Annotated in this window: 68 protein-coding genes and 1 pseudogene (1 of these 69 cut by a window edge); 39 read left to right on the plus strand and 30 right to left on the minus strand. The window is 68.4% G+C overall.

Annotated elements, in window-relative coordinates; translation table 11 throughout:
• The 4 genes from AB0E94_RS15315 to AB0E94_RS15330 form a co-directional block, all read right to left on the minus strand.
• Nucleotides 1-925: the beginning of a hypothetical protein gene (locus tag AB0E94_RS15315; protein WP_360326521.1), read on the minus strand. Its footprint begins 1046 nt before the window's first position; only the first 925 of its 1971 coding nucleotides appear in the window; it begins with the start codon at nt 923-925; its stop codon lies beyond the left edge, outside the window.
• The gene (locus tag AB0E94_RS15320; RefSeq protein WP_360326523.1) at nt 922-1953 is read right to left on the minus strand and encodes a 5'-methylthioadenosine/S-adenosylhomocysteine nucleosidase; all 1032 of its coding nucleotides are present in this window, start codon (nt 1951-1953) and stop codon (nt 922-924) included. The genes AB0E94_RS15315 and AB0E94_RS15320 overlap by 4 nt, the downstream gene beginning before the upstream one ends.
• A 243-nt stretch (nt 1954-2196) precedes the next feature.
• The gene (locus AB0E94_RS15325; protein WP_360326525.1) at nt 2197-2892 is read right to left on the minus strand and encodes a response regulator transcription factor; all 696 of its coding nucleotides are present in this window, start codon (nt 2890-2892) and stop codon (nt 2197-2199) included.
• Between the two features lie 117 nt (nt 2893-3009).
• Complete coding sequence (locus tag AB0E94_RS15330; RefSeq protein WP_360326526.1) at nt 3010-4203, minus strand: sensor histidine kinase; 1194 nt, start codon at nt 4201-4203, stop codon at nt 3010-3012.
• A 111-nt stretch (nt 4204-4314) separates the two neighbouring features.
• On the opposite strand from AB0E94_RS15330, the gene AB0E94_RS15335 reads away from it, so the two are divergent.
• The 6 genes from AB0E94_RS15335 to AB0E94_RS15360 all read left to right on the plus strand — a co-directional run bounded on the left by AB0E94_RS15335 (nt 4315) and on the right by AB0E94_RS15360 (nt 10168).
• A complete protein-coding gene (locus tag AB0E94_RS15335; protein WP_360326528.1) occupies nt 4315-5217 on the plus strand; it encodes an ATP-binding cassette domain-containing protein in 903 nt (300 codons plus the stop codon).
• A complete protein-coding gene (locus AB0E94_RS15340; RefSeq protein ID WP_360326530.1) occupies nt 5217-5996 on the plus strand; it encodes an ABC transporter permease in 780 nt (259 codons plus the stop codon). The genes AB0E94_RS15335 and AB0E94_RS15340 overlap by 1 nt, the downstream gene beginning before the upstream one ends.
• An 84-nt stretch (nt 5997-6080) precedes the next feature.
• Nucleotides 6081-6797: a hypothetical protein gene (locus tag AB0E94_RS15345; RefSeq protein ID WP_360326532.1), complete on the plus strand. Its 717-nt coding sequence runs from the start codon at nt 6081-6083 to the stop codon at nt 6795-6797.
• 298 nt (nt 6798-7095) lie between these two features.
• Nucleotides 7096-8304, plus strand: coding sequence for a hypothetical protein (locus AB0E94_RS15350; protein WP_360326534.1), 1209 nt, complete (start codon nt 7096-7098; stop codon nt 8302-8304).
• A gap of 12 nt (nt 8305-8316) precedes the next feature.
• On the plus strand, nt 8317-9960 hold the full coding sequence (locus AB0E94_RS15355; RefSeq protein ID WP_360326535.1) for a carbohydrate-binding protein: 1644 nt from the start codon (nt 8317-8319) through the stop codon (nt 9958-9960).
• An 88-nt stretch (nt 9961-10048) separates the two neighbouring features.
• Nucleotides 10049-10168, plus strand: a complete 120-nt coding sequence (locus tag AB0E94_RS15360; RefSeq protein ID WP_360326537.1) for a nitroreductase family protein — start codon at nt 10049-10051, stop codon at nt 10166-10168.
• A gap of 7 nt (nt 10169-10175) precedes the next feature.
• Here the strand turns inward: AB0E94_RS15360 and AB0E94_RS15365 are convergent, their stop codons facing one another.
• From AB0E94_RS15365 to AB0E94_RS15380, 4 genes are read right to left on the minus strand one after another with little or no spacing between them, the layout of a single operon-like run.
• Nucleotides 10176-11747 (minus strand): glycoside hydrolase family 43 protein, encoded by a 1572-nt coding sequence (locus AB0E94_RS15365; protein ID WP_360326539.1) that lies wholly within the window; start codon nt 11745-11747, stop codon nt 10176-10178.
• Complete coding sequence (locus AB0E94_RS15370) at nt 11744-12562, minus strand: carbohydrate ABC transporter permease (protein ID WP_360326541.1); 819 nt, start codon at nt 12560-12562, stop codon at nt 11744-11746. Before AB0E94_RS15370 ends, AB0E94_RS15365 begins: the two co-directional genes overlap by 4 nt.
• A complete protein-coding gene (locus AB0E94_RS15375) occupies nt 12562-13434 on the minus strand; it encodes a sugar ABC transporter permease (protein WP_360326543.1) in 873 nt (290 codons plus the stop codon). Before AB0E94_RS15375 ends, AB0E94_RS15370 begins: the two co-directional genes overlap by 1 nt.
• Nucleotides 13431-14720 (minus strand): extracellular solute-binding protein, encoded by a 1290-nt coding sequence (locus tag AB0E94_RS15380; protein WP_360326544.1) that lies wholly within the window; start codon nt 14718-14720, stop codon nt 13431-13433. The genes AB0E94_RS15375 and AB0E94_RS15380 overlap by 4 nt, the downstream gene beginning before the upstream one ends.
• Before the next feature lie 109 nt (nt 14721-14829).
• On the opposite strand from AB0E94_RS15380, the gene AB0E94_RS15385 reads away from it, so the two are divergent.
• The 10 genes from AB0E94_RS15385 (at nt 14830) to AB0E94_RS15430 (ending at nt 28748) form a co-directional block, all read left to right on the plus strand.
• Nucleotides 14830-15846 (plus strand): LacI family DNA-binding transcriptional regulator, encoded by a 1017-nt coding sequence (locus tag AB0E94_RS15385; protein WP_360326546.1) that lies wholly within the window; start codon nt 14830-14832, stop codon nt 15844-15846.
• 215 nt (nt 15847-16061) lie between these two features.
• Complete coding sequence (locus tag AB0E94_RS15390) at nt 16062-18257, plus strand: nitrate- and nitrite sensing domain-containing protein (protein ID WP_360326548.1); 2196 nt, start codon at nt 16062-16064, stop codon at nt 18255-18257.
• A complete protein-coding gene (locus AB0E94_RS15395) occupies nt 18254-18652 on the plus strand; it encodes a roadblock/LC7 domain-containing protein (protein WP_360326550.1) in 399 nt (132 codons plus the stop codon). Before AB0E94_RS15390 ends, AB0E94_RS15395 begins: the two co-directional genes overlap by 4 nt.
• The gene (locus AB0E94_RS15400) at nt 18649-19005 is read left to right on the plus strand and encodes a DUF742 domain-containing protein (RefSeq protein ID WP_360326552.1); all 357 of its coding nucleotides are present in this window, start codon (nt 18649-18651) and stop codon (nt 19003-19005) included. Before AB0E94_RS15395 ends, AB0E94_RS15400 begins: the two co-directional genes overlap by 4 nt.
• A gap of 80 nt (nt 19006-19085) precedes the next feature.
• Nucleotides 19086-21467, plus strand: a complete 2382-nt coding sequence (locus AB0E94_RS15405; protein WP_360326554.1) for a discoidin domain-containing protein — start codon at nt 19086-19088, stop codon at nt 21465-21467.
• Nucleotides 21468-21582: 115 nt separating this feature from the next.
• Entirely contained in the window at nt 21583-24375 is a 2793-nt protein-coding gene (locus tag AB0E94_RS15410; protein WP_360326556.1) for a BTAD domain-containing putative transcriptional regulator, read from the plus strand.
• Between the two features lie 8 nt (nt 24376-24383).
• The gene (locus AB0E94_RS15415; RefSeq protein WP_360326558.1) at nt 24384-24980 is read left to right on the plus strand and encodes a TetR/AcrR family transcriptional regulator; all 597 of its coding nucleotides are present in this window, start codon (nt 24384-24386) and stop codon (nt 24978-24980) included.
• A gap of 70 nt (nt 24981-25050) precedes the next feature.
• Nucleotides 25051-26256, plus strand: a complete 1206-nt coding sequence (locus AB0E94_RS15420) for an MFS transporter (RefSeq protein WP_360326560.1) — start codon at nt 25051-25053, stop codon at nt 26254-26256.
• Nucleotides 26257-26279: 23 nt separating this feature from the next.
• On the plus strand, nt 26280-28004 hold the full coding sequence (locus AB0E94_RS15425; protein WP_360326562.1) for a hypothetical protein: 1725 nt from the start codon (nt 26280-26282) through the stop codon (nt 28002-28004).
• 51 nt (nt 28005-28055) lie between these two features.
• Complete coding sequence (locus tag AB0E94_RS15430; protein ID WP_360326564.1) at nt 28056-28748, plus strand: NUDIX domain-containing protein; 693 nt, start codon at nt 28056-28058, stop codon at nt 28746-28748.
• A gap of 54 nt (nt 28749-28802) precedes the next feature.
• Here the strand turns inward: AB0E94_RS15430 and AB0E94_RS15435 are convergent, their stop codons facing one another.
• Nucleotides 28803-28952 (minus strand): hypothetical protein, encoded by a 150-nt coding sequence (locus tag AB0E94_RS15435; RefSeq protein WP_360326566.1) that lies wholly within the window; start codon nt 28950-28952, stop codon nt 28803-28805.
• 324 nt (nt 28953-29276) lie between these two features.
• Here AB0E94_RS15435 and AB0E94_RS15440 point away from each other — a divergent pair, with 324 nt between their 5' ends.
• The 4 genes from AB0E94_RS15440 to AB0E94_RS15455 all read left to right on the plus strand — a co-directional run bounded on the left by AB0E94_RS15440 (nt 29277) and on the right by AB0E94_RS15455 (nt 35088).
• Nucleotides 29277-30242: a hypothetical protein gene (locus AB0E94_RS15440; RefSeq protein WP_360326568.1), complete on the plus strand. Its 966-nt coding sequence runs from the start codon at nt 29277-29279 to the stop codon at nt 30240-30242.
• Between the two features lie 88 nt (nt 30243-30330).
• A complete protein-coding gene (locus tag AB0E94_RS15445) occupies nt 30331-30567 on the plus strand; it encodes a hypothetical protein (RefSeq protein ID WP_360326570.1) in 237 nt (78 codons plus the stop codon).
• A gap of 213 nt (nt 30568-30780) precedes the next feature.
• Complete coding sequence (locus AB0E94_RS15450) at nt 30781-33798, plus strand: BTAD domain-containing putative transcriptional regulator (RefSeq protein WP_360326572.1); 3018 nt, start codon at nt 30781-30783, stop codon at nt 33796-33798.
• Between the two features lie 63 nt (nt 33799-33861).
• Nucleotides 33862-35088 carry a hypothetical protein gene (locus AB0E94_RS15455; RefSeq protein WP_360326574.1) on the plus strand — a complete coding sequence of 409 codons (1227 nt, stop codon included), beginning with the start codon at nt 33862-33864 and terminating at the stop codon, nt 35086-35088.
• A gap of 8 nt (nt 35089-35096) precedes the next feature.
• Here AB0E94_RS15455 and AB0E94_RS15460 read toward each other — a convergent pair whose 3' ends face one another.
• The 14 genes and pseudogenes from AB0E94_RS15460 to AB0E94_RS15525 form a co-directional block, all read right to left on the minus strand.
• Nucleotides 35097-38258: a DUF87 domain-containing protein gene (locus tag AB0E94_RS15460; RefSeq protein ID WP_360326576.1), complete on the minus strand. Its 3162-nt coding sequence runs from the start codon at nt 38256-38258 to the stop codon at nt 35097-35099.
• Nucleotides 38255-38896: a hypothetical protein gene (locus tag AB0E94_RS15465; protein WP_360326577.1), complete on the minus strand. Its 642-nt coding sequence runs from the start codon at nt 38894-38896 to the stop codon at nt 38255-38257. Before AB0E94_RS15465 ends, AB0E94_RS15460 begins: the two co-directional genes overlap by 4 nt.
• A gap of 15 nt (nt 38897-38911) precedes the next feature.
• Complete coding sequence (locus AB0E94_RS15470; protein ID WP_360326579.1) at nt 38912-40759, minus strand: hypothetical protein; 1848 nt, start codon at nt 40757-40759, stop codon at nt 38912-38914.
• 150 nt (nt 40760-40909) lie between these two features.
• Complete coding sequence (locus AB0E94_RS15475) at nt 40910-43096, minus strand: ATP-binding cassette domain-containing protein (RefSeq protein ID WP_360326580.1); 2187 nt, start codon at nt 43094-43096, stop codon at nt 40910-40912.
• Entirely contained in the window at nt 43093-44160 is a 1068-nt protein-coding gene (locus tag AB0E94_RS15480) for a hypothetical protein (protein WP_360326581.1), read from the minus strand. The genes AB0E94_RS15475 and AB0E94_RS15480 overlap by 4 nt, the downstream gene beginning before the upstream one ends.
• On the minus strand, nt 44157-45452 hold the full coding sequence (locus AB0E94_RS15485; protein ID WP_360326583.1) for a protein phosphatase 2C domain-containing protein: 1296 nt from the start codon (nt 45450-45452) through the stop codon (nt 44157-44159). Before AB0E94_RS15485 ends, AB0E94_RS15480 begins: the two co-directional genes overlap by 4 nt.
• Nucleotides 45449-46159: a VWA domain-containing protein gene (locus AB0E94_RS15490; RefSeq protein WP_360326584.1), complete on the minus strand. Its 711-nt coding sequence runs from the start codon at nt 46157-46159 to the stop codon at nt 45449-45451. Before AB0E94_RS15490 ends, AB0E94_RS15485 begins: the two co-directional genes overlap by 4 nt.
• Before the next feature lie 149 nt (nt 46160-46308).
• Complete coding sequence (locus AB0E94_RS15495; RefSeq protein WP_360326586.1) at nt 46309-47070, minus strand: hypothetical protein; 762 nt, start codon at nt 47068-47070, stop codon at nt 46309-46311.
• Between the two features lie 581 nt (nt 47071-47651).
• Nucleotides 47652-48047: a hypothetical protein gene (locus AB0E94_RS15500; RefSeq protein ID WP_360326588.1), complete on the minus strand. Its 396-nt coding sequence runs from the start codon at nt 48045-48047 to the stop codon at nt 47652-47654.
• A 5-nt stretch (nt 48048-48052) separates the two neighbouring features.
• Nucleotides 48053-49204, minus strand: coding sequence for an amidase domain-containing protein (locus tag AB0E94_RS15505; protein ID WP_360326590.1), 1152 nt, complete (start codon nt 49202-49204; stop codon nt 48053-48055).
• A gap of 246 nt (nt 49205-49450) precedes the next feature.
• Nucleotides 49451-49732: pseudogene (locus tag AB0E94_RS15510) on the minus strand (hypothetical protein); the annotation flags it as partial.
• Nucleotides 49733-50290: 558 nt separating this feature from the next.
• Entirely contained in the window at nt 50291-52279 is a 1989-nt protein-coding gene (locus AB0E94_RS15515; RefSeq protein WP_360326592.1) for an AAA family ATPase, read from the minus strand.
• The gene (locus AB0E94_RS15520; RefSeq protein WP_360326593.1) at nt 52276-52863 is read right to left on the minus strand and encodes a hypothetical protein; all 588 of its coding nucleotides are present in this window, start codon (nt 52861-52863) and stop codon (nt 52276-52278) included. The genes AB0E94_RS15515 and AB0E94_RS15520 overlap by 4 nt, the downstream gene beginning before the upstream one ends.
• 17 nt (nt 52864-52880) lie before the next feature.
• Nucleotides 52881-54128, minus strand: a complete 1248-nt coding sequence (locus tag AB0E94_RS15525) for a DUF4297 domain-containing protein (protein WP_360326595.1) — start codon at nt 54126-54128, stop codon at nt 52881-52883.
• A 1315-nt stretch (nt 54129-55443) separates the two neighbouring features.
• On the opposite strand from AB0E94_RS15525, the gene AB0E94_RS15530 reads away from it, so the two are divergent.
• The 6 genes from AB0E94_RS15530 (at nt 55444) to AB0E94_RS15555 (ending at nt 66462) form a co-directional block, all read left to right on the plus strand.
• Nucleotides 55444-56634, plus strand: a complete 1191-nt coding sequence (locus AB0E94_RS15530; protein ID WP_360326596.1) for a hypothetical protein — start codon at nt 55444-55446, stop codon at nt 56632-56634.
• Between the two features lie 41 nt (nt 56635-56675).
• The gene (locus AB0E94_RS15535) at nt 56676-59957 is read left to right on the plus strand and encodes a hypothetical protein (protein WP_360326597.1); all 3282 of its coding nucleotides are present in this window, start codon (nt 56676-56678) and stop codon (nt 59955-59957) included.
• The gene (locus tag AB0E94_RS15540) at nt 59888-62605 is read left to right on the plus strand and encodes a DUF3962 domain-containing protein (protein ID WP_360326598.1); all 2718 of its coding nucleotides are present in this window, start codon (nt 59888-59890) and stop codon (nt 62603-62605) included. The genes AB0E94_RS15535 and AB0E94_RS15540 overlap by 70 nt, the downstream gene beginning before the upstream one ends.
• A gap of 425 nt (nt 62606-63030) precedes the next feature.
• Entirely contained in the window at nt 63031-63951 is a 921-nt protein-coding gene (locus AB0E94_RS15545) for a DUF4365 domain-containing protein (protein ID WP_360326600.1), read from the plus strand.
• 386 nt (nt 63952-64337) lie between these two features.
• Nucleotides 64338-65237 (plus strand): DUF6615 family protein, encoded by a 900-nt coding sequence (locus AB0E94_RS15550; RefSeq protein ID WP_360326601.1) that lies wholly within the window; start codon nt 64338-64340, stop codon nt 65235-65237.
• 280 nt (nt 65238-65517) lie between these two features.
• A complete protein-coding gene (locus AB0E94_RS15555) occupies nt 65518-66462 on the plus strand; it encodes a hypothetical protein (RefSeq protein ID WP_360326603.1) in 945 nt (314 codons plus the stop codon).
• Between the two features lie 545 nt (nt 66463-67007).
• Here the strand turns inward: AB0E94_RS15555 and AB0E94_RS15560 are convergent.
• The 4 genes from AB0E94_RS15560 to AB0E94_RS15575 form a co-directional block, all read right to left on the minus strand.
• Nucleotides 67008-69191, minus strand: coding sequence for a hypothetical protein (locus AB0E94_RS15560; RefSeq protein ID WP_360326605.1), 2184 nt, complete (start codon nt 69189-69191; stop codon nt 67008-67010).
• Between the two features lie 26 nt (nt 69192-69217).
• Nucleotides 69218-70006, minus strand: coding sequence for a hypothetical protein (locus tag AB0E94_RS15565; RefSeq protein ID WP_360326606.1), 789 nt, complete (start codon nt 70004-70006; stop codon nt 69218-69220).
• 21 nt (nt 70007-70027) lie between these two features.
• Nucleotides 70028-70867, minus strand: coding sequence for a vWA domain-containing protein (locus AB0E94_RS15570; RefSeq protein WP_360326608.1), 840 nt, complete (start codon nt 70865-70867; stop codon nt 70028-70030).
• A 125-nt stretch (nt 70868-70992) separates the two neighbouring features.
• The gene (locus tag AB0E94_RS15575; protein ID WP_360326609.1) at nt 70993-71808 is read right to left on the minus strand and encodes a restriction endonuclease; all 816 of its coding nucleotides are present in this window, start codon (nt 71806-71808) and stop codon (nt 70993-70995) included.
• 146 nt (nt 71809-71954) lie between these two features.
• Here AB0E94_RS15575 and AB0E94_RS15580 point away from each other — a divergent pair, with 146 nt between their 5' ends.
• The 4 genes from AB0E94_RS15580 (at nt 71955) to AB0E94_RS15595 (ending at nt 75395) form a co-directional block, all read left to right on the plus strand.
• Nucleotides 71955-72911, plus strand: coding sequence for a UvrD-helicase domain-containing protein (locus AB0E94_RS15580; RefSeq protein WP_360326611.1), 957 nt, complete (start codon nt 71955-71957; stop codon nt 72909-72911).
• Between the two features lie 5 nt (nt 72912-72916).
• The gene (locus tag AB0E94_RS15585) at nt 72917-73261 is read left to right on the plus strand and encodes a 3'-5' exonuclease (RefSeq protein WP_360326612.1); all 345 of its coding nucleotides are present in this window, start codon (nt 72917-72919) and stop codon (nt 73259-73261) included.
• 147 nt (nt 73262-73408) lie between these two features.
• Nucleotides 73409-74230, plus strand: coding sequence for a hypothetical protein (locus AB0E94_RS15590; protein WP_360326614.1), 822 nt, complete (start codon nt 73409-73411; stop codon nt 74228-74230).
• A complete protein-coding gene (locus tag AB0E94_RS15595; protein ID WP_360326616.1) occupies nt 74214-75395 on the plus strand; it encodes an XRE family transcriptional regulator in 1182 nt (393 codons plus the stop codon). The genes AB0E94_RS15590 and AB0E94_RS15595 overlap by 17 nt, the downstream gene beginning before the upstream one ends.
• A gap of 97 nt (nt 75396-75492) precedes the next feature.
• Here AB0E94_RS15595 and AB0E94_RS15600 read toward each other — a convergent pair whose 3' ends face one another.
• A complete protein-coding gene (locus AB0E94_RS15600) occupies nt 75493-76863 on the minus strand; it encodes a site-specific integrase (RefSeq protein WP_360326617.1) in 1371 nt (456 codons plus the stop codon).
• 521 nt (nt 76864-77384) lie between these two features.
• On the opposite strand from AB0E94_RS15600, the gene AB0E94_RS15605 reads away from it, so the two are divergent.
• The 9 genes from AB0E94_RS15605 (at nt 77385) to AB0E94_RS15645 (ending at nt 87026) form a co-directional block, all read left to right on the plus strand.
• A complete protein-coding gene (locus AB0E94_RS15605; RefSeq protein WP_360326619.1) occupies nt 77385-78737 on the plus strand; it encodes a helix-turn-helix transcriptional regulator in 1353 nt (450 codons plus the stop codon).
• Nucleotides 78734-79363, plus strand: coding sequence for an HAD-IA family hydrolase (locus AB0E94_RS15610; RefSeq protein WP_360326621.1), 630 nt, complete (start codon nt 78734-78736; stop codon nt 79361-79363). Before AB0E94_RS15605 ends, AB0E94_RS15610 begins: the two co-directional genes overlap by 4 nt.
• A 173-nt stretch (nt 79364-79536) precedes the next feature.
• Nucleotides 79537-80286 carry a hypothetical protein gene (locus tag AB0E94_RS15615; protein ID WP_360326622.1) on the plus strand — a complete coding sequence of 250 codons (750 nt, stop codon included), beginning with the start codon at nt 79537-79539 and terminating at the stop codon, nt 80284-80286.
• A 95-nt stretch (nt 80287-80381) separates the two neighbouring features.
• On the plus strand, nt 80382-81296 hold the full coding sequence (locus AB0E94_RS15620) for an aminoglycoside phosphotransferase (RefSeq protein ID WP_360326624.1): 915 nt from the start codon (nt 80382-80384) through the stop codon (nt 81294-81296).
• A gap of 71 nt (nt 81297-81367) precedes the next feature.
• The gene (locus AB0E94_RS15625; protein ID WP_360326626.1) at nt 81368-81961 is read left to right on the plus strand and encodes a class I SAM-dependent methyltransferase; all 594 of its coding nucleotides are present in this window, start codon (nt 81368-81370) and stop codon (nt 81959-81961) included.
• Nucleotides 81962-81983: 22 nt separating this feature from the next.
• Nucleotides 81984-82529, plus strand: a complete 546-nt coding sequence (locus AB0E94_RS15630) for an HAD domain-containing protein (RefSeq protein ID WP_360326628.1) — start codon at nt 81984-81986, stop codon at nt 82527-82529.
• Between the two features lie 637 nt (nt 82530-83166).
• Nucleotides 83167-85011, plus strand: coding sequence for a DUF6119 family protein (locus AB0E94_RS15635; RefSeq protein WP_360326629.1), 1845 nt, complete (start codon nt 83167-83169; stop codon nt 85009-85011).
• Between the two features lie 416 nt (nt 85012-85427).
• Nucleotides 85428-86513 carry a tyrosine-type recombinase/integrase gene (locus AB0E94_RS15640; RefSeq protein ID WP_360326631.1) on the plus strand — a complete coding sequence of 362 codons (1086 nt, stop codon included), beginning with the start codon at nt 85428-85430 and terminating at the stop codon, nt 86511-86513.
• A gap of 360 nt (nt 86514-86873) precedes the next feature.
• Nucleotides 86874-87026: a hypothetical protein gene (locus AB0E94_RS15645; protein WP_360326633.1), complete on the plus strand. Its 153-nt coding sequence runs from the start codon at nt 86874-86876 to the stop codon at nt 87024-87026.
• A gap of 117 nt (nt 87027-87143) precedes the next feature.
• Here AB0E94_RS15645 and AB0E94_RS15650 read toward each other — a convergent pair whose 3' ends face one another.
• Nucleotides 87144-88025 carry a hypothetical protein gene (locus AB0E94_RS15650; RefSeq protein WP_360326635.1) on the minus strand — a complete coding sequence of 294 codons (882 nt, stop codon included), beginning with the start codon at nt 88023-88025 and terminating at the stop codon, nt 87144-87146.
• Nucleotides 88026-88486: 461 nt separating this feature from the next.
• On the minus strand, nt 88487-89441 hold a 955-nt coding region (locus AB0E94_RS15655; RefSeq protein ID WP_360326637.1), incomplete at its 5' end, for a hypothetical protein.

The following is an 89441-nucleotide window of genomic DNA, read 5'->3' on the forward strand; positions in this document are numbered from 1 at the left end:
GGTACAGCTGATTCACCCGATCGGCGAAGCCACCCGGGCGCAGGGCGTTCCGGCTGGAACGGATCGTCCGGCGTTCCTGCTCGGCAGCCCGCAACCGGTCGCTGCGATAGCGCCATTCGACCCCGAGGGCCGCGGTTACCCCGGCCGCGACTGCCGCGACCGCCAGGGCGAGCAGAGCGGGGTCGTCGGATCGCCGCACCACCAGTGACGACAGGGTGCCCAGCGCCCCGATCGCGGACAGCACCGCGGCGGCGAGGAGCAGCCGTCCGAATGCTGTGACATCGGGCCCGGGCACCCGGCAGATCCTCGGCGGTCTCGGGTCGGGCTCGAAGAACTTCCAGGCCCGCGTCTCCCGGTTGCCGGCTTTCTGGCCGAGCCTCGCCTGCTCGACGTCCTGGTCCCACAGTTCGTCCTTGAGGGACCCCTGGATCAGCCGTTCCAGGTGCCGCCTGATCCCGGCGTTGATCTCCCGGGGGAGTCTGTCGAGATCCGCCTCGAGGCCGGTCGGCCCGGCTGGCTGACCGGCCCGCGCCCGGCCGGCCGACACCAGGCGGTCGATGACGGCGATCCCGGCCGACCATCTGTCCCGCGGCAACTCCATGATGCGTTTGAGCTCGGTCGACACCTGTTCCCGGTCCTCGGCTGACAGTTCCTCGTAGGTGCGCCCGCTGAAGAAGGCGAGAAGCCAGTAGAAGCAGACGTCGCCCGCGTCGGGATCTGCCGCGATCACCTCGTTGAGCAGCCGCCGGGCCGTCGTCGCCTGCCCGCATCCGAGGAACCGGCGGGCCGATTCGAACTTCTCCTCGGCCGACGCGTCCGGTGGCGGGAGGAGCAGGTAGTTGTGCACGCCGCCGTGAATGGTGCCGGCCACCGCGCCGTGGCTGCCGCCCTCGGTGTGGACCTTCGCGCCGGGCTCCTGGCTCACGGCCACCCCCGTTCGCCACGGTGGTGCGAGTTGCGCACTCCACCATGGATGATCCCGGCCACGGCGCCATGGCTGCCGCCGCTCACCTGGACGCGGATCGTGGATTCGTCCGCATCAGCCGCCGCTGTCTCCGCAGGCCGGTCACCCGCCAGCCTCGCCGCACCGGCCGTCGCTGCCTCCGCGGGCCGGTCACCCGCCAGCTCCGCCGCACCGGCCGCCGCTGTCTCCGCAGGCCGGTCACCCGCCAGCTCCGCCGCACCGGCCGCCGCTGTCTCCGCAGGCCGGTCACTGGCCAGATCCGCTGCCAGGGCGGTCGCGAAGACTGCGGCGTTCCGGGCCGCACGAGACTGCCAGTCAGCTCCGTCGGTCTGCGCTTTCGTGCCATCCGCGAGGTCACTGACACCGCGGATCACCGCACCTGCAATGCGGTTGAGCTGGCCGGCTTTCGCGACCCCGGCCGCCTCCATCTCGATGGCGACCGCGTCCTCGTAGTGCTTCCTGATCCAGCTCAGCGGGTCCGATGCCGGCGCGTCATGAAGGATCTCGCCCGAGGCGACCGGCCCGAAGTGCACTCGCGGCGCGTCCGGCGACACCCGTTCGGATCGGCGGCTCAACTGGTGGGCAGCCTGTTCGATGCCGTGGTCGATGTCCCAGACCCGGGGCCGGGAGACGAGACCACCGGCCCGGGCCGCGGCGCCGTGGTAGGCGTAGACGTGCGTGGCCACGACGACGTCGCCCAGGTTCACCTTCGGCTTCAGCCGGCCGGCCACTCCGACGAGGAGAACTGCCGCGGGCTTGAAGAAGTTGACGGCCCGCTCGGTGATCACCGCCGAGGAGTGGTTGCCCATGCCGGTGAGGACGAGGATCGCGTCACCGGCCCCTCCGGGCAGTGCGCCGATCTCGAACCTCGTGCCCGACACCGACGGGCTCCGCCTGATGTCGCTGAGCTGATCGCGAACGGCCTCGTACTCCAGATCGAGAGCGGTGAGGAAGAGGACCGGCGACGACTTCCATCGAAGTTCGTTCATGCGCCGACGGTAACTTGATGTCAGATGCACAGTAAGTGCGCGCGGGCCCGATCGGGACACCGCGGGCATTCCGACACTTCAGCCAAGTTTACGTCAATCAGACATTAAGAGTGAGGTCACGAGCGCACTGCTCGCCGGTCCATGTGGCGACGCCGGCTACCCCGCGCAGACGTTTGCCCGCCGCGATCTTGTAGATTTCCGCGAGACAGGGGTGTGCCCGAATTCAACAAGATCGTGGGTAGGTCACCTCAGGTCTCGACGGCCGCGGACGGTGACCAGCCCCGACTCGTAGGCGGCGATCACCAGCTGGGCGCGGTCGCGGGCGGCCAGCTTGTGCAGCAGGCGCCCGATGTGCGTCTTCACAGTGCCGACGCCCAGGTACAGATGCTCGGCGATCTCGGTGTTGGATAGGCCAGCGGCGATCAGGGACAGCACCTCGCGTTCCCGGTCGGTGATCGTTTCGAGGCCGGACGGCACACCAGAGGAGGACCTTCCGGTGAAAGCGTCGATCAACCGGCGGGTGGCCCGTGGCGCGAGCAGCGCCTCGCCCGCGGCCACCAGCCGGACGCCGCTGAGCAGCTCGGCGGCGGTGGCGTCCTTCACCAGGAAGCCGCTGGCGCCGGCCTGAAGCGCGGCATACACATACTCGTCGAGGTCGAAGGTGGTCAGGATGAGCACCCGCACGGCGGCGGTGTCCGGGTCGGCGCAGATCTGCCGGGTCGCCTCGATGCCGTCCATCTCGGGCATCCGCACGTCCATCAGGATCACGTCGGGTTGCAGGCGCCGGGCCTCGCGAACGGCCTCGGCGCCGGTGCCGGCCTCACCGACCGTGGTGAGTCCCGGCGAGGCGTCGAGCAGCGCCCGGAAACTCTCCCGCATCAGCGGATGATCGTCGGCGAGCAGCACTCTGATGTCCGGCGCGGGCTGGGCGTCGGTCACGCGTCCTCCTCAGCTGATAGGTCGGGAATGACCGCGATCACGCGTCCTCCTCGGTCGGTGTAGGGAATGACGGCGGTCACGGGCCCTCCTCGGCTGATACCTCGGAAATGACCGCGATCATGCGTCCTCCTCGGTCGGTGTGTAGGGGATGACGGCGGTCACCCGGAACCCGCCTTCCGGATCGGCGCCGGTGGCGAGCCGGCCGCCGTACATCGAAACACGTTCGCGCATACCGATCAGCCCCTGGCCGGTGCGCCGCCGGCGGGACGGCGCCTGCCCCTGCCCGTCATCGGTCACCTCGATGTGGACCTCACCTCTGTGAGACCGCACCGCGACCCGGCAGCGGCTCGCGCCGGAGTGTTTGACCACATTGGTCAGAGACTCCTGAACGATGCGGTAGACGGTGAGCCCGACCGCCGTCGGCAGACCCCCGGCAAGATCAAGGTCAAGATCGATCTGGAGCGCGGCGGACCGCATCCGCTCCACGAGCTCAGGAAGGTCGGCGGCACCTGGCGCGGGAGTGAGGCCGGCTGGCTCGCCGTCGTCGCGCAGCACGTCGAGCAGCCGCCGGATCTCGGTGAGCGCCGATCGGCTGGTCTTCTCGATCGTCTGCAACGCGGCCCTCGTCTCGGCGGGTCTCTCCTCGGCCAGGTGGTTGGCGACGGTCGCCTTCACCGTGATCAGGCTCAGGCTGTGCCCGACGATGTCGTGCAGCTCGCGGGCGATCCGGAGCCTCTCGTCGGCGACCGCGTCCCGAGCCATCCGCAAGGCCTCCTCGGTCTGCAGCGTGCGCCGCCACAGGACGAGCCGGCCGGCGGCCCACGCGAGGGCGATGACGACGACGGCGATGCCGGTCTCCACCTGCCACCACAGTGGCGCCTCGCTCTGTGGGGCGGAAGCGGGTGTGACCCCGGTGCGCAGGTAGAGCCATGGAATCGTCACGGCGGGCGCGGCGAGCCCGGCCGCCAGCAGGAGCAGCGCCGGGGACCAGGCGGTCACCGCAGCCGCGCTGTAGGCCGCAACCGCGACCGGCATCCAGACCAGGAAGATGACGCCGAAGCCGACGACACCGGTGGCGGTGGCGATCGCGGCGACGGTGGTCACGACCGCGAACACCGGCGCCGGCCAGCGACGCCGCAGCACGAGAGGCAGCCCGGCCGCAGCGCCGGCCAGCCACACCAGCGCGACTGGCCCGCCATACGCCGGGCCCGGCGGGTCGAGGGCCGCGGCGATGATCTGATAGGTCAGCACCACGACGGCAGCCGCGTCGACAAGCCTGCCGCGAACCTCGGAGTGCTGGATCCGTTTCACGCGCCCAAGCTATCCAGGTGCGGCCCGGCAGCGCGTCTGACCCAGGTCATACCCGAGGTTCCGACCTCGGTCAGACTCGCGCACCCTTCCCCGGCCGACACCATGGGACGCATGATCGAGCTACGGGAGCTGACCAAGCGATATGGACCGACGACGGCTGTCGACGGGTTGTCCTTCGAGGTCCGCCCGGGTGCGGTGACCGGATTCCTCGGGCCCAACGGCGCGGGCAAGTCCACCACGATGCGGATGATGCTCGGCCTGCACCGGCCCACCTCCGGCGAGGCCCTGATCAACGGGCGGCGCTACGACCGGATCCGGCGGCCGCTGCACGAGGTCGGCGCGGTCCTCGACGCGGACGCCGCCCACCCGGGCCGCAGCGCCTTCACCCACCTGGCCTGCCTGGCCCGCAGCAACGGCATCGGCCGCGACCGGGTGTGCGCCGTGCTCCAGCAGGTCGGCCTCGAGAGCGTGGCCCGCAAGCGGGTCGGCGGGTTCTCGCTCGGCATGCGCCAGCGGCTCGGCATCGCCGGCGCCCTGCTCGGCGATCCGGCGGTGGTCCTGCTCGACGAGCCGGTCAACGGTCTCGACGCGGCCGGGATCAGGTGGATCCGGTCGACGCTGCGGTCGCTGGCCGCGGAGGGCCGCACGGTGCTGCTGTCCAGCCACCTGATGAGCGAGATGGCGCTCACCGTCGACCGGGTCCTGATCATCGGCAGGGGCCGGCTGATCGAGGACACGTCGGTGACCGAGATGCGGGCCCGGTTCGAGCGAGACGTCCTGGTCCGCACGCCGCGCCCGGCCGAGCTCACCGGAGTCCTGGCCCGGCTCGGCGCCACGGTCAGCGCGACGACTGACGGCGATCTGGTCGCGGTGGGTGTGGACGCTCCGGCGATCGGTGACGCCGCCGCGGCCGCCGCGATCCCGATCCACGCGCTGACCCCGCGCAGCGCCACCCTCGAAGACGTCTACCTCCAGATGACCAGCTCAGCCACCGAGTACAAGGAGCAGAACTGATGGATCGCACCTGGCCCGACGCGGTGGCCGCCGAGTGGATGAAGGTGCGCAGCCTCCGGTCGACGTGGGCGTTCCTGGCCGGCGGGACTGCCGCCACCGGGCTGGGCGCGCTGATCCTGTTCATGCTGGTGAGCGCGTATGACGCGGCCACCCCGGCTGATCGGGCCAACTTCGAGACCGCCGATCCGACCGTGGTGACCATGCCGTTCGTGATGTTCTTCGTCGGCGCGATCGGCGCCATGCTGGTCACCAGTGAGTTCGCCACCCGTTCGATCGGCCCGGCGATGCTCGCGGTGCCGCAGCGCCGCCTGCTGCTGGGCGCCAAGGCGACGGTCGCGGGGCTCGTCGGGCTGGGCTGCGGCGCGCTGTTCGCCCTGCTCGCGTTCGCCGACGCGCGGCTGCTGCTCGGTGACCGGCCGAAACCGATCAACCCATGGCCACAGTGGATCGATGCGATTCCGACGGTGCTCAGCGCGACCCTGATCGTCACGGTCACCTGCCTGGTGGCGATGGGGGTGGGTGCTGTCGTCCGGTCCACTGCCGCGGCCCTGACCGTCATCGGCGCGCTCGTCCTGGTGGCGCCGATCTTCGCCCACTTCCTGCCGACGGTGTGGCAGTTGCGGCTCGCCTCGGTCCTGCTGCCCAACCTGACCCCGCAACTGGCCGGCGGCAACCATCCGTACCTGCTCTCGCAGGGCGGCGCCGCTGCGGTGACGGCCGGCTATGTGCTGCTGGCACTGACGGCGGGCGCGATCAGCTTCGCCCGCCGCGACGCCTGATCGTCCGGGGCATCCGGGCCGGGGCGTGTCCCGGTAGGGTGACCCGGCTCCGGGCACCGGGGCCGTTTTCACGGGGAGGACGTCATGGCCAAACGGCGAGCGGGTCGACAATCGTGGTTCATCCTGGTGGCGGGGCTGGTGATGCTGGTCTCCGGCGGCCTGTGGCTGCTCAGCGACTCGGTCGACTGCGGCGGCAGCGAGATGAGCGCGGGTGACGAGTGCGTCACCTACTCCGACGGCGACAGCACGACTCTGGACCTGGCGGGTCAGCGCCGCGCCAACCAGTTCAAGGGTGGCGCCCTGGCCGGCCTGGGCCTGCTGCTGACGGTCACCGGCGGGTTTCTGGTCCGCAGCGACCGCGGCACCGACCCGGCGGCTCCGCTCGACGACCGGATCGCACTTGGCCGCCGGGACGGGTGGAGCTTCACCGAGGTCGACACCGAACTGCTGGAGACATGGCGCCATCAGGTCCATTTCAGCTCCAGCCCGGCAGCCTGGTCGGTGCTCGGGGGCACGCTTGACGGCGTGCGGTTCGTCATCTTCGACTACCGCTTGGGCGGCAACCCCCGTACCGCGTGGATGGTCTTTCCGAGTAGGCCGTCGCCGGAGTTCCGGAAATGGGCGCTGGCCCAGGGAATCATCGGCCGCGGGGCGCTCAACACGGTCGAGAAGGACGAGCGCGCTCTAATCGGCACCGGCCGGCTGTTCCGGTCCCGCAAGCCCGATCGCGTCCTGGACCCGATCATCCGCCTGGCCGCCTTGATCCGCCGCTACGAACAGGAGACCACCTCCCACCCTTGATCCACGGCCCGGCCGGTCACAGCGAGAGCCCGAGACCCGCGGGCCAGCCGGTTACAGCGACCGCCCGGGGAACACGCGACCCGGCCGGTAACGGCTACCGCCCGGAGACCCGCGACCCGGCCGGTAACGGCTACCGCCCGGAGACCCACGGGCCGGGCGGTAGCGGCGACAGCCCGGGATCTGCGGGCCGGGCGGGCATGGCGAGAGCCCCAGGGACCGGGGTTGGGCGGTGCTGGTAAATGAACGGGATGTTTCGAAAACACTTCGAAGTTCATCTACCCGTTCGTACGGTACCGGCATGTCTCGCAACTCACTCGCCGGTCTCGCCGCCGCCGGCGTCCTGGTAGCGGCCCTCGTCGGTGGGCAATCGCCGGCCGGGGCCGCGACGTTCGCCCCCACGGACGGCCGGCTGTTGTTCATCGGGCAGTCCACGAGAACCGCGTGGGACGACTACACGTCCTTCGCCGCCGCGCCCAGTGGCGGCTCCGTCTACTACGAGGTGAAGTCCGGTACCTGGGTCAACTCCGGACACCGTGACTACGCCACCTTCCTCGCCCAGCAGGGCAAGGCGATCCAGATCGGCGTCTCCTGGAAGGACAACCCGCCCGGCTGGACCGGCGGCGACGAACAGGCCAAAGCGGCCCGCTCCCGGCAGGTCACCGCGGAGCTCGCGGCCGGACAGCACACCGACCGGTTCAACCAGCTGACCGACTTCGTCAACGCGTACCCGCGGGCGAGGTTCTTCCTGCGTCTCGACTACGAGGTGTCCGGCTTCTACCACTGCACGACGGCGTCCTGCGACTCGTACAAGCAGGCGTTCGCCAGGCTCAAGGCGCTGATCGACAGCCGTAAGCGGCAGGACAACGTCACCTACGTGTTCCACCCGGTACGCGGCGAGTACGAGCAGATGTACCCGGGCGACGCGGTCACCGACTGGATCGGCGTCTCGGTCTTCGCCCACGAGTTGTGCCTGCCGATCCACGACAACGGCTACCTGTACAACGGCACTCCGCCGCAGAACTACGACGTCGCCGCGCTGCAGTGCCGTAACGCGTACATCGGCACCGACAGCTGGGGCAACCCGGCCGCCGTGTGGAAGAACTGGGATTACGACGGCAACGTCCTGAAGATGATGAAGTTCGCCAAGGACCACGGCAAGCCGATGATCGTGTCGGAGTCCGGGCTGATGAACTTCACCGCCGACACCGACACCCGCGGTCTGGAACCAGCACGCGGCGACCTGTGGGTGAAACGGCTCTTCGGCCTGACGAACTACTCCGGGCCCATCCCCAACACGTCCGGCAGCCACGACCTCAGCCAGGTGATCAAGGCCGTCACCTACATAAACCTCGATTTCCGGTACGGCTGGGACGGCATCCCGGACGGCAGCTTCGACTTCCCCGTCAACTCGACCTGGTTCGCCGACGGCCGGTTGTCGCAGTACCAGGCCGCCCGCTCGTCGTTCTGCGCCGGCCTGACGGCTCAACGGTTCGTCACAACCTGTTAGGAGAAATGCAGAGTGTTCCGCAGAGTTCTGGCCGCCGCGGCCGCCGTACCCATGCTGGCTTGGGGTTTTGCACCGGCCGCGGAAGCGGCGATTCCGCCGGGGAGGATCACTTTCTTCGCCGGGCAGACCACCCCCGACCTGACCGCCTTCAAGCAGCAGGTCCTCGACCGTGACGCGGCGTTCCCGCGTCCGGGCGGCGTCACCCTCTACACCAACATCTCGCCGAACGCCTGTAACGGCCTGACCGTCACCTGCAACCTCAACGGCAACGTGTTCAATTTCAGCCAGACGCTGGCCGAGTATCCGGGCGCGGCCGTCGCGGTCGGTCTCTACCTGGCCGACAACCCGGGCTGCGCCAACCAGCCGCTGCGGGCGATCATCGGCCGCAACGACGCCGACATCGCCGGTCAGCTCGGTCAGCAGTACCGGCAGAACCTGGACAACCTGATCAGCTGGTTGAAGAACACCGGGCGGCAGGTGTATCTGCGGGTCGGCTACGAGTTCGACGGGCCGTGGAACTGCTACAACACCGACTTCTTCAAGGCGGCGTTCCGGGTGGTGAAGCAGCGCATCACCACCCTGGGCGCCACGAACGTGAAGACGGTGTGGCAGACGGCCAGCTACGTCAAGGACGGACCGGCCGAATACCGGTTCGACTTCAGTAACCCCAGCCATCTGGCCGACTGGTATCCGGGTGACGACGTGGTCGACTACGTCGGGATGAGCACCTTCTACTGGGATGCCACCTACCGGCGGCACCAGTGGGCCTGCGACACCCCGACCAGCACGCCGACCGTGCTCTACGACCGGGTGCTGAACTTCGCGCGGGCCCATGCGAAGCCGGCCGTGATCTCCGAGTCGGCACCGCAGGCGTACCGGACCGCCCAGCTCGACGCGTCCTGCGTGAACCGCAACAACCGGGTCTCCCTCGGCGGCGACTGGACTGCGGTCAGCAGCTGGTACGACCAGTTCTTCGCCTACGTCAACCGCAACACCGACGTGCTGCGCGGTGTCTCCTACATCAACAGCGACTGGGAGGCGATCGCCCAGTTCAGCTGTCCGCCGGGGGCCTCGGCGGGCGCGCCGGACTGCACCGACGGCTATTGGGGCAACAGCCGGGTCCAGGACAACGCGAACATCCTGGGCGCGTTCAAGCGGGAGCTGCAGAATTCGGTCTTCGTGAACGGCACGCTCTCCGGCCGCGGCGCGAACTGGGGCGGAGGCACGACACCCACCACGCCACCGACGACACCGCCGTCGGGTAACCGGGACGCCTTCGCCACGATCGAGGCGGAGTCGCGGGACGGCCACAGCGGCACGACTGTCACGTCCGGGCGGCTCAGCTCGCTCAACAACGGTGACTGGGCCCGCTACGACGGTGTCGCGTTCGGCGGGCGCACCCCCGGCCAGGTGGTGTTCCGTTACTCCTCGAACCGGCCCACCAACCAGGCGTTCACCCTCGAGTTTCACGCCGGCTCCGCCTCCGGTCCGGTGATCGCGGCGCCTGGCCTGCTCGGCACCGGCTCGGTGACCAGCTTCCGGGAGATCGCCTTCAACGTGAGCAATCTGCCGGCCGGCGTCACCTCGATCACCGTCGTGCCCCGGGCCAACGACGCCGCCGACGTCCTCGACCTCGACTGGTTCCGCTTCGCCTGATCCGCACGGCCCATCGGCCGGATGCCTCCGCGGGGCATCCGGCCGATCCCGTTCTGTCACCCTGATCCGGGGGAAGGGGCCGAGGAGCATGGATGTGTACGAGGCAGTCGACAGCCGCCGGGCGGTTCTCGACCGTGTGCTGGCCGCGGCGACCCGGGCGCCGTCGAGCGGCAACCTCCAGCCGTGGCATCTCTATGTACGGAGGTGACCGGCTGTCACGGATGGGGTTTGCAGGTGGCGGCCGTGAAGGTGGCGGTGAGCCCGCCGCCGGTGTGGTCCTGCGCCCACAGTCCGAAGAACGCCCCGGTGAACCCCCAGACGCGTGGCACTCCGGCGTCGTCCTCCCGGGCGTGCTCGTCGGAGAGGATGCTCGCGTCGAACGGCCCCCACTCGACGTCGCCGTAGGAGGCGCGCAGCACCCCGCCGTCGAGTTCGAGGCGCAGCCGGGCCACCCCGTCCACCGGGACCGCCGGTCCGTGCACGCCGAGCCGCCCCCGCTCGCAGGACAGCACGTCCACTGCCGGCCCGTGCTCCTCGTCCCAGCCGATCCGCAGCAGGTACCAGTTCCGGCTGTTGTAGTAGGCGGTGATCCCGGCCATCTGCTGGTAGGTCGACGGCGCGAACGCGACGGTGGCCTCGAAGGTCACCCCGGTGTGCTGGATCCGCCGCGCGACCAGGCTCTCCCCGGACTGTGCGCCTGGTGACCGGCCGCCGCGCACGCGCAGGCTGCCGCCGCCTGCGGTCAGCCAGTCCGCGGTGGCCGGCCGGCGCAGCGTGCTCCAGTGCGGCCCGAGTGAGGTGGTGGCGAAGTCGTCGGTCTCCGGTTCGCCGGGCCACGGGTGGGCGGGCAGGTCCGGTCCGTCGACGACCTCGTGCGGCACCCCACCGTCGATGCGCGGCCATCCGTCGCCGGTCCAGGTGACCCGCTGGATGGCGGTCTCCCGCCCGAGGATGCAGCGGCCGCGCGGGCTGAGCGGCCGCCCGGTCAGGTGGGCGAGGAACCATTCGCCGGCCGGAGTCTCGACGAGGCTGCCGTGCCCGGCTTTCTGCAGCGTCAGGTCGGGCCGGTGCGCCGAGGTGAGCAGCGGGGTGCCGGGGTCGGTCACGTAGGGTCCGAGCAGGTCCCGCGACCGGGCGACGGTGACCTGGTGGAACCATTCGGTGCCGCCTTCGGCGGTGATCAGGTAGTACCAGCCGTCCCGGCGGTACAGGTGCGGGCCCTCGGTCATTCCGGCGGCGGTTCCCGCGTACAGGTCGATGGGCTCGCCGACGAGACGGCGCGCGGCCCGGTCGTACTCCTGGATGATGATGCCGCCGGCCCAGGGCCGGCCCGGCCGCCAGTCGGTCCGGTTGGAGAGCAGCCAGCTGCGCCCGTCGTCGTCGTGGAACAGCGACGGGTCGAAACCGCGGGCGTGCAGTGGCGCCGGATCCGACCACGGCCCGTCGATCGATGTCGCGGTGACGACGTGGTTCGGGGTGTCCCAGAACCCGCCGGCGTAGGCCTTCACATCGGTGTAGACCAGGTAGAACGTGCCGTCGGCCCAGGATAGGCCGGGCGCCCAGACCCCGCCTGAGTCCGGGTTGCCGGTCATGTCGAGCTGCCCGGTCAGCGCCCCGCCGACCGGCCGCCAGTGGGCCAGGTCCTTCGAGTGGTGCAGGCGCACACCCGGGTACCACTCGAAGGTCGACGTGGCGAGGTAGTAGTCGTCGCCGACACGCAGGATCGACGGGTCCGGATGGAACCCGGGCAGCACGGGATTGTGGATGGTGGCCACGTCGTTCCTCACTTGCTGAAGCCGGCGGCGAGCCCGCTGAGCAGGTGCCGGCGGCCGAACAGATACAGGGCGAGCACCGGCAGCGCGGACAGCACGACCGCGGCCATCAGTCCGGGCACGTTGGTGCCGTACTGGCTCTGGAAGTTCCACAGGCCCAGGGTCAGGACCCGCTGGTCGTCGCTCTGGGTGAGCACGAGCGGGAAAAGGAAACCGTTCCACGCGCTGAGCCCGACGAAGATGCCGACGCTGACCAGGCCGGGCCGGGCCAGCGGCAGCACCAGCTGACCGAAGATCCGGCGGGCGGTGCCGCCGTCCACCGTCATCGCCTCGTACAGTTCGCCCGGGATGTCGCGCAGGGTGCTGGTCAGGACCACGATGGCGATCGGCAGCGCGAAGGCGGCGGTCGGCAGGACGACGGCGGCGAGGCTGTCGTACATCTCCAGGCGGGTGATGATCAGGTAGATCGGCACGATCACGGCCTGGGCCGGAACGGCCAGGCCGAGCAGGAAGACGTTGAAGGTCGCCCGGAGCGTCCGGCTGGGGTTGCGGACGATGGCGTACGCCGCCGGCAGCGCGACCATCAGCACGAGCAGCACTGTTCCGGCGGTGACGAGCAGGCTGTTGAGCAGATAGGTGGGGAAGCCGAGGTCCCACAGCGAGAGGAAGTTGTCGAAGGTGGGGTCCCGGGGCAGGTCGAGCGGGCCCTGTTCGAGGTAGGCGTCCTGGCTGCGGAAGCCGGTGACGACCACGAAGTAGATGGGCACGGCAACGATGACCAGCCAGATCGCGGACGCGACTCCGGCCGGCACGTTCCAGCGGTGTCGCATCAGGCTCCTTCCCGGTCGCTGGCCATCCGGTGGTAACCGGTGGAGCGGACGACGACGATCGACAGGGTGGCTCCGGCGACGACCAACAGGACCGCGAGCGCGCTGGCGTAGCCCATGTCGAATCCGACGAAGCCCTTGGCGTACATGTGCAGTGGCAGGACGCGGGTGGCGGTGCCCGGGCCGCCGTTGGTCATCAGCAGGATCGTCTCGAAGTAGGTGAACGAGCCGACCAGCATCAGCACCGACGAGGCGATGATCGTGTTGCGCAGTTGCGGCAGGGTGATGGCGAAGAACTGCCGCACCCCCGTCGCGCCGTCGATCGAGGCCGCCTCGTACAGCGACGCTGGGATCTGCCGGGTCGCCGACTGGTAGAGCAGGGTGTGGAACGGTATGAACTGCCAGGCGATGACGAATGCGATGACGTACAGTGCGCGGTCCGGGTCGCCGAGGAGGTTGCCGTCGCCGAACTTCGACGCCAGGCCGAAGTTGGGGTCGAGCAGGGAGACGAAGGTCAGCGAGATCGCCGCGGTGGACAGCAGCAGCGGCAGGAAGAACAGCGTGGACAGGACTGCGCGGTTGCGTTGCGGCCCGGCGGCCCAGACGCCGATGAGCAGCGCCAGCGGTGTCTGGAACAGCCAGGAGATGACGGTCAGGGTCAGGGTGATGGTGAATCCGTTGCCCAGTTCCGGGTCGTCCGCCATGGCTGCCCAGTTGTCGGCGCCGAGCCACACCGGGTCGCCGAGGCCGTTCCACGATGTGAAGCTGAGGTACACGACGCCGATGACCGGCAGGATCGCGAAGGCGACGAAGAAGACCACCGCGGGAGCGGCCCAGACGGGTCCGGGCCGCTCCCTTCGCGCTACGGCGATCACTTGACCGATGCCATGTCGGCCGCGAAGTCGGCCGGGCTGATCTTGTCGAGGAACAGTTTCTGCAGGTTGGTGAGCAGCCGCTCGCTGATCGACGGGCTGAGCGCCTGGTCCCAGGACTGGGTGAAGCTGGGCGCCTGGGCGACCAGGTCGTAGGTGAAGGTGGTGAACTCGGAGTTCGGCCGGGCTTTCAGGGTCTCCTCGATGCCTTTGACCGCGGGCACCTGTCCGGCGTCGATCAGCCCGTTGATGTACGCGTCCGAGGTCAGCGTCTTGGCCAGGAAGTCGGTCGCCACGTCCTTGTTTTTGGAGGCGGCGTTCACCGAGTAGTAGTTGCTCGGGTTGCCGACCACCGACTTCGGGTCACCGGCGCCGCCCTCGTAGGCGGGGAAGGCGACGTAGCCGAGCTTGCCGTCGGTGATGAACTTCGGGTTGGCGTCCTTCTGCACCGAGTAGTCCCAGGTGCCCATCAGGTGCATGGCCGCCTTGCCGGTGGCGAACAGCTTCGAGGCGCCCTGGTTGTCGTAGTTGACCGAGGCGAAGTTGGTGCCGAACGCGCCCCGGCCCACCAGGTTCTGGATCTCCTCGAGGCTCTTGACGACGGCCGGGTCCTGCCACGCGCCCGGGGCGCCGTCCACGATGGCCTGGAACTTCGCGGCGCCGCCGATCCGGTCGAGGAGGTACTCCAGCCACATCAGCTCGGTCCAGCCCTGCGAGCCGGCGAGCGCGATCGGGGTGACGCCCCTGGCCTTGAACGTGTCGATCAAGGACAGCAGTTCGGTGTACGTGGTGGGCGGCTGGACACCGGCGGCGGCGAACACGTCCTTGTTGACGAACAGGACGACCGGGAGCACTCCGATCATCGGCAGGCCGTACTGCTTTCCGCCGATCCGGCCGACGTCCATGACGCTGGGCAGGAACTTCGCGCCGAGGTCGGGGTTCTTCGCGATCAGGTCGTCGAGTGGCTCGGCCTGTCCGGCCGTGACGAACTGGGCGAGGTTGCCGCCGCCCCAGTTGAAGAAGACGTCCGGGGCCTGTGGAGAGCCCATGGCGACCTGGAGCTTCTGCTTGTAGGCGTCGTTGACGTACGTGGTGAGCTCGACGTTCGCACCGGTGGCGGCGTTGAAGGACTGGATGCCGGCGGTGGCGATCGGGTTGACCGCGGCGTCCTCCAGCGCCCAGACCTGGACCTTGCCGGCGTCTCCGGACGCGGTGCCAGGGCCTGAGTTGCCGCACGCGGCGGTCAGAGCCACGGCGGTGACCGCGACGAGCAGGTTTCTGCGCTTCATCTACGAAAACTTTCGGTGAGTTTCGGGAGGGAGAGGAGGGGGTGTAACGTGCCGATCACATGGCACCGGAAGCGCTGGAGCAATACTTTTCGAAACACGGGTGAAACCGATGTCAGGTGGCAAACCGACCCTCACCGCGATCGCCCGTGAGGCCAATGTGGCGGTCTCGACGGTGTCCAAAGTCCTCAACGGGCACACCGACGTGTCGCCCTCGACGCGGCGCACGATCGAGCGGCTGCTGGCCGAGCGCGGCTATCAGCGGCCGCGTGGCGCCCGGCGCACCGGCCGGCGGACCGACCTGATCGACCTGGTCATCAACGAGCTGGACAGTGTCTGGGGCCTGTCGATCCTCACCGGGGTCGAGGAGGTGGCCGAGGAGGCCGGGCTGAGCCTGGTCGTCTCCTCGGTCCACAATCGCCAGTCGCTGACCCGGCGCTGGCTGGAGTCGCTGCTCGCCCGCGGGTCGGAGGGGGCGATCCTGGTGCTCTCCGAGCTCACCGACCAGCAGCGGGCCGATCTCAAACGGCGCAATCTGCCGTTCGTCGTGGTCGACGGGGTCAGCCAGCCGCCGCCGGAGATCCCGTCGATCGGGGCGACGAACTTCGCCGGGGGCTATGCGGCGACCGAGCATCTGATCCAGCTCGGCCATCGCCGGATCGCCGTGATCGGCGGCCCGGAGCAGTTGCAGTGCACCCGGGCCCGGGTCGCCGGTCACCGGGCCGCGCTGGAGACCGCCGGGCTGGCCGCCGACCGGCAGCTGATCCGGCACAGCAGCTTCCAGCACGACGGCGGCCTGCGTTCGGCCGAGGCTCTGCTCGCGCTGGCCGACCCACCGACGGCAATCTTCGCCTGTAGCGACTCGCAGGCGACAGGCGTCTACGAGGCGCTGCGCCGCCGCGGCCTGAGCGTGCCCCGGGAGGTCAGCGTGGTCGGGTTCGACGATCTCAACTTCGCGCAGTGGACCGCCCCGCCGCTGACCACGGTCCGCCAGCCGCTGCACCAGATGGGTGTGGCCGCGGCCCGTACCCTGCTGCGGCTGGTCAACGGCGAGCGTCTGGAGTCCACCCGGATCGAGCTGGCCACCGAGTTGGTGACCCGGGAGAGCACCGCGCCGCCGTCGCGCTGAGCCCGCTCCGGATGCGCCCTGCTTGCAGCGCCGGTAAATTCATACATTCAGCTATTGACCATGACCGTGGCCAACACAGAAGCTGATGCGGCGGACGCGGAGAGTGATCCTCTCCCGACCCCGTGATGTCACTCCCTCTCCCTGGACATCTGCAGTGGCACCCATCGGCTCGTTTGTGTGAACGAGCACAGAAGGTTGAAGAGGAGCTGAATCACGTGTCCGCGACGCACGGGACCGGTGCGGTCCGTCACCGCACCGGCGGCACGATCCGTGGCCGCATCGCCCGGACCCTGGCCCTGCCGGTCGCCGTCATCCTCGCCCTGCTCGGCGTGATCGGAGCCGGCGAGATCGGCGACTACCAGGCCGCCGCACAGACCGACCGCGCCGTCACCCTAGACCTCGCGGTGCTCGACCTGGCCGACGGCCTCCAGACCGAACGCGGCCTCGCCCTCGGCCTGCTCGGCGGCCACCGGGACTTCCGGGCCCAGCTCGCCCCGGCCCGCCAGTCGGTCGACACCCGGCGCGCCGCGGTCGAGGCGCTGACCACCGGCGGCGGCGACGTCGAGGACCGGGTCGCCGCGGTGGTGGCCGAACTCGGCGGCCTCACCGACGTGCGCGCCGCAACCGACGCCGGCACCGCCGCCCCGGCCACCACCGCCGCCTTCTACACCGCGGTGATCGGCCGCCTGATCAACATCGAGTTCGAACTCGACACCGTCGACGACAGCGAACTGCGCCGCAACTACGCCACGCTCAGCATGTTCAGCCTGGCCAAGGAGTCCGCCGCGCAGGAACGGGTGCTGCTGCACAGCGTCTTCACGGCCGGCCGTTTCGGGCCCGGCCAGTTCGTCCAGTTCGTCTCGGCGAAGTCGGCCCGGGACTCGGCGATCCTGGCCTTCAACCAGTACGGGAACCCGGCCGCCGTACAGGCGCAGAACCTGGTGCTGAGCACCCCGGCCGGCAAACAGGTCGTCGCGATGGAGAACGCCGCGCTGGCCGCGGCCGACGGCCGGCGCCTGAAGCTCAGCCCCGACGTCTACTGGGAGGCGTCCGGCACGGTGCTCGACATCCTGCTCCAGGCCGGCCAGAACATGGGCGGCATCGCGCAGGACAACGCCGCCCGGATCAAGAAGGAGGCCACCCTGCGGCTCGCGGTGCTGGCCGCGATCATGGCGGTGTGTGTGGCGGGCGCGATCCTGCTGGCTCTCGCGGCGGCCCGCCGGCTGGCCCGGCCGCTCGCCGCCCTGGCTCTGGAGGCCGGCCGGATCGGCGCCGAGTCGCTGCCCGAGGCGGTGAACCGGGCCGCCGCGAGCGGCCGCGACATCCGCCCCGCGCCGGTGCGGGTGACGCCGGGCGCCAGCGTCGAGGTACGCCAGGTCGCCGAGGCGTTCGAGCAGTTGCAGGACACCGCGTACTCGCTGGCCACCGCCCAGGCCCGGGTGCGCCTGGCCACCGCCGAGTCGCTGGCCAACCTGGGGCACCGCAACCAGAACCTGCTGCGCCGCCTGATCGGGTTCATCACCGAGCTGGAGGCCGAGGAGGCCAGTCCCACCGGCCTGGCCAACCTGTTCGAGCTCGACCACCTGGCCACCCGCATGCGCCGCAACGCCGAGAGCCTGCTCGTGCTGGTCGACGCGGCCGACCCGCGGCAGTGGACGGAGCCGATGCCGATCGCCGACATCATCCGGGCCGCGGTCAGCGAGGTCGAGGAGTACCGCCGGGTCACCTTGCGCCGCGTCGACGACGTGCTGGTCAACGGCTCGGTGGTGGGCACTGTCGTACACATGCTGGCCGAGCTGATCGAGAACGGGCTGGTCTTCTCACCGCCGGACGTCGACGTCGAGGTGCACGGCCGGATGGTCGAGGGCGGGTACCTGATCGCGGTCATCGACTCCGGCATCGGCATGAGCCCGGACGAGATGCGCACCGCCAACCAGCGGCTGCGCGGCGAGGGCGACTTCATCACCGCGCCGGCCCGCTATCTCGGCCACTTCGTGGTCGGCCGGCTCGCCGCCGAGACCGGCGTCCAGGTGCAGCTCGCCCCGTCGCCGGTCACCGGCGTCACCGCCCGGCTCGCGCTGCCGGCCGGGCTCATCACCGAACCCGCGGTCCCGGCGCCGCCGCCGCTGCCCGCTCCCCCGCCGCCCGCTGCGTCGCCGGCGCCGCAGCGGGCGCTGCGCCCGGACACGATCGAGTTCGTGGTGCTGCCGGAACGCGCCGCGAGCACCCCCAACGGCCTGCTCCGGCGCCCGCCGAAGAAACGGGCCGAGACTCCGGCCGGGCAGGCGGCGCAGAGCCGGCCCCGGCCGGCGGTCATCACCGATTCCCCCGAGGCGGTACGCGACCGGCTCTCCGCCTTCCGCGAGGGCGTACTGCTCGCCGGCGCCGGCGACACGCGGGGAGAGTCATGAGCATCAACTGGCTGCTCGCCAATTTCGTGCAGCACACCGACGGCGTCCGCGAGGCGGTCGCGGTGTCCTCGGACGGCCTGCTGATCGCCACCTCCGGCGATCTGGACCGGACCGAGGCCGACCAGCTGGCCGCCATCGTGTCCGGCCTGGCCGCCGTGGCGGGCACCGCCTCCCAGCGGTACGACTTCCACGGCCTGAAGATCATCATGATCGAGATGACCCGCGGCTACCTGGTCGTGTCGCAGATCCCCGGCGGGAGCATCCTCGGTGTGGTGGCCGGCAGCGAATCCGCCCTGCGAACCATCGGCTACGAGATCTCGGTGCTCGCCGACAGGTTCGGCACCCTGCTGACACCGGCTCTGATCGCCGAGTCCCGGCAGCAACTGCACCCATGACCGCGGGCCACCGCCAGCCGCGTTACGAGGGTGGCCCGCTGGTCCGACCGTTCATGCTCACCGGCGGCCGGACCCGGATCGTCCACGACACCGTACGCGTCGAGTCCCCGCTGGTGGCGGTCCCGGCGGCGCTCCACGCCCCGCTACGTTTCGAGTCCCGCCGGATCGTCGAGCTGTGCCAGCATCCGCGGTCCCTGGCCGATCTGTCGGCGGCGCTCAGGGCTCCGCTGGGCGTGCTCCGGGTCATCGTCGACGATCTGCTGACCGACGGCCACCTGCAGGTCGCCGAGCAGCCCGACGTCCTCTCGATCGAGTTGATCGAGCGCATCCGCGACCGCGTGCGGGCCCTCTGACCTGCATGTCATGCCGGTGTCAAAGACATCCGCCTATCTTCCCGGCGTCGCATTGGCATTGGTGGAGACGGGGGTGTCCCATGCCGGGATCGATGATGTTGCGCGCGGCCGTGGCCGGCGCGCTGGCGGGAGCGGCGCTGGGCGCGCCGGCGGCTTCGGCGGCGGATCCGCCGACGTCGGTGGTCGACGACCGGGCGTATCCGGGGGCGGAGCAGATCTTCGCCGAACGCGGGGTGCGGGTGATCAAGGGCGACGGCAACATCCGGTACGCGCCGGACTGCGCCGCCGATCCCGATCTGCTGCGGGTGGAGCAGCTGGTCGGGTCGGAGCTGAGAACGACATGTTTCGACGTACGGGGGCCGCGCGGCTTCCTGACCCTGGAGCTGCCCAACGCGTTCCTGGTGCGCGGCGCTGACCGGCCGGTGACGGCGAGGTCCACCTTCGAGGGTGAGACGGAGACGGTGACGGTGCCGCCGTACGCGTACGAGCCGATCGGCAACGGCAACGCCACGCACACCCTGGTCGAGTTGCGGGTCGCCGGCACGCTCGCGGCGGGTGAGCCGTCGGCGTTCCCGTTCGTGGCCCGGGTGGAGCCGGCCGACGGGAGCGCGTGCAGCGGGGTGCTGGTGGCGGCGCAGTGGATCGCCACCACGAAGTCGTGCCTCGACCCGGACGGTGATCTCGCCTCGGGCGCGCCGCCGCAGGCCGCCACGGTGACCCTGGGCCGGGCGGATCTGACCCGTTCCGGCGGGCACACCACCACGATCGCCGAGGTGGTGCCGCGTACCGATCGGGATCTGGTGCTGGCCCGGCTGGCCGCGCCGGCCGAGGGCATCACGCCGATCGGGCTCGCCTCGGCCGCGCCGGCCGCCGGCGATCAGGTGGTGGCCGCCGGCTACGGGCGCGGGGCGGCCGACTGGACGGCCGACGTGCTGCGCCGCGGTGACTTCACCGCCGGGGCGACGAACGGCGCCACGTTCACGCTGACCCGGTCGGCCGGAACCGCGACGAGCACCTGCAAGGGCGATGCCGGTGGTCCCGCGTTCCGGTCCGCCGCCGGGTCGTATCAGCTGCTGGGTCTGCATTCGCGGTCCACGCACGCCGGCTGTTTCGGCAACGGCGACGGCGAGGACCAGGCGATCGAGGTACGCACGGACGACCTCGGCCCGTGGATCAGCTCGGTGCTGACCCCACCGGCCCGGCAGAACCCGCTGAAGAACCTGCTCGCCGGCGCCACTCCGATCGCGTCGAGCAGCACCGAGAACTGGGGCTGGGCGCTGCGCCAGGTCAACGACGGCACCCGGGACGGCATCGGCTGGAGCACCCTGGACCCGCCGAACGCGCAGCGGGCCGAGTGGCTGCAGTTCGACCTGCCGCAGCCGCAGATGATGAACCGGCTCGACCTGTTCCCGCGCTCGGACGGCAACTACGCGGGCCAGAACTTCCCGTCGGCCATCACCGTCGAGACCTACCGCGACGGCGCCTGGTCGACGGCGTTGCAGCGGTCCGGCATCGCGAATCCCGGCAACCGGGCGGTGCGGTACGCCTTCGACGCGCCCCGCACGGTGGAGAAGCTGCGGATCAGCCTGGGCGTGGGCCGGCTGTTCCAGTTCGCCGAGGTGGAGGCGTACCTGTCGGACAACCTGCTGGCCGACGCCACGGTGACCGCGTCCAGCACCATCGAGAACTGGGGCTGGACGCTGCGGGCGGTCAACGACGTGCGCCGTGAGGGCATCGGCTGGAGCTCCGACCCGGTGGCCGGCCGCAACGAGTGGCTGCAGTTCGACCTGCCGCGGGCCCGGATGATGAACCGGATCGACCTGTACCCGCGTTCGGACGGCTCGAACGCCGGCAACAGTTTCCCGGCTTCGTTCTCGGTGGAGGCGTACCGCGACGGCCAGTGGCGGACCGTGCTGACCCAGAGCAACCGGCCGCACCCGGGCGCCGCGCCGCAGCGGTTCCAGTTCCCGCCGCAGCTGGTGGAGCGGCTGCGGGTGTCCACCGGTTCCGGCCTGCACGTGCAGTTCGCCGAGGTGGAGGCGTACCTGTCGAACAACCTGCTGGCCGACGCGGTGACCACGGCGGCGAGCAGCACGGAGAACTGGGGCTGGTCGCTGCGGTACGTCAACGACGGGGTCTCCGGCGCGGACGGGTGGAGCTCGCTCGACCCGCCGGCCGCCGACCGGGTCGAGTGGGTGGAGTTCGCGTTCCCGGGGCCGCGCACGCTGAACCGGGTCGACCTCTACCCGCGCACGTCCGGCAGCACGTTCCCGGCCGACTTCACCATCGACGTGTTCCGCAACGGCACGTGGCACACGGTGGTCAGCCGGACCGGCTTCCCGGCGCCGGGGGTGACGCCGCAGCGGTTCCTGTTCCCGGCGCAGGACGCGGAGCGGGTCCGCGTCAAGGCCGGCGCGGGACGGCTGCTGCAGTTCGCCGAGGTCACGGCCGACCTGATCTGACCGGTTCTGATGCCGGCTGTGGGCACGTCGAGGGAGCACGCCGAACGGGGGCCCTCGACGTGCCTGCGGCTGATCTGGTTTCGCGGCGGGGGTCGCGCTTAGACTTCCGTACATTATGGACTTCTTGGTCCTCGGCCCGCTTGTGGCGCGCGCCCAGGGGACGATCGTCGACCTCGGCCGGCGCCGGCGGGAACGCTGCCTGCTCGGCCTGCTGCTGTTGCAGCCGGGCCGGGTGATCGCCGTCGACCGGCTCGTCGACCTGCTCTGGGCGGGTGATCCACCGGAACGGGCCCGGGCCACGCTGAACAGCCACGTCTCCCGGCTGCGGGGAGCGCTCGGCGCGGCCGGCGACGCGCCGCTGCACCGGCACGGCGACGGGTACCGGCTGGCCGTCGAACCCGGCCGGGTGGACGCGCACCGGTTCACCGCCCTCGTGACGCGGGCGGCGGCGATCAGCGATCCGGCGGACCGGGCCGCCGTGCTGCGTGACGCGCTGGCCCTGTGGCGTGGCGACCTGCTGGCCGACGTGGCCGACGCAGCACTGCGGGACCGGGTCGGGGCGGGGCTGGCCGAGCGGCGGCTGGGCGCCACCGAGGCGATGCTGGACGCGGAACTGGCATGCGGACGGCACCTGGCCGCCGTGCCCGCGCTGACCGAGCTGGCCGACGCGTACCCGTACCGGGAAGGTCTGCATTCGTCGTTGATGCTCGCGCTGTATCGCAGCGGCCGGGCCGCTGACGCGCTGGCGGTCTACCGCCGGGCGCGGACCCGGCTGGCCGGGGATCTGGGCACCGAGCCGGGCGCTGAGCTGCGCCGCCGGCACGAGGCGGTGCTGCGCGGCGATCCGGCGCTGGACCTGCCCGCGCCCGCGATCACCGCCGGGGCGGTGCCGGCCCAGCTGCCGGTCGCTCCCGGTTATCTGGTCGGCCGCGACGGCGCGCTGGCCGAGCTGGACACGGTGCTCGATGCGCCGACCCCGCTGGTCGTGGTGGAGGGCCCGGCCGGCGCCGGCAAGACCGCGCTCGCGCTGCGATGGGCGGCCACCGTCCGGGACCGGCTGCCGGACGGGCAGATCTACCTCAATCTGCGTGGCTTCGCCACCGACCCGCCGCTGGCGCCGGCCGACGCGCTGGGGCAGCTGCTGCGCACGCTCGGTGTGCCTGCTGCCGAGACGCCGTCCGACGCCGACGAGGCCGCGGCCCGGTTCCGCACCGCGGTCAGCGGCCGGCGGATGCTGCTCCTGCTCGACAACGCCTCGGGCGTCGACCAGGTACGGCCACTGCTGCCGGCCGACCCGCGCTGCGTGGTCGTGGTGACCAGCCGCAGCCGGCTCGGCGGGCTGGTCGCGCTGGAGGGCGCACACCGGATCGGGCTCGGGCCGCTGGCGCCGGAGGACGCGGTCGCGCTGCTGCGCCGCCTCCTCGGCGCCGGCCGGCCCGCGGAGGCGGTCGCCGCCCTGGCCGAGGTGTGCGGGAACCTGCCGCTGGCGCTGCGGATCGCCGGCGCCAACCTGGCCGGCGAACCGGACCAGGCGATGGCCGCCTACCTGCGGGAGGCCGCCCGCACACTGTCCGCGCTCAGCGTCGAGGGCGACCCGCAGGCCGCGGTCCGGCTGGCGTTCGACCTGTCGTACCTGAAACTGCCGGCCCTCGCGGCCCGGCTCTTCCGGCTGCTGAGCCTGGTGCCCGGGCAGGCCGCCCCGATCGGCGCCGCGGCTGCCCTCGCCGGAACCGCCGACGGCATCGGGACGCTGCTGACCACGCTGGCCGACGCCAGCCTCGTGGAAGCGCCGGCGCCGGGCCGGTTCACGATGCACGACCTGATCGCCCGGCACGCGCGGGAGCGCCTGGCCGTCGACGAGCCGGCCGTGGACCGGGCGGCGGCGGTGACCCGGCTGCTGGACTGGCACCTGGCGGCGTTCCACAGCGCGCACGCGATCCTCGCGCCGTACCGGACGACGGTGGCGGTGCCCGAGCCGCCGGCGCCCGCGATCCCGGCGTTCTCCGGTGGCCAGGCGCAGGCGCTGGCCTTTCTGGAGCAGGCTCGTGACATGCTGCCCGATCTGGTGCGGTTCGCCGTCGACGAGGGGCATCCGGAGGCCGGCTGGCGGATGGCGTATCTGCTCGGGCCGTTCTTCCAGATGCACGGGGACGGCCCGGACAGCCTGCACATCTACCGCACCGGCCTGGCCGCGGCACAGGCCACGGCCGGGCCGACCGTGCAGGCGGCACTGCACAACAGCGCCGGGATCGCGTACGCCATCGCCCGTCGCCTGCCGGAAGCCGGCGAACACCTGGAACGGGCGGTCGAGGCGTTCCGGGCGGCCGGGCTGATCGACGCGGTGGCCGGCGCCCTGTCCAACATCGGCCGGTTGCGCGCCGAGCAGCGGCAGCTCACCGCCGCCCGGGCCGCCTACGAGGAGGCCGCCCGGTTGCGGGAGAGCACCGGTGACACCCGGCGGCTGGGCACCGTCCTGAACAACCTGGGCACCCTGCTGGCCGAACTCGGCGAGGACGAGGCCGCGCTGGTCCAGTTGCAGCGTGCGCTGCGGTTGCACCGGGAGCACGGTGATCGGGGCGGGGCCGGGCACACCCAGGACAGCATCGGCACCCTGCACCTGCGCGCCGGCGCCGCCGACGCTGCGCTGGCCAGTTTCCAGGCCGCGCTGGACGATCTACGGGCTGTCGGATACCGCGAGGCGGAGGGCGCGGCCCTGGCCAACATCGGTCACGCCCATCTTGCGCGTGGTGACACCGAGGCCGCGCTCGACCACCTGAGCCAGGCCGCGGAGTGCTTCCGCGCCACCCGCGACACCCATCGGGAGACGTTGATCCGCGAGGAGATCGCCGCGCTGTCGCTGGCCGGGCGTGCTTCAATCAGTGCTCGACTGCGCCTCACGGAGGGTTAGGGCGGCTGGTGAAGCGTACGGCTCAGGAGGCCGCGGAGACGCGTGCCGCGGTCCTTTCGGCAGGCCTCAAGGTCTTCGCCGAGCGGGGGTACGACCGGGCCACGCTCGCCGAGATCGGAACCCGGGCCGGGGTCACCCGCGGAGCCGTCTACCACCATTTCTCGGACAAGGCACAGCTGTACACGACGGCGATCGCCGAGCGCTGGGCCACGGTGGGCGCCCGGGTGTGGTCCGGTCTGGCCGGTCCCGGTCCGGCCCGGGAGCGGCTGCGGGCCTGCCTGGTGGAGTATTTCCGGGCCATGGAGGAGGACGGCGACTTCCGGGAGCTGCTGGACGTCACGATCCTGCGTTCGGACGTCTCGATCGAGCCCGGCGCGGGGCTGGCGGACAAGCAGCAGGGGATCCGGGAGTGGGTCGCACAGATCTCGGCGCTGCTCGCGGATGAGGATCTGCGGTCCGGGACGAGCGCGGACGACGCGGCGGTCCTGGTGGTCTCCACTCTGGCCGGTGTGATGGTCACCTGGCGGATGGGCGACGACCTGTTCTCCCCGGCGGGGAAGGCCGCCGTCTTCACGGACGCCATCCTGGCCGCCCTGTTCGACTGACCCCCGGCTGGATCGTCCCTCGAGCCTCGCTTCACTTTTTACATACACGCGCGCATGTATGATTGACGGCATGACGAGACAGGAAGGTTCCACCCGGCCGCACGCCGCGACCGCCGTCGTCGCCATCGCTCTCGCGCTGGACATGTTCCTGTACGGCGCGATCATCCCGGTCCTTCCGGAGCTGCCCGCGGTCGACGGCTCCGCGATGCCGTCCGGCGTGCTGTTCGCGGTCTATGCGGCCGCCCAGCTCAGCACCGTGCCGTTCGTCGGCCGGCTGGTCGACCGGATCGGCCCGCGCCGCCCGCTCCAGGCCGGCATCCTCGGCGTCGCGGCCGCCACCCTGTTCTTCGGCCTGGCCACCACGGTTCCCGGCACGGCCGGCCTGGTCCTGCTGATCCTCGGCCGGGCGGCTCAGGGGGTGGCCGCCGCGATCTCCTGGACCGCCGGGCTCGCCCTGGTCGCCGCGGTCCACCCGGCCGAGCGCCGGGGACAGGCGATGGGCCTGACTCTCTCCGCCGTCGGTGCGGGCATCCTGCTCGGCCCGGCGGTGAGCGGCTGGCTGGCCGGGTGGCTCGGCCCGGCCGCCCCGTTCCATCTGATCGCCGTGTTCGCGCTGGGCGACGCGATCGCCCGGTTCCTGCTGGTCAAGGCGGACGACCGGCCGCCGGTCGAGGTGCCGTTGCGCACGGTCGCCAAGGGTCCCCGGGCCGGCCTGCTGATCACCCTGACCACGATCGGGGCGGCCGCCATCGCGTACCTGGAACCGGTCCTGCCGCTGCATCTCGACGACCTGGGCGTCGGCTCGGGCGGTATCGGGCTGGCGTTCGCCGGCGCCGCGCTGGCCGGTGTGCTGGGCAGTCCGCTCGGCGGTGGACTCGCCGACCGGATCGGGCCGGACCGGGTGGCAGCGATCGGCGCGGCCGTCGTCGCCGCCGGGTTCGTGCTGGCCGGCCGCGACGCCACCGCACCGGCCGTGGCCGGTCTGATCCTGGCCGGTTTCGGCGCGCAACTGCTGCTGGCGCCGACGCTCGTGCTCGTCGGCCGGCTCGCCGAGCATCAGCAGTCGCCGGCGTACGGCGTGGCGTACGCCCTCTACAACCTCGCCTACACCGCCGGGCTGACCGTCGCTCCCCTGGCGGCGGGCCTGCTCGGCGGCCTGGCCGGGATCACCGGCGCGACGGCCGGCGCCGCGATCGCCGCCGGCACGCTGGCCGTGGTGATGGCGGCGGTCCGCCGGGACGCGCCCGCCCGGCAACGGACGGGCGGGCGGGATTGAGGCGTCGGCCTATCGTGCGAGCCATGGCGTTGGAAACAGTCGATGCACCACGGCGGCCCTCTCCGGTGCGGGCCGCGGGCCGTGCGCTGGCCGGTGGCGCCGGGGTCGGCGCCCTGACCGGGATGGTGACGGCCGCCGTGTTCCTCGGTGGTGCGGCGATCGAGCAGAACCCGCCCGGTCAACGGCTGCAACCGTTTCTGGGGCTGCCGGTGTACATGCTGATCGGGATCCCGTTCGGGGTCGCCTGCGGGCTGATCGGGGCGCTGTTCTCCGGGTTGCTCGTCGCCGGGCTCGCGCCCTGGTGGCGGTCGCCGGTGTGGGCGGCGCGGCTGGCCGGGGCCGTGCTCTACGCCGTCCCGGTGCTGCTGGCGTCGTTGATCGGCACGGTGCTCGCGCCGCACATGGGCGCTCTGTGGCCGCACCCGGCGATAGCCGTCCCCGCGTTTCTCGGCGCGGCCGCCGGTGGGCTCTGGCTGGGTCCGTGGCTGCTCGGTGTGACGCCGGTCCGGCTCGTCACCCGGTGGGGACTGATCTGGTCGGCGGCGGCCGCGGCGGTGTTGCTGCTGGTTCCGGCGGTGACCGTCGGCGGGCTGCTCGGGCGGGCGCCGGGCCAGCGGGTCGAGGTGGTGGCCGGCGCCGGGACGGTGTCCGGTGGGCTCGCCGCGGACACGCCGGTGCACGGCCGGCTCCTCGGCATGACCGCGTCCGCCGGCGGTGTGCTGCGGCTGCTGACCGCGCAGGGCCTCGACCACACCCTGTGGACGGTCCGGGACGGGCGGATCGGTCGGGTGCCGGTGCCCGGCCTGGACCAGGTCACCGTCGCCCAGGTCGTCACCGGCCCGGACGGCGGCATGTATGCGGCGCTGCGGCAGGGCCCCGGCAGTGTGGTGCGGATCGAACCGGACGGCGGCACGGTCCGGGTGCTCGGCCCCGACCGGGCCACCTATCAGGGACCGGCCGTCCCGGTTCCGGACGGGACCCCTGTCGACGGCGCCTACCTCGGTGTGCTGGAAGGTGTCGCGGTGTCCGCCGACGGCCGGTTCCATTTCGCCGAGAGCCGGCTCGGTGAGAGCACCTACCAGGTGGTCCGCACCGTCCGGGACGGCCGTCTGGCGACGGTGCTCGGCCGGGAGATGAGTGGGGACTGGCGTTCCGCGAGTGTGCGGGGCGGCTTCCCGGACGGCGTCCGGAGCACCGGCCTGACCATCGACTCCGGCTACGTCACGCCGATGACGATCACAACCGATGGTTTGCTGTACGCGGCGGTCGGCGCCCGTGGCGTGGTGCGGGTCGGGGCGGACGGAGCCGTACATCAGGTGATCGGTGCTCTGACCGGGAGCACCGCGGATCTCGGCCGTCCGGAGACGCCGTGGCGGGAACGCGGCGCGGCCGCGGGTGTGCCGGTCTCGTTGGGCGGCGACGCCGAGGGGGCGAACCTGGTGGCCGACCTGAACGGTGACATCTACCTGACGAACCGGCGCTGGATCGACGACCGGCTGCCGGAGTCGTTCGCGTGGGACGGTGTCACGGGCAGCCGTCGGGCGGTGGTCGAGCAGGCGCGCAAGGATCGCTGGATGCGGGGCGAGACGGAGGTTCTCCGGGTGACCCGCGACGGGCGGGTCGCGTCGGTCGCCGCCCAGGCCGACCTGGTCGCCGTGCAGGGTGACTGGCTGTATCTGGCCCAGACCTTCCAGGGCGGCGACGACACCGACCGGGTTCTGGTGGTCCGGACCCCGATCCCGAGGTAGCGGCCGGCCGGGGTGGTTCATGTCAGAGTCACATCAAGCTATGCTCGCCGAATGACCACCAGGGACCACGCCCTTCTGCGCATCGCGGTGGACCTCGCCGTCCTGACCGTGCGCGAAGGCAGCCTGCAAGCCCTCGTCATCACCCGGGGCAACGAGCCCTTCGCCGGCCGGCCCGCTCTGCCGGGCGGCTTCGTGCGGACCGGTGAGGACATCGCCGACGCCGCTGTCCGCGAGCTCGGTGAGGAGACCGGCCTCGACGGCGGCAGCCTGCATCTGGAGCAGTTCGCGGTGTATGGCGAGCCGGACCGGGATCCCCGGGGCCGGGTGGTGAGCGTCGCGTACCTGGCCATCATGCCCGACCTGCCGCTGCCGACCGCCGGGTCGGACGCCAGCGGCGCGGCCTGGCGCCCGGTCGGCAAGATCCGTGGCAGCCTGGCGTTCGATCACGACCGCATCCTGGACGAGGCCGTCGAGCGTGCGCGGCGGCGGCTGGAGCTGACCACGCTGGCGACGAGGTTCTGTCTGCCCGAGTTCACCATCGGCGACCTGCGGGCGGTGTACGAGGTGGTCTGGGGTGAGGGCCTGGACCCGCGTAACTTCAGCCGGAAGGTCGTCAACACGGAGGGGTTCGTCGAGCCCACCGGCACGAAACGGATCCCGCCGACCGGGCGGCCGGCCGCGCTGTACCGGGCCGGGGCGGCCGACACGCTGAATCCGCCGATCATGCGGGCCGGGAGCAGCTGACGACGACATGGGCACCCCGTGTCACGGGATGCCCACATCGGTCTCGGGCCGCGGTCAGCGGCAGATCTTCAGGACCCCGTCCCAGTTGCTGCCGGCCTGGCACACCGGCTCGGCGGCGGCCGGGGCGGCGAGGGTGCCCGCGCTCAGCGCGAGGGCGACAGCCGTGGCCACGAGGATCGCGGCGCGGCGCAGATTCGCACGCATGGTGGTTCCTTCCCGGAGTTCGTTGAGTGGACTCGATGCGGAGAGAGGACCCGGCGCTCGCGTTCCCCGGCGCCCGGACGGGCACGGAGGGCGAAGGTTTGCCGGCCTTCACGCGGCGCCCCGCGCGGCCGGTCCCCGGCAGGACGGCACATCGGCCGGCTGCCCAGCGGCGTGCGAGATCCCCGGCCGATCGTCCGCTCGGCCCGAGCTCACCCGCCTTACTGTCAAACTCACAATAACTACGCCCAGGGCTTTGTGTCAATCGCACATGAAGTGTTACGTTGGGTTCACACACCAACACCCTCAGTATTGAGAGGTGCGATCATGACGCTCCGCAGACTCGACCTCGTCCTGACCATCGCGATGGCCCTCGTGCTCGGCGTGCTCGGCGCGCTCGACATCGTGAGCGCCGCCGTCACCGGCGGCGCGACCCTGGCCACCCTCGGCCTGCTCGCCATCAGCTCCCTGCACAGCCGGTCCACCCTGGCGAGGCTGAACCGGTCGGTCGCCGACCTCGACCGTGACCTGACCGGCCGCGGCAGCGCCGACCACCTGCTCGGCCGGTCGCCGTTCGGGGCGGATCTCGATCTCAGCGCCGCCGGCGACATCCGCATCCTGGGCGTCACCCTGGCCCGGACCGCCCGCAACCACTACGCGGCGCTGTGCCGGCGGCTCGAACAGGGGGCCGTCGTGCGGATCGCGCTGATCGCGCCGGACCCGGCGACCATCGCCGAGGCGGCGCGGCGCAGCACCATCGCGGACAACCCCGGGGTCTTCGAGCACCGGCTGCGCCCCACCATGGACCTGCTGGACGATCTGGCCCGGCGGGCGGCGGCCGGGCCGGGCCGGCTGCACATCCGGCTACTGGACTTCGTGCCGGCGTTCGGCCTGATCGCGCTCGACCCGGAGCTGCCGCACGGACAGATCCACGTCGAGATCTACTCGCACCGCAGCGGCACACCCGAGCCGACCCTGCCCCTGTACGCCGACCGCGACCCGCACTGGCTGAAGCACTTCACCGCCGAGTTCGACAAGGTCTGGGCGACCGGGCAGCCGTACGGCGAGCCGTCATCCGTCCGCGCGGCCGCTGGCGGCGACCAGCACCTGAAGCGCACGCGACGGCGCGCGGAAACGCCCACCGGCCCGCAACCGGCAGCGGATGACCGCCACCGCGCTGTCGGCCGCACACCAGGACACGTCGACACCGGTGGCCGACGGCAGCTGCAACGGGCCGGCGACACTGGGATGAACCACCACGACGGCGCTCACCCGGTGCCCCCGGGGCTGTAGGCGGCGCAGCCGGCGCACCGTGCCGAGCAGCGGGCGCACCGACTGGCCGATGTAGACGTCGTCACAGTGGACGGCGCCGGTCGGCGAGGTGACGTACGAGCCGGGCGGCCAGGCGACCGCCTCGACCAGCACCATGTGCGCTCCGGCGCTGATCGCGTACGGCAGCGGCGGATGCCCGGCGAGCCGGACCCCCTGGTACGACCGGACGCCGGGCAACCGCAGCACGCCGGACAACAACTCGCCGGTGCGCCTGGCCACCTCGTACGCCGTGGTCCCGATCGGGCGCAGCGGGCGCCGTTCGGTGTCCACGATCCGGGCCAGGTGACCACGCCGGTCCTCGATCATCAGCAGCCATCCCCCGTACCATCCGTGACGTCGTGATGACGTGGCGCAATTGAGTCACGAATGTCTACCGTGGTGCTTCCCTCCACCTACTCGTCGACGGTGGCCGTCCGTTCGCTGCTGGCGGATTCCCGCCCCGGCTTCTACGGTCAGACATCAAGTGATCGACGCGGAGTGAGGGGCGGAGGTCCGCTACGTGATCTACGGTGTCCTTGGCGAGCTGGAGGTACGCGATCCGCGCAGCGGCCGGCCACTGGACCTGCCGTCCGGACGGCAGCTCAACGTCCTGGCCGCACTGCTGATCCAGCCCAACAAGCGCCTGCCGCACGCCGACCTGCTGCGGATGGGCTGGGGCCGGGCCGGGGTCGCCGAGGCACAACTGCACAAGGCCGTGTCGGGGCTGCGCACCCTGCTGCGTGACATCGACCGGGAGGGTGATCTGGTCACCCACGCCCGGTTCGGCTACGAGCTACGGGCCGGGCCCGAGGATCTGGACCTGCTCGCCTTCGACGAGCTGACCGCCGCCGCCGACAAGCGCGGCAGCAAGGAGATCGATCAGCTCAGCCGCGCGCTGCGGCTGTGGCGCGGACCGCAGCCGCTGTCCAATGTCTCCGCGCCCTGGCTCGGCCAGCGTGTCCAGGCGCTTCAGCAGCGCCGCAAGCGGATCGCGGTGCGGCTGTTCACGCTCCGGCTCCAGCGCCGCGAGTTCGCCGACGTCCTCGACGACCTGCAACCCATCGCCGCCCAGTTCAGCCCCGATCACCAGCTGCAGAAACTTCTGATGATCGCGCTGTACCACAACGGGCACCGAGCCGAGGCCGTCGAATCCTACGAGCAGTACGCGCTGGCCCTGGAGGCCAGGATCGGCGACGCCGACGCCGGACTACGCTCGCTGATGTACGCGATCAGCACCGGCCAGGAGCAGGCGGTGGCCAAGGCGTTCCCGCTGAACGAGCCGTCCGCACCGGCCGTCACCACGGTGCCCCAGCAGCTCCCGGCCGCGCCGCCGGAGTTCGTGGGCCGCGAGCCGCTGGTCGCCGAGCTGAACTGGCTGCTCGCCGCCGGCAGCCGGTACCAGGTCATGGTCGTTCCCGGGCCGGGCGGGATCGGCAAGACCTCACTCGCCCTGCAAGCGGCGCACCGGCGCCGGCGTGACTATCCCGACGGGCAGTTGTGGGCCGAGATGCGTGGCACGTCGGCCGACCCGGCCACGCCGGCCGAGATCCTGGCGCAGTTCCTGCGGTCGCTGAACGTCCCCGTGGTTCCCGAGTCGGCAGCCGAACGGGCGGCGCTCTACCGCAGCCTGCTGGCCGACCGGCGGATGCTCATCGTGCTCGACGACGCGTCCGACGGCGCGCAGATCTCGCCGCTGATCCCGGCCGGCGCGGGATGCAAGGTGCTGGTGACCGCCCGCCGCCACCTGCCCGACGTGCGCGGCGCGCACCACGTCGGCACGCTGGAGCCGCTACCGGACACCGACGCCACCGCCCTGTTCGAGTCGGTCGTCGCGGCGTCGCGCATCGATCTGAGCGGAGAACGCGAGGCCGTGGGCGAGGTCGTCGGTCTCTGCGGGGGCCTGCCGCTGGCCCTGCGGATCGCCGCCGCCCTGCGCGTCCACGACCACCCGCAGCCGACCGCGGACCTCGCCCGGCGGCTGCGCACCCGCGGGCCGGCGGCCTACGCGTTCGGCGCGGACAGTCTCGCCCGCACCCTGGAGACCGGTCTGGCGCCGCTCACCGCCGTCCACCGGCGGCTCTTCGTGGATCTGGGTCTACTGCCGCTGCCCACCTTCGCCGCCTGGACGGCTGCGACGCTCACCGACGACCCGGCCCAGGGCCAGGAGGCGCTGGCCGAACTGGCCGCGGCGTCGATGGTGGAGACCGCCACGTCGCCGATCCCGCGCCGATTCCGGTTCCACGATCTGACCCGGGAGTACGCCGCCCGCTGCGCCGAAGCAGCGTATCCCGGCCGGGAGACCCCGCAGACGCTGCTCGCCCGGGTGTGCACGGCGCTGCTCGGCCTGCTCCGGCACGCGCACACCAGGCAGTGCGGAGGCGACTTCGACGTCGTGCACAGCAGCGTGCCGGCGCCGCCCCTGCCGGAGGCCGCGTACACCGAGGTCGACGACGATCCACTGGCGTGGTTCCGGGCGGAACGGCTCAACATCCGGGTCGCGGTCGGTCTCGCCGCGGAGCTGGGGCTCACCGCCGTGTGCTGGGACCTCGCCGTCTCCGCCCACGAGTTCTACACCATCCTCGGGCTGCACGACGACTGGTACGCCACGCACACCACGGCCTTGCAGGCGTGCCGTACGGCCGGCGACCGCCGAGGCGAGGGCATCGTGCTGGCCAGCCTCGGCCAGCCCGCCCTGGTCACCGGCGGCAGCCGGCCCGGCCTGTCCGGGATCGCCGAACTGGGCCGCGCGGTGGAGCTGCTGGAAGCCGAGAAGGAGGTGCACGGCCTGGCGATCGCCCGCCGCACGCTGGCCAACGCCGTCCGCCGGCGAGGCCGCTCCACCGAGGCGCTCACCCTGTTCGACGCGGCACTGCACGGTTACGAGGCGGCCGAGGACACCGCCGGCCGGTGGCAGACGCTCCGCTTCATCGGCCAGGTCCACCTCGACCGGCAGGAGCACGCGCAGGCGGCCGGCGCGCTGGCCCGCGCCGAGGCGGTGGCCGTCGAACTGGGCCACCCCCGGTTCGTGGCGCAGACCCGGTACTGGCTGGGCTGCGCCGCACTGGCCGTCGGCGACGTGGCCGGGGCGCAACGTGCCTTCGCCGCCGTCCGCGAGGTCTTCGGGCCGGGCGACGGCCTCGGCTCCGCGTACGCCGCGCACGGCCTCGGCGACCTGGCCCGCCACCACGGTGACCGGCCGGTGGCCGAGGAGCATCTGCGCCTGGCGGCCGAGGTGGCCCACGACCGCGGCGACAGCCTGCTGGAGGGCCGGGTCAGGCTGTCGTTGTCGGAGCTGTGGCACGCCGCCGGCGACCTGGACGAGCAGGCCGCCGAACTGGACCGGGCGGCGCGGTGCTTCGCCGGCGCCGACGCCGCCTACCTGGAGATCCAGGCACTCGGGCGGCTGGCCGTGGTACGGGCGGCGCAGGGTTCACCGGCCGCCGCGGACGCTGCGTGGCGCCGGGTGGAGCAGTTGTACGAGGCCGGCGACGTACCGGACCACGACCGCGTCCTGCGACGGCCGGAAGAACGGCGGTAGAGAACCAGCCGACACTGCTACTCCGTGGGGTTGCTGAAGTCGAACGACCACCGAGGGGTACGCGTGCACAACGGCAGAAGCATCGACGTCCTCGTCGTCACCGCGCTGAAGGACGAATACGACGCCGCCCGGGCGGTGGCCGGCGGCGCGCAGTGGCACGACCAGGGCGCCGACGGCACCGCGCCCTACGCCACCACCCGGCACCAGGGGCTTTCGATCGCGCTCGCCCGTCCGACGCAGATGGGCGGACGTGGTGTCGGCGCCATCACCACCACCCTGGTCAACGAGTTGCGGCCGACCTGCCTGGCGATGTGTGGCGTGTGTGCCGGCAAACCCGGCGAGACGGCTCCCGGTGATGTGATCGTCGCCGCCCCGGCCTACGAATGGGACGAGGGCAAGCACGCCGGCCCGGCGTTCCGCGCCGACCATCAGCAGTTTCCGCAGGACATCCGATGGTTGCGGGCGGCGCAGGACTTCGATCCGGCGCACCTGCCCAGCCACGGCGTGGCCACCGACGACGAGGCCGCCGTCTGGTTCCTGGAGCGGCTGTACCGGGGCCAGAACCCGCGCAAGCATCCGGCCCGGGACCGCTATCTGCCCGGACCGGCCTGGCGCGAGCGGCTGGAGCGGCTCGAGTCCGGCGGCCTCATCCACTGGCGGGACGGGGAGTTGGTGCTGACCGGCGCGGGCCGCGACCACATCCAGCGGGTCCTCTACTTCGACGCCGGGCCGCAGCGGCTGCCGTACCAGGTCGTCGCCGGGCCGATGGCCAGTGGCAGCGCCGTGATGACGGATCCGGACGTCTGGGACCGGCTGGAGATCAACCAGCGCCGGATCCTGGCGCTGGAGATGGAGGCCGCGACCATCGCCACGGTCGCCCACGAACGGCAGGTGCCGCACTGGCTGGTAGTGAAGGGTGTGATGGACCATGCCGACTTCGCCAAGGACGACAGGTTCAAAGCCTTCGCCGCCCGGGCGTCCGCCGAAGTGTTGTTCGCGCTGCTCACCAGCCTGCTGTCGCCGTCGGCGCCCGAGGCCCGCCCCGCCCCGGCGGCGGGGGTTCCCGGGACGGTGAAGCTGGAGGTGGTCAACCGGCTCACCTACGACTGGCAGGACCTGGCCGATGTGGTCGGTGTCCCCTCGTACGAGACCCGCCGGTTCCGCAGCGGCGACGAGCCACGCGATCTGTGGACGTGGCTGGAGAGCCGTGACCGGCTGTCCGAGCTCCCGGACGCCCTCGCCGTGATCGGCCGGACCGATCTCGCGAGCCTGCTGCGCCCGTACCGCTGACGGGTTTTTCAGGCCCGTGCCCGGGCCATGACCTCCTCGTCGGTGAGCGGACTGCTCGGGTGGTGGCTCAGGCACATCGGTGTGCGCACCAGGTGCGGTACCTCGCCCTCCAGCGCGACATAGAACTCGCCGGCGGTCAGATTGCCGATGCCGGGCACGTCGCCGCCTTTGACCTTGGCCATCTCGCGGGCGGCGTCGATCTGGACCGGCACGCTGAGCCGCCCGAAGAAGTGGGTCGCCGCGTTGCCCGGGATGCGGTTGTGCAGGTTCTTCGGCGCCTGCGTGGCGAAGATCAGCCCCAGGCCGTACTTACGGGCCTGGGAGGCCAGGGCGAGCGTGCTCTGGGTGCACGCGGTCATCGTTCCCGACGGCGCGAAGGTCTGCGCCTCGTCCATCACCAGCAGGCCGAGCAGCGGCCGGTCCCGCGCCGGGTTCTTCCGGATCCAGGCGAACAGGCCCATCTGCAGCTGGTTCACGAAACCCTGCCGGGCGTCGTCGCCGGGCAGCCCGATGAGGCTGACCACCGAGATCCGGGCGCGCCGGCCGGGTGACGGGGTCAGCAGGATCCCCGGGTCGGCCGGGGCGCCGCTCCCGCCGAACAGCGGATCGTTGTCCATCGAGGCGGTGAGCGTCTGCGCGAGACCTGACGCGATCTTCGCGGAGTCGTCGAGCCGGCTGACACCGTCGGGCAGGTCGGACAGCAGAGCGATGAGCCCGTGGATGTCGCCGCGGCCCTGCCGGCCGTAATGCTCCACCGCTTTGCGCAACACCGCCAGACCGAGATGCACCCGGGAGGTACGGCCGACCAGGTTCGCCCGTGGCGCGAGCGAGGTGACCGCCGCCTCGACCGCGGCGTTGAACTCGTCGGAGTCGTCGAGGACGGCGCCGAAGTCGGGCAGCGGCTGGAAACTCAACGGCCGGCCCGCATCCCGGCGCGGTGTCCAGGTGATCACCTCGGTGCCCGCCAGGAATCGTCGCGCGCGCTCGGCGTCGCCGGGCAGCCAGCCGGGCGGAGTGTCCGGCCAGCGGTCGCCGAGACGGGCCAGGTCGTTGTTCGGGTCGAGGACGATCGCCGACACCCCGAGCAGGGCGCACTCCTCGATGAGCCGGCGCAGCAGCACGGTCTTGCCCGACCCGGAGGCGGCGAAGATGGCCGCGTGTTTGCGCAGGGACTCCAGCGACATCAGCGCCGCAACGTCGTCGCCGACCCCGTGCCCGATGGTGAAGCCGGTGGCCGGCGGCTCGTCCGGCGCCCGGTCCGGCGTCTTCACCTCGGCGATCACGGTGCCGGCGTCGGCCAGGGTCTCCTTGAACAGGGCGAGCTGTTCGGCCGGCCGGTAACGCACCAGCCAGGCGTGCAGGTGCGCCGGGTTTTCGTCCCGCAGGCCGTGCAGCGCGGCCAGCACCCGCAGATCGGCTTCGTCGACGCGGAGCGTCACACCGCCGTCCGCTTCGAGTTCCTTGATCACCTCCTGGGTCTTGGCCGCCTGGCTCCACGGGCCGTTGCGCAGCAGGAACAGCTTGCGTTTGGTGACGTCGGCGGTGAGCCCGGAGGCGGTGCGGGCGCGACGGATGCGGTGCAGCGCGGCCAGGCCGTGGTGGGTGTCGCTGATCGCCCGGAAGGACCAGTGCATCTGGTCCTCACTGCGGGACTGGTCGGCGGCGTTCGCCAGTTCTTCCTCCGAACGCCTGTCGAGGTTGCGCCGGAGCCTGGCGTGCAGATCCGGCCGGGAACTCGGCGGCGGATCGATGCTGAACCCGGCGCCGTCGTCGCCGCGCTCGGCTATCCACGCCTTCAGGCCGGCTGCGAGCAGGGCCGGGAACGAGCTGTCCTCGGTGTCGCGTTCGAGCGGGGAGGTGACGTCCGCCGTACGCCGCAGCTCCTCGAACCGCTGTTCGATCCGGGCCAGATCGTCATCGGCGATCGTCGGCGCGGTCCGGTCCGGGGTCCTGACCTCCGGATCGTCCGCGGGCACCTCCCGCAGGCTGGTCAGCTCACGCAGCCGGTCGTCGATCAGGCAGGCGCGGATGTGCCGGTCGATGGCGACCAGCAGCCGGCGCGGCGTGTAGTCCATGGCCTCCGCGAAGACCTCGTCCCGGACCGGCCAGGTCGGATAGTCCGGGGTGAAGCCCACGGTGGCGAACCGGGCCGCGAACCTCTTCTCGACGAGCTGCCGCGCCACCTGCGGTGACCGGATCCCTTGCAGCACTTGACAGCGGTGAAACCTTGGTTCGAACGACGCCGGCGCTCGGCTCGCGATCAGGTCCCAGGTCGTCGAGAGCATGGCGAGGACCGTCAAGGTACGGCGAGTGGCGTCCCGCAGGTCGGTCAGGCCGTTGGCCAGCTCTGTCGCCATGACCGCCAGATGAAGGTCCTGTCCCCCACCTGAAACCTTGGACAGATCCTCATGCAGCGCAGCCTGCGCCAGGGCCGTATCGATCTGGTCGAATGCGATAACCGATGGCCCTGTGGTGGCCAGCAGCCAGGAAATCTCTTGAACGATCTCCTGGGTGGTCCGGTGTGTGTTGCGGATCCCCCACTGCCGGCGTTCCCCGGCCACGCCCTCCTCCGCACGTGCGAAGAAGTTGTCGGCAATGTCTTGGTGTTCCTCGTCCTCCGAGGCGCGCAACGCGAGCGCACGCAGGGTGTCCCGGCAGCGATACGCGACGTGCTGATCGGACTCGCGCAAACCGGCGACGAATGTGTCCAGAGCCTCCTTCGTGAGCCCAGTCTCTCCGATGACCGCGCGACGGTCGGCTCGTGGCGCCCCGACTCGGGACGCCAGACGCCGCAGCAGCAGGCTGAGCTGTGTCTCCCCACCCGGCGCCTCGCGAGCGAGGCCATCGAGCAAGAAGACCAGTAGGCCGTCCCAGAAGTTCCTGCCGTCGAGGAGTCCGATCAGGAAGAAGTAGCCTCCTTGCTGCTGCACCTGCTCGCGTACCCAGCCCAGCAGGTGGGTCTTGCCCGTGCCCTGCCGGCCCTCAAGCACCAACCCGATCGGGCTGGCATCCGGGCTCGCCACGGCATCGGCGATGCCGTCGCGCACATCGCGGGCCACATCGTCGTGCAGCCCGCCGACGTGAAAGGGCGAACGCCGCCACACGTCGTCGGGTGCCATGGCCCAGCTGAACCGCAGCGCCGCAAGCGCCGAACGTTGCTCCTCGTTCATCGCCGGCCGATCGCGAGCTTGTGCCGATCCTCGCCGCCGATCCGGACTGCGGCACGCCGTTCCTGCTCACTGATCCGGTGTTCGAGCGCGTCCGGCTCGAGCCGGACATCCTGCGCTTCGAGCAAACCGGCCAGCGCTCTGTCCAGATCCGCCTTGGACACGTCTTTGAGCAGAGACCGCAGGGTGCCGAGGGCTACCCACTGCCCCGGTCCCTCGGCGAGTTCGGAGTAGGCGGCCCGGATACGGCCGTCGAGATCAACGGGTTCGGCCACCGCCTCCGCCCGCGGGCCCGTCGCCGGTTCGGCACGAGCCGCCCTCCCCAGCAGCTGCTGAGAAGCGACCAGCGCGGCCCAGAACAGCTGCCGTTCGCCGGCGGAACGTTTCTCGCCCTCGGCGGGCCGGCCCTGCTCGACGGTCAGCGCAACGAGGACGGCCTTGCGGCCCGCACCGGTGACGGTGTGCCGGTAGGGGCGGCGCTTGGTGTCGGAGCTGACGTACCCGGCGGCGTTCAGTCGCTCGTAGTCCGGGCTGACCAGGCGAACTCCGTACAGCTGATGGAGCTCGGTGTTGGAGAGTTCTCGATCGGCCGCCTTCAGGATGATCAGGTAGGCGTAGTCCGCTGGGGTCAACTCGGCCATGAGAGGTCCTTTCGATCAAGGCATGAGGGGCTGGGTGACGAGCGCGCCCGCGGCGTCCAGCCCGTAGGCCCGCAGCGAGATCAGCGATGGGTGCTCCTGCGCGGTGTAGAGGGCGATGAGCCGATCACCGGCGCCGGCGGTTCCGGCGTTCAGTTCCGCCCGCAGGTTGTCCTCGTCGCGCAGCTCGAACAGCAAGGTGCACAGTTGCAGCGCGGCCTCGTGGCTGCCGTCGTCGACCTTCGCCCGCAATCCGGCGATCTCCAGGGCGGACCCTTCGCTGCGCGGGGCGGTCCGGCGCAGCTTCGACAGACGCAGCTCGGCGGCACGCTCGCCCCGTTCGGCACGCTGCCGGAGCAGTTCCGCGTCGCCCCACCCGGCGTACAGATCAGCCAGCGCCTCCGCGGCGCGTGGCTCGCCCCGGTCCGCGCGGTCGCGGATCTCGCGCAGGTGCCCGCGGTCGGCCAGCCGTTCGATCAGCTTCTCGGTGGCGATCGCGTCACCGGCGTCCGCCTCGCGCCGCAGGTCGTCGCAGACCCCGCCGTCGGCGAGCAGGCCGGCGACCGCGCCGGGCAGGCCACCGGTCCGGGTCCGGCCCGGTGTGCGGATCTGGTCGGCGCGCTGCGCCAGGTCCTGGACGTGCATCAGTTTCCGGGTGGCGAACCGGTCCTGGGGGTCCGCCAGCAGGCGCTGCCGGAGGATCTCGGCGGCGTCGTCGAGCCGGTCCTGGCGGACGAGTAGATCGACCAGTTCGGCGGCCGCCTTGCCGTGGCCGAACTCCTGGACGAGGCGGGTCAGCGCCTTCTCCGCGTACCGGTAGCGCAGCCGGGCCGAGGCTGCGGTGGCGAGGCGGCGCAGGTCTTCGGGCCGGCGCAGCCCGGTCACCAGCGCCTCCCAGGCCTCGTGCGGCAGCGGCTCGGTGCGCCGCTTGCGCCGGACGTGCTGGGCCAGGTAGTCCGCGATCGTGTAGCCGGCGAGGGTGCCGGCCCGGCCGTCGTCGGCCGGGAACAGCGGCGACACGTCGCCGTAGAGGGGCTGGGTGGCGTACGGCAGCGCCTCGGCCAGCCAGTGGTCCGCCGTCGGGACGCGATGGTGGCCGCGGAGATACCCGTACATGGCGTCGGCCAGCAGCGCTTTGCTCAGCGGCGACTGCACGCCGAGCCGGTGCGCGTCAGCCGCGGCGGTGATCATCGCCTTGGCGTACACGTTCGGCGGCTGCTCCCAGCACATCACCAGCCGTGGGCCGCCGGCCAGCACCTGGGTCAGCCCGGCCTCGCTGGCCTCCAGCGCGTCCCGGATCCGGCTGTCGCACCGCGCGACGTCTTCCGCGATCGACAATTCAACGGCATTCAGCGCATCCGGTACGGGGATGACGAACGCACTCTTCACCAGCAGGTGGACGTCGTCGCGGCCGGCCGTCCATTTGGCGTACTGGTCCGGCCACAGTGTCCCGACCACCAGATTGCCGTGCCGCACCAGCGCCCGGATGCACTCGGAGGTCAACGGCGGATGGGCGCCGAGGAACTGCTGCAACTCGTCCAGCCAGAAGACGGTCCCGTGCGGCGGAGCGTTCTTCACCTCGAGCAGTTCAGCCGCGTCGGCCGGCTGTGCGAGGTCCCATTCCGGCACGAGTTCGTAGATCGCCTCGTACAGCGAACGCGTCTTCCCGGTGGACGATCCGCCGACCATCACGACAAAACTTCCGCGGGCCGGCAGATTCGTGGCAAGCGCGATCCGCAGCCGCGAGTCGAAATCCCGTTTCACATAGGCCGGCAGGTCGTCATCACCGTCGACGACCGGGACGGCACTGTGAATTCCCAGCTCACGCGGAACAGCCAGGTCCACTCGGGGCCGGTCGAGCGACACTACGGCACCATCTCGATCGCCCGCCGACCATTTCCAGGAAAAGCGCACGAGGTCACGACAGCCCTACCGTTCTGCGAGCCGGACGCCAACTTCTCGATCGTCATCGAAGGCTTCCAAACACTCCTACCGTTTCCCTACCGCACCCGGTGCTCATTCGACGTCGCGCTGCCAGCGCCTCGCGAGAACCCGGGTCGCGGCGAGCAGCGTGACGACGGTGAGCACCACCAGAGCGCCGGTCAGCGACCAGAAGTAGACGTCGTCGTGGGCCCACATCGCGTCCGTGTAGACCCGGCCCTCGCGCTGCGCGTTCAGGTCGCCGTATCCGGCCGCGGCGGCGAACCCCAGCCGGGCCGGCAGCACCCACGTGACCGGTGACAGCCAGCCGGGCAGCTCGAACAACGACCCGCAGAGCACCACCTGGGCGACCGCCACCGCGGTGTTCGCGGTGACCGCCTGCTCGACCGATCCCACCGACACCGACACCAGCAACCCGAGAGCCGCCGACGACACCAGCACCAGGATGACGATCAGCGCCTCCGCGGCCACCGGCGGCACCCCGAACGCGGGCTCGAAACCCTCCCGGATCAGGTGCAGCGCGGCGATCATCAGCGCGCCGACGGCGCCGCAGACCACCGCGTACGCCACGAAGGCGACCGCGATCAGCCGCCCGGCCCCGGCGCCGGCCCGCCAGTCACGCTTGAGGATTCCCTGGTTGCGCACGACTTCCAGGTAGGTCAGGGCGGCCCCGCTCAGCGCCGCGACCGTGATCAGGGTGGCGAGGGCCGGGGCCAGCTCCGGCGCCGGCCGCAGTCCGTGCTCGGCGGCGACCGCGGCCGCCACCGCCCCGCCGACCGGCAGCAGCGCCTGGCCGAGCGCGTACCAGGGCCCTCGTCGCAGGATCAGCGTCGCCTGCCGGCCGAGAAGGTTCTGTGGCAGCCGCACCAGCCGCCGGTTCCGTTTCGGGTCGGCCGGCTTGCGCCCGATGCGGTCGAGCAGGTCGGCCCACCCGGACGGCCGGCCCTGGTCGACCACCGAGGCCGGCGGCCCGGCGTGCGCGAGCCGGCCCTGCGCCGACAGCACCAGCACCTGGTCGGCCAGATCGAGGTGGGCGACGCTGTGGGTGATCACGACGACCGTGCACCCGGCCCCGGCGATCTTCCGCAGGGTCCGCATGAGCGCCCGGTCCCGGCCCAGGTCCAGCCCGCTGGTCGGTTCGTCGAGCAGCAGCAGTCTCGGGCGGGCGACCAGTTCGGTGGCGATCGACACCCGCCGCCGTTCCCCGCCGGACAGCGTCCCGACCCGCGCGCCGGCCCGCTCGGCCAGCCCCAGTTCGGCGATCACCTCGTTCACCCGGGCCCGGCGCTCCATGGCGCTCTGATCGCCGAGCCGCAGCCGCGCGGCGCCGTCGACGGTCTCGGCCACGGTGAGGTCGGCGAACAGCTCGTCGCGCTGCGGCACCAGCCGGACGAGTTGCCGGGCCAGTTCGCCGGGCGCGCCCGCGCTCAGCCGCACGCCGGCGACGGTCAGGTCGCCGCCGACGATCCGCCGGCCGCCCAGCAGGGCGCCCATCAGTGTCGACTTGCCCGCCCCGGACGGCCCGACCACGGCGACCAGGCTGCCCGCGGCGATCTCGAAGTCGAGGTCGTGCAGGTCGGTCTTCTTCCGGTTCGCCACCGAGAGGTGGGTGGCGCGCACCGCGTATCCGTGGTCGGCCCGTGGCGCGGGGACGATCCGGCGCTCCTGCTCGTAGACCCGGGCCAGGTCGGCGACGCGCAGCACGGTCTGCCCGAGCACCAGCAGGTCGTCCTCGCGTACCGGCCCGGAGCTCAGCTCGCGGTCGTTGACGAAGACCGGCCCGCCGCCGGCGATCACCGCCCATTCGCCGCCGGGCAGTGGCCGCAGCCGGGCCTGCACCGACGCCAGCGTCGGATCGTCGATCTCGATGTCCGCCCCGGCGCCGGCCCGCCCGATCGTGCGCCAGTCGCCGGGCTTCTCCCGTACCGGCTGGGCCGGCCGGGCTGGCCGGGCCGGCTGCGGAGCCGGTAGCGGTGCACCCCCGGTGGGGACGAGGTCGAGCCGGGCGTCCCGTGCCAGCCGCACCATGGTGGACGGGCTCAGCGCGGCCGCGTCGAGCTGCACCCGGTCCAGCGCCGGATGCGCGGCCGGGCGGAAGATCCATGCGGCGAAGTGCACGAACGTGCCGACCACCTCGCTCTCGTCGCCGCCCGTGCCGTCGGCGGTCAGCAGCAGCGCGCCCGAGCGCAACCGCGCCGACCAGGCCCGGTCGGGCGTCAGCTCGTGCCGCACCCCCTGTAGATACACGTGCAGCGAGGTCACGCGTCGCCTCCGTTGCAGATGAAGATCAGCACGACGATCACGATCAGGACCGGGATCGCATAGGACGCCACCCGCGTCCAGTTGAGCCCCGGCGGTACGGGCGTCTCCGCCCGGCCGAGGTACGGCTCGGCGCGAGGTTCGGTACGGACCTCGGCGCGCTGCCGGGGCACCACAGTGGTCACCTGGCGCATCCCGGCGTCGGTGACCAGCACACCCGACCGGCCCAGGGTGATCCAGTGTCCGGCCCGTTCGCTCCAGAACGTGTCCCACCGCGGTTCGCTGACCCGGTTGCCGATCGCCTCGGTCAGCAGCGTCACGGTCGAACCGGTCAGGTAGCGCCGCATGGCGCCGGCCACCCAGTCGTCCACCCCGCGCGGCGCAAAGTCGCGCAGCAGCAACAGGAACGTGCACCAGGCGAGTTTGGCCAGGTCGACGCTCGGGCTCGGGTCGCCGGTGACCACCCCGTTGATGTATTCGGGTGCGGTCGGTGGCGCCACCGCCCCACCCCAGTGCCGGCTCACCATGGAGTCGCAGTCGACCAGGAAGATCCGGGTGGCCCCCTCGTCGACCAGCACGTTCTCCGGCTGGACGTCGTTCACGATCACGTCGTGGCCGTGCAGCCACCGGATCACCTGGACGGTGTGCCCCAGCGCCGCCAGCACCTCGGGCACATGGGCGTCCACCTCGTGCTCGGCGACGTTAGCCTCCAACAACCGCAGCCCGGACAGCGAACGGGCCTTCCGGCGGTCGCCCGGCCGGGTCATGAAGGTGTCGGGTGCGGGCGGCACGAGGATGCCGCGCAACCCGTCGCCGGCCCGGACGATGATCCGTGGCCAGGCGCAGCACCCGTCGAGGCGCTGCTGCTCGGCCCCGGGCAGTTCGATACGCCAGGTGATCATCCGCTCCAGCGCGGCCACGGCGACCACGGCCCGCAGCTCCGGAAGGTAGCGCTTGTAGTAGTACCGGCGGCGGCGCCAGCGTACGGCGAAGATCTCCGCATTGCCGCCGGTCGCCCATGGCTCGCCGTCGTCGAACTCGAGCTCGGACTCGTCGGCGTAGGTCATGGCTGCGCCGGCAGCCAGACGGCGACCGCGCTGCGGTCGTCGTTGAACATCTCGTGCCGGAATTCCAGGAGGTTGGCGAACTCGACCGGCCGCGGTGGCCGTGCCAGGCGGGCCGCCAGCTCACGCGCCAGGGCGGAGCTGCCGGAGCCGAGCGCCTCGGCCACGCCGTCGGTCGCCAGCATCAGCACCGTTCCGGGCGTTATCAGCAGGCGTACCTCATGCCTGGCCGGGCTGTACGGCAGCGCCCGGGTGCCCGATCCGCGATCGTGGTAGAGGGCCTCCCAGCTGTTGTTGCCGAGCAGCCACGCCTCCGAGTCACCGACCGCGACGATGTCGGCCTCGGCGCCGCCCGGAACCGGCCGCAGCTCCGCGACGACCAGGGTGGTGGAGCCGTCGTACCCGGCACGGCGCAGATCGTCGATGGTGTCCTGGCGGACGTTCTCGACGAGCCGTCCGAGCGTGACCTGCCGGCAGCGGGGGTTCTGACCGAGATCGAGCAGCCGCCGCAGGGCGAAGGAGGCGACGGGGCCGGAGTCCGGCTGGGAACCGACGCCGTCAGCGACGGCGATCAGAAGACTGCTTCGGTACGACGACCACCCGGCTGCCACCCGATCCTGTCCCGGCTCACCGGCGAGCAGGTGGGTGAGCCCGGGCAGCGACGCGCCGCGTACCTCGAAGGGCTGGCCGACGACCCGTCCGCCGAAGTACGTCGAGCTGTCGGCGGCGCCGGTGACCACCCGGCGCGGCAGCGGCACCGTGGTCCGGTCCAATTCGGTGACCGGGCCGACCGTGACGACCGCCAGGCTCGTCTCGCTGATGGGATCGGCGACCGCGGTGTCGTCTGCACATGTGTTCTCGTCATCCGGCGGGAGCTTGCCGGGGCGGTCGCCGGTGGAGGCCGTCGTCGGCTCACGCCGGGACCGGCGGGTGAGCCGGCGCCAGAGCGACGCCCGGCGCTCGGGCTCGGCGGCCGGTTCACCGAACGGGACCATCTGGCCGTCGCCGTCCGGCCGGCCGGTGGAGTCCCATCCGGCCGTCGACCGCCGATCTTCTCCGGCCGTGCCTTGGTGCTCCCCGGCCGTGCGCTGGCGTTCCCCGGGCGGTGCGTCCTTGCGCTTCAGCGCCATCCGCACGACCCCGACGGTGACCACCAGTATCCCCCCGATGGCGAGCGGCCAGGCGGGTGCCAGCACGCCGCCGGCCGCGATGACGGCACCTGCGGCGAGGAGCAGGACCGGGGTGAACTCGCGCGACCGGGTCCGGCCGTCGCCCGTCGCGGATACGCGCTTCACCGGCGAGACACCCGGCGCATGCCGGCCGGGGTCTTGATCACCATCGTGCCGACCTGGGTGGAACGCGCGACGCTGTCGAGGATGGCGCTGGTGACATTGGACGCCAGAGCGCCTGAGGCCACCGTGCCGTCCGCGATGAACCCGTTGATCAGGGCGCCCTCGCCGGTGGCGAGGTCCGCCAGCACACCCTCCTCGGCGCCCTCGAGGCCGAGCGCCGCGATGTGGGCCGGGCCCGCCGGCACGGCCAGCTCGTTACGGACCGGCAGCCACTCGGAACGGGTCTGCTTGGCCGTACCGAAGTAGGGGAAGCCGTCGCTCACGAAGAAGACCAGCGGCCGGACAGCGATCGTGGCGTCGTCGTCCACCATCGGCCGGACGCTCGCCTCGACCTCGGCCTGGTCGGCCACGATCCGGTCGCGCAGCAGCTTCAGCGCCGCGGCGTAGTTCGTCTGGCCGGCCGCCGGCAGCGGCGGCACCGTCGGGATCTCACGCAGCGAGGTGGCCGGCAGGACCGTGGTCGCCTCCGACGCGAACGCGATGACGCTCAGCCAGCAGGTGGTACGGACCTGGATGTGCTCACGCATGTGCAGCACCAGGTCCGGCATCAGCAGTTGGAAACGCTCGAACGGCGACTCGATGTGCCGTCCCGGTTTGCGCATCGAGATCGAGACATCGAGCACCAGGTAGATGAGGTGAAACTTGCGCAAGGTCCGCGGATTGGGCACGTCCGTCCTCGGTTCAGCCGGCGATGTGGAGATCCCCGAGGATGCCGCCGACTTCTACCCCATTCCTTCCGCCGAATGCGCCGCCCCATCGACCGATCCAGCAGCATCGATCTCAGTCGCTCCGCTCCGTCTCAACTCCAGCGCGGAGTCGGAAGCTCAAGGGAGGGAGCCGGCTTGGCCGCGTCGGAGCCGGTGCCGAACGTCGCGCAGACCGGGATGTCGGTCTCGAACGACACCGCCTCCGGGTTGTCGCGGTCGACGCCACGCTTCTGGAAGACCAGCAGAGTGCCGCCGGCACGCTTGTCCATATCCCCCGGCATCGACGGCACGGTCTGGCTCCAGGTCCTGCCGCCCCAGAAGAGACTTGCCCGTACGGTGACCTGCCGGCGCGGGTCGGCAGTGAACTGGACGTAGACATCCCCGACGAAGCTCTGCGGAAACGAGTGGGGCCACTGGGTCCGGGCCGGACAGGTCAGGTCGGCGCCCCACGTCACAGCAGTGGGCGCCGGAAGAGACTGCAGCTTCACGTACCCAGGCATGGGATGGTCGCGCGTCCATCGCCAAGCACCCAACCCGGCGACCACACCCAGCACCAGCACCACGCCCGCAGCGGCCCGGATGAGTTTTCGACGCGATCGCCGAGGAGGAACCGGCGGAGTTTCCAGGAGCGGAATGAGATCGTGCCGTTTTATCTCGGCCAACGCCGCCGGAAGCTCGCCGAGCCGACGACGAAGCCTCAAGAACTCCCACAACTCGCGCGGCTCGTCACCTTGCCGCCAACGGGCGCTGACATGCGGTTCGACCTCGAGGTAGTCGGCGAGGTCCTTCCAACTGGAGCCGAGCCGCTGCTGAAAACGGATCCGGGACTTGCCAGAGATACGAAACTCGGACATCGTCGCCCGCTCTCCGTCATCGTGATAGCGAAATCACGGCCAGGGTAGCGTCTCCCCTCTGCCCGGGGCGCGTAGTCGCCGTCGACGCACTGGCCCTCATCGGAGGCCTGTCATCGCTCAAGATCGCTGAGGAGATCGGCGAGGCGGATCGGGCGTGGCTGGCAGCGCTGCTGCATCCGCTACCGCGAACGATTGCTGCACCAGCTGCGGCTGCTCGTGCGCCCGGACACGGTGCTGCGCCGGCACCGTGACCTGATCGCCCGCCGGCACGCTCGATGCTCCCGGCCTCGCCGGACCGGGCGGCCACGAACCCTCCGGTCGATCCGCGGCCTGGTACTACGTCTGGCGTCGGAGAACAGCGACTGGGGCTACCGGCGTATCCACGGCGAACTGCTTCGCCGATGCCGGCATCACCGTGGTGCTCAGCGGCGTCCGGATGCCTCGGATGAACTCGATGGAGCGGTGGATCCAGTCCTGCCGCCATGAGCTACTCGACCGGACTCTGATCTTCAATCAGGCACATCTGCTGTACGCCCTGCGCGAGTGACCAGCACGGATGGAACTATCGGCACCCGCAGCGCTCAGCGGTGCTTGCCCAGACTGATCCGCCACCGTCCGTCCGACCGTGTGAGCGATAGCGAATCCTGATAGGTCGTGTTGTTGGCCGGCGCCTTCAGCCCGAGATCGACCGACGTGATGTCGGCCATCCCGGTGCCGTGGAACTGCATCGTCTCGTAGAACAGGTTGCGTCCCCCGAGGCGCCGCAGCCTGCTGTCGATCTCTTCGGCCGGATCGTAGGCCGGATCGACCAGGCCTTCGATGGCTTTCCTGTCTTCGGCGTTCAGCGCCTCGATGTAGGCGTTCACGACCATCCAGGGATCGTTCTCGTCAGGCACCGGCCCGCCGCCGCATCCCTGCACCGCCAGGAGAAACGCGCATGCGGGCGCCATGATCAGCGCTCGCATGCGGACACTCATGCCGGTCACCATACAGTGTGGCTCATTCCGTACGCCTTGTAGACGATTCCGTTGGAGGCGAGATCAGCCAGAATCTCGGTGAGCGGACGCAGGTGGTAGTCGTTGTCGTGCTGTGTCATGTACAGCTCGACACTCTGCTCGTCGTAGACGTTCTCCGACACGAACTGGGTGTGGTCGATGGTGTTGTTCACGTCCCAGTCGTACTGAATGACATCCGTGTCGTAGCAGTAGTAGAGGTTCTGTTGGTACTTGAGGCGCTGCGAATAGGTTATTGCAAAAGAATGGAAGTTCGTTGCGGCACCCCAGGTGTAACTGCATTCGTCGACGGTCCCACCGTAGAACCACTTGGAACGAGTGGCCCGTCCCGGCGGGCCGACGGTCTCCCAGCCGCCCGCCCACATGATCTGGGAGAGGAAGCTCGTACAGTCCCCGCCGTAGCCGTGATAGTCCGGGAAGGCCGGGTTGCGGCCGAGCGCCCACGCTGCGGCGTACCGCTGCATGTCGCCGTGATAGTAGCGATCAGCCATCAGTCGCATTGGCGTCCGCTGCGTGACCGACTCCCGGTCGACAGCGGAGGCCGGGCCGAGCGCCGCGCCGGTGGCCCCGGTGCCCCGTTTCCGGCCGGTCCGGGAGAGGCGTGGTTGTGTCAACGGCGGCAGGGCTCCGTCGCTGTCGACCACCGCGTCGGCCAGCTCCCACCGGTTCGACGTCTGACGCGTCAGGCGGACGGTGTGGTCGAGCCGGTACACACTCGCCGGGCCGCTGCGGGGGCGACGGCCCGCGAAGTGCAGCGACGTGATCTCCTGGACTGCCAGCGTCACCTCGTTGCCGGTGGCGGCGCGAACGGTGAGTTTCACCGAGGTCTCGGCACCCGCATAGCCACCGTGGGAGGTGTCGGCCAGACCGCGTCCGTCGAACAGGCTCGGAACATCGTTCTCAAGATTGTCGGCGAATGCGCGGGTTCCGTGTGATCGCCACGTCGCCGTCGAAATGCGGCGGCCGGCCCGAGTGACTCCGTCCGCACGTTTCTGGAAGTATTCGTGCACGATGGCGCGAATCGCGGTGATGTCGTCGGCCGATAATGATGCGGCTGCCGCCGCCGGACGCGGTGCGCCCAGCATGGCCATTCCGGACCCTGCCGACAGGGCACCGAGCATCGTTCTGCGTTTCATGGTCTCCCCCGTGTCAACTCCTGAGAGGAGAGCCTTTCATAGACGAAAGTGAATGTAAACGTCCTATGCCGCGCCAATACTCTGCACATGGCTGTGAGCACCCGAACACGGTGCTGCGCTGGCACCGCGACCTGCACGCCCGCCGCCACGCGACCATGGGTCCTGTTGCGTTGTTCGATTGGGAGGCGTATTCGGCCGGTCGCGGCGGGCGGATGCCAACACGTCGATGACCTTGACATACGTTTCATCCACGAACCAGCGGTCGCCCGGAGCGCGGCGGGTGAACCGGGCCGCGTCAGCCAGCAACGGCGCGAACCCCAGCAGCCACCGATACACCGTCACGTGATCAACCTCAGTACCGCGTTCGGCAAGTAGTTCCTCGACGTCGTGGTACGACAGGTTGTAACGGAGGTACCAGCGCACCGCCACCACGATCACCTCCGGCGGAAACCGGAACCCCGCGAACGCCGACGACGGAGCAGACCACGAAGGCCACCGAACGGCAGACCGCACCGATCAACTGTGCCCGAACGCCTGGCGAGGCCGCAACAGAGCCTTCTCACCAGCCACAACGGCGATCCGCCTTGAAGCAGTCGCCGAAATCGCAACCACACTGCGACCACAACTGCCTAGATACAGAACAGCGGATATTCCCAATCAGGAATATCCGCTGGTCAGATGTGTCGGGCTGACAGGATTTGAACCTGCGACCCCTTGACCCCCAGGCGTTGGAGGCCCCAGCGACGTGCTAAGTAACGTTTTACCAGGTCGCTGAAAAGCATACTCGGCCGAGTAAAGGGGTCGCCGCCAACTCCCCTCTCGGTGGCCCCAAGAAGGGTACTGACCAGGTACTTCAGGATGGCGGTTCGCCTGGACGGACTCTCTCAGCGTTTCATCCGTAGCGTTGCACCTCACTCCGCAGGACATCGGGGCAAGCATCATCCTTCGATGGCACCTCTCTTAATTCGACCGAATCGGCATCGGCGACGCGAACGCCCGCATTGACTCATATGCCATCGATCTACTGCCCTGGCGTTGCACCATCAGGGGGTTTCGGAATTTCGGCTGACCTCACAAGTCGGCGTCACTTGCTTGAGCTTCCGGCGCACGATCAGGAATTCTGATAAGACAGTCTTCTCGGGTAAGCTCAAGCGCTACGCGCTCGACGATTTCAACAATAAGGTCGCGTGATAGTTCGTTGTCGACTGCGATGATTTGCAATGCGCCTCGGTACGCCTCGTCCGATGCAACTCGGCTGAGTAGTCGATAGGCGTCTCGAATACGGTCGAAACTCATGCCTTCTTGTCCACTGTTAGCCGATATTCCGTCCAGAATGAGGAGTCCGGGCAGTGGTAGGTTGCGGTCGATCGCCACGGTGTGGTGCGCAAGGGCGTGTGCGATGTTGACGAGAGTCTTGAGGCCCTGACTGGATAGTTCGTCGAAGCTTCGGCCGGATACTTCGGGCAGGAAGGTCGTTCGGTTGATTTTGACGCTTAGCTCTTGACCGAAATCCGGGATTCGCAGCTGCCGTAGATATTCGGACATTCGCTTTTCGAGTGCTTTGACGTTTTCTTCGGCGTCGTGTTGTGAGAGTTCGAGCTCATTGATTCGGAGTCTGAGTTCTTCTTGCTCGGATTCGAGCGTCTCTCGGCTGGCGAGTTGCCGCTCGTGTCGCTGCAGGAGATCCGCGTACTCCCGGAGGCGCTGCATGTCGGCCTCAAGCTGAGTTTGCCGGGTTGCCTGGTGTTCGATCTGGGCCGCGCGGTCAGAGACAAACGCTTGGGTGCGGCGGTCGAGGTCCTCTGCCAGTTCGGCGATGAGCCGATCGAGCCGACTTGCTTCGACCGTGAGTCTGTCGAGTGCGTTCTGGCGGCCTTCGAGGACTTCGTTGGTCTCGGTGATCTGGCTTGCGATGCGGTCCTGTTCGCCTAGGAGTTCTGCGTCGGAGGCTGCCGGCCGTGGATGCTGGAGGCATAGGTAGCACAGGTGCGGGTCGGTGCGTGCTGGTTCGATGTCGTTACCGCAACGCGGGCAGACGACGAAGTCGAAGTCCACGAGCCATTCGCCAGCCACGATCGCGCGGGTGAGGCGGGCGGATTGGCTGCTGAGTTGCCTGACGAGGTCACTGAGGTCTTTGATCTGCGCTTGCAGCCGGGACATGCGGTCGGCGATGTCGGCGCGGCGGCTGCGTGCTGCGAGTAGGTTCTCGCGCGCTTGCTGAACGCCGGGGATGTCGGTGATGGTGCTTGCGAGGGCTCGGCGCTGTTGGAGGACGTGTTCGAGCTCTTCGGTGCTGGCGGCCAGTTGCATTTCGAGGGTGGCGAGGTCAGCGAATGGGGTGTCTTTGAGGAAGTGGGCGCGGACTTCTGCGTCGTGTTCGAGGGAGTCGAGCTGTCGCTGTAGGTGGCGTAGTTGGGCGTTGAGTCGGGCGAGTTCGGGCTCGAAGTAGCCGTAGGCGATCTCGAAGACCCAGCGGCGTTTGGCATCGCGGTAGGGCCGCTTGTGGCCGAAGACTTCGGTGTCGAGTTCATCGCCGGTGATGATGCAGTATCCGAGCCAGTCGGTCATGGTGACTGGGCTCTGCACTCCGGTGGGTTCGCTTCGAGCTTGGGGGACGCTGATGGCTGGGATGTCGAGCCGGTCGAGCAGGAATGTGCTGTAGGTGTGTGCTGATCTGGCTACGGGCAGGCGAACGGAGAGGGCCTCGCGGCCGGGTTCGTTGTCGTCCTCGCTGATTTCCACTAGTGCGTCGCTGGTGGTGGTTCGGGGTCGGTAGATCTTCCATGGCCTGTCGCCGAGCATGACGTGTCCGCGGATGGCATCGACGTAGTTGACCTCGGGTGGCAGGTCTTTGGGCATGGTGCCGAGTAGGGCTCGGATGAGGCGGATGAAGGTGGTCTTGCCGGTGGCGATGTCGCCGACGATGTGGTTGAGGCCTGGGTTGAAGGTGACGTTGCGGCCGCCGCCTACGAGGTCTACCTCAACGAGTTCGAGTCGGTGTGGGTGGACCGACTGGACTCTGGTCTCCGGTTGCGGTGGGTTCGTGGTGGGTCGTGTCACGTCAGGTCCTCGTGCCATGCGGCGTCGGCGATCTCGGGTAGTTCGTAGAGCAGGTTTTTGAGGGTGTTTCCGGATTTGTCGAGGTGCCGGCGCAGGAGGATCAGCCGTTGGTTGATGTCGTCGAAGCTGCCGTCGGCGCGGAGGTTGGCGGCGAGGTCGGCGCCGGTGTTGGTGGTGCGGTAGCCGAATCCGTTGCCGAGTGGGGCAACGTCGACGAGTCCGCGGCCGATGAGGGATCCGAGGACGGCGTAGTAGGAAGGATCCCAGGGGCCGTAGCGGTAGCGCATCATGCGGGCGTCGAGTGGCGCTTCGTCGGGGTCGATCTGTTGGAGTTTGTCGGCGCTGATGCCTTGGGCGGTTAGGACGCGGCGTAGGTGGCGTGGGTAGCGGAGCAGGAAGTCGAGTTTCGCGAGTTTGACGCGGCCTTCGAGGTAGCGGGTTTGGCCTCGTGTTTTGTGGCTGAATGCGTCGATGAGCAGCAGGATTCGTGCTTCGGCTTCGCGTGAGGGCCGGAAACGTGCTCGAGGTGATTGGTCTGCGTGGGGTGCGGGCGGGCCGCCTGGCCGGGGTGGGGTGCCGATCATGGGTCTGGTGCTGGGGGTCATGTGAGGCCCCAGCCGAAGTGGCAGAGGTCGGAGAGGTGGCCGAGGTAGCCGAAGAGGAGTTCCTCGTCTTGGTGCAGCAGGGATTTCCGGTCGAGGTGGGCGAGGTCGTGGGGGCGGGAGCGCAGGTCAGCGGCGATGGCTTCGGCGGGGCGGCCGGCGGCGATGGGGTTCGCGACGGCGGCGAGGTTGATGCGGTCGGAGGTGGCCTGGGCCATGCGCAGCATTCGGCGCGCGAGTTCGTTCAGGTCGGCTTCTGCGCTGTCGCGGCTCGCGAGTAGTAGTTGGCGTTGGACTTCCATGTTGGCGCGTTGTTCTTGAACGTCTTCGATGAGGGTGGTGCTGGCGCCTGCTGCTCTCATCTTTAGTTCCAGCAGGGATGTGGCGGATCCAGCGGCCATGCGGGCGAGAAGTTGGTGTTGTCGTTCGCCGGGCAGCGGCGGGGTGAGCGCTGTCAGCATGCTGCGGCTGAGTGTCTGGTTGTGGATTGGTTCGATGTCTGACCAGCCGGGTTGTCCCTGGTGGGGAAGGTCGTGGTCTACATGCGGGAGAGTGGCGGCCAGGATGGCTTGGATGGAGGCTGGCTGTTCGGTGTTTGCGGTCTGGGCTGCTGTCGCGGCGTCGAGGAGCCGCTTGTAGAGGCGCAGTATCTCTGGGTGGGACAGGGCCGGCCAGAGAGCTGACAGTTCCCACATTGCTACTTTGTCGATGTGCGTCTGGCTTGGTTGTCCGGGCTCGATGACCAGGCGCTGGAGGAAGTCGTCGACCCACGCTTTGATGAGTCCGTGTGCGACGAGGCGTGTTCGGACTTCATTGGTTGCGCTGGTGGGGTCGAGTACGAAGCCCGCGGTGTCCGCTTTTGCTGAGGTGGTTCCTTCCAGCCATAGTTCGTAGGTACATATGTCATGGATTTTGGCTTTGCGGGCCTTTACGTATGTCCGTACGAGTGCGTCCAGGCCGCGGTCGCACATGGTGGCGACGCTCCATGAGCCTTTGTCGCGGGTCTTGAGCTGGATGAGGCGAATCTTGTGGGAGTGGACGAGAGCGAGGTCCTCAAGCTGCTCGCAGACGGCGAAGGCGGGGCCGCTGTGCTCCTGCAGCGAGGTCAGCCATTGACGCACGATCTGCTTTGCTTGCCAGACATAGCGGGCGAAGGTCTCGAGTCCGGTGGGGTCGTTCGCGACTTTGGCGATCTTGGTGAGGTTGTCGAGGCCGGGGATCGGCTCTTGCTTGGTTGCGTCGGGCACCCGGACGACACTCCCACTGCTCGGGCGGCAAGGCCGCGCTCACCTAACGCGATGTAGTGACTGCACTACTGCGAGAAAGCGATGCTAACGGATGTGTCCGGTGTGGGCGATGGTCCACTCCGAGCCTTTCAGGTTGTCTGCGGTGAACGGCTGGCCCGTTCGCGACGGTCCGATCGGGCGCCAAAGCCCTCTTCATCCATGGGGACCTGCATTCGCCGACGGCAGCCGTGGATCCGGTCGCCAACGATGCTGCGTTGCCGCGGGACGACTTCCTCGGCGCGGGTGCGCGCCGAGGGTCCGGCAGGGGGTTGCATGCGAGGTCAGCTCGCGAAGATCCCGATGACGAGGAGGATGAGCAGGGCGAGGAGCAGGATTGCGGGGAGAGAGGCATGCCTTCGCCTCTGTTCGGGGTGGGTGACTCGTTGGAGAGATTGCGCATGTGGCTACGGACGTAGGTGCCGTCGCTGCGGTGGTGTGCGCGTACGCGGGTGGCGCTTTGCGTTCTGGTGGTTCTTGCCGGGGTGCGTCGGGTGTGTGGGCGGACGTAGCTTCCGTTTTTTCGGTAGTGGCCTCGGACGCGGGTCATGATCGCCTTTCTGTGATCAACTTGTTACCTTCCGTCCGAGATGGTCGCAGCCGGGTCCGACAGAAAAGCTAGATCGATTTAAGTCGATCTTTTGTTTTGCGGCTTATTCTCAATTCACAGCCGTTTTGAGTGTCTGCGCAGAATTGCCGGCGCCGACCGGAAGTCAGCTATCGGCGGCGTCTGATCTTCGGAGCGGCATCGCCTATCCACAGGTCGCCGGCTCTGTATCGCCGCTGGCGGCGCCGCGATGATCTGCATAAGCGGGATTCGACACTATCCGCATGAGGGGTGCCGGGTCGCCGCTCTGGCGAGCGCCGTGCGCTCGCCGGGGGTGTATTGCCGAGCAGGTCAAGCTGGGCGGAGCATCGCGTGACGCCTGACGGCGACCCGACTGTTCATGCGGAAGCCGCGTGTGGCGGTGCTCCTGCGGTTGGCGGCTACGACGAGCTTGCGTGATTCCACGGACACAGGGCCACTGTCACCCGAACGCATGAATCCTGCCATTTCCGAAGATTGGACTTTTCACACTAATCACGCGACGCGCGTATGCGATCTTTCGTTAGTCGATCTACATTGGCGCAGCTTGACCGCACAGAAACCTTGTCCTGCGTGAATGTAAAGACCCAAAGGTCGAACATACGGGCGACAGGTGAGGATGCTGCGCCGCAGCTTGATAGCGGGTTCAATTCACGAGTTTGCGAATCGTCGCGCCGTTGAAGGGCGGGGTCGTTGAGCTCGGATCTGACGGGTGTTGCGCCCTCCGCGCTGGCCGGCGCTGTCGATCCTGATGATGATTACCTGACGGTCGCCCTGCTCTGTGCGGGGCTGGCGGAGATCCTCCGGCGTCGAGAGCGTGCGGCCGCGGGTGAGAAGAACGCCGAGGGCATCCTGCCGTCGTCGTGGCGTAGCGGGTTCGCGCGCCTGTGGTGGCGGTGCTTCGCCGACGGGGTACCTGCCGTCGAGGATGACCTCAGATTGCTGGGCTTGTGCGCGGAGCCGATGGTGACGTGGCCGGTGGCGTTGGCGTTGTCGGAGATCGACCTGCAGCAGACCCTGCTGGTCGGGGAGCGGCTGTCGGAGTTCGCCGAGCAGGGTGCGCGTTTGAGTCGTGGTGATGTGGAGGCCGAGTGGGTCGAGAATCGGGTGCACGAGGCGTTGCGGTCGACGGCTTCGGCTAATGGCAGCACGCCGCAGGAGGTGGAGGCTGCCTATGCGTATCTGCGGCGGTATCTGATTGATCATGCGGTGATCGCGGACCGGTCCGTTCAAACGTTGGAGCGGCGGTTTCGTGCGCACGACGCGGCGGGTCGGACATATGTGCGGCGTCTGGTTGAGGCGGCATACCGCAGCCGGACCGTGGTGGGCGTTCAGCGTTTTCTGTTGTGTCCGGCGTGCCGCAACCCGGTGGAGGACGCCGCGTGCGACTGCGGTACGCCGGGATGTCCCGGCGGCAGCGCTGTCGAGTTGCTGCTGGAGCCGTTGGCGGCCGTGTACGAGCAGCATCGGGCGACGCGTCTCTATGTTCATGATCCTGGGCTGGTGGAGGCACGGATCATGGACGCCCTCAGCACGGAGAAGTTGGCCGGCAGGGTTCGGATCACGCCCTACCCCGGTGTCGACCAGGTCGACGTGCTGATCGAGTTCCTCTCCCCCGACGCCGGGTCGGTGGTGGTGGAGTCGTGGGGCGTTGATGCCAAGGACCAGGTGAGTGCCCGTCTGCTCGGGCGAGGTTTCGTGTGGCCCAAGGAGTTTCGCTGTGACCGGCGCCTGCTCGCGCTGCCGATGCACCGGGCGAAGCAGCCAGGCTACATCGACGACCTGAAGGCGGAGATGGATGGCCGTGTCGCGGGGGTGCAGGTGATCGACGAGAACCGCCTGATCAAGCAGGTGAAGCGGAGAGCTGGGGAGCTGCACGGGTGAGGGACACTTCGTCGTGGCGCGCTGACCTCGAACTTCGGCTGGTGGCAGCGGGATTCCCGGAAGAGATCATGCCTGTCGATGTCTTCTGTGCTGTTGAGCTCGGGTTGCACCTGCTGACGTCGAAGATTCCTGGTGAGCCTGTCGGTGCCCTGCAGCCGCTGCTGTCGGGGTATGTGAAGGTGGGCAGCGGGCTGGAGCCGGTGCTGCGCGCGGTTCGTCATCGTATGGGTGATGTCAGCCGGCGCGGGTACTGGCGGCATCTGCTCAACCAGTACACGCGGTTGGATGCGCAGTGGCGGTGGTTCGAGAGGCTGGACGATCCGAAGCAGCGCGTCGATGACCGTACGGTCTTCGGCGTCAAACGCAGTCCTGACTTTCCGGATCGTGTGGCGGTCTATGACGAGGCCATGGGGGCGTCGCTGGCTTTTCGGCAGGTTCGGGTGCGCCGGGCAGCCGAGGCGGGGCAGCGGTATTGGTTCGAGTTGGACGACGGCCGCAAGGATTATGTTCGTTTTCCGGATCGGCTGCCGGTGGGTGGGGTCATCGAGCCGGTCGGTATGCCGGCTGCGCGGCGGCGGACCGCTGTCGACGTCACCTTCGATGATCTTGAGGCGGCCGCCGTGTGGGTCGACGGGCAGCTCAAGGCGCATCCCGAGGTGGACAACCGCAACTGGCAGTTCAGGCTGCGGGAGAAGGTCCGGTTCAACGCCGTCGACCCTGACAAGCCGCATCTGGTGCAGAACCCGCCGTCGTTTCGCGTCGACGGGCTCAGCCACATCGTGGGGTTGATGAACTCCGGCAAGACGACGCTGACCGATCTGATCGCCATCGACCGGGTCCGCCGGCACCATGAACGGGTCGGCATCGTGGTCGGTTCCGTCGCCGACGTCCTGGCCAAGGTGAGCTTCCTGCGCACTCTGGGTATCGATGCCGTGCCGCTGATCGGTGCGAGCTCTCGTACCGAGCACATCAATCGGTACTGGCGCACGATGGTCGAGGAGAGCGCCCAGCTCGTCGCCGATGATCCCGGTGCCGCTGATCCCGCGGCCAGGTACACCAATGCCGCCTGTTTACTGGAGCCGCTGCGCAGCAGTGCCGGACGCAACTGGAAGGCGCTGGATCCGAGTACCGCGCCGTGTACGGGCAGCTTGCGCTCCGATGACGAGCGGGAGTGGCGACATGATTGTCCGCTGTTGTCGGTCTGTCCGGTTCAGTGTGCCCGTCAGGACATTCCGGCGGCCCGGGTGTGGGTGACGACGCCGCAGTGTCTTCTGGCCAGCCGCGCTGAGCCGGCGACGGTCGCGACGCGGTGGCTTGAGCTGGTCCAGGGCGTTCTGGACTGGTTGATCATCGACGAGGCCGACTCCGTTCAGCAGGTCTTCGACAGCCACTTCGTGCAGACCGAACATCTCGTGGGCGGCCCGGACGGGTGGTCGCATCGGATGGTGGAGGTGACCAATGCCGCCCTTGCCCGGCTGCACATGGCGCCGGCCGCCGACGACAAGGTCCAACGCTGGTATGAGCATCTGCAGATTCACCAGCAGGCCGTTTTCGGACTGAACCGCCTGGCGCTGTCCGAGGCGGGTGAGAGCCTGCGGGAGTTGCTGGGTGAGGCGCCGTTCACGGCGCACGCGTTGTGGCGCCGGGTCGTTCGGGCCTTGTTCGGGCTGCCGCAGAAGCGCCGCGGATTGAAGGAGCGTGAGGATCGGGCTGATGAGTTCTATCGGCTGCTGTTGCAGGACTTCGCCGAGAAGCCGTTTCTGCCGCCGCCTACCGGTTTAGAGCAGGCGGTGGAGGCGATCCGGGCGTCGACGCGCAACGATGAGGCGATCGCTGAGCACCTCGACGCGTGGATCGAGGAGAACAGGCAGCCTGACGTCGGCCACGGCTGGTTGGACGATCAGCGGTCGCTGTTGCGGTCGGTCATCGAAGCGGCGGTCTGGGCGAGTTACATCACGACCACGTTCTTCGAGATGTCGACCATGTATCCGTCGGTGCGGGGCCTGCTGCAGTTGCCGGATGAGGAACGGTTCTGGGCCAGCCAGCCGCCGCGGGACTACCGGCCGGTCGTGCCGGAGGCGCCGATGGGTAACATCCTGGCTCTTCGCTGGGCCGCCAGCCGCAACGGCGGTGCGATGCTGCAGTTGTTGTGGGTGCACGGTGTGGGCCGGTGGCTGCTGTATCACGCGCACGACCTGCTGGCGGCGGAGGGCATCGACGGTCCGCACGTCATCTTGACGTCGGCGACCAGTTGGACGCCGGGATCGTCGTTCTACCACGTTGCGGTCATGCCGACGGCGGTCTTGTCGCAGCCCGACGAAGACCGTGAAGCGCTGATGCGATCGCAGTTGACGGTCCGTAATCCGCAGACCGTCGCGAATCCCATCTTCGTCTCGGGACGTCAGGGTGTCGAACGCCGCGACAATCTGCGGCGGATGGTCACCGCGCTCTGTCATCCGAGTGCTGGGCGCCATCACAGCATGCTCGAGGAGATCCGCGCCGAACTGCCCGAAGACCGGCGGCGGGTGTTGTTCGTCGTGCTGTCCACCGATGAGGCCCAGGTGGTCGGGGAGCACATCAACAATCGCACCCCGTTCCGGGCGCGGATCGTGGTGCCCGACGCCGCCGATCCGGGGCGTGACGGCATCCCGCGCCGGCTGGTGGCGTCGTTCGGGACCGGCGCCGATGACATCCTGGTCGCCGCTGAACTGTCGATTCAGCGGGGATACAACATCCTCAACAGCAACGACACCGCGGCGCTCGGGGCGGTCATCTACCTGACGCGTTCGCATCCGCCGCCGTCGGATCTGTCGTTCCCGTTGTCGCTGATCAGCCAGCTGGCCATGGCCCGACTGCAGGATCCGCCGCACATCCTGCGACCGGCGTTTCCCTGTGAGGTCGCCGATCTGGTCCACCAGCTGCGCGCGGAAGCGCGGGAGATGTGGTTCGACGTCATCGGCCGGCCGGTCCAGTTCCGTGCGCTGGCCCGCGACTACGTGCCGGCTTTTGTCGGCAACATGCTGGTGCCGATGAGCCAGACCATCGGACGGTCGATCCGCGGCAACCAGCCGACGCGGGTGCTGCTGTGTGACGCCGCGTTCGCTCCGCGTCTGGCAACCGACGACGAGGCGGCCGACACGGCGGTCACCAGCGTCGTGGTGGCGATGGACCGATTCCTGCAGACGCTGCTGGCGCCGCCTCGTCGCGGCGCGTCGGACGAGCAACGTCGGCTGCATGCCGTCAACACCGCGGTGTGGGGCCTGATGGGTCACCTCATAGGCACCAACGATCCCCTCGGAACTCAGCGGAAGGCCAGCGCGTGAGCACTCCCGTCGACACCGAAAAGCCGGCGAAAAAGCGTAAGCCACTCGGCAAGTTCGTCCTGCTGAACACCCTGGAGATCCAGAGCAACGTTCACTGGAAGCAGACGTTCCAGGCCGCCGCGCTGCCACCGCACTGGCGTACGGCGTTCAAGACGGCCTACCACCAGGCCCACCCGCAGGCGCCTCAGGACCGGTCGCTGCCCACCCGCGGTCTCATCGAGATTCTGATCGGGGTCGACCCGGCCGTGATCCACGTCGACTGGAATCTGCACTCCGACACGTTCATCATCGCGTTCGACGACGCGGACACGACCGTGCTCACCGCTGCCATCGCGGCGTGGGCCAGCACCGAGATCAACCCTGCCGTCGACTGGTTCACCGAACTCGATCCGCGTGACCTGGCCCGCCAGTTCACCGAAAGCACCGCCGACCTGCTCACGTTCGGGCAGCGCCCCAACGGCACCGCAGCAGTGCCGTCGCAGGTCTACGACCTGCTGCCGACGTTCCTGGCCCAGCATGTGCTCGACAACGGTCTGTTACTACTCGGACAGCCACGCGGTTTGATCCTCGGGCCGCCCCAACGCAACAACCGCCGCGACGTCGTCCTGTGGCCGCCGATCACCCTCGACACCGACGACGCCGGCCCGAGTCTGGTCACCGCCAAGATCTCCATCCACCTCGAGACCAGTCCCCAACATGCGGCGCCGCGGGTACATGCCGATCTGAGCATGAGTCGCTTCCCGCTCATGCCCGTCACCTACGTGCCCGCACGCGGTGACGGTGGCGCCGGCGCCACGCTCTGGCTGCACGCCCCGAACGGCTTCCTGCGCCGACACGAGCCGAGGACGCTGCTGTCGGCGCCGATCGAACAGGTCTGGAACCGCGACGGCGAGCGGCAGTGGAAATTCAAACCGGGTCTCGCCCGGGCCCTGGCAGCGCTCACCCATCTGCCGTTCCCCTCCCCCGACAAGGTGATGTCCCAGCCGGCCATCACGGCGGGTGAAGGAGACATCCGCGCCTACATGCTCTACAGCGAGGGCACCAAGAGCGAAGCCGCCGACATCGACGAACCCGATGACGAACGCAGCAGGTCGAAGTCGCTGCTGCACGCGGCGAACACCGGCTTCGTGCCCGGAGACCACCGCGAGGTCCTGACCGCCGTCAGCGACCTGTTCGCGCCGCTGGGGATCACGACGTCCGCTCACCTTCCGCGGGTCGGTTCGACGATTCCCCGCAAGATCAAGACACGGTTTGATCCGCGGGACACCTACACGATCGAACTGTGGACCCACAACCCGATCACCCGAGCGGCCGTCCTGGCCACCCTGGAGGTCTTCTTCGGTCTCACCCGCACCGATGACCCCGACAACGACGGCGTCGTGCGGTTCACCGGCGCCCTCGACCTCACCGTCCTGCTGCGCGACGGCTCTGACTTCGCCGCAGGCATCGCCCGGCGTCCCGGCGACAAACGCCCCGAAGCGGCCCTGCTTGGCGCCCATGCCACCGGCATCACCCGAACACTGAAATCAAGCCCCAGCGTCCGCGCGGCCATTCTCGAACTGGGCGGCGACAAACACTTCGCCAGGATGCGCGTCATCGACCCGAAGAAGGCCCTCAAGAAAGGCTTCGCACGCTCCGGACGCCCGCTGCAATGCCTGCGTCCCGCGGAACTGTTCAAACCGCCTCAGAAAGTCAGCACCAATCCCAACGCCAAGAAGAAAGCCCCGTTCCCGGGGACCAACTTCAAAGTCAGCACGATCCAGCGATGCGCCGCCGCCGTCAACGACGCCCTGCGCCAACTGGGACGCATCGGAGACTACGAACTGCCGGCCAATCTGCCCGAACTCGAGCACATCGGGGTCTGGCTGCACCATAGCGGCAGCACCTGCATCCCCATCGTCGTGCGGCACCAGCCGGGGCACGAACCCACCGCGGTCCTGGCCACCACCACGGACGGCCAGCCGACCGTCATCGCCTACCAGTCGTTGCCGCAGAAACTCGCCGAAGGGCACGGCCGCATCCCCGGGGGCCCCCATCAGAAGAAGGCCATCGCCGAGTTCCTCACCAACGTGCTCGGCGTGCAGGCGCCACAACAGCATCAGCACCGCATCGTGCTCGTGCGTGCCGCCAGCTTCCGCAAATGGGGATGGGACTGGCTGCAGGACAAGCACATCACACCGGACCGTCTCATCCTGCCTGGCGTGATCCTCAAAGATGATCAGCAGACGCCGGCCGTTCTCACGCCCGCGGAGTGCCCCGGCCTACGGATCCTGCGGATCAGAGACCGGGGCACCGGCGCCGAAGTCCCCCGCGGCCTGTCCCACGATCCCGAACAGTTCGCCGAACGCGTCAGCGGAGTGTTCCGCTTCAACGATCGCACCTACTACGCGATCAACCCGAAACCCGACCAAGTCCAGGTCCCGTTGGAAATGACGAAACTCGACCCCGACCTGCACGCGAACCTGACCCGAGCCGCGCCCAACCCCGTACCGCTGGAGGTCTGCGTGGCATTCCAGCAACCGGGAGACGACACCGACAGCCTCGTTCTCCTCGCGCATCAACTGCGCCGCGCCCACTCGCATACCGAGCAAGCCACGAGGTATCCCGGCGTCATGCACCTGTGTCACCTTGCCGCCGAATACCTTTGAGCCCCTCCTGCCGCTGATCGCACGCGTAGCTGCGATAGCAGCTCCAACACCTTCGGTGGTTTTGAATACCAGGTGTCACCAGGGGTGACGGTGACACCTGGGCGGGCGTGCGCTTCGAGCCGGTCCCAGGTTGATCGCGAGTTTCGGCGCAGCCGAGATCTCACCGATTTCGATATTCGCGAGTTCGGTCGCCACCTCTCAGTGATGCCCGTCATGTGTCGACGGCTGGACATGCCGCATACCCGCGGTGACGGCACCGCAACCAGGTCACACCCTGTCTGCAGCAGATCAGTGCACGTGATCATAGGCTTGTAGAACGCCTTGAGACTCGAACTGGGTTACTGAAGGGCTTATGAACCGGAGCAGTCTCTCGACAAATGCAGCTTGGGGTTCCCGTGTCGGGCGTTCTAGAGCACACTGAACTGGTGCATTTCGATCAACGTCAGCTGACGGCGCGCCTGGGCGTCGCACTCGTCGACCAGTTCGTTCATGAACATCTTCAATGGATCTTCCGAGAGCAACCGGTTAGTGATGTTGGCATCGATGCGCTCATTGAACAGCGCGTCAGCAGAAGGGCGACAGGCCGTTTGATTGGTGTACAGATCAAAAGTGGGTCATCGTGGTTTCGTGAGCGGACTCCGGACGGATGGGTATATCGAGGAAACCCCGAGCACCTTGACTACTGGTTAGGGTTTGAACTTTCGGTCCTACTTGTCTTGGTAGATGTCGACAATAAAGTCGCTTACTGGGGTCACATCGAGGCTGGGCAAGTGGATCTGACCTCGGATGGCTGGAAGATTGTCATCCCGGATCGGCAACGGCTCGACACGACAGCCCGTGGCCCCCTGAGTGCGATTTGCGCCAGAAGACGCCAGTTGGCCCGGCCGATCGTTAGTAGCCTCCAGGATCAGGCTCAGGCGACCACGACAAGCGCTGCGACTCCGTCGACCTCCCCCAGCCTCAAAAATCCATTGTTGCCGGCTGGCCAGCGGATGGCTTTGCTAACACTGATGTCTATCGGCAAACGCCCAGCCAGCAACCGGGAATTAAGGGACCGATTCGGACTCACTATCCGCCCTCAGGACCGCAACGCCCTCGTCAGGCTCGGCTTGATCGACGTGCACAGAAGCGGCCCTAGATTGGTTCTGGAACTGACCGACCGCGGATGGGCCTGGTGTGCGCAGGAGCTCGGTGCAACACAAGAGCCGAGGCTGAGCAACACGAATGCTACCCTGTCGGCATTGTCCATAGGTGTTGACCGTTACCTACGACGGAATATGCTCACACCAGCTGACCTGTTCGCTGACGATGATTGGCGACGGGACGAGTTCGGCCCTTCGGATTAGTTAGCCTCTCGTCGGAGCGTCACCGATGATACGGCCTGGCTCTCAAACTCGGCTCTGGTGTCCTTCGCCAACGAAGCGTGTCCGCGCCAGCGAGGTATGTGAGACGTGAGGTTCTTGCCAGCGAACTCCGTCCGTCGCGTTCCCGCAGAACACTGCTAGCTCAGCCGGCCAACTCTGGGTAGCATGCTGGCCGGCCGCTGCCATACGGACATGCCGATGAGAGTCGAATCAGATTCACAAGTCGGTGAGGGCGTGATTACGAACTGATCGCCCACGAATCATGCCGTGCCGCCTCCACCCCAAGATTCCAACTCTCCCATCATCCCCGATGCCACCATCATTCACACGTCCTGATAAGGACCAGCTAAGGAGCTAGGCTGGCACCCGTGACAAGTCCTATGGATGCGCGGGGATTTCGGAAACTGACAGCTCGGATTTCCCTCAAGACCAGAAAGCGCATGTTAAGGTCTCGAAAGTTCGGAAAGAAGGAGTCGGACGAGCGGGGGATAACAGAAGATTTCGTCGTTTGGTTGGCTCGAAGAAGTCATGGCAGTGTCGAGGCAATACACGTTGATTCTGGCGAATCTGAGCACGGTGCCGATATAGAGCTTTGGCTACGAGGTGGTGGACTCCTACTTGGTTTCAGGTTGCAAGCCAAGTGCCTAAAACCAAACTCTGGGAGCCGGAAGCCGGGCTCTTATCAATCGCTTTTCGACACGGTCGGCACTTCGCCGGACTTCCAAGTAGACAAGCTCATCTCCAACACCCCATCTCCGCTGATTCCTGCATACCTCTTCTACAATGGCTTGCCAGCTGATCCTGTGATCCCATCGGACTGCTGCTCCGACAATGAGTGGCGGAAGGATCTGGGATGGCTTGGAATTACCGTGGCGCCAGCACAAGTGGTCAGCCTTCTTAAGGATATAACTCCGCGCCGGAAAACACTAGGGCATGTCTTGCCGGACTCCTTGCCTCTACCTTGCATAGCGTATTGCGAAAACGATCCGTATTCTTGGCATTTCCCGCCAGGAGCGATGCCGCTTCGCGCGGCTCGCACCTTGGATTTTATCGGAGTAGAAAACATCATCTTTATCCGTGACCCGATCACGTCAGCTGGATCCGAAGCGGTGGAGCGAGCGGCGGAGCAAGAGGAATTCCAAATTTCCGACTCCTACAACGATTTCCCCTATCTGTCGCAAATCCTTGAGGGTAATCTATCGACCGATACTGAAATGCCGCCTGTGAGGTATTTAATGATTTGGGACGCAGGCCTCCGGCAGCCTTGATAAGGGCCAACTCTCATGCCGCGGAGAACGGTCAAATGCCGGCATCTCGGCTTTGGCGCGCTGTACGGGAACTCGCGCGGCTGGCGATAGTGCGAGGCTTTCTTCAGAGACAGGGATGTCGATGAAGTTATGGGATCTGGGATGTCGTCTGGCTTGACAACGATGACGCCGCAGGCCTCGCCGGGACTTGACCAGCCGGGTGATCATCAGTGTTTGCCCAGCTCAACTCAGCGTTTGTGCCGCCACCTGCATGGTTGACTTGAGCTGAAACTATAGAAATGTGACGTTGCGAGAGACTTCAGATGAAGACTGCACCCCGAAGGCCTCAAAATGGATAGCCAAACTTTACATGCTCTCCGCAGGCTTCACTGCCGGAGTTTCTGTCAATGTTTTTAGCGATTACACCTCCCTCAAAGGGTTAGCTATTGCTGCCATAACCGTTGGCGGCCTCGGGGTGGCCCGCTGGTTGCGGAAGAGGCCGCGATCGCAAGTGGCGCAGTATAGTAAAGTTGTAGCAATTTTGGCTATGCTTTCGTGCGCATTTGCGGCATCCATACTGTCGTCTACTGCCGCCGCCGTAGTCGCAATTCTCGCATTCGTCGGTGGCGCCGTCGTCCTCATATCTCAGGTAGAAATGGCAGCAGCTGCCAAGCTTTTTGTCAAAATGATCGCAGCGGGTATGGCGGCGATGATCTTCGGGTCCGGTCTCAATATGACACTTGAAGGCCCTCGGGTGACGGGAATTGCGCTGACGGCCATGGGCATATATTGCTTCGCCCTCTACCCATCGGTTGACCGGTTGATGGAACAGGCGGTCGGCAGGTGGGAATGGGACTCTCCGATAGTGGGCGCTTTCCCCAGTAGAGCTGCATACTCAATATTTTTTCTTGGGCAAATTCTTTTCATTATAGGATTTAGCCTGCTCCAGTCGGGAAGCATTTTTGGCGCGGCTATTGGCATCTATGGTGCCATGTCGAGCCTTGAAGGTGTTGCATACCTGATGGGCGGCGAGAAGCTTCTTACAGTCGCCACAATAATTTCCGGGCTATCGATATCGGGCGCTGGAGCATTCTTCCTATTCGTTGTCAATTCTGTCATGTGGGGGGCGATGGGCCTTGCTCTCGGGATGGCCTTCACTGCAATCGGGATCGGGCGCATGCGTTTAGTCATTCTGCGATTTCGCCAAAGACTTGCCGCATTCTCAAGGGAGCCGGATATTAATTGAATTTTGATTCCGCGTTGGCGGGCTGCTCCGTATCCAGAATATCCCCGAATCGCTCGGTCCATGAGTCGTTAGCTTGGCATCAGCGTGCCGGCGGCGATGCATTCTTTGACTCCTGCGGTCGCCTAAAGGTCTCCCGCGGTTTTTAAGCCACGTCAAATTGCGATTCCATCGTCACTCGCTGCGCTTACTCTCATAGCCGCATCTGGGTGACAACAGACGTCCCCTGATTACTCATCGTGAGCGGCGGACGGTGGTTCTCTGGAGCACTCGGCGGCGCAGCGTTCCGGAGCCCTCCCCGCCCCGGCCTCTGCACGTGTGGCGTACCTGACGTTGCACCGGAACCCGTACGCCGACATCACGCTCGTGGTGTCCCTTGACACCAGGCTTCGGGTTGGCCGGACGCGGGTGCCTTCGGTATGCGGGTCGCTCGCGTGTCCTGGGTCGGGTCATCTGTGCAGCGTCGTATGTTCGAGGGTGGGCTGGCGGCCTTGGGAGCCGATGTCATGCTCGCCTGGCCGGCAGTCAGCACACCGGGGCATGCGCCCCTATGTGCCCTGCCGGGAGTTGGCCGGTGGGGGCGAAGTGAAGCCGACGGTGGCCAGCAGGTAGTTGCCCATCGAGATCACTGTCAATGGTTGCAGCGCGGCACCGAGGTATTCGAGGTTGCGGTGAGCGGCGGTCACTGTGGCGTCCGCTCCGGCGACACGCCGCTCGAGGTTCGCCCGTTTGGCATGAGCTTCGGATTCCATCTGCTGTTGGTGGGTGTCCAGCGTTGTCTGGGTGGCTTGCTCCTGGGCTCGTGCTTGGTCGGCCGCGGTGCGGGCTTGCAGCTTGGCCGCGTTCTCCGAAGCGGTCAGGCCAGCGTGGAACTGTTGCAGTTGAGCGGCCACTTCTTGGCGTTGCCGTGGATCGAGGGTCGTAGGCGCCTGGTTCTCCGCGCGGCTGATGATGGCCTGTCGCCATTGCTTCAGGGCTTGGGCGCGTTTCTCTCCCACGTTCTCCACGTAGGTTCCGTGGTCTGTCGCGTTCCGCTTGATGAACGTCTTGTCGTAGCGGCCGTGGCCCGACACGGTGCGGTAGTCGACGAAGTCGGCGGCGGTACGGAAGCCGTGTGCGGCCAGTCCCGCCGCGATCTTGGCGTCGATGCCGCGCGGAGGGATTTTCGCGATGACGGCACCGGCCAGGGCACGCTGAACATGCTCTGCTCGGAGCTCGGTAAGGCGTTGCTGTTCACGAACCGGTTGCGAGTTATTCCGGTCGGAGCGGCGCAGCGCGATGGTCTGCAAGGTCTGCTTCAGGTTGTGTTGTGCCTTGGCTACCGTGGCGTCTCGCTGCGTGACGGCGGCGTCTCGCTGGGCGCGTAGAGCCTGCTGCTGACTCGCTGCGACGGTATCCCACTCGTCACGCGCTGCCCTCTCCTGCTGGGCGTGCACCCGGGCGGCGGTCCATTCTTTGCGGGCGGCGGCGTAGGCGTCGCGTGCTGCGCGGCGGGCCGCGACGAGTGGATGGGCACGGTAGCTGCCGGCTATCACGGCCGCGGCCGCTGCGACAGCGAGGATCCAGGCCATGGCGGGTACCGCCAACCTGGTCACGCCGAAGCCGGTGGCGGCGCCACCTGCAACGCTGAGCATCACGCAGACGGCGGCGATCCGGGCTGCGGTCAGATGCTTGCCGGAGAAGGAGTATGTCGAGATGTCGGCCGGCGTCTCGGCGGGTGAGGTGGGGCTGGCGGACGAGGTTGGCGGTAGGTGATCGGCCAGCCAATCGGGTGTGTCCGTCGCGGGCGCGGCCGGAGCCGAGGAGACCACCGTAGGAGCAGGACGGGTTTCGAGCGCGGGTATCTGTGCCGGCGCCATGCGGGTGAATGCGGCGAGTTGGTCGGCGAGAGCAGACAGGTGGGACGGTCCGCCGTTTCGTAGGGCGGTGAAGGCGCCGGATGAGGTGGGGTCGAGGTAGTCGTCGGAGGAGAACAGCAGTTTGGTGTCGTCGTCGCTGGCACGTAGCCGCCGCCAGAGGTCGGGGCGGGCGGCCAATGCGATCAGGCTGGTGTAGATGACCCAGGCGGAGAATCGGTCGAGGCCGGGTCCGTAATCGTTGTCGCCACGGCGGGGGTGCTGGTAGTTGACGAGGCCTTTCTCGTTCGGTGGCAGTCCGGCGATTTCCGGGACGTACATGCCGTCGTAGTCGATCAGTTTCAGTTCGTCGTGGCCGGTGATCAGCAGGTTGCCGTGTTGCAGGTCGCCGTGGGCGATGCCGGCCTGCTCCAGCGTAGTGATGACCTGTGCGAACTGGTCGGCGACGTTGAGGAGCCGGTCGGGGTGTGAGAGGTGCGTTTCCAGCCACAGCATGAGCCCTTGGGCTTGGACCCAGCGCATCTTCAGCAGCGGGTAGCGCACGCCGGCCACCATGATGCCGTCGGCCTGGTAGTCGAAGTCGATCAGGGCCGGGTGGTGCAGTGCTTGCAGTGCGGTGGCGATCGCGCGGTATCGGCGGTGCCGGTCGGGGTCGGGGCGGACGAAGCATTTGATCGCCCATCGTTCGCCTGTGGGTCCGAGGATCTGGAAGATGGAGGCGAAGTTGCCTGATACTGGCTCCGGCATGCCGAGGTCGTCGGTTTTGACCGTGCCGACTTGCAGTTGCGGGTCGGTGAAGGCGAGGCGGGGTAGCTGCAGCGCGTCGACGTAGTCGCCGCCCGTGGGGTACCGGGCGGGTGATCTCTGCTGGGTCACAGGTGTCGTCCTCGCTCGTCAGGGGTTCACAGGTCGATGCGCAGCAGCGTGGTGTCGTCGTTTTTCAGTGACCCGTTGGTGCGGCAGCCGTCGATGAGTGCGGCGAATCCCCCGATCTCGGCGTCGGTGCCGAGGTCGGAGAGGGTGAGCCACGGTGTCCCTCCTGCCTGGGCTTGGGCGAGGAACCATTGGGCCAGTGCGTCGCTGGCCAGTAGCAGCTGGTCGCCCTGTTGCCAGTCGGTGCGTAGTGAGGTGACGTGTTCGCCGATCTTGGCGGGGTCGCGTGGCCGGGAGGGGGCCAGGCTGGGCCGGGTGTCGAATCCGGCCGGGTCGTCGATCGGGAAGGCGGTGATCAGGTCGTTGTCGCGTATCTGGAACAGGCAGGCGTCGCCCAGGGCGGCCACCAACAGGGGTCCTTGCCGGCGGGTGGGGCCGTCCAGCAGGTGCGCTCCGACGATGGTGGCGTAGGCGCCGCGGCGTAGGCCGTCTTCTTCGTACCAGGCGATGGGTTCGCCGACGGTGTCGCGTGCCTGCCGGTACTCGGCTTCGACTTCGTCCCAGTCTGCGGCGGCGGCGAGGATTGTCGCGGTGAGGTTCTGGTCGGCGGGTGCGGCGGTGAACGTGGTCGTCAGGTGGCGGGCCCAGTGTCCGGCGAGCATGGCTTCGCTGGCGCCGTCGGCGACTGCGGCGGCCAGCCAGGGGCTGTTGATGTCGGCGTCGCCTCTGTCGGCGGGTTCTATGTGGCTGGCGTCCTCGTATTCCTCGGTCGTCGATCCGGACTTGGGGACGGCGAAGGTGCTGACGAATGCGCGCATGGGTGGTGGCGGCCTCGAGGCTCAGCGCAGGTCCGTGGCGCGGGTGCCGATGTCGAGGAATTGCACGATGGTGATCATGTCGGCGTTGTAGACGAAGCCGCGGCTGGTGTCGTCGACCGCGATGCCCTGTTGTGTGGCGTAGGCGCGCATGTGCGGTGGCAGCGGTGAGCTCATCGAGAACAGGGTGCGGGCGTAGTCGTCGTTGAGCTGTGCCGAGGTGCCGGGGAAGATGGTGGGCGTGCCGCCTTCGCTGGACACGTGCAGGTTGAACAGCAGGACGTTGCCGTCGGTGGACGCCAGTTCGCGCAGCGCTTCCGCGGCGGGGCGCGGGTCTCCGTCGGTGGATTGTCCGTCGGTCAGGTTGAGCACCACCGGCGGGAAGCAGTTCTCGTTGGTCGCCAGGAACGTGTTGGCCAGCACGGTGGCCTGGCGCAGCGCCTCGACCATGGGGGTGCCGTGGTTGCCGACGGGCTCCACCCAGACCGGGAACTTGGTGGGCTGCTCGACCAGGCCGCCGGCACCGTCGGGCACCTTCTTCATGCGTTCGTCCACCCGGGCCGGGTACTTGGCGACCTGTGACAGCGGCACGAGGTCGCGTCCCCTGAGTTCTCCTTCGAACACCGAGGCCACGCGGACGCCGTAGCCGATGACGGCGACGTGGAAGTAGTCGCGGACGCCCCCTTCCTTGGCACACTTGATGGCCAGCTCGCGCAGCAGCCGGTTCAGCGCGTCGGCGACGACATCGGCTTTGCGGCGTACGAGTTCACCTTCGGTGATCTCATCGAGCATCGAGGCGGATTGGTCGAGCAGGAAGATGAAGCAGCTGGGGTTGGAGCGGCTGATCTCGGCGGTGTACGCCATGGTGATCCTTTCCGGGGTCCGGGTGGTTACGCCTGCCGCGGTGCGACGGTGACTCTTCGATGCACGAAGTTCGTTGCGGTTCCGTGTGAGGGACCGGGCGTGTTCGGTGAGGGGATCGGCCGGCGTTACGGTGCCTCGTTCCACCAGTCCGCGCCTGAAGGCGAGGATGTGCCCGGCGGTGCGCTGGTGGTGGCCGGCGGAGGACTCGTCGGGGCGGCCGGGAGGGTCGATGAAGCATGTCCGAGCGTTGCGGCGTTCGGCCGCGTGCGCCGTGGCCATACGCCGTGCAGGCGCCGGATGATCGGCATCCGTGCCAGCTGGGCCGGCATGGATCTGGCCGAGCCGGGCATGGAGGCGATCGGCAGGGTCAGCGTGGCCGCCCAGCGGCCCAGCACGTCACGGTCGACGACGGTGATGTGACACTGGGCGGCTATCCCTGCGGCCTGGACGGTCAGGTAGTTGTTCGTGACCAGCAACGCCACGTCCGCGCGGTGAATGTGGTGGGCGGTTCCGGCGAACCGTTGCACCTCAGGGCTGCCGACCTTGGTGCTGTACCGCTTGCACTGCACCACCAGGCGGCGGCCGTCCGGGGCGTATCCGGTCACGTCGGCGCCTTTATCGCCGGAACCGCCGGATACCCGTACCCGGCGGCATCCGCTGGCCGTCATCAGCTGGGCCACCCAGCGCTCGAACTCAGGGCCGGACATGAGGTCGGTGACGGCGACCGAGAGTTCCTGGCGCGACAGTCGTCGCGACCGCTGGATCCACAGCCATCCGGCCGCGCCCAAGCTCGCCAGCAGGACGATGCCGATCAAGGAGGCAGCCAGCGGATGTTGTCGTATCGCCTGCAGGACCACGCTGACGCACACCAGGCCTGCTGCGGCCAGCCACCACATGTCGCTGGATCCCGTACGCCGTACCGTGCGCCTGCGTCTAGCCATGATCACCTTCATCCCGCCATCGGCCGCAGCTGTGCGTGTGCAACTGCTTGCCGACTGTAGAAGCCGGGTGTGACACTTCCACTGAAGTTGATCTATGGCGGACCTGTCAGAAAGCCGACACCTACGCCCGTAGTCAGCTCTTGCCGATGCCCGCCAACCGAGGGCGTGCCGCGACCACCGAACTACGCCGGCGCATCCTGCGAACCTGGAGCCTGGGCGCGATGCGGCCATCAAACCGGGTCATCACCATCGACACCCTGGTCTTGGACCTGCTGCACTATCTGCTGCGCCGGGGCGACCTGACCTGGCCGCACCGCCACACCGACCTACGGGTCCTCGACAAATGGAGCACCGCCCACCGGCACACCCGCACCACCACGAAACAGACGCTGACCATCCGCGGGAGCACCATCGTCACCACCAAGGTGGCCTCGGCCCGCGAGGTCAGGATCACCAGCGTTCCCGACCGTGACAACATCCTCGCCGGCACCTGCACCCACGAGAACGTGCGGGCCGTCGCCGCAGACGCCCTGACCGACCCGCAGCTGGCCGCGATTCTCGGCGCTCATCTCGCCGCGACTGTCAGCAGCTTGCTCGTCGATGAGGTCTTCGACGCCAACCAGCTCGACCTCGACCTGATCAGCCTGGCCCGCCGACACGGCGCCGCCGTCACCCTGATCGGCGACCCGCGGCAGGCGTTGTACGAGTTCCGGGGCGCCCGCACTGCGTTGATCACCGGTTTCGTCGCCAACTCCGGATTGCGCACCTATCGGCTCACCCGCTCGTTCCGGTTCCGCAGCCCGCACTGTGTCGCCCTCGCCCGTAATCTGCGCGACCGCAAACCGGTCACCGTCCCCGCACGAGACGGCGCCGCCGTCGACGTCGTCCTCGCCCACGAATGGAAAGACCTGTGGACCGCCGGCGGCGACATCCTGCCAATGTCGTTCAACAACCCCACCACCGTTGAGCGGGCGGCCGCGCCCCTGCTGGCCGACCTGGTCACCACCGCCGCGTTCGGCCAGCCCGCCGTGTACGCCGAGGAGTCCTACCGAATGCTGGACATCACCAACCCGCCGCCCGCGCCCGGCTGCGCCCGCGGCTGAACGCCGTGCTGGACCTACTGCGCACACCGGCGAAGACCGCCGTCAACACCACGTGGGACGCGTTGGTGGCTGCGGTCGGCACGGAGTCGACCCGCGACTTCCGGGCCCGGCACCACGCCTACACCGAACCACTCAAATGGTTGCGCGGGTTCCTGGACCGCAACGTCGCCCGCCCCGTGCCCGGACTGACGGTGCACCAGGCCAAAGGCTGCGAATGGGACGCGGTCGGCGTGTGCCTGACCGCAACGCAACGGGCGGCACTCGCCAGCGGTCTCGACCCGGCCAACAGCAACCACCGCATCATCTACGTCGCGTTGACCCGCGCCAAGTCGACCGTCGTCGCACTCTGACCCGCCGCCGATCCGCCATCCCGGGCTCGGACTCCCGGAGATCGACCAGCGGAGACACCCGCACGCGAAGTGACGGAAATCTGCGATCAACTAAAGTACGGATGCTAAGGTGCCGTGTGTAGGTGAAGTAACGGGGAGGGGTCTGCAGTGGATCGTCCTATCAGCGGCTGGGCGCAGCAACGCTTCGGTGAACGGGTCGAACAGGTGCGCCTCGCCGTGGTACAGGCGACGCTCGCGGCCGTACTCGACGCCCAGGACGCCCACCGGGAAGGCAAAAGCGACAAGCGCTACACCTTCGGCATGACGCTGATGGTGCGCAAGTACGAACGGCTCGTCGAGTCGCTGGCCGACATGGACGGAGCGCAGTTGGTGCGCCCGCCGGGTTCGGCGCACCAACTGGTACTGCTGGACGACAACCTGTTCTTCCCGTTCAAGTACGCCAAGGACGGCGCCACCGCACTGAGCCAGGCGCGGGTCGGCGACGGCCGGGTCAGCGCGCTGGTCGCCGACCTGTTCCACCGATTCGGCGCCCAACCGGCGCACCAGGCCGTGCCGTTCCCGCTGTTCGACACCGAGCCCGGCACCGACGACACAGAACTGCAGTCGGCGCTGGACATGCTGCCGCCGACCACGAAGCTGATCCTCGTCGCGTTCGCCGCCAACGAACGCAGCGGCCTGATCGACGGCGCCTGGGGCGAAGGGCACCTGGTCGACGGCGCCGGGCACCTGCGCTGGGTACCCGGCCGCTACGAGATGCTGCCGTTCGACGCCCTCACCGGATCGGCGGGTACGGTTCCCCAGCCGCGGGCCGCCGCCGACACCGCCGAGAGCGCACGCTTCGACGCCGGCGCCATGCCGACGGTCTCGCTGACCGCCCGCCCGCCGATCGAACGCGCCAACAGTGACACCTTCCCACCGGTCATCGAACAGACCCCAGAAACCCCCAAGGCCGATGAAGAGGACCGGTAACCGTCAACTGTCGCTGCTGCCCGGCGCCGACGCGGAAGCCACCCCCACACCGGGCGCGGTCGCCCAACTGTTCGACCCGGCCCGGCTGACCCAGGCCCGCCATCTGGCCGGAAAGACCAAGAAGGACGTCGCAGAAGCGGTCGGGGTGACCCCGGCAGCGGTAGGACAGTACGAGGCCGGGGTCACCAAACCCCGGCCAGACCTGCTGCCCCGGCTCGCCGAGGAACTCGACGTGCCGATCGCGTTCTTCGTCGCCGGCCGGCCACACGCCCGCATCGACGCGTCCGGCGCACACTTTCGCAGCCTGCGCACGGCCCGGGCCTGGCAGCGCGACAAAGCCATCGCCCACGTCAACCAGGTGGGCGAGCTGACCCTGGCCCTGGAACGGCGGGTACAGCTGCCGCTGGTGGACCTGCCAGGGTTCGCCGGCGGGGAGGTGCACTCCGGCGTCGAGTTGCCCCGCTCCCCGGCCGAGGCCGCCCGGGCGCTGCGCGCGTACTGGAATCTGGGCACAGGACCGATCCCGCACCTGGTCCGGCATCTGGAGGCGCACGGCATCGTGGTGAACACGCCGCCGCCGGATCACGCCGACCGGGAGGTCGACGCGTTCTCCACCGCCTACCTACGGCCGATCATGGTGCTCACCGCGAACCGTACCGACGACGTCTACCGGTACCGGTTCACCGGCGCCCACGAGCTCGGGCATCTGGTGTTGCACGGAGACACCGCGCCCGGCGACACCCAGCACGAACGTGAAGCCGACACGTTCGCCGCGGAGTTCCTGACACCGCGGGCCAGCATCCTGCCCCACCTGCCGGCCCGCGCCGATCTGAGCCGGCTCACCGAACTGCAACGGGTCTGGGGTGTCTCCATCGACTCGCTGCTGTACCGGTGCCGGGAAGTGGGCCTGCTGTCGGATCAGGCCGCGGGCCGCGCCTGGCGGCGGCTGGCGCAGCTGCGTCAGGAGACCGGCTTCGCCACCGAATCGGTCGACCGGTACCCCGGCGAGCAGCCGGTGATGCTGCGCCAGGCGTTCGACCTCGCCGCGCAGCAGACCGGGCTGACCGTTCACGCACTGGCCGACGAACTCGGCTGGTCGGTGGTCCGGACCCGCGAGGTCCTCGGGCTGGAGCATCAACGTCCGGTGTTGCGGCTCGTGCCCTGACCGGCCACCGCGGTGTGCGCCGGCCGGGGCACGCGCGGCCCGTCACCGCCGTCGCGACGATCTGTTGGTCCAGCCTCGAACGGCGCGGCAGGACCTGTCACGTGGTGCTTTTCTGGCGGGGGCCGAGTGTGTTCAGGATGTCGGTGACGTCCGGCACGAGCTTCGGCTTGGCGATGTAGTAGGCCTTGGTCACCTCTTCGCTGGCGTGTCCGAGCTGGCGTGACGCCTCCTTGGTCTTGCCGGCATCGTCGAGGACCGTGGCTACCGTCTTGCGGAAGACGTGCAGCGTCACCCAGTCCAGCCCGGCTTGTTTGCGTACTTCGCGCCACTGCCGGCCGACGTTGTAGGGCGAGAGCCAGGTGTCGTTACGGCTTGCGAAGACAGCGTTGATGCTGTGCTGGCCACGGACCGGATGCGCTCGGTCGTTGTAGCGCCGCCACAACACGTCGACGATGAATCCCGGCAAGATCACTGTCCGGAAACCGGCGTCGGTTTTCGGGTGGTCTTGCCGCGAGAATCCCTGCCCCTTGACGAAAGTGATCGTTCCGCAGATCGTCGCGGTCGGGCAGTCGTCGTCAAGGTCGATGTCCTGCCACCGCAGAGCCAGGACTTCGCCGATGCGGGCGCCGGTGGCGAGAAGCAACTCGATGATGTCGGCGAGGTTGCCGTTGCGCCGGGGTCCGGTGGTGCGCCGATGCTGCCGTCGTTCGATGGCGGCCCGGATGAGGCTGAGTTCGTCGAGCGTGAGTGCGTTGATCGGCCGTCTGGCCCGGGGTAGCTGCCCGACCTCGCGAACGGGGTTGGCCGTGATGGCGCCGTGCCGGACGGCCATCGACAGCATCTGTTTCAAGACGACCTTGGCGTTACGTGCCTGTGACGGTTTGGCCTTGGCCAGCGTTTTGAGGAACCGATCGAGCCGACCGACCGTCAGCTCGTTGACGAGCAGTTCTCCGAACGCGGGGAGCACGGTTTGGCGCAAGCACCCGGTATAGCGGTCGACGGTCTGCCTGACGATGCGCCCTTCGAGCTGGATTTCCTCGAGCCACACGTCAGCCAGGCTGCTCACCCGTGTCGTGGCGGTCAGTTCGTGGTGGGCTCGGGCACCGAGCTTCGCGATCAGCCTGGTCTCTGCCCGCTGGCGGCTGCTTGCGTGTGCTTGCACTACACGAGCCACATCGTCGGTATCCCGGAACGTCGCCCAGGAGCGCCACTTGCCGGGCCCTTGTTCGACGTGATGGAGGGGGCCCCAACTCCCGACGGGGATGCGGGAAGCTGACGCCTGTCCCCCGGTGATCTCGGGCCGGGTCATGACGCTGCGTAGTGCGTCAGTCAGGATTGTTTGCTTCTCCTGCGGGGTCAGCGTCCGCGGGCCCTCGTCGACGATCCGGAGATCGAATCTGCCCGTTGGTGAATTGAGGACGACCTCTATGCGTAGCGCCCCGTCGCTGTGGTCGTGCGCGATCGTCACCGCTTCAGTGTGCCGTGCAGCCGAGACGCTGAGGACGGTTTGCCGAACTCGCCGACTGTCTTCGGCTCCGGCCGTACAGGCTCCCTAGAAAGGCGCGCCGACGGCCCGCAACGTCCTGGCTAACGCGCTTATCCCGGCTCCGAGTCGAGGGGCCCGCCCTCACCACACCGCCTACCTGCAGCAAGCGTCCACGATCTTTGCGTGGCTCGCACACCTCGGATGCTGCGGCGGCCGGAAGCGGATTCACCAAAGGAGATGTTCGACGCCATCCGGCCGAGTCGGTGACTGCCCGGAAGATCATCTTAGGCGGCGCGGCGGTTCGGGTTCACCCTCGACGAAGTCGCTGACATGCTCGCCGCCAGCGGCTACCGGCACATCAGCGCGGACGTCGGTGACCGTTCTTTCGAGCGCCGACGGCTGTGGGTTCGCTCTGTCGTCCGAGCGGCGTCGGCGGTTACGGTAGCGGCCTGTAGTGATGTGCATCCATATTGGTGCGGTCAAGGCCTTCGGGGTGTCCGGTGATGGAGATCGACAGGATCATTGGCAGGCGCATCGAGAAAGGCAGGAGACGCAAGGGTCTTCTGCAACACGAGCTCGGGGCCGCCGTGGGGCGCTCCGAGTCCTGGGTGAGCCAGGTGGAACGTGGTGTGACCGCGCTGGACAGCTTGTCGATGGCGGAGCGGATCGCCGGGACGCTCGGGATCGCTGTCCATCACGTCTTGGCGTTCGATGTGCGCTACCAGGCGGCGCCGGCGACAGCACCCGCCCGTGTCTCCGTGCCGGCGCCTCGTGCAACACACCCGCTGTCCACCATGCAGTCCTCCGATGCGGAAGACTCCGAGACTATGCTGCGACGCTCCTTCACCCTCGGCTCGCTGGCCGGTTTGACCGCCGCGATCGCCAGCCTGTCGCCTGATGCTCGGGCGCAGGTCAGCCGGCCGTCCGGCGGAATCGTGGACCGCGCCACGGTGCGGGAGCTCCGGTCGATCGGTGCCAGCTACCGCCGTTCCTACAAGTCGTTCCCAGCCTCCAGCCTCGTCCCCGTTGCCCACGACCAGGTCCAGTTGGTCATCTCGCTACGGCCGAAAGACCAGCCGGCTCATCTGCGGAACTCGCTGTTAGCGCACATGGCGGAGATGGCCGCGCTCGCCAGCGCGCTGCTGTCGCTCGACCTGGGCGACCCGGGCCAGGCCGACGCCTACATGGATCTCGGCTACCAGATCGCGAAGGAGATCGACAGTCAAGAACTGGCCGCGCTGATCCTGGCCGGGCGGGCCTTCCGCACCTCCTACAGCGGCGACCCCGCCGGCGGGCTGGACTACGCACTCGCGGCCGTGGACACCGCCGAGCGCGGTGCCTCGATGCGGATGCGTGCGTGGACGAACGCGGTCGCCTCCGAGATGCATGCCTACGCGGGCGATCACCACGGCTTCCGTAGCTGCCTGGAGCAGGCTCGCGTCCTGCTGTCCGGCTCGATGGACGATGATCGTTGGGGCGGAATCGCCTGGTTCGATCTGTCCAAGGCTGATGCGTACGAGGGTGGCAATCTGGTCCGGCTCGGCCGGTATGTGGAGGCCCTGCCGTCGCTTGACAAGGCGCTCGGGCAGCTGTCGCCCGAGATGCTGCGGCACCGGTGTACCGCGTACATCTCCCGGGCCGAGGCACATGCCGGGGCCCAGAACATTGAGGCCGCCTGCGACGACGGCCATGCCGCCCTGGCTCTGGTCGCCCAGGTTCAGCACCGCGAGACTCTGCGCCGCGTCATCGCACTGCACCGCGGCCTGCGCGCCCACAAGACTGTGGGAACGCGGAGCCTCGGTGAACACTTGATCGACACCCGAACCCTGCTCAAGACCACCGGGAGCACTGTGTGAGCCGTCGTGCCGGGCTGATCCTCGACTTCGGTGGGGTCCTGACCACGAGTGTGCCCGCCTGCGCGGTCGGCTTCGACCGGCGGGCCGGCCTGCCCGAGGGAACGTTTCTCTCCATCATCGCCAAACATCCCGAGGGCGCCGCTGTCTACGCGGACCTGGAACGCGGGGCGATCAGCCAGACCGAATGGAACGAACGGACCGGCGCCCTGCTCGGTATCGACGGCACCAACCTGCTGGGCCGGGTCCTTCAGGACCTGCACCCGGAGCCGTCGGTCATCGCCGCGGCCCAAGCCGCCCGTGCCGCCGGGATCAGGGTGGGTATTTTCTCCAACAGCCTCGGCACCGAGCCGCACGACGTTTATGCGGGCTACGATTTCGACCGGCTCTACGACACGGTGCTGATCTCCGAGCACTACAAGATGCGCAAACCCGACCCGGAGATCTACGCGATCATGCTGGACCTCATGGAGCTGCCCGGTGGGGCGTGCGTGTTCGTCGACGACACCACCCGCAACCTAGCACCAGCCGAGAATCTGGGCATCGCCACGATCTTGGCGAAGGAGCCCGCGGACACGATTGCGCAAATAAAAGCCCTGCTCGGCATCCCGCTCAGCTCTCACGCCTGAACCGATCCGCAGCGCGGTTGCGGGCCCGCAACCAGACTGCGGATGCGAGCGTCGCCGGGGCGGCACTGTGGTGGGCAAGGCCGCCCCGGATGTGAAAGGGAGCCCCCGATCCGGGGCGGCCGGTCAGCCGCACGGCACCCTGCCAGGGTGCCCCTCCCGGAACGGAGAACCAGGTGACCACCACTGTCGTACCCGAGACGATCACGGTCGAACTGCCCGAGGCGTTCGACCCGCGCTGGAACCGCCTGCCCGGCATCACCGTGGACGGCAAGCGCATCACCATCGACCCGACCGAGTACTTCTTCCGGTTCGAGAACAGCTCCTGGCTCGTCATCGACTGGGAGACCGTCAAATCCGAACTGCTGCACGTCAACGAGACCGAGGCCGCCGCGGTCGAGCAGATCGCTCTGGACTTCGTGAAGACCCACGGCCGTCCCACCAGCGACGCCGGTGAGGTCCTGGCCATCGCCTACCAGGTGTACTCCTACCTGTTCCGCGAGGAGCACCTGGCCACCCTGGGCCTGCCCGAGGTCACCGCCGAGCACCTGCGGATGCTGCGCGAGGCCGCGACCTTCATGGCCCTCAACAAGGTCGAGCTGGACGGGCACATCTCCAACGTCGGCCCCTGCTGGTTCTTCCCGTCGGCCACCGGCGTCGTGTTCGACCTGTCCCAGGCCGAAGGCCAGATGCTCGACGAGGTCTACCACGGCGGCTGGTTCAACGAGTACCGCCGCATCGAGGCCATCAAGGCCCACACGGCGCTCGGCGGACGCCTCGTGCACGGCTGCCAGTCCGCGCCCAACCAGTCCGGCGGTGTCGTCGCCGTCTACGGCACGTCGATGGCGAACTTCGCCGTGGAACTCGCCGGGATGAAGGACGAGTGGATCCAGCGGGTCGAGTCGCACCGCGTGACCGCCGCCTGATCCCTCACGTTGATCCACCGGTCCGGGCCGGCGGCCAACCGCTGGCCCGGATCACCTCGCCCGCCCCCAGTCCGCTCGTCGTAGGGAGCCCGCCCGTGGACAACCACCTCATTACCGCGATCCTGGCCGACATCCGCACCACCGCCGGCCTGCCCCAGCCGCAGCGCGACCCGGTACGGGTGTGGTCGCTGTCAGGCGTGGAACGGCTCACCTTCCCCGACGGCACCACCGCGATCTACAAGTACGCCCGGGAACCGTTCACCAGCGAGGACCGGGTGCTGCAGGCGGCCGGCAGCGCTGGGATCCCGGTGCCCGTGGTCGTCGGCTCACTGCTGCGCGATGACGTGCTCGGCATGGTCATCGAAGATCTCGGCGAGCCCGTGCGAGACGCGGTGGACGCTGACGGCATCCTGGCCGCCGTCCGCCTGCACGCCGCTGCACCCGCCACGACACTGCCCGTTCTCGACGGGGATGCCCTCGCCGCACTTCCCGAACTGGCCCGCGGTCACCTCATGCGGCTGCGAGATCAAGGCCGATGGGTCGCGGGCACCGACGACGTCGCCGACATGCTGGACGCCCTGGCCGAAGCCGTCGGCAAGCGTGCCGAGGGCACCACTATCGCCCCGTGGGGCTGGGTGCACTCCGAGTTCCACCCCACCAGCCTGCACATCACCGGCGGTGGTTGGCGGCTGCTCGACTTCGCCCGCGCGTTCACCGGCCCCGGCCTGCTCGACCTCGCCTCCTGGCACGGCACCATCGACGACGCCGACCCCGTCCGCCTGCGCAGCTTCATCGAGGCGTACGTGGCTGCCGGCGGCCACCCGGACGCCCTGGCCGAGCGTGGCGGGCTCACCCCGCAGGCATGGGCGCTGGGCTGGCACCGCGTCTGGGCGATCGAGTGGTTCATGGAGCAAGCGCTGCGCTGGATCAACGACTCTGCCCAAGACGAGGCATACATCGACGTCGTCCGTCGTCACCTGAAGACGGCAGTCCAGCTGCTGCAACCGTGACCTTCTGGGACGCGCACGCGGCTCTCCAGCTCGCACGAATTCCGGCGGGCAGGCGGGAGCCGCCACGAAGAATGGAGTGGACCCAGCGGCCAGGCGTCGGTCCCGGAGCCGAGATCCTCGGTGCGGACCTCACCGGCCGCCGGATGGTCGAACTCGGCTGCGGCGCCGGCCACAACACCGCCCACCTCGCCGACGCCGGCGCGACCATCGTCGGCCTCGACAGCTCGGCCGGGCAGATCCGCCGCGCCGTCGCCTACTACGGGCACACCGGAGCCCGCTTCCTGAATACCAGCGCCGCTCACCACCTTGACCAAGCTACGGAAGCCCTGGACGCCATCGTCTCCGTCTTCGGTGCGATCGGTACCACCGAGCCCACCCAGCTCCTTGCCGCGTGCTCCCGTAACCTCGCCCGCCAGGGTGTCCTCGCCTTCTGCGTGCCACACCCGCGGCGGACCGGCGCCGTCCCGCACCATCCATACACCTGTGCCCCCGTGACGCTGCCGGACGGCACCAGCCACACCGTGGAGCGCTGGGACATGGAACCCGCCGCGTGGATCCTCGCCCTGAACCGGGCCGGGCTGAGGGTCACCGCCATCCACCATCTCCACGCGCCGGCCGACACCCGATGGCCCACCACCCTGCTGATCACCGCACGCAAACCCTGACCGACTACCAGGGAGAAGACCGATGCACCAGATTCCCTACCTGCTGCTGGACATCGACGGCGTACTGATCCCGTTCCCGGCAGATGACAGGTCCACCCCCGCGACCCACACCCGCCATCAGGTCAGTCTGACCGGTTTCCCCGACCCGATCTGGGTCTGGCTCAACCACGACCACGGCCCACTGATCGCCGACGCCATCAACACCGGGCTCGTCCGGCCCGTGTGGTGTACCAGCTGGCGCATCGACGCCTCAACCCAGATCGGTCCACTGCTCGGCCTGCCCTACTTCGAGCACATCGAGCTGCCCCGCCTGCCGATCACCACCAGCCACCCCGACGGCTACCTGTGGAAACGCGACCACGTCGAGCAATGGCTGGCCGACGCCCCCGCCGTCTGGATCGATGACGACTTCAGCCCGCTCGACCACGACTGGGCCGCCGACCGTACCGCTCACCGGGCAACAACCCTACTGATAGAACCTGACCCGCACTCGGGCCTGCAGCCCGAGCACATCCAGACCGCCTTGGCATGGGCTACAAGTCTCGCCAGCAGCAAGCAAGCGGCTTGACGCGCGCCGTAGAAAGCCGACACGACTTCTTGTTCCAGCCGTCGGTGCCGAGTTGATCGGTAGAGGTAGATGCCGCCCACGGTCACGAGTGAGCGGAGGCGGTCCTTGCCGGCTGTCGCGGTTTGGCGGCGAGACGGGGCGCAGCGGCTCGGTGTGGTCAGATCTCTGCTGCGGCGGTCGTTCGGCCCCTGGCTCGTCGAGTAGCTGCCCGGCGATTGGTCGCGCTTGGAGGCACCTGCCGATACGGAACATGCAGCACCATCTGGAGCAAATGCAACGGTCTGCATGACGTCGTTGAGGTCCGGCGTTGGGGTGCGACCACTACGTTCGGCTATCTCTTCCGGTGCCCTTTCCGGCGACCGCCTCCGAGATAGAGGTGTGGTGGCAAGCTTTGATGCGGCATCTCCGCTGGCCTGCTCGTTAGTCGATGGTGGTCAGGTCGCGATAGATGGGCAGTTCTCGCGAGGGAGTACGCACAGTAGCAGTCAGCGCATTTCACTAACGCGCCCACCCAAAGCCGCTGGCACAAATGTACTAATCATAGTTAGCGCATCAGCCTGGCACGCGTTCCGTGCACTACGGCAATCACGTTACGATGAGCGACCGCGGAAAAGTGGATCGTTTGGGGTGCCGGGCGATGATTCCTCTCAGCGCGTTCCTGTTGAAACAAACGTTCGACCCGATCGGCGCCTTGACCGATGTTCCCGATGATCCGGAGCCGCAATTGGCGTACTGGAGCAACGGGAAATGGGATGCCATGTCGTGGGTCGACCGACACGATGTGAGTGCCGCCCAGGCCGGGGATATCTTCGTCGTTGCGGTCGGCCGGCCGCGGTCAGCCCCGGGCTGGCAGGATCTTCTAAGCCGGGAGGTGCCTCACCTCGTCTTCAGCGAACCGCCCATGTCTTACGGCGCTATCGCCTTCTGCGCTATCGACGACAGCATCGACAGCCAGCTGCTGCGCTGGATCGCTTGGTGTTTCGGCAGCGGTTCGCGCCTTCTGCAACGGTCGTCGCAGGATCCTCGATTCGGACTGAAGATAGCACTCAACGTCCTCGGCTCGGATGAGACGAGCAGCAATGACAACGGCAGTGTGTCCCGGCGCGCACGGCTAGGCTTCAAAGTTCGCGAGATGGGATTCAGGACAACGGCACCGTATTTCCAGTCCGCGCGCCATCGCGCGGCACGTAGCATTCCGACGGATGGATTCCGAATGGATCGGGCTAGTGACCTACTCGCATCGGTCGGCGGCCGCGCGCAGCAGACGATGCTGGCGGGGTCCGTCGCCGGAGCACGAAGTCTGCGCTTTCGCAAGAATCTGTCGTCGTTGGGCGAATTGACGGAACTCTCTGCGACCCTCGTGCGATGGTCACGCTCGACGTCGTACGTGCAGACGCTTCCATGGGTGGACAACATCCAACTGGTGGAGGACGACGACCTGCTCGCCGAGCTTCAAGAACACCTGATCGAGCAGCTGATGGCCGACCCCTTGCCGGCGACCGTCGATGCGCTGCTGCCCGACGACCTGCTCGATGTCGAAGACGAACGTGCGATCCGGTGCATCCTGTTTCCCCGAGAACGCCGTGACAACGCCAGCCGGCTCAACCTCACTATCGAGACGATCGCGAGGAGGATCTGCCGCAGCGGAGATCCGACCGCTGAACTCGCGACTGAGTTGCGGTTCCTGGACGACTACGACGAGGTGATCGGGAAGGTGCGGCTGCTCGACTGTATCTGCGCCGATCTGGTGATCGGCGACCAGCAGTATCTGGCCTACGACGGTGACTTTTACAAGGTCGACCGCACCTTCGCAGAGAGGATCGACACCGAGCTGCGGCAGTTGGAGACGTCTGCCATCGCCTTTCCCGCTTACAAGGCCGTCACCGAGCCGCAGTACATCGGCCTGATCGGTGATCAATATTCTGACCGGTTCGTGGTCCTCGACCGGGAACTGATCTACCTCGACGGTGAGACCGGCGTGGAAGCCAGCGACCTGGTAGCTGCGTCCGGCGCCCTGATCCATCTCAAACGCAAGGGCAAGTCGTCGACGTTGAGTCACTTGTTCCTGCAGGCGGCGAACAGCTGCGAGCTGCTTCGTCGCAACGTCGAAGCCCGCAGGATCTTCGCGGACCTGATCCAGCAGAAGGCGCAGACAGCGGTTCTGGCACACCAGATCGCTCAGGTGCACAACGCTCAGATGGAAGGTCGAGGGCTTGAGGTCGTCTTCGGTTTCCTCGGCGACTGGCGTGGTCGTACCATCACCAGCCTTCCGCTGTTCTCACGGATCAGTCTCGTCTACGAATCTCGTAAGGTCGCGAATCTAGGATTCAAGCCGACGGTCGCGCTCATCGGCGATCCCGGCGGCCAACCTACGCCCAGAGTTCCGACAATGAGACAACGAACGAGCACCACGGCAGCCGGCGTCCCGGCACAGACCCTGTCTGCGGCTGACAATCGTTCCGCCAGACGGGCCAGACAATAGATCAGGGCTCGGCGCCCTCACCCGGCCCATGATCTCGCCCCCCGTCCTTCATCGGCTCCCGGTGCCAAGGCATCCACCGTTCGCCCCTTCTTCGGCGCGGGACAGGGGCTCGGCGCAAGCAGCGTGTCGGCAGGCTTCAGCCGAACTTGAGTGCACATCGCCCAGCAGTATCGGACGAGTGAAGGTGATTAACCCCAACGGGTGTAACAGGCCACCGAAAGGGTGCTCGCGGCGGTAATCACATCGGTTGATGCACCCGATCGGGGTACGCGGCCCATGGGAATCCGAGAAACGCTCGGGTCATGGCACATCTACGTCCACGAGGAAGCTCGTTCTGTCTGCGGTGGCGGTTCGCGGGTCGGCAGCACTGCTGCACGTTCCGGGGTCCGTCGGACAAGAAGGCGCTTGCCGCGAAAATGTACGTCGAGGTCCGGCAGCATCAGGTCGACAGTGATCAGGTGTATACGGCCATCGACCCGGATTCGCCGAGGGCGCCGGCCCAGAAGCAGACGCCGTTGCTGCGGGACTGGATCGAGCGGTGGGTGCGGCTGAAGGTCGACGTTCGCTCTACCACTCACGCAGAATATGCGCGTTTACTGCGTTGTCGCGTCGTCCGGGATCTCGGTGATCTGCGTGTCGGTGACATCACCCGCTACGACCACTTGGATCCGTGGAAGGCGGCCCTGTCGCGGGAGTTGGCGCCGGCCAGCGTGGGTAAACACTGGCGGGTGCTGAGCATGGTGATGCGTGACGCGGTCCCGCGCTGGCGCGACGACAACCCCCTGTCCTGCCCGGCGGGACAGCACGGCAACGGGCTTCCGCGGCCGGAACCGTACGAGGCGGCATTCTTGTCAGCTGAGCAGGCTCGGATCCTGCTGGATCACTGTGGACCTCAGCTGCAGGCTCTGGTGCTGGCGGCGCTGGGTACCGGCCTGCGGCTCGGCGAGTTGCTGGGCCTACGGGCCAAGGACATCGACCTTAACCAGACACGGCCGACAGTGCGCGTGCAGCGGGTACTGCAGACCGACGGTGTTCTCGGCGTGCCGAAGACGCCGCAGTCGCGGCGTACGGTCACCCTGACGCGCTCGATGGCTCTGTTGTTCGCGTACCTGACGCAGGACAAGGCCGCCGAGGAACGTGTGTTCACGAATGCCGACGGCAAGCCGTGGAATGCCGGAAATCTACGGCAGCGGTACTGGCGGCCCGCCGTGGCCGCCGCGCAGCGCTGCGTGTTACATCCTCCGGCGGCTTCGCCGTCGGGCTGGGTCTCGGCCACGGCCGTGTCGTCGTGCCGATGCGCCACCCGCCTGCAGGCCCGGCCGCGTTTTCATGATCTGCGGCATTCCCATGTGGCGTACCTGATCGCCGCGGGCTGGGATCTCTACTTGATCCAGCTGCGGCTCGGTCACGCATCTATTCGAACGACGTTCGACACCTACGGGCACTTGCTCCCGCACGGCGAGCAGGATCAACTGGCTGCTCTGCAACGGGTGCTGCCCTGAGTCGTTACTGAGGCCGCGAACACGGCAGCCGAGTGTGCCCAGCGCGTTGAACGGCGCGGCCACTTGGCCACCGTGGCCGAGGCAAGGCGCTGGGACAGCTGTCACCCGAGATGCTGCGACACTGGTGTACTGCAAACATCTCCCGGCAGATGCACTCTCCGGAGCACACCAGGCCGAGGCAGCCAGCGACGACGGCCACGCCGCCATTACCCTGGTCGCCCAGTTCTAGCACCGCAGGACTCTGCGCCCCGTCACTGCACTGCACCCGCGGCTTGCGAGTCCACAAGACCGTTGGAACGCGTGCCTCGGTGAACAGTTGATCGACACCCGAACCCTGCTCAAGACCTCCGGGAGCGCTGTGTGAGCCGTCGTACCGGGATGCCCGAACTGTTCCTCGGCGCCTGGGTCGGGGATAAGCGGGACACCACATTGGACTTCGCGCGCGGCGAGACCGGATTGGTTCCGCGGCATCTGTTCGAAGTCGCGATCCGCGTGGCTGTGGAGCAGGGCTGAACCTTTCTCACCCGCGGTCATCAATCAGCGGCTCCGGACGTCAATCAGACGCGGCCGCGATGTGTGGGCCGGGGTTCGACGTAGGCTCGCTTCCTGGGCGAACCCGGAAGGCGGCGGTTATCTGCCCTGCAGAAGTTGACGCGCCGCCGCCAGCCGGGAAACGACCTTGTCCTGCATCACCCCAGGCCCACGCTGCGCCGCCCGGTAAGCCCGAACCCATCGTTGCAGCACAGCGACTTCAAGCTGGTGTTCCCGGCGCTCACGGTGGATCACCGCAGCCTCGTACGTATACCACGGCTCCGGCTCCCGATCGCCGCGGTCCTGCTCCGCTGCCTCAATGCACTCGTACAGCAACTCCAAGGCTGCTTCAAACCGCCCGCCCCGCTTGAGCCCACGGATTCGGTCGGCCCACTCCGTGTGGTGCCGGCCTCGCACAACGCCGACAGACACCACCGGTGCGCCGTCTCGCCAGGGCGGCCATTCCCACGTCACCGCCGGCGGAGCCAGACGCTCCAGCGCCTCGCGAAGCACCCTGCCCCGCGGGAACACGACGGCTATGCCGCGTTCCGACTCGACGACGGGTACAACGAAATGCATGTTCCGGCGAGCCAACGCCGCCACGAACGGCTTGATGTAGTGGAAGCCGGGCATCATGCAGCCGACATGACCGGCAGCCGAGACAACACCCAACAGGTCCGTGAACTGGAAGTACGGATCGTCGGGCGCCTCGTAGAGGATCCCGACCTTCCACGGCCTGGCGCTCACGTCGTAGCCGTCCGGTTTGGACCGAAACAACTGGACAATGCGGTGTTCGCTGTAGTGCTTCCCCATCAACCGAACGTCCGACACCGTCTCGGACAACGGCCCATCGAGAAGTGGCAACGCGAACAGGGACGACGTTGTCACACCCATGCGGATCGCCCTGCGCGCCTCACGCCACGCTATCGGCGGCGGCACCTTCTCTTCATAGAACTCGTAGGGCGTCTCACGTTCGTACACGACACCCCTGCGCTCGCCCGACTTCGGGCAGCGAAGTCAGGCAGGATCGATCTCGACGGCGCTGTGCAAGCCAAGAGACAGCAGACACCTATTCCAGGCATCCTAGGAACCTAACCTGAAAGTCTCGTCTGAAATCAGACCTGCTACATCAAGGCCGAGCCGCACAACCAGACCAGTAGGAACGCTTTTCCTCATAAGCTAGAATCGTTTTCGTGATCAAGGTGATCACAGGATTTATTAGCGTTCTCGATTCCTTTGAAGCTTTAGAATCACTCGGCGCGGAGCCCTTGACTGGCGACATACGGTAGGCATCAACGCTTCTGCATATGCGCTGCTCGTGGAGGGTGTTGACCCCCACACTGCCAGTGTGGTGCACGGAACCGAGCCCACACTACAAGCCGTCGACCAAATCCGAGCATACCTCCGAGCCCGACGACGCTTCAAAGGTGTCCCCTGGAGGGCTACAAAAGTCGCGCGGCGTGCTCCTCCGCTTCGGCGCGGACCTCTTCACAGAATTGGGCGTCAACATCGGCGACTTCCCCGTCGACGTACTCGCCATAAAGGATTCGGCAGCCTTTGATCGCCGACACCAGATCTTCGAGAAGGTCCGGGGCCGGCCGAAGCGGATCAAGCAGGGTCACCCGCACCGGTGTGGGTTCATCATTCTCGGCTTGGGGCTCATCAAGGTCGTCGTCAGAGTCATCGTTGTCGAGGACATGCTCCGGTTCGTCGTCTTCCCGCTGAAGCAGGACGGCCTCCAGATCGGGCACGACACCTCCAGCTACCTGCATGGCGTCACCGACAATCTCGACGATCACCGAATACACCGTGTTACTGAACTCCAGCAGGCTCAGCACCTCCATTGGCGCTTCGAGCCGGAACGCCTCGATATCGTCCGCCGCCGATAGGACACGAGCCGCGTCCAAGCGGAAGGCCCTCGCCACAACATCGACGGCGGCCTTCAACCAATGTGCAGCCGCCACCGCAGCGGCCGTCGGGTCGAAAGCCTCGAACAGCAACCGCCCATCGAGGGGATCCTCCTGCAGAACCGCATCGGCTGCCGAGACGTGCAGCGGGTTCGCACCGGCACGACTGAGGACAACAGCCTGTATCGCACGGCCGGCGACATAGCCACGCTCGGCCATCTCGACCGCCGCGATCTCGGCTTGAACGTCCTCGCGCACTGCGGCATGCAGCGCCTCATCGCTGATCGCGTGCAGGGCTCGACCGACACGATGGCTGCACTCCTGGACAGGGTCGTAGCTGCTGAGCAGCGCCCCTTCCTCGTCCGGAAGGTGCGAATTCAACAGATTCTCCACGATGTCGCCGCTTCCTGAAGAGTGACCCCGTAGGGATCCGCGAAAGTTAACCCCCTCTTCCTTGATCTTGGAAGGGGTGCTGAAGGTGGAGGACTGG

It is taken from the genome of Actinoplanes sp. NPDC026670, from assembly GCF_040638175.1.
Lineage (GTDB): Bacteria > Actinomycetota > Actinomycetes > Mycobacteriales > Micromonosporaceae > Actinoplanes.

Excerpts from the sequence above, each read along its gene's own strand:
- AB0E94_RS15495 (WP_360326586.1), bottom strand. The coding sequence starts at position 47,070 with ATGTCCGAGTTTCGTATCTCTGGCAAGTCCCGGATCCGTTTTCAGCAG.
- AB0E94_RS15580 (WP_360326611.1), top strand. The coding sequence starts at position 71,955 with ATGCCCGCCAACCGAGGGCGTGCCGCGACCACCGAACTACGCCGGCGC.
- AB0E94_RS15405 (WP_360326554.1), top strand. The coding sequence starts at position 19,086 with ATGCCGGGATCGATGATGTTGCGCGCGGCCGTGGCCGGCGCGCTGGCG.
- AB0E94_RS15505 (WP_360326590.1), bottom strand. The coding sequence starts at position 49,204 with ATGCTCGGTGCCCTGTCGGCAGGGTCCGGAATGGCCATGCTGGGCGCA.
- AB0E94_RS15395 (WP_360326550.1), top strand. The coding sequence starts at position 18,254 with ATGAGCATCAACTGGCTGCTCGCCAATTTCGTGCAGCACACCGACGGC.
- AB0E94_RS15565 (WP_360326606.1), bottom strand. The coding sequence starts at position 70,006 with ATGCGCGCATTCGTCAGCACCTTCGCCGTCCCCAAGTCCGGATCGACG.
- AB0E94_RS15410 (WP_360326556.1), top strand. The coding sequence starts at position 21,583 with ATGGACTTCTTGGTCCTCGGCCCGCTTGTGGCGCGCGCCCAGGGGACG.
- AB0E94_RS15320 (WP_360326523.1), bottom strand. The coding sequence starts at position 1,953 with ATGAACGAACTTCGATGGAAGTCGTCGCCGGTCCTCTTCCTCACCGCT.
- AB0E94_RS15360 (WP_360326537.1), top strand. The coding sequence starts at position 10,049 with ATGGATGTGTACGAGGCAGTCGACAGCCGCCGGGCGGTTCTCGACCGT.
- AB0E94_RS15350 (WP_360326534.1), top strand. The coding sequence starts at position 7,096 with ATGTCTCGCAACTCACTCGCCGGTCTCGCCGCCGCCGGCGTCCTGGTA.
- AB0E94_RS15605 (WP_360326619.1), top strand. The coding sequence starts at position 77,385 with ATGGAGATCGACAGGATCATTGGCAGGCGCATCGAGAAAGGCAGGAGA.
- AB0E94_RS15465 (WP_360326577.1), bottom strand. The coding sequence starts at position 38,896 with ATGGCCGAGTTGACCCCAGCGGACTACGCCTACCTGATCATCCTGAAG.
- AB0E94_RS15435 (WP_360326566.1), bottom strand. The coding sequence starts at position 28,952 with ATGCGTGCGAATCTGCGCCGCGCCGCGATCCTCGTGGCCACGGCTGTC.
- AB0E94_RS15625 (WP_360326626.1), top strand. The coding sequence starts at position 81,368 with ATGGAGTGGACCCAGCGGCCAGGCGTCGGTCCCGGAGCCGAGATCCTC.
- AB0E94_RS15380 (WP_360326544.1), bottom strand. The coding sequence starts at position 14,720 with ATGAAGCGCAGAAACCTGCTCGTCGCGGTCACCGCCGTGGCTCTGACC.
- AB0E94_RS15335 (WP_360326528.1), top strand. The coding sequence starts at position 4,315 with ATGATCGAGCTACGGGAGCTGACCAAGCGATATGGACCGACGACGGCT.
- AB0E94_RS15400 (WP_360326552.1), top strand. The coding sequence starts at position 18,649 with ATGACCGCGGGCCACCGCCAGCCGCGTTACGAGGGTGGCCCGCTGGTC.
- AB0E94_RS15480 (WP_360326581.1), bottom strand. The coding sequence starts at position 44,160 with ATGACCTACGCCGACGAGTCCGAGCTCGAGTTCGACGACGGCGAGCCA.
- AB0E94_RS15520 (WP_360326593.1), bottom strand. The coding sequence starts at position 52,863 with ATGATCGGCACCCCACCCCGGCCAGGCGGCCCGCCCGCACCCCACGCA.
- AB0E94_RS15440 (WP_360326568.1), top strand. The coding sequence starts at position 29,277 with ATGACGCTCCGCAGACTCGACCTCGTCCTGACCATCGCGATGGCCCTC.
- AB0E94_RS15570 (WP_360326608.1), bottom strand. The coding sequence starts at position 70,867 with ATGGCGTACACCGCCGAGATCAGCCGCTCCAACCCCAGCTGCTTCATC.
- AB0E94_RS15420 (WP_360326560.1), top strand. The coding sequence starts at position 25,051 with ATGACGAGACAGGAAGGTTCCACCCGGCCGCACGCCGCGACCGCCGTC.
- AB0E94_RS15340 (WP_360326530.1), top strand. The coding sequence starts at position 5,217 with ATGGATCGCACCTGGCCCGACGCGGTGGCCGCCGAGTGGATGAAGGTG.
- AB0E94_RS15370 (WP_360326541.1), bottom strand. The coding sequence starts at position 12,562 with ATGCGACACCGCTGGAACGTGCCGGCCGGAGTCGCGTCCGCGATCTGG.
- AB0E94_RS15385 (WP_360326546.1), top strand. The coding sequence starts at position 14,830 with ATGTCAGGTGGCAAACCGACCCTCACCGCGATCGCCCGTGAGGCCAAT.
- AB0E94_RS15430 (WP_360326564.1), top strand. The coding sequence starts at position 28,056 with ATGACCACCAGGGACCACGCCCTTCTGCGCATCGCGGTGGACCTCGCC.
- AB0E94_RS15635 (WP_360326629.1), top strand. The coding sequence starts at position 83,167 with ATGATTCCTCTCAGCGCGTTCCTGTTGAAACAAACGTTCGACCCGATC.
- AB0E94_RS15595 (WP_360326616.1), top strand. The coding sequence starts at position 74,214 with ATGAAGAGGACCGGTAACCGTCAACTGTCGCTGCTGCCCGGCGCCGAC.
- AB0E94_RS15630 (WP_360326628.1), top strand. The coding sequence starts at position 81,984 with ATGCACCAGATTCCCTACCTGCTGCTGGACATCGACGGCGTACTGATC.
- AB0E94_RS15500 (WP_360326588.1), bottom strand. The coding sequence starts at position 48,047 with ATGAGTGTCCGCATGCGAGCGCTGATCATGGCGCCCGCATGCGCGTTT.
- AB0E94_RS15345 (WP_360326532.1), top strand. The coding sequence starts at position 6,081 with ATGGCCAAACGGCGAGCGGGTCGACAATCGTGGTTCATCCTGGTGGCG.
- AB0E94_RS15575 (WP_360326609.1), bottom strand. The coding sequence starts at position 71,808 with ATGGCTAGACGCAGGCGCACGGTACGGCGTACGGGATCCAGCGACATG.
- AB0E94_RS15425 (WP_360326562.1), top strand. The coding sequence starts at position 26,280 with ATGGCGTTGGAAACAGTCGATGCACCACGGCGGCCCTCTCCGGTGCGG.
- AB0E94_RS15460 (WP_360326576.1), bottom strand. The coding sequence starts at position 38,258 with ATGAACGAGGAGCAACGTTCGGCGCTTGCGGCGCTGCGGTTCAGCTGG.
- AB0E94_RS15640 (WP_360326631.1), top strand. The coding sequence starts at position 85,428 with ATGTACGTCGAGGTCCGGCAGCATCAGGTCGACAGTGATCAGGTGTAT.